This window comes from Xanthobacter sp. YC-JY1 (genome assembly GCF_021730305.1).
Taxonomy (GTDB): domain Bacteria; phylum Pseudomonadota; class Alphaproteobacteria; order Rhizobiales; family Xanthobacteraceae; genus Xanthobacter; species Xanthobacter flavus.
On the sequence record NZ_CP032674.1, the window covers coordinates 3,265,595 to 3,378,129 of the forward strand.

The 112,535-nt window shown below is 69.0% G+C and carries 105 protein-coding genes and 1 pseudogene (2 of these 106 running past the window's edge); 54 read left to right on the top strand and 52 right to left on the bottom strand.

The features are described from left to right. The 3 genes from D7006_RS15345 to fumC all read right to left on the bottom strand — a co-directional run. Positions 1-62, bottom strand: the beginning of a protein-coding gene (locus D7006_RS15345) for a LemA family protein (RefSeq protein WP_169122767.1). The gene continues 550 nt to the left of window position 1, outside the view; 62 of the gene's 612 nt are visible here — the first part of the coding sequence; the start codon lies at positions 60-62; its stop codon lies off the left edge, out of view. 95 nt (positions 63-157) lie between these two features. Then, on the bottom strand, positions 158-757 hold the full coding sequence (locus tag D7006_RS15350) for a ParB-like protein (protein ID WP_237353640.1): 600 nt from the start codon (positions 755-757) through the stop codon (positions 158-160). A 106-nt stretch (positions 758-863) separates the two neighbouring features. Then, positions 864-2,252 (bottom strand): class II fumarate hydratase, encoded by a 1,389-nt coding sequence (gene fumC / locus D7006_RS15355; RefSeq protein WP_237353641.1) that lies wholly within the window; start codon positions 2,250-2,252, stop codon positions 864-866. Between the two features lie 267 nt (positions 2,253-2,519). On the opposite strand from fumC, the gene D7006_RS15360 reads away from it, so the two are divergent. From D7006_RS15360 to D7006_RS15385, 6 genes are all read left to right on the top strand, one after another. Next, positions 2,520-2,714 (top strand): DUF4169 family protein, encoded by a 195-nt coding sequence (locus tag D7006_RS15360; RefSeq protein WP_229647000.1) that lies wholly within the window; start codon positions 2,520-2,522, stop codon positions 2,712-2,714. Next, positions 2,695-2,973: a ribbon-helix-helix domain-containing protein gene (locus D7006_RS15365; protein ID WP_169122770.1), complete on the top strand. Its 279-nt coding sequence runs from the start codon at positions 2,695-2,697 to the stop codon at positions 2,971-2,973. The genes D7006_RS15360 and D7006_RS15365 overlap by 20 nt, the downstream gene beginning before the upstream one ends. 290 nt (positions 2,974-3,263) lie before the next feature. Continuing rightward, on the top strand, positions 3,264-4,397 hold the full coding sequence (gene hflK, locus D7006_RS15370; RefSeq protein ID WP_169122771.1) for an FtsH protease activity modulator HflK: 1,134 nt from the start codon (positions 3,264-3,266) through the stop codon (positions 4,395-4,397). Next, positions 4,394-5,308, top strand: coding sequence for a protease modulator HflC (gene hflC, locus D7006_RS15375; protein WP_237353642.1), 915 nt, complete (start codon positions 4,394-4,396; stop codon positions 5,306-5,308). Before hflK ends, hflC begins: the two co-directional genes overlap by 4 nt. A gap of 17 nt (positions 5,309-5,325) precedes the next feature. Then, positions 5,326-5,514, top strand: coding sequence for a DUF2065 domain-containing protein (locus tag D7006_RS15380; RefSeq protein ID WP_169122773.1), 189 nt, complete (start codon positions 5,326-5,328; stop codon positions 5,512-5,514). A 362-nt stretch (positions 5,515-5,876) separates the two neighbouring features. Next, a complete protein-coding gene (locus D7006_RS15385; RefSeq protein ID WP_237353643.1) occupies positions 5,877-7,367 on the top strand; it encodes a DegQ family serine endoprotease in 1,491 nt (496 codons plus the stop codon). An 82-nt stretch (positions 7,368-7,449) separates the two neighbouring features. Here D7006_RS15385 and D7006_RS15390 read toward each other — a convergent pair whose 3' ends face one another. From D7006_RS15390 to D7006_RS15400, 3 genes are all read right to left on the bottom strand, one after another. Beyond that, positions 7,450-8,814 (bottom strand): glutamate--tRNA ligase, encoded by a 1,365-nt coding sequence (locus D7006_RS15390; RefSeq protein WP_237353644.1) that lies wholly within the window; start codon positions 8,812-8,814, stop codon positions 7,450-7,452. Between the two features lie 91 nt (positions 8,815-8,905). Further along, positions 8,906-10,672 carry an SH3 domain-containing protein gene (locus tag D7006_RS15395; RefSeq protein WP_237353645.1) on the bottom strand — a complete coding sequence of 589 codons (1,767 nt, stop codon included), beginning with the start codon at positions 10,670-10,672 and terminating at the stop codon, positions 8,906-8,908. A gap of 114 nt (positions 10,673-10,786) precedes the next feature. Further along, a complete protein-coding gene (locus D7006_RS15400) occupies positions 10,787-12,211 on the bottom strand; it encodes a short-chain fatty acyl-CoA regulator family protein (RefSeq protein ID WP_169122777.1) in 1,425 nt (474 codons plus the stop codon). Positions 12,212-12,472: 261 nt separating this feature from the next. Between D7006_RS15400 and D7006_RS15405 the strand changes: the two genes are divergently transcribed. The 8 genes from D7006_RS15405 (at position 12,473) to D7006_RS15440 (ending at position 23,698) form a co-directional block, all read left to right on the top strand. Beyond that, on the top strand, positions 12,473-14,005 hold the full coding sequence (locus D7006_RS15405) for an acyl-CoA carboxylase subunit beta (protein WP_237353646.1): 1,533 nt from the start codon (positions 12,473-12,475) through the stop codon (positions 14,003-14,005). A gap of 258 nt (positions 14,006-14,263) precedes the next feature. After that, positions 14,264-16,291 carry an acetyl/propionyl/methylcrotonyl-CoA carboxylase subunit alpha gene (locus tag D7006_RS15410; protein WP_169122779.1) on the top strand — a complete coding sequence of 676 codons (2,028 nt, stop codon included), beginning with the start codon at positions 14,264-14,266 and terminating at the stop codon, positions 16,289-16,291. Positions 16,292-16,575: 284 nt separating this feature from the next. Next, on the top strand, positions 16,576-17,805 hold the full coding sequence (locus D7006_RS15415) for a cyclopropane-fatty-acyl-phospholipid synthase family protein (protein WP_237353647.1): 1,230 nt from the start codon (positions 16,576-16,578) through the stop codon (positions 17,803-17,805). 240 nt (positions 17,806-18,045) lie between these two features. Then, on the top strand, positions 18,046-19,890 hold the full coding sequence (locus tag D7006_RS15420) for a methylmalonyl-CoA mutase subunit beta (RefSeq protein ID WP_237353648.1): 1,845 nt from the start codon (positions 18,046-18,048) through the stop codon (positions 19,888-19,890). 36 nt (positions 19,891-19,926) lie between these two features. Next, positions 19,927-20,310: a hypothetical protein gene (locus D7006_RS15425; RefSeq protein ID WP_237353649.1), complete on the top strand. Its 384-nt coding sequence runs from the start codon at positions 19,927-19,929 to the stop codon at positions 20,308-20,310. 15 nt (positions 20,311-20,325) lie between these two features. Further along, complete coding sequence (gene scpA / locus D7006_RS15430) at positions 20,326-22,482, top strand: methylmalonyl-CoA mutase (RefSeq protein WP_169122783.1); 2,157 nt, start codon at positions 20,326-20,328, stop codon at positions 22,480-22,482. Between the two features lie 54 nt (positions 22,483-22,536). After that, complete coding sequence (locus D7006_RS15435) at positions 22,537-22,794, top strand: hypothetical protein (protein ID WP_237353650.1); 258 nt, start codon at positions 22,537-22,539, stop codon at positions 22,792-22,794. 22 nt (positions 22,795-22,816) lie between these two features. Next, positions 22,817-23,698: an MBL fold metallo-hydrolase gene (locus D7006_RS15440; RefSeq protein ID WP_237353651.1), complete on the top strand. Its 882-nt coding sequence runs from the start codon at positions 22,817-22,819 to the stop codon at positions 23,696-23,698. Positions 23,699-23,723: 25 nt separating this feature from the next. On the opposite strand, the gene D7006_RS15445 is transcribed toward D7006_RS15440, so the two are convergent. From D7006_RS15445 to D7006_RS15470, 6 genes are all read right to left on the bottom strand, one after another. Continuing rightward, entirely contained in the window at positions 23,724-24,296 is a 573-nt protein-coding gene (locus D7006_RS15445) for a UbiX family flavin prenyltransferase (protein WP_237356923.1), read from the bottom strand. A gap of 19 nt (positions 24,297-24,315) precedes the next feature. Next, positions 24,316-25,134, bottom strand: coding sequence for an ABC transporter ATP-binding protein (locus tag D7006_RS15450; RefSeq protein WP_237353652.1), 819 nt, complete (start codon positions 25,132-25,134; stop codon positions 24,316-24,318). Continuing rightward, complete coding sequence (locus tag D7006_RS15455) at positions 25,125-25,934, bottom strand: ABC transporter permease (RefSeq protein WP_210257728.1); 810 nt, start codon at positions 25,932-25,934, stop codon at positions 25,125-25,127. Before D7006_RS15455 ends, D7006_RS15450 begins: the two co-directional genes overlap by 10 nt. 8 nt (positions 25,935-25,942) lie before the next feature. Further along, positions 25,943-26,914, bottom strand: a complete 972-nt coding sequence (locus D7006_RS15460) for an ABC transporter substrate-binding protein (RefSeq protein ID WP_237353653.1) — start codon at positions 26,912-26,914, stop codon at positions 25,943-25,945. A gap of 153 nt (positions 26,915-27,067) precedes the next feature. Further along, on the bottom strand, positions 27,068-28,672 hold the full coding sequence (locus D7006_RS15465; RefSeq protein WP_237353654.1) for a UbiD family decarboxylase: 1,605 nt from the start codon (positions 28,670-28,672) through the stop codon (positions 27,068-27,070). 519 nt (positions 28,673-29,191) lie between these two features. Continuing rightward, the gene (locus D7006_RS15470; RefSeq protein WP_237353655.1) at positions 29,192-29,698 is read right to left on the bottom strand and encodes a MarR family winged helix-turn-helix transcriptional regulator; all 507 of its coding nucleotides are present in this window, start codon (positions 29,696-29,698) and stop codon (positions 29,192-29,194) included. A gap of 343 nt (positions 29,699-30,041) precedes the next feature. Between D7006_RS15470 and D7006_RS15475 the strand changes: the two genes are divergently transcribed. The 10 genes from D7006_RS15475 (at position 30,042) to D7006_RS15520 (ending at position 40,004) form a co-directional block, all read left to right on the top strand. Next, positions 30,042-30,812 (top strand): GntR family transcriptional regulator, encoded by a 771-nt coding sequence (locus D7006_RS15475; protein ID WP_229644906.1) that lies wholly within the window; start codon positions 30,042-30,044, stop codon positions 30,810-30,812. Beyond that, positions 30,809-31,555: an ABC transporter ATP-binding protein gene (locus tag D7006_RS15480; RefSeq protein ID WP_237353656.1), complete on the top strand. Its 747-nt coding sequence runs from the start codon at positions 30,809-30,811 to the stop codon at positions 31,553-31,555. The genes D7006_RS15475 and D7006_RS15480 overlap by 4 nt, the downstream gene beginning before the upstream one ends. Before the next feature lie 74 nt (positions 31,556-31,629). Further along, complete coding sequence (locus D7006_RS15485; protein WP_229644907.1) at positions 31,630-32,421, top strand: ABC transporter permease; 792 nt, start codon at positions 31,630-31,632, stop codon at positions 32,419-32,421. A 121-nt stretch (positions 32,422-32,542) separates the two neighbouring features. After that, complete coding sequence (locus tag D7006_RS15490) at positions 32,543-33,448, top strand: ABC transporter substrate-binding protein (RefSeq protein WP_237353657.1); 906 nt, start codon at positions 32,543-32,545, stop codon at positions 33,446-33,448. A 63-nt stretch (positions 33,449-33,511) separates the two neighbouring features. Then, the gene (locus tag D7006_RS15495; RefSeq protein ID WP_237353658.1) at positions 33,512-34,528 is read left to right on the top strand and encodes a zinc-binding dehydrogenase; all 1,017 of its coding nucleotides are present in this window, start codon (positions 33,512-33,514) and stop codon (positions 34,526-34,528) included. A 9-nt stretch (positions 34,529-34,537) separates the two neighbouring features. Beyond that, positions 34,538-34,957: a PaaI family thioesterase gene (locus D7006_RS15500; RefSeq protein WP_169122793.1), complete on the top strand. Its 420-nt coding sequence runs from the start codon at positions 34,538-34,540 to the stop codon at positions 34,955-34,957. Positions 34,958-34,968: 11 nt separating this feature from the next. Then, entirely contained in the window at positions 34,969-35,751 is a 783-nt protein-coding gene (locus tag D7006_RS15505) for a VOC family protein (protein WP_237353659.1), read from the top strand. Further along, positions 35,748-37,274 (top strand): class I adenylate-forming enzyme family protein, encoded by a 1,527-nt coding sequence (locus D7006_RS15510; RefSeq protein ID WP_237353660.1) that lies wholly within the window; start codon positions 35,748-35,750, stop codon positions 37,272-37,274. Before D7006_RS15505 ends, D7006_RS15510 begins: the two co-directional genes overlap by 4 nt. Next, positions 37,271-38,353 carry a PLP-dependent cysteine synthase family protein gene (locus D7006_RS15515; RefSeq protein ID WP_237353661.1) on the top strand — a complete coding sequence of 361 codons (1,083 nt, stop codon included), beginning with the start codon at positions 37,271-37,273 and terminating at the stop codon, positions 38,351-38,353. The genes D7006_RS15510 and D7006_RS15515 overlap by 4 nt, the downstream gene beginning before the upstream one ends. 25 nt (positions 38,354-38,378) lie before the next feature. Further along, positions 38,379-40,004, top strand: coding sequence for a gamma-glutamyltransferase family protein (locus tag D7006_RS15520; protein ID WP_237353662.1), 1,626 nt, complete (start codon positions 38,379-38,381; stop codon positions 40,002-40,004). Positions 40,005-40,075: 71 nt separating this feature from the next. Here D7006_RS15520 and dxs read toward each other — a convergent pair whose 3' ends face one another. The 3 genes from dxs to D7006_RS15535 form a co-directional block, all read right to left on the bottom strand. Next, positions 40,076-42,007 (bottom strand): 1-deoxy-D-xylulose-5-phosphate synthase, encoded by a 1,932-nt coding sequence (dxs, locus tag D7006_RS15525; protein WP_237353663.1) that lies wholly within the window; start codon positions 42,005-42,007, stop codon positions 40,076-40,078. Between the two features lie 119 nt (positions 42,008-42,126). Beyond that, entirely contained in the window at positions 42,127-43,044 is a 918-nt protein-coding gene (locus D7006_RS15530; RefSeq protein WP_237353664.1) for a glycosyltransferase family 2 protein, read from the bottom strand. Positions 43,045-43,051: 7 nt separating this feature from the next. After that, the gene (locus D7006_RS15535; protein WP_237353665.1) at positions 43,052-44,326 is read right to left on the bottom strand and encodes a glycosyltransferase family 9 protein; all 1,275 of its coding nucleotides are present in this window, start codon (positions 44,324-44,326) and stop codon (positions 43,052-43,054) included. 134 nt (positions 44,327-44,460) lie between these two features. Between D7006_RS15535 and D7006_RS15540 the strand changes: the two genes are divergently transcribed. Then, positions 44,461-45,837, top strand: coding sequence for a hypothetical protein (locus D7006_RS15540; RefSeq protein WP_237353666.1), 1,377 nt, complete (start codon positions 44,461-44,463; stop codon positions 45,835-45,837). After that, positions 45,834-46,424 carry a protein-S-isoprenylcysteine O-methyltransferase gene (locus tag D7006_RS15545; RefSeq protein WP_169122801.1) on the top strand — a complete coding sequence of 197 codons (591 nt, stop codon included), beginning with the start codon at positions 45,834-45,836 and terminating at the stop codon, positions 46,422-46,424. The genes D7006_RS15540 and D7006_RS15545 overlap by 4 nt, the downstream gene beginning before the upstream one ends. A gap of 96 nt (positions 46,425-46,520) precedes the next feature. Here the strand turns inward: D7006_RS15545 and D7006_RS15550 are convergent, their stop codons facing one another. Continuing rightward, the gene (locus D7006_RS15550) at positions 46,521-46,796 is read right to left on the bottom strand and encodes an exodeoxyribonuclease VII small subunit (protein WP_029559001.1); all 276 of its coding nucleotides are present in this window, start codon (positions 46,794-46,796) and stop codon (positions 46,521-46,523) included. A 63-nt stretch (positions 46,797-46,859) separates the two neighbouring features. Further along, positions 46,860-47,249: a hypothetical protein gene (locus D7006_RS15555; RefSeq protein ID WP_237353667.1), complete on the bottom strand. Its 390-nt coding sequence runs from the start codon at positions 47,247-47,249 to the stop codon at positions 46,860-46,862. A 207-nt stretch (positions 47,250-47,456) separates the two neighbouring features. On the opposite strand from D7006_RS15555, the gene D7006_RS15560 reads away from it, so the two are divergent. Then, positions 47,457-48,620, top strand: coding sequence for an ATP phosphoribosyltransferase regulatory subunit (locus tag D7006_RS15560; protein ID WP_237353668.1), 1,164 nt, complete (start codon positions 47,457-47,459; stop codon positions 48,618-48,620). Then, the gene (gene hisG, locus D7006_RS15565) at positions 48,617-49,594 is read left to right on the top strand and encodes an ATP phosphoribosyltransferase (protein ID WP_169122803.1); all 978 of its coding nucleotides are present in this window, start codon (positions 48,617-48,619) and stop codon (positions 49,592-49,594) included. Before D7006_RS15560 ends, hisG begins: the two co-directional genes overlap by 4 nt. Before the next feature lie 49 nt (positions 49,595-49,643). Here the strand turns inward: hisG and D7006_RS15570 are convergent, their stop codons facing one another. Next, the gene (locus D7006_RS15570) at positions 49,644-49,916 is read right to left on the bottom strand and encodes a hypothetical protein (protein ID WP_237353669.1); all 273 of its coding nucleotides are present in this window, start codon (positions 49,914-49,916) and stop codon (positions 49,644-49,646) included. 250 nt (positions 49,917-50,166) lie between these two features. Here D7006_RS15570 and D7006_RS15575 point away from each other — a divergent pair, with 250 nt between their 5' ends. From D7006_RS15575 to pepN, 3 genes and pseudogenes are all read left to right on the top strand, one after another. After that, a complete protein-coding gene (locus D7006_RS15575; protein ID WP_237353670.1) occupies positions 50,167-50,946 on the top strand; it encodes a sulfite exporter TauE/SafE family protein in 780 nt (259 codons plus the stop codon). 180 nt (positions 50,947-51,126) lie between these two features. Then, positions 51,127-51,923 (top strand): annotated as a pseudogene (locus tag D7006_RS15580) (TSUP family transporter); the annotation flags it as partial. Positions 51,924-52,042: 119 nt separating this feature from the next. Next, positions 52,043-54,673 (top strand): aminopeptidase N, encoded by a 2,631-nt coding sequence (pepN, locus tag D7006_RS15585; RefSeq protein WP_237353671.1) that lies wholly within the window; start codon positions 52,043-52,045, stop codon positions 54,671-54,673. Positions 54,674-54,823: 150 nt separating this feature from the next. On the opposite strand, the gene D7006_RS15590 is transcribed toward pepN, so the two are convergent. The 8 genes from D7006_RS15590 to D7006_RS15625 all read right to left on the bottom strand — a co-directional run bounded on the left by D7006_RS15590 (position 54,824) and on the right by D7006_RS15625 (position 65,218). Then, positions 54,824-57,787 (bottom strand): bifunctional [glutamine synthetase] adenylyltransferase/[glutamine synthetase]-adenylyl-L-tyrosine phosphorylase, encoded by a 2,964-nt coding sequence (locus D7006_RS15590; RefSeq protein ID WP_237353672.1) that lies wholly within the window; start codon positions 57,785-57,787, stop codon positions 54,824-54,826. 156 nt (positions 57,788-57,943) lie between these two features. Next, entirely contained in the window at positions 57,944-59,323 is a 1,380-nt protein-coding gene (locus D7006_RS15595) for an ATP-binding protein (protein WP_237356924.1), read from the bottom strand. A 74-nt stretch (positions 59,324-59,397) separates the two neighbouring features. After that, positions 59,398-60,114, bottom strand: a complete 717-nt coding sequence (locus tag D7006_RS15600) for a response regulator transcription factor (protein ID WP_281408781.1) — start codon at positions 60,112-60,114, stop codon at positions 59,398-59,400. A 237-nt stretch (positions 60,115-60,351) separates the two neighbouring features. Further along, positions 60,352-61,935 (bottom strand): Do family serine endopeptidase, encoded by a 1,584-nt coding sequence (locus D7006_RS15605; protein WP_237353673.1) that lies wholly within the window; start codon positions 61,933-61,935, stop codon positions 60,352-60,354. A 140-nt stretch (positions 61,936-62,075) separates the two neighbouring features. Then, positions 62,076-62,705, bottom strand: a complete 630-nt coding sequence (locus D7006_RS15610) for a HupE/UreJ family protein (protein WP_237353674.1) — start codon at positions 62,703-62,705, stop codon at positions 62,076-62,078. Next, positions 62,702-63,313 carry a HupE/UreJ family protein gene (locus D7006_RS15615; protein WP_237353675.1) on the bottom strand — a complete coding sequence of 204 codons (612 nt, stop codon included), beginning with the start codon at positions 63,311-63,313 and terminating at the stop codon, positions 62,702-62,704. Before D7006_RS15615 ends, D7006_RS15610 begins: the two co-directional genes overlap by 4 nt. A 37-nt stretch (positions 63,314-63,350) precedes the next feature. Next, the gene (locus tag D7006_RS15620) at positions 63,351-64,280 is read right to left on the bottom strand and encodes a HupE/UreJ family protein (protein WP_237356925.1); all 930 of its coding nucleotides are present in this window, start codon (positions 64,278-64,280) and stop codon (positions 63,351-63,353) included. Between the two features lie 74 nt (positions 64,281-64,354). Continuing rightward, positions 64,355-65,218 carry a peptidyl-prolyl cis-trans isomerase gene (locus D7006_RS15625; RefSeq protein WP_237353676.1) on the bottom strand — a complete coding sequence of 288 codons (864 nt, stop codon included), beginning with the start codon at positions 65,216-65,218 and terminating at the stop codon, positions 64,355-64,357. A gap of 262 nt (positions 65,219-65,480) precedes the next feature. Between D7006_RS15625 and D7006_RS15630 the strand changes: the two genes are divergently transcribed. Further along, on the top strand, positions 65,481-67,415 hold the full coding sequence (locus tag D7006_RS15630) for a hypothetical protein (RefSeq protein WP_237353677.1): 1,935 nt from the start codon (positions 65,481-65,483) through the stop codon (positions 67,413-67,415). A gap of 108 nt (positions 67,416-67,523) precedes the next feature. Beyond that, complete coding sequence (locus D7006_RS15635) at positions 67,524-70,169, top strand: fused MFS/spermidine synthase (RefSeq protein WP_237353678.1); 2,646 nt, start codon at positions 67,524-67,526, stop codon at positions 70,167-70,169. Here D7006_RS15635 and D7006_RS15640 read toward each other — a convergent pair. The 12 genes from D7006_RS15640 to D7006_RS15695 form a co-directional block, all read right to left on the bottom strand. Beyond that, a complete protein-coding gene (locus tag D7006_RS15640; protein ID WP_237353679.1) occupies positions 70,066-70,548 on the bottom strand; it encodes a copper resistance protein CopC in 483 nt (160 codons plus the stop codon). The genes D7006_RS15635 and D7006_RS15640 overlap by 104 nt on opposite strands. Before the next feature lie 140 nt (positions 70,549-70,688). Beyond that, complete coding sequence (locus tag D7006_RS15645; RefSeq protein WP_237353680.1) at positions 70,689-71,309, bottom strand: TIGR02466 family protein; 621 nt, start codon at positions 71,307-71,309, stop codon at positions 70,689-70,691. 144 nt (positions 71,310-71,453) lie between these two features. Next, positions 71,454-72,143: a general secretion pathway protein GspN gene (locus tag D7006_RS15650; RefSeq protein WP_237353681.1), complete on the bottom strand. Its 690-nt coding sequence runs from the start codon at positions 72,141-72,143 to the stop codon at positions 71,454-71,456. Beyond that, complete coding sequence (gene gspM / locus D7006_RS15655) at positions 72,140-72,751, bottom strand: type II secretion system protein GspM (protein WP_237353682.1); 612 nt, start codon at positions 72,749-72,751, stop codon at positions 72,140-72,142. Before gspM ends, D7006_RS15650 begins: the two co-directional genes overlap by 4 nt. Beyond that, positions 72,748-73,830 (bottom strand): PilN domain-containing protein, encoded by a 1,083-nt coding sequence (locus tag D7006_RS15660; RefSeq protein ID WP_237353683.1) that lies wholly within the window; start codon positions 73,828-73,830, stop codon positions 72,748-72,750. The genes gspM and D7006_RS15660 overlap by 4 nt, the downstream gene beginning before the upstream one ends. Beyond that, entirely contained in the window at positions 73,827-74,819 is a 993-nt protein-coding gene (locus D7006_RS15665; protein WP_237353684.1) for a general secretion pathway protein GspK, read from the bottom strand. Before D7006_RS15665 ends, D7006_RS15660 begins: the two co-directional genes overlap by 4 nt. Further along, positions 74,816-75,541, bottom strand: coding sequence for a type II secretion system protein J (locus D7006_RS15670; RefSeq protein WP_237353685.1), 726 nt, complete (start codon positions 75,539-75,541; stop codon positions 74,816-74,818). The genes D7006_RS15665 and D7006_RS15670 overlap by 4 nt, the downstream gene beginning before the upstream one ends. Continuing rightward, positions 75,538-75,939: a prepilin-type N-terminal cleavage/methylation domain-containing protein gene (locus tag D7006_RS15675; protein ID WP_237353686.1), complete on the bottom strand. Its 402-nt coding sequence runs from the start codon at positions 75,937-75,939 to the stop codon at positions 75,538-75,540. Before D7006_RS15675 ends, D7006_RS15670 begins: the two co-directional genes overlap by 4 nt. After that, a complete protein-coding gene (locus D7006_RS15680) occupies positions 75,926-76,399 on the bottom strand; it encodes a prepilin-type N-terminal cleavage/methylation domain-containing protein (protein ID WP_237353687.1) in 474 nt (157 codons plus the stop codon). Before D7006_RS15680 ends, D7006_RS15675 begins: the two co-directional genes overlap by 14 nt. An 18-nt stretch (positions 76,400-76,417) precedes the next feature. Beyond that, positions 76,418-76,870, bottom strand: a complete 453-nt coding sequence (gspG, locus tag D7006_RS15685; RefSeq protein ID WP_237356926.1) for a type II secretion system major pseudopilin GspG — start codon at positions 76,868-76,870, stop codon at positions 76,418-76,420. Between the two features lie 27 nt (positions 76,871-76,897). Continuing rightward, positions 76,898-78,106 (bottom strand): type II secretion system F family protein, encoded by a 1,209-nt coding sequence (locus tag D7006_RS15690; RefSeq protein ID WP_237353688.1) that lies wholly within the window; start codon positions 78,104-78,106, stop codon positions 76,898-76,900. Positions 78,107-78,110: 4 nt separating this feature from the next. Continuing rightward, positions 78,111-79,784 carry a GspE/PulE family protein gene (locus tag D7006_RS15695; protein ID WP_237353689.1) on the bottom strand — a complete coding sequence of 558 codons (1,674 nt, stop codon included), beginning with the start codon at positions 79,782-79,784 and terminating at the stop codon, positions 78,111-78,113. 528 nt (positions 79,785-80,312) lie between these two features. On the opposite strand from D7006_RS15695, the gene gspD reads away from it, so the two are divergent. The 5 genes from gspD to D7006_RS15720 all read left to right on the top strand — a co-directional run bounded on the left by gspD (position 80,313) and on the right by D7006_RS15720 (position 86,621). Then, positions 80,313-82,541, top strand: coding sequence for a type II secretion system secretin GspD (gspD, locus tag D7006_RS15700; protein WP_371744950.1), 2,229 nt, complete (start codon positions 80,313-80,315; stop codon positions 82,539-82,541). A gap of 8 nt (positions 82,542-82,549) precedes the next feature. Next, positions 82,550-83,194 carry an A24 family peptidase gene (locus D7006_RS15705; RefSeq protein WP_237353690.1) on the top strand — a complete coding sequence of 215 codons (645 nt, stop codon included), beginning with the start codon at positions 82,550-82,552 and terminating at the stop codon, positions 83,192-83,194. Positions 83,195-83,197: 3 nt separating this feature from the next. Continuing rightward, positions 83,198-83,794 carry a tetratricopeptide repeat protein gene (locus tag D7006_RS15710; RefSeq protein ID WP_237353691.1) on the top strand — a complete coding sequence of 199 codons (597 nt, stop codon included), beginning with the start codon at positions 83,198-83,200 and terminating at the stop codon, positions 83,792-83,794. 49 nt (positions 83,795-83,843) lie between these two features. Next, entirely contained in the window at positions 83,844-84,272 is a 429-nt protein-coding gene (locus D7006_RS15715) for a YidB family protein (RefSeq protein WP_237353692.1), read from the top strand. Between the two features lie 168 nt (positions 84,273-84,440). After that, the gene (locus tag D7006_RS15720; protein WP_237356928.1) at positions 84,441-86,621 is read left to right on the top strand and encodes a transglycosylase domain-containing protein; all 2,181 of its coding nucleotides are present in this window, start codon (positions 84,441-84,443) and stop codon (positions 86,619-86,621) included. Positions 86,622-86,641: 20 nt separating this feature from the next. On the opposite strand, the gene yidD is transcribed toward D7006_RS15720, so the two are convergent. Next, positions 86,642-87,058, bottom strand: a complete 417-nt coding sequence (gene yidD / locus D7006_RS25415) for a membrane protein insertion efficiency factor YidD (protein ID WP_324255569.1) — start codon at positions 87,056-87,058, stop codon at positions 86,642-86,644. Between the two features lie 117 nt (positions 87,059-87,175). Here yidD and D7006_RS15730 point away from each other — a divergent pair, with 117 nt between their 5' ends. Continuing rightward, entirely contained in the window at positions 87,176-87,775 is a 600-nt protein-coding gene (locus tag D7006_RS15730; RefSeq protein WP_237353693.1) for an HD domain-containing protein, read from the top strand. A gap of 10 nt (positions 87,776-87,785) precedes the next feature. Here the strand turns inward: D7006_RS15730 and D7006_RS15735 are convergent, their stop codons facing one another. After that, positions 87,786-88,229, bottom strand: a complete 444-nt coding sequence (locus D7006_RS15735; protein WP_237353694.1) for an iron-sulfur cluster assembly scaffold protein — start codon at positions 88,227-88,229, stop codon at positions 87,786-87,788. A 365-nt stretch (positions 88,230-88,594) separates the two neighbouring features. On the opposite strand from D7006_RS15735, the gene folE reads away from it, so the two are divergent. The 6 genes from folE (at position 88,595) to D7006_RS15765 (ending at position 93,870) form a co-directional block, all read left to right on the top strand. Then, the gene (folE, locus tag D7006_RS15740) at positions 88,595-89,320 is read left to right on the top strand and encodes a GTP cyclohydrolase I FolE (protein ID WP_169122828.1); all 726 of its coding nucleotides are present in this window, start codon (positions 88,595-88,597) and stop codon (positions 89,318-89,320) included. 72 nt (positions 89,321-89,392) lie between these two features. After that, on the top strand, positions 89,393-89,890 hold the full coding sequence (hisI, locus tag D7006_RS15745) for a phosphoribosyl-AMP cyclohydrolase (protein ID WP_237353695.1): 498 nt from the start codon (positions 89,393-89,395) through the stop codon (positions 89,888-89,890). Positions 89,891-90,344: 454 nt separating this feature from the next. Beyond that, positions 90,345-91,340 carry a helix-turn-helix transcriptional regulator gene (locus D7006_RS15750; RefSeq protein WP_237353696.1) on the top strand — a complete coding sequence of 332 codons (996 nt, stop codon included), beginning with the start codon at positions 90,345-90,347 and terminating at the stop codon, positions 91,338-91,340. Positions 91,341-91,467: 127 nt separating this feature from the next. Beyond that, positions 91,468-92,547 carry a patatin-like phospholipase family protein gene (locus D7006_RS15755; protein ID WP_237353697.1) on the top strand — a complete coding sequence of 360 codons (1,080 nt, stop codon included), beginning with the start codon at positions 91,468-91,470 and terminating at the stop codon, positions 92,545-92,547. 87 nt (positions 92,548-92,634) lie between these two features. Beyond that, positions 92,635-93,273, top strand: coding sequence for a flavin reductase family protein (locus D7006_RS15760; RefSeq protein ID WP_229645835.1), 639 nt, complete (start codon positions 92,635-92,637; stop codon positions 93,271-93,273). A 57-nt stretch (positions 93,274-93,330) separates the two neighbouring features. Continuing rightward, entirely contained in the window at positions 93,331-93,870 is a 540-nt protein-coding gene (locus tag D7006_RS15765) for a cupin domain-containing protein (protein WP_237353698.1), read from the top strand. Between the two features lie 22 nt (positions 93,871-93,892). On the opposite strand, the gene D7006_RS15770 is transcribed toward D7006_RS15765, so the two are convergent. The 3 genes from D7006_RS15770 to D7006_RS15780 form a co-directional block, all read right to left on the bottom strand. Then, positions 93,893-94,990, bottom strand: coding sequence for a hypothetical protein (locus D7006_RS15770; protein WP_169122834.1), 1,098 nt, complete (start codon positions 94,988-94,990; stop codon positions 93,893-93,895). 104 nt (positions 94,991-95,094) lie between these two features. Continuing rightward, a complete protein-coding gene (locus D7006_RS15775; RefSeq protein ID WP_237353699.1) occupies positions 95,095-96,513 on the bottom strand; it encodes an MBOAT family protein in 1,419 nt (472 codons plus the stop codon). A gap of 21 nt (positions 96,514-96,534) precedes the next feature. Further along, on the bottom strand, positions 96,535-97,311 hold the full coding sequence (locus D7006_RS15780; protein ID WP_169122836.1) for an NAD kinase: 777 nt from the start codon (positions 97,309-97,311) through the stop codon (positions 96,535-96,537). Positions 97,312-97,476: 165 nt separating this feature from the next. Here D7006_RS15780 and cutA point away from each other — a divergent pair, with 165 nt between their 5' ends. Next, a complete protein-coding gene (cutA, locus tag D7006_RS15785) occupies positions 97,477-97,797 on the top strand; it encodes a divalent-cation tolerance protein CutA (protein ID WP_237353700.1) in 321 nt (106 codons plus the stop codon). 34 nt (positions 97,798-97,831) lie between these two features. Here cutA and D7006_RS15790 read toward each other — a convergent pair whose 3' ends face one another. The 3 genes from D7006_RS15790 to D7006_RS15800 form a co-directional block, all read right to left on the bottom strand. After that, positions 97,832-98,863 carry an MBL fold metallo-hydrolase gene (locus D7006_RS15790; RefSeq protein ID WP_237353701.1) on the bottom strand — a complete coding sequence of 344 codons (1,032 nt, stop codon included), beginning with the start codon at positions 98,861-98,863 and terminating at the stop codon, positions 97,832-97,834. Positions 98,864-99,036: 173 nt separating this feature from the next. Beyond that, positions 99,037-100,050 (bottom strand): amino acid ABC transporter substrate-binding protein, encoded by a 1,014-nt coding sequence (locus D7006_RS15795; protein ID WP_169122839.1) that lies wholly within the window; start codon positions 100,048-100,050, stop codon positions 99,037-99,039. Between the two features lie 38 nt (positions 100,051-100,088). Beyond that, positions 100,089-100,721, bottom strand: coding sequence for a L,D-transpeptidase (locus D7006_RS15800; RefSeq protein ID WP_169122840.1), 633 nt, complete (start codon positions 100,719-100,721; stop codon positions 100,089-100,091). Between the two features lie 458 nt (positions 100,722-101,179). Between D7006_RS15800 and thrS the strand changes: the two genes are divergently transcribed. The 3 genes from thrS (at position 101,180) to D7006_RS15815 (ending at position 104,147) form a co-directional block, all read left to right on the top strand. Then, complete coding sequence (gene thrS / locus D7006_RS15805) at positions 101,180-103,156, top strand: threonine--tRNA ligase (protein WP_169122841.1); 1,977 nt, start codon at positions 101,180-101,182, stop codon at positions 103,154-103,156. A 132-nt stretch (positions 103,157-103,288) separates the two neighbouring features. Next, a complete protein-coding gene (locus tag D7006_RS15810; protein ID WP_237353702.1) occupies positions 103,289-103,729 on the top strand; it encodes a hypothetical protein in 441 nt (146 codons plus the stop codon). Between the two features lies 1 nt (position 103,730). Then, positions 103,731-104,147 (top strand): type II toxin-antitoxin system VapC family toxin, encoded by a 417-nt coding sequence (locus tag D7006_RS15815; RefSeq protein WP_237353703.1) that lies wholly within the window; start codon positions 103,731-103,733, stop codon positions 104,145-104,147. 1 nt (position 104,148) lies between these two features. Here D7006_RS15815 and D7006_RS15820 read toward each other — a convergent pair whose 3' ends face one another. After that, positions 104,149-104,484: a cytochrome c gene (locus D7006_RS15820; protein WP_237353704.1), complete on the bottom strand. Its 336-nt coding sequence runs from the start codon at positions 104,482-104,484 to the stop codon at positions 104,149-104,151. A gap of 32 nt (positions 104,485-104,516) precedes the next feature. Continuing rightward, a complete protein-coding gene (locus D7006_RS15825; RefSeq protein WP_237353705.1) occupies positions 104,517-105,545 on the bottom strand; it encodes a hypothetical protein in 1,029 nt (342 codons plus the stop codon). A gap of 233 nt (positions 105,546-105,778) precedes the next feature. Between D7006_RS15825 and D7006_RS15830 the strand changes: the two genes are divergently transcribed. Then, positions 105,779-106,354: a nitroreductase gene (locus tag D7006_RS15830; RefSeq protein ID WP_169122844.1), complete on the top strand. Its 576-nt coding sequence runs from the start codon at positions 105,779-105,781 to the stop codon at positions 106,352-106,354. 208 nt (positions 106,355-106,562) lie between these two features. Here the strand turns inward: D7006_RS15830 and D7006_RS15835 are convergent, their stop codons facing one another. Continuing rightward, positions 106,563-107,522: a site-specific tyrosine recombinase XerD gene (locus D7006_RS15835; protein WP_237353706.1), complete on the bottom strand. Its 960-nt coding sequence runs from the start codon at positions 107,520-107,522 to the stop codon at positions 106,563-106,565. Continuing rightward, positions 107,519-107,662, bottom strand: a complete 144-nt coding sequence (locus D7006_RS15840; RefSeq protein WP_024278335.1) for a hypothetical protein — start codon at positions 107,660-107,662, stop codon at positions 107,519-107,521. The genes D7006_RS15835 and D7006_RS15840 overlap by 4 nt, the downstream gene beginning before the upstream one ends. Before the next feature lie 188 nt (positions 107,663-107,850). Between D7006_RS15840 and fae the strand changes: the two genes are divergently transcribed. The 3 genes from fae (at position 107,851) to D7006_RS15855 (ending at position 109,906) form a co-directional block, all read left to right on the top strand. After that, on the top strand, positions 107,851-108,390 hold the full coding sequence (fae, locus tag D7006_RS15845) for a formaldehyde-activating enzyme (RefSeq protein WP_237353707.1): 540 nt from the start codon (positions 107,851-107,853) through the stop codon (positions 108,388-108,390). Between the two features lie 242 nt (positions 108,391-108,632). Next, positions 108,633-109,214: a sigma-70 family RNA polymerase sigma factor gene (locus D7006_RS15850; protein WP_237353708.1), complete on the top strand. Its 582-nt coding sequence runs from the start codon at positions 108,633-108,635 to the stop codon at positions 109,212-109,214. Then, the gene (locus tag D7006_RS15855) at positions 109,211-109,906 is read left to right on the top strand and encodes a ChrR family anti-sigma-E factor (RefSeq protein WP_237353709.1); all 696 of its coding nucleotides are present in this window, start codon (positions 109,211-109,213) and stop codon (positions 109,904-109,906) included. Before D7006_RS15850 ends, D7006_RS15855 begins: the two co-directional genes overlap by 4 nt. 99 nt (positions 109,907-110,005) lie before the next feature. Here D7006_RS15855 and D7006_RS15860 read toward each other — a convergent pair whose 3' ends face one another. After that, positions 110,006-110,482, bottom strand: coding sequence for a DUF2244 domain-containing protein (locus D7006_RS15860; RefSeq protein ID WP_237353710.1), 477 nt, complete (start codon positions 110,480-110,482; stop codon positions 110,006-110,008). Between the two features lie 406 nt (positions 110,483-110,888). Here D7006_RS15860 and nth point away from each other — a divergent pair, with 406 nt between their 5' ends. Then, the gene (nth, locus tag D7006_RS15865) at positions 110,889-111,566 is read left to right on the top strand and encodes an endonuclease III (RefSeq protein WP_237353711.1); all 678 of its coding nucleotides are present in this window, start codon (positions 110,889-110,891) and stop codon (positions 111,564-111,566) included. Between the two features lie 413 nt (positions 111,567-111,979). On the opposite strand, the gene D7006_RS15870 is transcribed toward nth, so the two are convergent. Then, positions 111,980-112,535: the end of an ABC transporter ATP-binding protein gene (locus tag D7006_RS15870; protein ID WP_237353712.1), read on the bottom strand. 1,244 nt of this gene lie beyond the right edge of the window; 556 of the gene's 1,800 nt are visible here — the last part of the coding sequence; the start codon falls outside the window, past its right edge; its stop codon occupies positions 111,980-111,982.

The following is a 112,535-nucleotide window of genomic DNA, read 5'->3' on the forward strand; positions in this document are numbered from 1 at the left end:
GCGGCAAGCATGGCGAAAAGCGGCGCCCGCAGGCGGGCAAATTCACGAAGCACGATGGACATGGTGGCCCCTCCCCTGTCGCCGCATCCCGGCTGCGGCGTGCTTATAACACGGCAAAGGTCGAGAAAGGTTCCGGTACAATCCGGAGCCCCCATCCTCACGCCTTGCCCAGATAGCCCGGCAGATCCTGCGCCTCGTCGAGCAGCGAGACCTTGATGGCAAGCTTTTCGGCCAGCGCGATGTCAGTTTCCAGCAGGCGCGTGGTCATGAAGGAGCGGTAGTAATTGCCCCACATGAATTCCTGGAACGGCGTGTCCTCATTGGCATAGGCCTTCCCGCGCACGCCGCGGGCGAGCGTGCGCCACGGGTTGTCGGTGAGCTCGCTGACGTGGCGGGGGATCTTCAGGCAGGGGCGGCGGTTGCCGTCCACGTCGATGGGCCAGCACAGGCCCTCGGCTTCCATGCGGTGCCAGAAGGCCTTCAGGTCGAGGTCCGACCAGTCGGCTCGCGCCTCGCCGAGGAGCACGGTCTCGTCGCCGATGTCGATGAGCGCCCGGCACAGATGGTGGTGGTCGATCATGTAGAATCGCCGCTTCGGCCCGACGACGTAGGGCACGGGCCGGTTCTCCTTCAGCGCCCTCAGCTCGCGGCGGGAGAACTTGCGCATCTGCGTGGCGCGCCGCTCCACCTCCTGCAAGCCGAGCGTGAGCTGGGTGGGGTTGAGCGCCGCGATGTCGATCTCGGTGAGGTCCGCCATTCGCTCTCCCCTGCCCGCTTCCGCCATGGCGGGAGCAGGCCCGAAAACGAAGGCGGCGGCAACCCGTGCCGGGTGCCGCCGCCAAGCTTCCATGATCGGGGATCGATCAGCCGGGAGAGATCATCTTCTCCGGCCGCACCACCTCGTCGAACTCTTCATTGGTCACGTAGCCGCCGCCCACGGCCTCCTCGCGCAGGGTCGTGCCCTTCTTGTGCGCGGTCTTGGCGATCTTGGCGGCGTTGTCGTAGCCGATCTTCGGGGCGAGCGCGGTGACCAGCATCAGCGAGCGCTCCAGCGCCGCCTTGATGTTGTCCTCGCGGGCCTCGATGCCGACCACGCAATTGTCGGTGAAGCTGATGGCCGCGTCGGACATCAGGCGCACAGACTGGAGGAAGTTGTAGGCCATCACCGGATTGTAGACGTTGAGCTCGAAATGGCCCTGGCTGCCGGCGAAGGTGAGCGCGGCGTTGTTGCCGAAGATCTGCACGCAGACCTGGGTCAGCGCCTCGCACTGGGTGGGGTTCACCTTGCCCGGCATGATGGAGGAGCCGGGCTCGTTCTCGGGCAGCGACAGCTCGCCGAGGCCGGAGCGCGGGCCGGAGCCGAGCAGGCGGATATCGTTGGCGATCTTGAACAGTGAGGCCGCCACCGTGTTGATGGCGCTGTGCGAGAACACCATGGCGTCATGGGCGGCGAGCGCCTCGAACTTGTTCGGCGCCGAGGTGAAGGGCAGGCCGGTGATGCCGGCGATCTTCTCCGCCACCTTCTCGGCGAAGCCGACCGGGGCGTTGAGGCCGGTGCCCACGGCGGTGCCGCCCTGCGCCAGCTCCATGAGCGCCGGCAGCGTCATCTCGATGCGCTTGATGCCATTCTCGACCTGCTGGGTGTAGCCGGAGAACTCCTGACCCAGCGTGAGGGGCGTCGCATCCTGGGTGTGGGTGCGGCCGATCTTGATGATGCCCTTCCACTCGGCCGACTTGGCGGCGAGCGCCCCGTGCAGGTGCTTCAGCGCCGGCAGCAGGCGGTGGACGATCTCCTCCGCGCAGGCGATGTGCATGGCGGTGGGGTAGGTGTCGTTGGACGACTGGCTCATATTGACGTGATCGTTGGGATGCACGGGCTTCTTGGAGCCCATCTCCCCGCCGAGCATTTCGATGGCCCGGTTCGAGATCACCTCATTGGCGTTCATGTTGGACTGGGTGCCGGAGCCGGTCTGCCAGACGGCCAGCGGAAAGTGGGCGTCGAGCTTGCCCTCGATCACTTCCTGGGCGGCGGCGACGATGGTCTCGGCGAGCTTGGGATCGAGGCGGCCGAGATCGCGGTTCACTTCCGCGGCGGCACGCTTGACGATGCCGAGGGCGCGCACCACCGGCAGCGGCTGCTTCTCCCAGCCGATCTTGAAGTTGCCGAGCGAGCGCTGCGCCTGTGCGCCCCAGTAGCGATCGGATTCAACCTCGATGGGACCGAATGTGTCGGTCTCTGTGCGGGTGGTCATGGCGGGCCTTTCCTTAAGACGCGGGCGGGCGGGTCCTTAGCACAGCTCACGCCCGCTGGGGGAGGCGCAGGGCTACCCTAAAATAGTTCCAGAGAGGTATCGGAGGGATGTTACCTCCTTGGAATTTAGCCATATCTTGACTGTGCTCAATGAGGTAAAATTCCTCGGCGGGCTAAGTGGCCTGACGCGTGACGCCGGCCGTACAGAAGATCATCTGCCGTCGGCGCGGAGGAATCCGACGGCAAGGTGAGGCAAGCGTTGGGCGACGTGGTCAATCTTCACCGGGCGCGCAAGGCGAGGGCCCGTCAGGCGGCTGATGCGGCAGCCAGCCAAAATCGGATCCGATTCGGTCGGACCAAGGCTGAGCGTCAGCAACAAGCGGACGAGCACGCGCGACAAGAGCGCCACCTTGAGGGCCACGCCCTGACCGAGAGGGATGAACATGAAAAGCCCCGTGGTTAAAAGATCCATCGTCATCGCCGGGCACAAGACCAGCGTCAGTCTCGAGGATGCCTTCTGGGAGGCTCTGAAGGAGATTGCGAGCGGCCGCCGGCTTACCCTGTCCGATCTCGTGGCGACCATCGATTCCGGCCGGTCGCAGGGGAATCTCTCCTCCGCCATCCGCCTGTTCGTGCTCGACCATTATCGCGGCGCGGCCACGCAGGCGCGCGCCCAGGCCGCAGGAGAACGTCTCCAGGTCGCCAGCCCTCCCGTTGCGTAAGCGCGAGGTCAACCTTATCTGCGCACTGAGCTGACCGCGCACCGCGTTGAAAGGCGGTGCGCGGTTTCCTATAACCACCTGGCCCGGCGGGGCAGGCCTGACGCGGCGTGCCACGTCCCGGTCCTTCCCGCCGAACGGGTTTGCCCGGCAGATGCGCTCCCCAGCGGAGTCGTCTGCCCCGGGCGACCCGCTGCGGGCGGCGTGCTAGCGTGCGGCCAGTCCGCATCCGCGCCGGTGGCAGGATCAGCGACGCGGGTGCCGGTGGCGGCACCGCCCACGGGAGACGACGGATGTCGTGGAAGAATCAGAGTGGCGGCCCATGGGGTAATGGGCCGCGGGGTCCCTGGGGTTCGGGACCCTCTTCATCGGGACCGACGCCGCCAGACCTTGAAGACCTGATCCGCCGCAGCCAGGACCGCCTGCGCTCCATCATGCCCGGATCTTTCGGGATCAATGGCATCATCCTCGTCATCGCGCTCGTGGTGGCCGGCTGGTTCCTCTCCGGCTTCTATCGCGTGCTCCCCGACGAGCAGGGCGTGGTGCTGCGGTTCGGCAAGTTCGTCGGCATCACCCAGCCGGGCCTGAACTATCACTGGCCCTATCCCATCGAGACCGTGCTCACGCCCAAGGTGACGTTCGTCAACCGCATCGATATCGGCATGCGGGTGAGCGAGGACACGCGCCGCAACGGCACCCGGACCACCGACGTGGCCGAGGAGAGCCTGATGCTCACCGGCGACGAGAACATCGTCGACGTGGACTTCTCGGTGTTCTGGGTCATCAACAACGCCGAGGAATACCTCTTCAACGTGCAGAATCCCGAGGGCACCATCAAGGCCGTGGCCGAAAGCGCCATGCGCGAGGTCATCGGCCGCACCAACATCCAGCCCATCCTCACCGGCGCCCGGCAGAACATCGAGACCGGCGTGCAGGAGCTGATGCAGCAGGTGCTCAACGGCTACAAGGCCGGCGTGCAGGTCACCCAGGTGCAGATGCAGAAGGTCGATCCGCCCAGCCTCGTCATCGACGCCTTCCGCGACGTGCAGGCCGCCCGCGCCGACGCCGAGCGTGCCCAGAACGAAGCGCAGACCTACGCCAACCGCGTGCTGCCGGAAGCCCGAGGCGAAGCCTCCCGCATCGAGAATGCGGCCCAGGCCTATCGCGAGCGGACCGTGGTGGAGGCCCGCGGCCAGGCGGCCCGCTTCCTCAAGGTGTTCGACGAGTACAAGAAGGCGAAGGAGGTCACGCGCCAGCGCATGTACCTCGAAACCATGGAGCGCGTGCTCGGCAGCGTGGACAAGGTGCTGGTCGATCCCTCCGCTGCCCGCCAGGGCGGTGGCGGCGTCGTGCCCGTCCTGCCTCTGACCGATACGTCCCGCCGCGCCCCGGCGCCGGCCACGCAGCCCCAGGGAGCCGCCCGATGAGAAATCCGGTCCTCGGCGGCGTCATCGCCGTCCTCGGCGTCATCGCCCTCGTCCTCGTCTACTCGTCGGCCTACATCGTCAGCCAGACCCAGCAGGCGCTGGTGCTGCGCCTGGGCGATCCGCTGGCGCCCGTGACCACGCCCGGACTGCACTGGAAGGTGCCGTTCATCGACAGCGTGGTCTATATCGACAACCGCATCCTCGACCTGGAAAACCCCCAGCAGGAAGTGATCGCGGCGGACCAGAAGCGCCTCGTGGTGGACGCCTTCGCGCGCTACCGCATCACCAACCCGCTGCGCTTCTACCAGTCGGTGGGCACGGTGCAGGGCGCCAATTCCCGCCTCTCCACGGTGCTCAACTCGGCCCTGCGCCGGGTGCTCGGCGAGAACACCTTCACCAGCGTGCTGCGTGACCAGCGCGAAGCGCTGATGCGGCAGATCGGCGAGCAGGTGAACCGCGAGGCGGCGAACTTCGGCATCACCGTGGTGGATGTCCGCATCCGCCGCGCCGACCTGCCGGAGGCCAACAGCCAGGCCGTGTTCCAGCGCATGCAGACCGAGCGCCAGCGGGAAGCCGCCGAAATCCGCGCCCAGGGCAACGAAGCGGCCCAGCGCCTGCGCGCCCGCGCCGACCGCGAGGTCACCATCGTGGTGGCGGAGGCGAACTCCAAGGGCGAGCAACTGCGCGGCGAGGGCGATGCGGAGCGAAACCGCATCTTCGCCGACGCCTACCAGCGCGACCCGGACTTCTTCGCCTTCTACCGCTCCATGCAGGCCTATGAGGCGAGCATGAAGTCGTCCGACACCCGCATGGTGCTGGCGCCGGATTCGAACTTCTTCCGCTTCTTCCAGAACCCGACGGGAGTGCCCGCGGCAGGCGCCCCCGTCGCCGTGCCCGCGGCCGGCAACTGACCGGCCCGGCAGGCGGCATGAAGGACCTCCTGGCCGCCCTCGGCCTCATGCTGGCCATCGAGGGCCTGTGCCTCGCCGCCTTCCCGGCGGCGTGGCGCAAGGCCATGCGGGCGGTCCTCCACGCCCCGGAAACCCCCATGCGCCTCGCCGGCCTTGGCGTCGGCGCCCTGGGGGTGCTGGTGGTGTTCCTGGTGCGGAGCTTCTGACGACGGGGCCTTCCGGCCCCGTTTTCTCATCGATCCATCCGAGTCATCGCCCGGCTTGTCCGGGCGATCCACTTTCGGGCCGCAGGTGCGGATGTGTCCGCTTGCCGGGAGCCCTCACTCGGCGCGGTGGATCCCCCGCACAAGCCGGGGGATGACAAAAGGTAAGGAACGCGGACGCGCGGCAACTGAGCGGGAAACGACCAGGGGCGGCATGGCGGTCCCTGTCGCTTGCGGGCGGTGATGAGATTGCCGCAATCGTCCCCGAGGGTGCCCCCTCCCCTGCCCGCCGGATCGTGAGCATCGCGGGGCTTGCGCCCGGCGCGCTGGCGTCGCAGCCTCAGGGGATGATCTCGAGGACAGCCATGCCTGCACCGTTCGTGCCTTCCCGTCTCCCCTCCGGCCGCTCCCGGCTGCCCGCGCTGCTCCTGGCGGCAGTGGTCGCCTTCGGCGGCATCGGCAGCGCGCCGCTTCATGCCGCGCCCGGCAAGGGGCCGGACACGGTGGCGGACGTGGCCGAGAAGGTGATGGACGCGGTGGTGAATATCTCCACCTCGCAGAACGTCGCCCCCTCCCGCTCGGTGCCCGCGCCGCAACTGCCGCCCGGCTCGCCCTACGAGGACTTCTTCGACGAATTCTTCAAGCGCCGCCCGGAGGATGGCAGTGAACAGCGCTCGCGTCGCGTCTCCTCGCTGGGCTCCGGCTTCGTCATCGACCCCACGGGCTTCATCGTCACCAACAACCACGTCATCTCGGACGCCGACGAGATCTTCGCCAATTTCAACGACGGCTCGAAGCTGAAGGCCGAGGTGATCGGCCGCGATACCAAGACCGACCTTGCCCTGCTGAAGGTCAACCCGGCTAAGCCCCTCGTGGCGGTGAAATTCGGTGACAGCGAGAAGCTGCGCGTGGGCGACTGGGTGATGGCCATCGGCAACCCGTTCGGCCTCGGCGGCACGCTCACGGTGGGCGTCGTCTCTGCCCGCAACCGCGACATCAATTCCGGCCCCTACGACAACTTCATCCAGACCGACGCGGCCATCAACCGGGGCAATTCCGGCGGCCCGCTGTTCAACATGGAAGGCGAGGTGATCGGCATCAACACCGCCATCATCTCTCCCTCGGGCGGCTCCATCGGCATCGGCTTCGCCGTGCCCTCGGCCACCGCCCAGCCGGTGATCGCCCAGATCGAGCAGTTCAAGGAGGTGCGTCGCGGCTGGATCGGCGTGCGCATCCAGCCCGTCACTGAGGACATCGCCGAGAGCCTCGGCCTCGGCAAGCCCCGCGGCGCGCTCATCGGCGTGGTCACGGAGAACAGCCCGGCCGCCCAGGGCGGCATCAAGGCCGGCGACGTAATCGTCAAGTTCAACGGCCGCGACATCAAGGAAGTGCGCGACCTCACCCGCACGGTGGCCGACACCATGGCCGACAGCGAAGTGGAGGTGGTGGTCATCCGCAAGGGCAAGGAAGAGACCCTGCGCGTCAAGGTCGCCCGCATGCCCGAGGACGACAAGCCGGAGGGCTCCAAGCCCGCCCCCGAGGCGCAGAAGGTGCCGCCCCGGAAGGCGCTCGGCATCGAGCTGTCCGCCATGAGCGACGATCTGCGCAAGCGCTACAAGATCAAGAGCGAGATTTCCGGCGTCGTCATCACCGACGTGGACCGCTCCTCGCCCGCCTCCGACAAGGGGCTGAAGGCGGGGCAGGTGATCGTGCAGGTGGGCCAGGAGGCGGTGGCGAGCCCCGCCGACGTGGAGAAGCAGATCGATGCCCTGCGCAAGGCCGGCAAGCGCTCCGCTCTGTTCCTCGTCTCCGATGGCGAGGGCAAGCAGGAGTTCGTGACGGTGCCGCTGAACTAAAGGCTGCCCTCTTTATCCCGACCAATGGTCATGCCCGGGACATGCCCGGGCATCAGAACGTGTCCCTAGTCCCTGCGTCCCCTCACGCCACCGCCCCCTTGAGCCGCCCCTCGGCCCGCGCCCGGCCCATGAGCGGCAGCAGAGCGGCGAGTTCCGGCCCGGTCTCGCGGCCGGTCAGCGCCAGGCGCAGGGGGTGGAACAGGCCACGGCCGGAGCGCCCCGTCGCGGCCTTCACCGCGCCCGTCCACGCCTTCCAGGTGCCCCCATCCCATGGCTCGGCCGGCAACAGGCCGGCGGCCTCGGAGAGGAAGGCGCGGTCGGCGTCCGCGATGACGCCCGCCTGCGGCGTGGCGACGATCTCCCACCAGCCACTCGCATCCTCGAACCGGGCGAGGTTCGCCCGCACCGCCAGCCAGAACGCCTCTCCGCCCTCGATGCCCGCCGCCTGAAGCCGCGCCGCGGCGGCGGAGAAGGGCATGATGTGCAGGGTGCGGGCGGTGAGCGCGTCGAGGTCCGCCGGATCGAAGCGGGCCGGCGCGCGGGAGATGGCGGAGAGGTCCACCATCGCCGCCAACGCATCGAGGCTGTCCACCGGCTCCACCGCATGGGAGGTGCCCACCAGCACCGAGAGCGCGGCCACCGCCAGCGCCTCCTGTCCCGCCTCGCGCAGCGCCGAAAGGGAGAGATGGCCGAGCCGCTTGGAGAGGCCCTCACCGGAGGGAAGGGTGAGCAGATTGTGGTGGGCGAAGCCGGGCACCGGACCGCCCAGCGCCTCGAAGATCTCGATCTGCACCGCCGTGTTGGTCACGTGGTCCTCGCCACGGATGACCTGCGTCACCCCCAGCGCCAGATCGTCCACCACCGAGGGCAAGGTGTAGAGGAAGCTGCCGTCGGCACGCACCAGCACCGGGTCCGAGAGGGTGGCCGTATCCACCTGCTGCGGCCCGCGCACGCCGTCGTCCCACGCCACCACGCGATGGTCCAGCCGGAACCGCCAGTGCGGACGGCGGCCCTCGGCCTCGAGCCGGGCACGGTCCTGCGGAGTGAGCGCGAGGGCGGCACGGTCATAGACTGGCGGCAGGCCGCGGGCGCGCTGGAGGCCGCGCTTGAGGTCCAGCTCCTCCTCGGTCTCGTAGGCGGGATAGAGCCGGCCCATGGCCTTCAGGCGCTCCGCCGCCGCCTCATAGTCCGCGATCCGGTCCGACTGGCGCACGGTGACATCCGGCGCGATGCCGAGCCATGCGAGGTCGGCGGCGGTGGCATCGGCATATTCGACGCGGGAGCGGGCGGCGTCCGTGTCGTCAAAGCGCAGGATGAAGGTGCCGCCGGCGCGGCGGGCGATCAGCGCATTGAGGAGCGCGGTGCGGGCGTTGCCCACATGGATCAGGCCGGTGGGCGACGGGGCGAAGCGCAGCACGGGCGCGGGATTTCGCAGGGGAGCGGACATGGTGTGCCCATAACCCGCCTCGGGCCGCGCGTCGATGGGCGGGGCCCTGAAAGCAGAGAGCCCGGCGTTGCGGCCGGGCTCTCCTTTTCGTTCAGCGCGGTTGCGGGCAGTCCGGGCCCTGGCACCGGTTGCCGCCGCCACCACCCTGCGGCTGCTGCCGCTGCTGGGGTTGCTGCTGTTGTTGCTGCGGCTGGCGCTGCTGTTGCTGCTGGATCAGCTGCTGGCGCTGCTGCTGGTACTGCTGACGCTGCTGCTGCATCTCCTGCTGGCGCTGCTGGTTCATCTGGTGGATCTGCTGCTGTTGCTGCTGACGCTGCTGCTGCATCTCCTGCTGGCGCTGCTGGATTTGTTGCTGCTGTTGCTGCTTCATCTGCTGTTGCTGCTGCTGACGCTGCTGGATCTGCTCCTGCTGGCGCTGCTGCATCTGCTGTTGCTGCTGCTGACGCTGCTGGATCTGCTCCTGCTGTTGCTGGCGCAGCTGCTGTTGCTGCTGCTGGCGCTGCTGGTTCAGCTCCTGCTGCTGCTGGCGCAACTGCTGCTGGCGCTCGGCCGGCGACGGCTGCCCCGGACGCGCGCCCGGCTGGCCGGGCTGACCGGGTTGCCCCGGCTGGCCCTGACCCGGAGGCATGCCGGGCTGGCCCGGACGAACGCCGGGTTGACCAGGCTGGCCCTGACCGGGAGGCACGCCGGGCTGGCCCGGACGAACGCCGGGCTGACCAGGCTGGCCCTGACCGGGAGGCACGCCGGGCTGACCCGGACGAACGCCGGGCTGACCGGGCTGGCCCTGTCCCGGAGGCACGCCGGGCTGGCCCGGACGAACGCCGGGCTGACCAGGCTGCACCTGACCCGGACCACCGGGCTGGCCGGGAGCTCCCGGATTGCCAGGACCACCGGGACCACCGGGCTGGCCGGGACCACCCGGACCACCAGGGCCGCCCGGATGACCGGGACCGCCAGGACCACCGGGCTGGCCGGGGCCACCCGGATAGCCGGGACCACCCGGACCACCGGGGCCGCCCGGATGACCGGGGCCGCCAGGACCGCCAGGCTGGCCGGGGCCACCCGGATAGCCGGGACCACCTGGACCACCGGGACCGCCCGGATGACCGGGACCGCCAGGACCACCGGGCTGGCCGGGGCCACCCGGATAGCCGGGACCACCAGGGCCGCCCGGATAACCGGGACCACCGGGCTGGCCGGGACCACCCGGATAACCGGGACCACCGGGGCCACCCGGTCCACCGGGATAGCCGGGATAGCCGGGACGGCCGGGCGGATAGCCGGGGCTGCCGGGATAGCCGGGCTGGCCCCAGTTGGGCGGCGGACGCGGGGCATCCGGCGGGGGCCTCATGCCGGGAGGCGGCACATAACCGGTGCGCCACCAGCCGGGCGGACGCGGGCCGGGAGGGGGCGGGCCCCAGCCGGGACGCGGCCGCGGGTTATAGCCCTCCCAGCGGTAGCGATCCGCGTACCAGGGCTGGTTCACATAGATCGGCCGGTTGACGTAATAGGTGTTCCAATACTGCGAGGCCGCGAAGGCCACCACCGGCACGCCGACAGCCGCGAGGCCCCAGTCCGGCAGCACCGCGGTGCGGCCCTGCTGCTCGTAGCCGATGTATTCGCTGTACACCCAGCCGCGGAAATCCTGCCAGATGACGTCGCACCACGACTCATCCTGGAGGCAGCCTTCCACCTCGATGGGCGAGCCGTCGGGAATGACGCCGAGGCTGGGGAATTCCGTATCCGGCCCCGTCCGGATGTTGACGTTTGCCGTGGAGAAGGCCGGCGCGGCCTGCGCCGATACGATCCCCGCCATGGCCAACCCGGCTACCCAGCCGGTCAGCTTCAGCACCCTCATGGACCACTCCCATGCGACTCGCATTGAGCCGATGAGGATACTTTAAACCCGCCCTCATGGCGTTTCGTGTGCGCAGGCGCGGCGTTTCATGAGCGCCGCCGCGGCCGAATTGCGTCAGGAGATGGTGAACGGGACGATATCGCGCACGTTCTCGTCGATGCGGATGTCGCGGTCGAGAGGCGGAAAGGCCCGCAGATCGCAGTCGCGGCGCGGGCAGATGCGGCAGGAGACGCCGAGCTTCGCCACCGGCGCCGCCTTCAGGTCCAGCCCGTCCGCATAGACGATGTCATGGGCGAAGGAGACCTCGCAGCCGAGCCCGAAGGCAAAGGCCCGCGCCGGCTGGCCGTGGCGCAGCGCCGGGCTCGACACCGCGCGGGCCAGGCAGATGTAGCGGGCGCCATCCGGCATCTCGCCCACCTGCACCAGAGTGCGCCCGGCCACCTCGAACGCCTCATGCACGTTCCACGCCGCGCAGGCGCCGCCATGGCGGGCGAACTGGAAGCGCGTCGCCGAGTGGCGCTTGGTGATGTTGCCGGCCCGGTCCACCTTGGCGAAATAGAAGGGCACGCCCTTCGCCCCCGGCCGCTGGAGCGTGGAGAGGCGGTGGCAGACCTGCTCCAGGCTCGCCCCGGTCTCCAGCGCCATGCGGTCGAGATCGTGTCGCAGGCGGCGGGCGAGTTCGAGGAAGCGGCGGTAAGGAAGTATCAACGCACCTGCGAAATAGTTCTGCAGCGCGAGCCGGCAGATCTCCGCCGCCGTCTGGCTGCGGAACGCGCCGGAGGCGACCGTGTGCTCCACCAGCGCCCCATGCTCCAGCTGGGCCATGGTGACGGCCATGCGGAAGGCGCGGGTCGCCGCCGGCAGCACGCCGGAGAGCACGAGCCGCCGGGCCCGCGGGTCGTAGCGGGAGAGGGGGGCATCCGGGTCCGCCGGACCGATCTCCACCTGCACCTGATGGCGCCGGGCGAGATGGGCGGCAATGGCCGCGCCGGGCTCCGCCCCCTCCATGATGGAAAGTGACGCTGCGGCATTTTCCGCTGCGCGATCAAGTCCATCCACGTAATTGTCAATGTAATGGAAGAAGTCGCGGACCTCTTCGTAGGGGATCAGCTTCGCCTCGTCCGCGCCCGGCGTGACGCCGGCCGTGATCATGTCGTCGAGGGAGGCGCGCCACTCCGCCGTGCGCCGCAGCGCGACATGCATCCGCAGGAAGGCGTGGGCGAAGGCGGGCGAGAGGTTCGCCACCGCCTTCATGTCCTGCAGGCCGAGGTCGAGATCCTTGAACAGCGGGTCCGCCGCCGTCTCCCGCAGGTCGGCGACCAGACGGTCGAGGTCTTCGGCGCCGAAGGAGGTGATGTCCACCGCGAAGGTGCGCGAGATGGCGATGAGCACGGAGGCCGTGAGCGGGCGCTGGTTGCTCTCGATCTGGTTGATGTAGGAGGGCGAGACAGCGAGGCGCTGGGCGAGTTCGCCCTGCTTGAGGCCCAGCTTCTCGCGCAGCCGGCGCACCGCATGGCCGGCGAACACCTTCTGGCGCATCACGCCTCCCAACGCTCGGAATGGTATTTAGACGCACCCAACCTAACGTCCTGTACCGCCAGAGCTTCGAGTTCCGGATTGTGAATGATTTACAATTCGCATTGTCAATTTTTCACATATTCCACTGCGCCGCAACTCCTGTTAGCCGAACTGCGACACACTTGCGGGGGCCAGATGCGCCACGTGCCGGAAAGCTCTGGCTCGGCCGCTGGAACCCGCTAGTCTCAACTCTACCTCTGGCCCCACTGAAAGGCGCCCGGCATGAAGGACATCCTTGAGGAGCTCGAGAGCCGGCGGGGTGTCGCCCGCCTTGGCGGTGGCATCAAGCGCATCGAGGCGCAGCATGCGCGCGGCAAGCTCACTGCCCGCGAGCGCATCAGCCTGCTGCTCGATCGCGGCACGTTCGAGGAATACGACACCTTCGTGCAGCATCGCTGTGTCGATTTCGGCATGGAAGACCAGAAGATCCCCGGCGACGGCGTCGTCACCGGCTGGGGCACCGTCAACGGCCGCAAGGTCTTCATCTTCGCCAAGGACTTCACGGTGTTCGGCGGCTCCCTCTCCGAGGAGCATGCGCGCAAGATCACCAAGATCCAGGACATGGCGCTGAAGACCCGCGCCCCAATCATCGGCCTGTTCGACGCCGGCGGCGCGCGCATCCAGGAAGGCGTCGCGGCGCTCGGGGGTTACGGCGAAGTCTTCAAGCGGAATGTCCTGTCTTCGGGCGTCATTCCGCAGATCTCGCTCATCATGGGGCCGTGCGCGGGCGGCGATGTCTACTCCCCCGCCATGACTGATTTCATCTTCATGGTGCGCGACACCTCCTACATGTTCGTCACCGGTCCGGACGTGGTGAAGACGGTGACCAACGAGACCGTCACCGCCGAGGAGCTGGGCGGCGCCAAGGTGCACACCTCCAAGTCCTCGGTGGCCGACGGCTCGTTCGAGAACGACGTTGAGATGCTGCTGGAGACCCGGCGCCTCATCGACTTCCTGCCCGCCAACAACATCGAGGGCGTGCCCGAGTGGCCCTCCTTCGACGATCCGGGCCGCATCGACGCCAGCCTCGACACCCTGGTGCCGGACAATCCGAACAAGCCCTACGACATGAAGGAGCTGATCCTGAAGGTCGTGGACGAGGGCGACTTCTTCGAGATCCAGGCGGCCTACGCCAAGAACATCCTCACCGGCTTCGGCCGCATCGAGGGGCGCACGGTGGGCTTCGTTGCCAACCAGCCCATGGTGCTCGCCGGCGTGCTCGACTCGGACGCCTCCCGCAAGGCGGCCCGCTTCGTGCGCTTCTGCGACGCCTTCGAGATCCCGATCGTCACCTTCGTGGACGTGCCCGGCTTCCTGCCCGGCACCGCGCAGGAGTACGGCGGCCTCATCAAGCACGGCGCCAAGCTGCTGTTCGCCTATTCCCAGGCGACCGTGCCGCTCGTCACCGTCATCACCCGCAAGGCCTTCGGCGGCGCCTATGACGTGATGGCCTCCAAGCATGTGGGCGCGGACGTGAACTATGCCTGGCCTACCGCCCAGATCGCGGTGATGGGCGCCAAGGGCGCGGTGGAGATCATCTTCCGCCAGGACATGGGCGACCCGGACAAGATCGCCGCCCAGACCAAGAATTACGAAGAGCGCTTCCTCTCGCCCTTCGTCGCCGCCGAGCGGGGCTTCATCGACGAGGTCATCACGCCGCGCTCCACCCGCCGCCGCCTTGCCCGGGCGCTCGCCATGCTCCGCACCAAGAAGCTGGAGCAGCCCCCGCGCAAGCACGACAACATGCCGGTGTGAGCGGGCGGCGAGAAGGCCGCCTGCGAGTTGAAACTGGGAACCTGAAGCTGGGCGTCTGAAGCCGCCGACCGTTCTTGAACCGCCGTCATGCCCCGGCTCGTCCGGGGCATCCACCCATCCGCCGGATCGGGTGTTGGGGTGGATCCCCCGGACAAGCCGGGGGATGACGGCAAGGGAACACGGGTGTCGCGCGCAGGCACTGGAACAGGGAACCCGACCCGAGCTTATTCGCGCCGCTGGCGCAAAGGAACGAACGCCATGTTCTCGAAGATCCTGATCGCGAACCGGGGTGAGATCGCCTGCCGCGTCATCAAGACGGCGCGCAAGATGGGCATCAAGACGGTTGCCGTCTATTCGGATGCCGACAAAGACGCCCTCCATGTGGAGATGGCGGACGAGGCGGTGCATATCGGCCCGCCGCAGGCCGCCCAGTCCTACCTCATCGCCGAGAAGATCGTGGAGGCCTGCAAGAAGACCGGGGCCGAGGCGGTGCATCCCGGCTACGGCTTCCTCTCCGAGCGCGCCTCCTTCCCCAAGCTCCTCGCCGAGCACGGCATCGTCTTCATCGGCCCGAATCCCCATGCCATCGAGGCCATGGGCGACAAGATCGAGTCCAAGAAGGCGGCCGCCGCGGCCAACGTCTCCACCGTGCCCGGCTATCTCGGTGAGATCGCCTCCGGCGCAGAGGCGGCGAAGATCGCCGACGAGATCGGCTATCCGGTGATGATCAAGGCCTCCGCCGGCGGCGGCGGCAAGGGCATGCGCATCGCCTATTCCCGTGACGAGGTGCAGGACGGCTTCGACCGCGCCCGCTCGGAGGCCAAGTCCTCCTTCGGCGACGACCGCGTGTTCGTGGAGAAGTTCATCGTCGATCCGCGCCACATCGAGATCCAGGTGCTGGGCGACAAGCACGGCAACGTCATCTATCTCGGCGAGCGCGAGTGCTCCATCCAGCGCCGCAACCAGAAGGTCGTCGAGGAAGCCCCCTCCCCGCTGCTCGATGAAGCCACCCGCAAGAAGATGGGCGAGCAGGCCGTCGCCCTCGCCAAGGCGGTGGGCTACGACAGCGCCGGCACGGTGGAGTTCGTCGCCGGGCAGGACAAGAGCTTCTTCTTCCTGGAGATGAACACCCGCCTGCAGGTGGAGCATCCCGTCACCGAGCTGATCACCGGCATCGACCTCGTGGAGCAGATGATCCGCGTCGCCGCCGGCGAGCCGCTCTCCATCACCCAGGACGACGTGAAGCTCACCGGCTGGGCGGTGGAAAGCCGCATCTATGCGGAAGACCCCTACCGCAACTTCCTGCCCTCCACCGGCCGCCTCGTGCGCTACCGGCCCCCGGCGGAAGGCAAGGACGGCCCGATCACCGTGCGCAACGACACGGGCGTCTATGAGGGCGGCGAGATCTCCATCTTCTACGATCCGATGATCGCGAAGCTCGTCACCCACGCCCCCACCCGCGCCATCGCCATCGAGGCGCAGGCGGATGCGCTGGACGCCTTCGCCATCGACGGCATCGGCCACAACATCCCCTTCCTCTCGGCGCTGATGTCCCATCCGCGCTGGCAGTCGGGCAACCTCTCCACCGGCTTCATCGCCGAGGAGTATCCCGAAGGCTTCGTTGCCCGCGCCCCCGAGGGCGAGCTGACGCACACGCTCTCCGCCGTGGCGGCGGTGATCGACCACATCCAGAACACCCGCAAGCGCCAGATCTCCGGCCAGACCTCCGGCGTGACGTGGCGCTTCGCCAAGCGCCGCATCGTCAACCTCTCGGCCGGCGAGGCGACCATCTCCACCCCGTGCGAGGTCGAGGCCGTGGACGGCGGCTTCAAGGTGCAGATCTTCGAGGCGGACGGCACGCCCGGCCACATCCACCTGCTGCGCTCCACCTGGAAGCCCGGCGACGTGGTGTGGACCGGCACCATCGATGCCGACCAGGTGGCGGTGCAGGTGCGCCCCATCCCGAACGGCTACGTGCTCGCCCATCGCGGCATCTCCACCAAGGCGCAGGTCTATACCGAGCTGTCCGCCTCGCTGGCGGCGCTGATGCCGAAGAAGGAGAATGCGGGCGGCGGCAAGGAGCTGCTCTGCCCCATGCCCGGCCTCGTGGTCTCCATCGCCGTGGTGCCCGGCCAGGAGGTGAAGAACGGCGAGATCCTCGCCATCGTCGAAGCCATGAAGATGGAGAACGTGCTGCGCGCCGAGCGCGACGGCATGGTCAAGGCCGTCCACGCCAAGGCGGGCGACAGCCTCGCGGTGGATGCGGTGATCCTGGAATTCGCGTGATGCTTGCGGCGCGACATCTCTTCACCACGCTCCTCCCCTCTCCCCTTGCGGGAGAGGGGCCGGGGGTGAGGGGGGTGCCTTGCCGCATTCCGGATGCAGGGACGAACGGCGCCACACCCCTCACCCCAACCCTCTCCCGCAAGGGGAGAGGGAGTCCGTTCGGTTTGGTTTGGCCGGAGCGCGAGGGTGGCCTCGCGCCCCGTCATGTGAAAATGTCCGGCACACCCGCCCCCTCCCCGTCCCTCCCGCTCAAGCGGGAACGGGCGCCTGCCGGAGCCTATTGAATGCGCCTCCTCTCCCACCTCCTCAGCCGCTTCGTGGAAAAGGGCCAGCTCACGGTCATCACGGCCGATGGCCAGCGCTACGTGTTCGGCTCGGGCAAGGACGGCCCGTCCGTCACGGTGCGGATGCACGACAAGAAGCTGGAGCGCGACCTGTTCTTCAATCCGGAGCTGGTGGCGGCGGAGGCCTATATGGACGGCCGCCTCTCCTTCGAGGACGGGGCCGGCGCGTTCGAGCTGCTCAATCTCTTCTCGGTGAACCGCAAGGGCCTCGGCTCCCATCCGGTGCAGCAGGCGCTGCGCAAGGCGTGGCGCTCGGTGCGGCGGTTCCAGCAGGCGAACCCCGTCGGCAAGGCGAAGGAGAACGTCTCCTCCCACTACGACCACCCGGCGGATTTCTACCGGCTGTGGCTGGACGAGACGATGGCGTATTCCTGCGCCTACTTCACCCATCCCGACGAGCCGCTGGCTGATGCCCAGCGCAACAAGTTCCGCCACATCGCGGCGAAGCTGAACATCTCCCCCGGCATGCGGGTGGCGGAGATCGGTTCCGGCTGGGGCGGGCTCGCCATCTACATGGCGAAGGAATGCGGCGCGCAGGTCACCGCCATCAACGTCTCGCCCGAGCAGCTGGCCGAGAGCCGGCGCCTCGCCGAGGCCGCGGGGGTGGCAGGCTCCATCGACTTCCGCGAGGTGGACTACCGCAACCTCACCGGCAAGTATGACCGCGTGGTCTCCATCGGCATGATGGAGCATGTGGGCGTCGCCCATTTCGACGAATATTTCACCACCATCCGCAACCTGCTGGACACGGGCGGCTTCGCGCTGATCCACGCCATCGGCCGCATGTCGCCCCCCGGCACCACGGCGCCCTTCATCCGCAAGTACATCTTCCCCGGCGGCTATGTGCCGGCGCTCTCCGAGGTGTTCGCCTCCACCGAGCGCACCCACCTTTGGGTGGACGACTGCGAGGTGCTGCGGCTGCATTACTACTGGACCATCCGCGCCTGGCGGCGGAACTTCATGGCCCGCCGCGCGGAAGCCGACGCCATGATGGGCGAGCGCTTCGGCCGCATGTGGGAATTCTACCTCGCCGCCGTGGAGCTGGGCTTCCTGCACGGCTCCAACATGGTGTTCCAGCTCCTCCTCTCCGAGAAGCGCGACGACGTGCCGGTGATCCGCGACTACATCGTGGATGCCGAGCGCGCGCTGGCGGCACGGGAGGGGCGGTGATGGGCAAGGCGGGAGCAAGCGCCGCCCTTTGCCTCCCCTCGCCCCTCGCGGGAGAGGGGCTGGGGGTGAGCGGGCCTAGGCGTCTCCGCCCCGCATTTCCGTCCAACGTCGAACACCCCCTCACCCCAGCCCTCTCCCGCGAGGGGAGAGGGGGCGCAAACGATGATGACTGCGCTCTCCGAATTGTTTGTCCGGCGACACGCCCCACTGGCGCCTCCCCTTCCCTCCCGAGGTCCTGACATGACCGACGCCACCGCCCTCCCCTTCGCAACCGACATCGCTCCCGTCACCCGCGCGGACTGGCTGAAGCTGGTGGAAGGCGTGCTGAAGGGCGCGCCCTATGACAAGCGGCTGGTGACGCGCACCTATGAGGGTCTGGCGCTCGATGCCCTGCCGGAGCGCAAGGCGGATGCGCCCATCGTGGCCGGCCGGCCGGCTGGCGCGCCCTGGGTCATCTCCATGCGGGTGGACCAGCCGGATGCGGCCGAAGCCAATGCGCAGGCGCTGGAAGACCTAGACGGCGGCGCCTCGGGCCTCGCCCTCGTCTTCGCTGCCTCCCCCTCGGCCCACGGCTTCGGACTGCCGGAGGGCACGGACCTCGCCGTCGTGCTGAAGGACGTGCTGCTCGACCTCATCGACGTGCGCATCGAGAGCGGCGCCTTCCAGGGCCGCGAGGACGCCCTCGCCTTCGCCGATCTCGTGGAGGCGCGCGGCTTCAAGCCGGAGGGTCTCTCCGTCTCCTTCGGCCTCGATCCCCTGAGCGATTTCGCCGCCCACGGCACCCTGCCCATGGCGTGGCCGCTGCTGGCCAAGCGCTTCGCCGAGACCTCGGCCATCCTCGCCGCCCGCGGCTTTGCCGGCCCCTTCGCCCGCGCCGATGGCGGCATCTATCACGCGGCCGGCGCCTCGGATGCGCAGGAGCTGGCGGCCGTGCTCGCCACCATGGTCGCGTACCTCAAGGCCTATGCCGAAGCCGGCATACCGTTGGAGGAGGCCGCCGGCCGCATCGAGGCCGCCCTCGTCGCGGACGTGAACCAGACCGCCACCATCGCCAAGTTCCGCGCCATCCGCCTGCTCTGGGCCGCCGTGCTGCGCGAGTGCGGCCTGCCGGAAAAGCCGCTGAAGCTGCACGGCACCACCGCGTGGCGTTCCCTCACCCGCCGCGATCCTTACGTGAACCTGCTGCGCAACACGGTCGCTGCCTTCGCCGCCGGCGTCGGCGGGGCGGACAGCGTCACGGTGCTGCCCTTCACCCAGGCGCTGGGCCTGCCGGATGCCTTCGCCCGTCGCCTCTCCCGCAACACCCAGGTGATGCTGCTGGAGGAGAGCAACGTCCACCGCGTGGCCGACCCCGCCGCCGGCGCCGGCGCCATGGAGGCGCATACGGACGGCCTCGCGGCCAAGGCGTGGGATCTCTTCCGCACCATCGAGAAGCGCGGCGGCATGGCCGACGTGCTGGAAGATCGCTGGTTCAAGGCCGAGATCGCCGAGGTGAAGGCCAAGCGCGACGCAGACGTCGCCACCCGCAAGGCCCCCATCACCGGCACGTCCGAATTCCCCATCCTGGTGCAGGAGGTGCCGGAGGTTCTGGCGCCCCTCTCGCCCACCCCCGCCCCGGTGGCGGACGGGGCGCTCGCCCCCTACCGCATCGCCGAGGCCTTCGAGGCCCTGCGCGATGCCGCCGAGGCCGCGCCCAAGGCGCCGGTGGCCTTCCTCGCGACCCTCGGCCCGGTGGCCGCCTTCACCGCCCGCGCCACCTTCGCCAAGAACTTCTTCGAGGCCGGCGGCATTGCCGCGCCGGTGCCGGACGGCTTCGCCGACCTCGATGCGCTCGTCGCCGCCTTCAAGGCGTCCGGCACGCCCTTCGCCTGCCTCGTCTCCTCCGATGAGGTGTACGGCGCCGAGGGCGCGGCGGCGGCCGAGGCGCTGAAGACCGCCGGCGCCACCGCCGTCTGGCTTGCCGGCAAGCCCGCCGCCGAGCTTCAGGCGACGCTCGCGGGCGTCGGCGTCACCGACTTCATCTTCGCCGGCTGCGATGCGCTGGAGACTTTCGCTCGCGCTCAGGTTGCGGCGGGCATACAATGAGGCCATTGGCATTCATCCCCTTAGGGCAGGGACGCAATGACACTAGCCTTGAACCTCAGATTCGATCTGGCTCGGCTCAGCGACGCCGAGCTGGCGGCGCGATGCGACGCCATCTGGGCCGACATGGAAGAGCTGGAGCGCGATGGGGGGCCTATCCGCACCTCGCCACGCTGGCGCGGCCCGGTGCGGCACCCGCGCGCCTATCTGTTCTGGGCCATGGTGCGGCAGAGCAGTGCGTCCGAACTCGAAATCCTGCTCTCCGCCTTTGCCGCCAACGCCTCGCTGGCGGACGTGGTGTCCCGCATGCCGCGCATCCGGCTGCATCTGGCGCTGTGCGAAATGCAGGACATTCTGGACGAAATGAAATCCCGGACCCCGTCGCCGCTCCGGCCCGCGCCGTCGCGACCCGAGTCCATTTGAGCTAGGATGGATGCCATGAGCCGGATCCCCAATTTCGCCGAGATCGACTGGCGCGCCGCCGCCCCCGCCGTCCCCTCCGCCGCGGCGGAGGCCTGGACGACGCCCGAGGGCATTCCGGTGAAGCCGCTCTACGGCCCGGCGGACATCGAGGGCCTCGGCTACATCGATACCTATCCCGGCATCGCGCCCTTCCTGCGCGGGCCCTATGCGCCCATGTATGCCACCCAGCCCTGGACGATCCGCCAATATGCGGGCTTCTCCACGGCGGAGGATTCCAACGCCTTCTACCGGCGCAACCTCGCCGCCGGCCAGAAGGGCCTGTCGGTGGCCTTCGACCTCGCCACCCATCGCGGCTATGACTCGGATCACCCCCGCGTCGCCGGCGACGTGGGCATGGCGGGCGTCGCCATCGACAGCATCTACGACATGCGCACCCTGTTCTCCGGCATCCCGCTGGACCAGATGAGCGTGTCCATGACCATGAACGGCGCGGTGCTGCCGATCCTGGCGCTCTATGTGGTGGCGGCGGAAGAACAGGGGGTGGCGGCCTCCAAGCTTTCGGGCACCATCCAGAACGACATCCTCAAAGAATTCATGGTGCGGAACACCTATATCTATCCGCCCGCACCCTCCATGCGCATCATCTCGGACATCTTCGCCTTCACCTCGAAGGAGATGCCGCGCTTCAACTCCATCTCCATTTCCGGCTACCACATGCAGGAAGCCGGAGCGACGCAGGACCTGGAGCTGGCTTACACGCTGGCGGACGGCGTGGAATATGGCCGCGCCGGTGCCGCCGCGGGCCTGCCCATCGATGTGTTCGCGCCGCGCCTGTCCTTCTTCTGGGCCATCGGCATGAACTTCTACATGGAGGTGGCCAAGCTGCGTGCCGCCCGCCTCCTGTGGACGCGCCTGATGACCGACCTCGGGGCCAAGAACCCCAAGTCCCTGCCCCTGCGCACCCATTCCCAGACCTCCGGCTGGTCGCTCACCGCGCAGGACGTGTTCAACAACGTGATGCGCACGGCCATCGAGGCCATGGCGGCCACCCAGGGTCAGACCCAGTCGCTGCACACCAACGCGCTCGACGAGGCGCTGGCGCTGCCCACGGACTTCAGCGCCCGCATCGCCCGCAACACCCAGATCCTGCTCCAGCAGGAGAGCGGCACCACCCGGCAGATCGATTTGTGGGGCGGCTCCTATTTCGTGGAGAAGCTCACCGCCGATCTCGCCGCCAAGGCGTGGGCGCACATCCAGGAAGTTGAGGCGCTGGGCGGCATGGCCAAGGCCATCGAGGCCGGCATTCCGAAGCTGCGCATCGAGGAGGCCGCCGCCACCACCCAGGCCCGCATCGACGGCGGCGCCCAGACCGTGGTGGGCGTCAACAAGTTCAAGCCGCAGAAAGACCGCCTGATCGACGTGCTCAAGGTGGAGAACGCCACGGTCCGCGCCGCGCAGATCGAGAAGCTGAACCGCCTCAAGGCCGAGCGGAACCCCGCCGAAGTGGCCGCGAAGCTGGAAGCCCTCACCAACGGCGCCGCCGGCAACGGCAACCTCTTGGCGCTGGCCATCGAGGCGGCGCGCGCCAAGGCCACCGTGGGCGAGATTTCCGACGCGCTGGAGAAGGTGTTCGGCCGCCACCGCGCCGAAATCCGCGCCATCTCCGGCGTCTACAAGCGCGAGGCTTCCGCCATGACGGACAAGGTGGGCAAGGTGCAGAAGCTGGTGGAAGCCTTCGAGCACGCCGAAGGCCGCCGCCCGCGCATCCTCGTCGCCAAGGTGGGCCAGGACGGCCACGACCGCGGCCAGAAGGTCATCGCCTCCGCCTTCGCCGACCTCGGCTTCGACGTGGATATCGGCCCCCTCTTCGCCACCCCCGAGGAAGCCGCACGGCAGGCGGTGGAGAACGACGTGCACGTCGTCGGCATCTCCTCGCTGGCCGCCGGCCACCTCACCCTCGTGCCGGCGCTGAAGGCCGCGCTGGAGGCGGAAGGGCGCGGCGACATCATGGTGGTGGTGGGCGGCGTCGTGCCCCCGCAGGACTATGAGGCGCTGAAGGCCTTCGGCGCCGAAGCCATATTCCCGCCCGGCACCGTCATCGCCGACGCTGCCAAGGAACTGCTCGGCACCCTCTCCCACCGGCTGGGGCATAACCTCGAAGCGGCCGAGTGAACGGAGACGCGAGCGGGGCTGAGCCCAGTAGATTGCCTGTCGAGGGGAGAGGTCGTGAGCACCGACGACGAGCTTTGCGAGATTGAGAGCAAGGGCGCGTGGGTTCTCATCCCTATCGATGACGCCCTCAAGCTCGGCCCGAGCGTCATCAAACGCTGCCCGCTATGTAACGGCAGGGTGCGAGCGCACAAGGAAAGCAACAACGGCATGCGCGCGCACTTCGAGCATTTTGAAGCTCACGCGGGGTGCCCGCGCTCAAGAGGGGCGCGGTTCTCCGGCAGAGTGACACGTCATCCGAGCGCGGTGGCATAGGACGAGAGGGACCCAATCCGTCATGAACGGACCTCTCACTGCCACCCTGCGCGTGCTGGAGCCGGCGCCGGGCGTGCTCGCCTTCTATGACGGGCGCATCCCCGGCGTGCGGCTGCACGGGCCGCAGGAGAACTGGCTGGACGATGGCGCCTTCGCCCTCGGCATCGCCTCCTATGCGGTGATCGATGGCGACGACGCCCTCGTCTACGACACCCACATCACCCTCGCCCACGCCCGCTTCATCCGCCGCACGCTGGAGGAGAAGGGCGCCCGGCGCATCCGCGTGGTGCTGAGCCACTGGCACGACGACCATGTGGCGGGCAACGCAGCCTTCGCCGATTGCGAGATCATCGCCAATCGCGAGACCGACGCCTTGCTCCGCGCCAACCGCGCCCGGCTGGAGGCGGCCGACCCGCCCATCAATCCTCTCGTCCTGCCCAACATTCTGTTCGAGGACCGCCTGTCGCTGATGATCGGCACCTTGCCCGTCGAGCTGGTCCATGTGGACATCCACAGCCGCGACGGCACCGTCGCGCTGCTGCCCGGCGGCATCCTTCTGGCCGGCGACACGCTGGAAGACCCCATCACCTATGTGGACGAGCCCGACCGCCTTGCCGCCCACCTAATTGGTCTGGAGCGTCTGGCGGCGCTGGGCGCGACGCGCATCCTGCCCTGCCACGGCGACCCGGACGTGATCGCCGCCGGCGGCTACGGGCCGGCGCTCATCGACGCGACGCGGCTCTATGTGGAGAAGCTGCTGCGGGTGAAGGACGAGCCGGCGCTAGCGGGGCTCGACCTGCGCACTTTTGCGGCGGAGGCCTTCGCGACGGGCGCGATCGCGTATTTCGAGCCCTATGAGGCGGTGCACCGGCGGAATGTGGAGGCGGTGGCGGCGCTGGGGTGAGCCATCGGCAGGCTCTCCCCTCCCCTTAATCCACGCCCTTCCCATTCCACCGCTTGGTCGTCGGCAGATCGAGGCCGAACAGATCGAGGGCGCGGGCGACGGTCTGGTCCACGATATCGAGGATGGACGTGGGCCGGTGGTAGAAGGCCGGCACTGGCGGCATGAGGATGGCGCCGTTGCGGGTGGCCTGCGCCATCAGCTCCACATGGCCGGCATGGAGCGGGGTTTCCCGCAGCAGCAGCACCACGCGGCGCCGCTCCTTCAGGCACACGTCGGCGGCCCGCACCACCAGCTCGTCATTGTAGCAATGGGCGATGCCGCTCAGCGTCTTGATGGAGCAGGGCGCGACCAGCATGCCCTCCGTCACGAACGATCCCGACGACACGGACGCCCCGATATCCTTCGGATTGTGGACGTGGTGGGCGAGCGCGCGCACCGCGTCCGGGGTGAAGTCGGTCTCGGCGATGACGGTGCGCGCCCCGGAGGCGGAGAGGACGAGATGGGTCTCGACCCCGCCCCGCTCCCGCAGAAGCTGGAGCGCGCGGATGCCGTAGATGGCGCCGGACGCGCCGGTGATGGCGACCACGAGACGTTTCATGGCTTCCTGTTTCATGGCCTCAATCCGGCAGCGCCAGATCCGACCAGATCGCCTCGGTCAGTTCCGTGAAGGCCGGGTCGCTGCGCATGGCGCGCATGTGCCGTGGCCGCGGCAGGTGGACCTTGTATTCGGCGAGGATGCGGGCCGGGCGGGCGCTGAACACCACCACGCGATCGGCCAGCGCCACCGCCTCCTCGATATCGTGGGTGACGAAGATGATGGAGCGGCGCTCCGCCTCCCACACCCTCAGCAGTTCGAGGCCCATGGCGATCTTGGTCTGGTAGTCGAGCGCGCCGAAGGGCTCGTCCATCAGCATCAAAGAGGGGCGATAGGCGAGCAGGCGCCCCAGCGACACGCGCTGGCGCATGCCGCCCGAAAGCTGCTTCGGCCACGCATTCTCGAAGCCTTCGAGCCGCAGCAGCTTGATGAGCCGCGCCACCTGCGCCGCCTGTTCGCCGGTGGGCGTGCCACCCAGCTCGGCGCCGACGCGGATGTTCTGCGCCACCGTCCGCCAGGGCAGCAGCGCGTCCTTCTGGAACATGAAGCCGACCTTGGGCGGCGGCCCGGTGACGGCCTTGCCGTCCACCTCCACCTGCCCGCCGGAGGGCGTCAGCAGCCCGCTTATGGCGCGCAGGATGGTGGATTTGCCCGAGCCCGACGGCCCCACCACGGCGACGAATTCACCCTCCGCCACATCGAGCGAGATGCCCGAGACCACCTCCAGCGGCGGCATGTCCGGCCGGGGGAAGGAGATGGAGAGATCTTTCAGCGCGGCACGGGGCCTCGGCGTTTCGGCGGTCAGCGCCAAATTGGTCAGCGCCAGGTCGGTCAGCGCCATGTGATCATCCTCCGCTCGACGAAGCCGACAAGCTGATTGGCCAGCATGGCCAGCACCATCAGCACGATGAGGCCGGTGAACACGCCGGTGGTGTCGAGCTGGCCGCCGCGGCTTTCCACGTACCAGCCGAGACCGCGATTGGCGCCGATCAGCTCGCCCACCACCGCGCCGATGAGGGCGAGGCCGATGCCGATGCGGAACGAGGCGAGGATCCACGGCGTCACCGCCGGCAGCAGCACCCGGCGCACCAGATAGAGGCGCCCGGCGCGCATGGACCGCATGAGGTCCAGATGGTCGGGATCGATGGTGCGGATGCCCTCCATGACGTTCATCAGGAAGATGAACACCACCATGGTGAAGGCCATCATGATCTTCGAGAACAGGCCGATGCCGAACCACAGGATGAACAACGGCGCCAGCGCCACGCGCGGCAGGCCGTAGAGCCCCATGATGACGGGATCGAGGGTGCGGGCGACCTCCGGCGCGCGGGCCAGCACGATGCCGAGCGGAATGCCGACCAGCGCCGCGAGGACGAGCCCGGCCCCCGCCTCCTGCAGCGTGGTGCTGGTGTGCAGCCACAATTCGCCGCTGAGGGCGAGCTCCCACAGCCGCGCCGCGATCAGGCTCGGCCGGCTGCTCCAGAACGGGTTGAACAGGGTGTGGGAGGCAAGCTCCCACAGGCCGAGCAGGACGGCGATGAGGCCGATCTGCCGCAGCCCCGTCGTGCCGATCCCGAAGGAGAAGCTCCGCCGTCCCGGCCGGGCGAAGGCCGGCCCGCGCGTGGTGATGCTGTCGCTCATGCGGCGCCTCATTTGGGCAGGTAGGAGAGGGCCACGATGTCGGCGTAGGGCACCGGCTTCAGCTTCGGCTCGGCGATCGTCATCATGGACATGAGGAAGTTGAAGCTCTCGGGCGACATGACGCCGTCCTTGGAGAGATAGCCGGAGGCCAGGTCATCGGCGAGCTGGGCGACCATGGCGTCGTCCTTCATCTCGGGAAACAGGGCCTTGATGGCCGGGTAGAGCACCGTCTTGTCCTGCTGGATCAGGCGCAGCGCCTTCACCACGGCCCGCGCCACCTTGCGCGCCTCTTCCGGGTGCGCCTTCAGCCACGTATCGGTGGCGATGAGGTCCTGCGCCGGATAAGGCAGCTTGCGGAAATCCTCGATGATCCGGTAGCCGCCCTTCTCGGCCATGACGATCTGGATATCGGGCGTCGAGAACATGCCGCCGGCGATGGCGCCGGCCTGGAGGGCAGCCTTCTGCGCGCCCGCGCGGCCCACCGAGAGCAGGACGAAGTCCTTGTCCGGGTCGAACCCCGCCTTGCGGATGGCATAGCGCACGGTGGTGTCTGTGAGGCTGCCGGCCGTGGTGATGCCGATCTTCTCGCCCTTGAGGTCGGCGATGCTCCTGGCGGTGGAATCCGCCTTGCCGATCAGCGCGTAGCTGTGCTGCTCGGCCAGCGCCACCAGCACCTTTCCGCCGAGGCCGCGATCCTGCAGATGGACCGCATGGTCGGCGGCGCAGATGCACAGATCGATGCTGCCCGAGGCGAGCGCCTGCGCCACCGGCCCGCCGCCCTTGAAGTCCAACCGCTCGTATTTGAGGCCCTCGGCGGCGAAGAAGCCCTTCTGATCGGCGACGAGGATGGGCAGGCCGCCGGCCGAGAGCTGGGCGACGCCGATCTTGAGCAGGTCCTCGGCCTTGGCGGCCACGGACGACAGGCCGGCCAGCGGCAGAAGCGCCGCGGCGAAAAGAAGAGACTGGAACCTGCGATGCATGTGTTCACCCTCTTGAAGAGTGGAAGAATGCTTCACCAACCTCAGGCGCTCTCGCCGATTCTGTTTTCCGGGCGATGTGTTCTTCTTTGTTACGTCTTCAGGACTGGCCGACTTGAATTGCCTATGGATTGGCCATGGCGGTCCGCGGGCGCCTCAGGCACCCGGCGGCTTGGCGGCGAACGGCGAGCCGCGCAGGCACATGGCGCCCTTCGGGTCCTGCCACAGGCGTTCGGTGGCGTGCAGATGGCCGAGCGCGCGGGCGATCACGGCGAAGTTGTAGTCGCTGAACGCTTCCGCGATATCCGTGTAATAGCGCGGCGCCTCGCCGATCATCTGCGCGATCTTCTCGGCCAGCGCCGCGACATCTTCCTCGCTCGCCGGGGCGCCGGGCTGGTCGGCCTTGCCGGACACGTAGTCTCCGATCTTCGCCGTGTCGGCATAGGCATAGGCGATGCGCTCGTAGCGCTCCTTCGGGATGCCCTCGGAGATGGTGGCATCGATGCCCACCTTCGCGGTGGTGGGCACCACGCCGGGCGGCGTCGGCGGCAGGCTCGGGTCGAGCGGTTTCCCGCGCGCGCCGGTGACGATCATGATGTCCTTGTCACCCTGCACGCGCGTGGCGATGGCCCATTCCACGTCCATGGGATTGAAGACGTCGATGTCGTCGTCCACCACCACCACATGCTTCAGGTCCATCACCGAAAGGGCGGCGAGCAGGGCGTTCTTGCCCTCCCCCGGCTGCTTCTTGATGGAGATGACGGCGTGCCAGAAGGCGCAGCCGCCGAGGGTGACGTTGATGTCCTTCACCTGCACGCCGGCGGTCTTCAGCGCCTGCCGGATGGCCGCATAGCGGGTGGGGGCGGCGAGCCAGGTGTTCTCCCACGGCATGTGGAGCGCGTAATAGACGGCATCCTTGCGCATGGAGACGGACTTGATGCGCACGATGGGGTTCCAGTGCAGCCCGCCCATGAGGCGGGTGAACTCGCCGAAGCGGCCTTCCGGATAGATCCAGCCATGGGGCAGGATCTCCGCCTCCAGGACGATCTCGGCGTCGGCGATGTAGGGCACGTCGATGGTGCGGCAGGGCGCAAGGTCCACCGGACCGCCGCGCAGGCCGCCAGAGATGGCCATCTCATCCACGCCGAGGGGCGCGCGGAAGCCCGAGCCCATGATCTCGTAGGGGTGGGTGCCGATGGAGATGGAGATGGGACACGGCCGGCCCGCCTCGTACGCCCGCTGCGCGAACAGGCGCATGTTGTTGGGCGTGACGATATCGATGCCGGTGAGGTTCTTTTCCTTGACGATGAAGCGGTAGATGCCCGCGTTGAGCCCGAACTCCGGATCGCGCGCGATCACCACGCCGGCGGTGATCATCGGGCCGCCGTCATAGATGGAGCTCATGGGGATGGGCAGCTTGTAGAGGTCGACCGCGTCGCCCTCCATCACCACTTCCTGCGTGGGAGAGGTGTTGACGATGTTGGGGTTGACCGGCCGGTCGATGGCCGCCCTCAGCTTCATCTCGATTTCGGGATAGGCGGTGCAGCCGAGCGACATGATGGCCCGCTTCTGCGAGCGGATGATGCCGGAGACGACGGGCACGTCGTAGCCGATGACGTTGTGGAAGAACAAAGCCTTGTCGGACTGGTCCACGAGCGTCGCGATGTGGCGGATGTCGATCGGCTGATGGAGGTCGATCAACTCGCCCTGATCGCGAAGCCGGCCCAGAAACTCGCGAAACGTCTCGGTATCGTGCCGCATCTGTCACGCTCCACACGCGCCACGTGCCGTGGACGCGCCATAAGAAAGGCCCGGCCTGCCGCCGAACCCCCGATCACTTCGACGGCGCCGCGCAGGCTCCAAGCCCGCAGCGAAACGACCCGCGCGTGATGGTCAGGTTTTGACTAGGGAAATCGGGACGCTTTGCAGTTGTCGCATCGGTCATGAGACGGAAACCCTTGCAAACGCGCACCAATGGAGGGCACGCATCTTGACCGATGCTTTGGGGACCGGTCAGGCGCTGCGGGATCAACACTCAATAGGCTGCCGTGGCACGGATGACCGCGCCGCGAGGCTCAGGCACCAAAGGATGCCCCGTCGTGCCGAAGGCACCCGCTTTGGAGTACCCGTCGACCCGAGCGATGTCAGTTTTTACGTTGGTGAAACGCGGTCTCCGCCCGCCATGCGGGGTCGGCCGGAGACCAGCGACCACGGAAGACATAATACATAGCTTGATATGTAAGTCTATATAATCGTCATGCCTGAATATTGGGCAGACAATCACCCGCGCCGCTTGATATCCGCCTCAAGCCGCTCCGTGAGATCGATCAGCATGTCCCGCAGGGCCATCTGGGCGGCCAGATCGAGCCCCTCTAGGGCGACGCTGTTCACCTCGGCGGCGTTGCGGACGGCATCGCGGGCGAGGCGGACGCCTTCCTCGGTAAGATGGATGGTGGCGAGCCGCCCGTCTTCCGCGCTCTGGCGGCGGGTGATGAGGCCGTCGCGCTCCATGCGCTTCAGGGTATTGGCCATGGTGGCCTGCTCGATGCGCACCACCTCGCACAGATCGCGCTGGCTCATGCCGTCCTGGGCGAGCAGTTCCACGGCGATGGGATATTGGCCGGGGAGGATTCCATCCGGCCCGTTGCGCACCTTCAGGGACTGGGCGAGCAGCCGCGCCAGCAGGCTGATGAGATAGCCGAGCGTCATCCGGTGCTGCGGGGCGACCTCGAAGCCCTCCGGCGCCTGCGTCTCCTGCGCCTGATGCTTGCCTTTGGCCGCCATCATCACCCCTCCGCTCGATTGCAGACCCGTCCGGGCGGGCGTCGAGCACCGCGCACCATCTTCCGCAGCCCTGCGGGCCGCGTCCCCCCTTTCGGTTTTAGAGGGAGAGGCGCCGGATTTCCAAGGCCCCGCTCGCCGGCCCCCTCCGGAGCCGCAAGCCGGCACCGCGACTGGACCATTCTTGGGCAGCGCCTTGTGAGCCTCCCACCAAAACCGCCCGCTTTTGCGACAGCCATGCATTACACAATTGATTTACATCGATAAATTTTTTCATAGCGTGCTATCTATTTAGCCTTCTCCCTACCGGTTACCTTCTGTAGGCTTCTCACCAGTCAGCCGAGAGGTGATGAGCGTGACCGAGGAGCGCGACAGCGACCGGGGGTCGGAAGCGGGGCATGTCCTCGAAATTCCGAGCGCGACCCTGAAGGGCCGGCAGGCCTACGACCTGCTCCGGCGCGAGATCGTCTCCTGCCGCATTCTGCCGGGCACGCGCTTCACCGAGGCGGAGCTGATGGAGCGGCTGGAGATCGGCAAGGCCAGCTGCCGCATCGCCCTCCAGCGGCTCATTCAGGATGGCTTCGTCGCCTCCATGCCGCGCCACGGCTACCGGGTCACACCCATCACCGTGAAGGATGTGGAAGAGGTCTTCGCGCTCCGCCTCGTGCTGGAGCCGCTGGCCGCGCGCGGCGCCGCCGGACGGGTCAACCGCGCCCATCTGGAGCGCCTCGAACAGGCCTGCCGGGTGAAGCTGCCCACCGACGTGGGCAACCAGATCGACTTCTTCCTCGAAGCCAACCGCAGCTTCCACATGGCCATCGCGGAGGCCGCCGGAAACCAGCGCCTGTGCCGCACGCTTTCCGGTCTCCTCGACGAGATGACGCGCCTCGTGGCGCTCGGCTTCGGCGTGCAGGGCGTGCGCCCCAACATCGCCAACGATCACGTGCTGCTCATCGAATATCTGTCGGCCGGCGATGCGGCGGCCGCCGCCGAGGTGGCACGGCGGCATGTGGAGACGTTCCGCGAGATGACCATGGAAAAGGTCATCGCCTCGCTCCGGGATTCCGCCGCGGTGGTGCCGGTTTCCCCGCTCTCCAGCCTGAGCGGGAGGGAGCGGTGAGCGTCGTTCAGTTGGAAAGCGTCGGCAAGAGCTTCATGCGCCGCGACGGCGAGCAGCTCGAAGTGCTGCGCAACATCGATCTCGACGTGCCGGAGCGCTCCATCGTCGCCCTCGTCGGCGCCTCGGGCTGCGGCAAGAGCACTTTGCTCAACATCGTCGCCGGCCTCATCCCGCCGGATCAGGGCACGGTCTATCTCAACGGCCAGAAATCCAGCGCCTTCAGGGACTGGCGCAGCATGACCTACATGTTCCAGGAGGACCGGCTGTTCCCCTGGCGGACAACCGCGCAGAACATCGCCCTCGGCCTCGAGGCCGCCGGCATGCCGCGCGCGGAACGGCGCGATCGGGTGATGCAGGTGCTGGAGCTGGTGGGGCTCGAAAAGTTCGCCGACTCCTTCCCCCACGAACTCTCCGGCGGCATGCGCTCGCGCGCCGCGCTGGGGCGCAGCCTCGTAACCGAGCCCTCGATCCTGCTCATGGACGAGCCCTTCTCCAAGCTCGATCCCTCGATCCGCACGCAGATGCACGACGAGGTGCTGCGCATCGCCGCCCTCCGGCAGATGTCGGTGCTGTTCGTCACCCACGACGTGGAGGAGGCGGTGGTCCTCGCCAACAAGATCGTGGTGCTGATGCCGCGGCCCGGACGGGTGAAGGAAACCCGCGAGATCGACCTGCCCTACCCCCGCAATCCGCTCTCTCCTGAGGTCGCCGAGGAGGTGCGCCTGCTGCGCCTCAGCCTGTGAGCTTAAAGCCCGCAGCCCAAAGCCCCCTTGCCCCATTCCGCCGCGTCCGTCCTCCTTCTCAGAAGCCGAGCCAGATGAAGCGCTCTCCCCTCCAGATGACCCAGGACCGCCGGCTGCGCCTCATCGGCCTCAGGCTGCTGCTCCTCATCGTCGTGATCGGCATCTGGGGGATCGGCTCTCTCGGGGCGCCGGCCTTCATCCTGCCGAGCCCGCGCCGGGTGTTCGGGGTGTGGACGCAGCTCGTCATCACGCCTGGCTTCTGGGCGGATTTCGGCATCACCTTCTACCGCATCGCCATGGGGTTCATCTTCGCCACCGTGGTGGGCGTGGTGCTGGGCCTCCTGCTCGGGGCGAGCCGCACGCTCGGCGACTTCTTCCAGCCCTTGCTGGTGGTCATCAACACGGTGTCCTCGTCCATCTGGGCGATCTTCGCGCTCATCTGGTTCGGCCTGTCCAACTGGTCGACCATCTTCGTGGTGTTCATGACCGCGATGCCGCTCATCCTCACCAATGTCTGGCAGGGCACGAGCACGGTGAACCGCGATTTCATCGAGCTGGCGCAGACGTTCCGCATGTCGCGGCTTCAGGTTCTTCTGAAGATCTACCTGCCCACCATCCTGCCCCAGTTCTTCGCCGGCGCGCGCCTCGCCTTCGGCTTCGGAGCCCGCGTCTCCATCGTGGCGGAAGCGCTCGGCGCGTCGAGCGGCATCGGCTATCGGCTGCGGCAGGCGGCAGACCTCGTGCAGACGGACCAGGTGTTCGCCTGGACCCTCACCCTCGTCATCCTGATGATCTTCATCGAGGCGGTGCTGCTGAAGCCCCTCGAAACCCGTCTCTTCGCCTGGCGCAAGCCGCGCCCGGCCTGACATCCATAAAGACAAGAAACATTACAACCTTCCATTACGGGGATTCGATATGAAGCGTCTTGCTCTACTGGCCGCGGCAGTCGCAATCGGCCTCTCATCTCTTCCCGCTGAGGCCGCGAAAGTGCGGATCGGATACTGGAGCTCCGGCGTCAGCCTCGGCTTCGGCTCCTTTCTGGAAGCCGGCAAGTTCATGGAAAAGCAGGGGCTCGAAGCCGAGTTCGTGAAGTTTCCGGATGTGAACGCGCCCACGAAGGCCATGGCGGCCAGCGCCATCGACTTCGCCATCGGCGCGAGCGCCGGCAGCGCCTTCTCGGTGGCCGCCGACGGCCTGCCCATGAGCATCGTGCTCGCCACCCAGGTGGCCGACCTCGACTTCGTGGTGATGGCGGATTCCCCCATCACCAAGATGGAGGAGCTGAAGGGCAAGAAGATCGGCATGTCCCCGTCCGGCAGCGCCACCGCGGCCATCAGCTCGGCCATCCTCATCAAGAATTACGGCATGACTGCCGGAGATTTCGAGGCGGTGCCCGGCGCTGATCCGCGCCTCGCGCAGTTCCTGGTGCAGAAGAACATCGACGCCGCCGCCTTGCGCACCGTCACCATCGCCCTTCTGCCGGACGTGAAGCTGCGCAAACTGTCCACCTTCCGCGCCGAGTGGGCGAAGATCACCGGCAAGCCGGCCGCGCCCGTGCTCGGCGTCGGCCTCATGCGCAACGAGTGGATGAAGGCGAACCCCGAGGCCGCCGCCAAGGTAATCGCCGGCATGCGCAACGCCTTCGAGGCCGGCAAAGCGGACAAGGCCGCCGTCGCCAAGGCCCTCATGGCCGCCGGCAACATCCCCGAGGATGACGCCAAGGCCTACGCCGCCCTGTGGGACGGCATCTACACCGTCTCCATGGAGCCCGCCGACATCGCGTCGATGAAGGCCGAGTTCGAAGTCTTCAAGAGCGTCGGCGCAGTAAAGGGCGACCTGCCCGACGCGGCCCTGAATCCTTCTCCCTATGAAGCATCCAAGGCCATCAAGTAGTCGCCCTGGCGCAAAAGCCGCCACGACGTCCCCAAGAAACGTTCCAAGCAGAGAGAAAGAGAAATGACAAAAACGATGAAGGCCCTGCTGCTGAAGCAACATGGCGACGTGAGCGATCTCGTGGTCGTCAACGACTATCCCGTCCCCAGCCCCAAGCCGGGCGAGGTGGTGATCCGCGTCGGCGCGTCGTCCTTCAACTATCACGACGTGTTCACGGTGAAGGGCATGCCCGGCATCAAGGTGCCGCTGCCCGTCATCATCGGCCTCGACATGGCCGGCGAGATCGTGGAGCTGGGCGAGGGCGTCACCGGCTGGTCGGTGGGCGACCGGGTGCTGGTGAACCCGCTCAACCCCAAGGTGGGGCTGATGGGCGAGATGATGGACGGCGGCATGGCGGAATACTGCGCCGTCACCGCCGGCCAGCTCATCAAGATGCCCGACGGCGTGAGCTTCACCGACGCCGCCTCGCTGCCGGTGGCCTACGGCACCGCGCACCGCATGCTCGTCACCCACAACACGGTGAAGGCGGGCGACAAGGTGCTCATCCTCGGCGCCTCCGGCGGCGTCGGCACGGGCTGCGTCATGCTCGCCAAGCAGATGGGCTGCGAGGTGATCGCCTGCGCCGGCTCCGACGACAAGATGGCCCGCCTGAAGGAGCTGGGCGCCGACCACGTCGTCAACTACCGCACCACGGACTTCTCCAAGTGGGCGGTCGAGAAGTACGGCAAGCCCCAGCGCCGCACCTATGAGGGCGGCGTGGACGTGGTGGTGAACTTCACCGGCGGCGACACCTGGGTGCCCTCGCTGCGCTGCGTGAAGCGCGGCGGCACCATCCTGGTCTGCGGCGCCACGGCCGGCCACGATCCCAAGGAAGATCTGCGCTACATCTGGAGCTTCGAGCTGAAGGTCATCGGCTCCAACAGCTTCTACCACGAGAACCTCTCCGCCCTCATGGACATGATCCAGAAGGGCGAGCTGAAGCCGGTGGTGGACAAGGTCCTGCCGCTTGAAGAGGCCGCCGAGGGCCTGCGCATGATCCGCGACCGCGAGGTCATGGGCAAGATCGTCGTCACCCCCTGAGAGGCTGCCATGTCTGACGCTCCCCTGACCAAGGAACAGGTCGAAGCCCTCCTGCTGAAGGGCCCCTTCCACCAGTGGCTCGGCCTCACCGTCGAGGACGTGGGCGAGGGCACCATCCGCCTGCGCGCCAAGTGGCGCCCGGAATGGGTGGTGAATGCCGACCGGGGCTACGCCCATGGCGGCATCCTCGCCACTTTGGTGGACCTCACCGCCGACTGGGCGCTGGTGTCCAAGACCGGCCGCGGCGTGCCCACCGTGGACCTGCGGGTGGACTACCACCGCGCGGCCATGCAGCACGACCTCATCTGCGTGGGCAAGGTCATCAAGTTCGGCGGCCAGCTCTGCGTCTCCGAGGCGCAGATCCTGGACGAGGACGGCAAGCTGCTCGCCTCCGGGCGCGGGGTCTACATGATCCCGCCCAAGGCCTGAGGAGGAAACCCGTGGCCGCGCTCGACCATGTGGTGATCAACACCCTCAAGTCCATGGACGCGGCCGCGGACCTCTTTGCGGCGCTGGGCTTCACGCTCACGCCGCGGGGGCACCATTCGCTCGGGTCCATCAACCACCTGATGATGACGCCCGGCGCCTATCTGGAGCTGGTGGGGGTGCCGGACACCGGCCGCCAGCGCCAGGAGGTGCTGGACAGCCCGTTCGGCCTCAACGGCCTGGTGCTGCGCACCTTCGACGCCGACGCCACCCGCGACCGCCTCGCGGCCTCGGGCTTCGCCCCGGCGGGGCCGGTGGCCTTCTCGCGGCCGGTGGAGGTGGACGGCGTGGAGCACGACGCCCGCTTCCGCACCGTGCGCTTCCCGCCGGAGACCTTCCCCGCCGGCCGCGTCTATTTCTGCGAGCACCTGACGCCGGAACTGGTCTGGCGGCCGGAATGGATGGCCCATCCCAACGGCTTCCTTGCCATCGACAGCGTCACCGTCTCCTCCGCCGAGCCGGAAGAAGAGGCGCGCCGCCTCGCCACCGCGTTCGAGAGCACGGCGACGCCCGCGGAAAGCGGCTGGCGCATGCCGCTGGACGATGCCGACGTGCTGGTGGTGCCGGGCGAGACCGCCGGCTTTCGCACCGCCACGCTCCGCTTCTCCAGCCTCGATGACATCGCCGCGCGTGCCCAGAGGCGGAGCGATGCCGGATGGCAGGCGCTCGGCACTGACGCGGGCGTGCTCAGCCTGCCCGCCTTTGATTTGAACCTGACCTGCAGGAGCAGCCGATGAGCTTGCCCGCGAACCTCGGGGATTTCGTCTGCCGCACCAATGCGCCGGACCACCCGCTGCTCATCGGCCTTGATTTCGACGGCGGCACCACCGTGCTCACCCGCGCCGCCTTCGACGCCCTCGCCGATGCCGTGGCCCGCGGCCTCCTCCGCCAGGGGCTCGTGCGCGGCGACCGCATCGCCATCCTCGCGGCCAACCGCCCGGACTATGTGGCGGTGGTGATGGGCGCCATGCGCGCCGGCATCGTGCCGGTGCCGGTGAACTTCAAGTTCCCCGCCGCCACCATCGCCGACGTGATCGCCGATTGCGGCGCCCGCCTCGTGATCCATGACGGAGAGCGCCGCGCGCTCCTGCCCGCCACGCCGCCCGAGGGCATCACCTTCGTGGACTTCGACGGCACCGGGCCGGGCACGCTCGCCGGCCTCCTCGATCCCGGCCCGTTCGAGCCGGTGGTTCCGGCGCCCGACGAGCCGGCGCTCAGCCTCTACACCTCCGGCTCCACCGGGCGGCCGAAGGGCGTGCTGCTCTCCCACGCCGCCCACCGGTGGGTGGCGGACACCCGCCGCACCGAGACCGACCTCTCCCGCGAGCGCATGCTGATTGCCGCGCCGCTCTATCACATGAACGCGCTGGCGCTGGCGCTGCTCGCCTGCGCCTCCGGCAGCACGGCGGTGATCCTGCCCCAGTTCCGCGCCGTGCCCTATATCGAGGCCATCGCCAGCCACGGCTGCACCTTCCTCACCGCCGTGCCGCCCATGATCGCCATGATGCTCCGGGAGAAGGCGGCGCTGGCGCAGGCCGACCTCTCCGGCGTGCGCATGCTGCGCATGGGCTCGGCGCCGGTGACGGATTCGCTGGCCCAGCAGATCCGCCAGCTACTGCCCAACGCCGCCATCATCAATGCCTATGGCACGACGGAAGGCGGGCCCATCGTGTTCTCCGGACATCCGGACGGGCGGCCCGTGCCCATGGGCTCGGTGGGCTATCCCCATCCGCAAGTCGCCGTGCGCCTCGTGGGGCCGGAGGCGCCGGAGACCGGCGAGCTGGAGATGAAGAGCCCGGCGGTGATGCTCGGCTATCACAACCGCCCCGACGTGCGCTCGCCCCTCACGGCGGACGGCTTCTACCGCACCGGCGACGTGTTCCGCCGCGACGCGGATGGCTTCTATTATTTCCTCGGCCGCACCGACGACATGTTCGTCTGCGGCGGCGAGAACATCTTCCCCGGCGAGGTGGAGGCGGTGCTGGACCGCCATCCGCAGGTGCTGCAATCCTGCGTCGTGCCGGTGCCGGATGATATCAAGGGCGAGAAGCCCGTGGCCTTCGTGGTGCGCCGCGCCGGCGCCGACATCAGCGAGGAGGCCCTGAAGCAGTACATGCTATCCAACGCCCCCGCCTATCAGCATCCGCGCCGGGTCTGGTTCCTCGACCAGATGCCGCTCGCCTCCACCAACAAGATCGACCGCAGCGCGCTGAAGCGGCGCGCGGTGGCCGAACTGAGCGCCGTGGGGAGCCCGGCATGAACGTCATCTCCCCGCCCCGCGCCGTCCCGGACCAGGCGTGGGTGGCCGAGGCCATCGCGCGCATCGAGGCGGACATCAACCGCTCGGCGGACACCCACCTCATCCGCATCCCGCTGCCGCGCGTGCCGGGCATCACGCTCTATCTGAAGGACGAATCGAGCCACCCCACCGGCAGCCTCAAGCATCGGTTGGCGCGTTCGCTCTTCCTCTATGCGCTGTGCAACGGCTGGATCGGGCCGGACACGACGATCATTGAATCCTCGTCCGGCTCCACCGCCATTTCGGAAGCCTATTTCGCCCGGCTGCTGGGCCTGCGTTTCATCGCGGTGATGCCCCGGCGGACCTCGGCGGAGAAGGTGGCGGCCATCGCCTTCGAGGGCGGCGAGCCGCACCTCATCGACGGCTGGAACACCTCGCAGGAGGCGCGCCGGCTCGCCGAGGAGCTGGACGGCCATTACATGGACCAGTTCACGTTCGCCGAGCGCGCCACCGACTGGCGCGGCAACAACAACATCGCCGAGAGCATCTTCTCGCAGATGGCGTTCGAGCCGTACCCGATCCCCGACTGGGTGGTGTGCAGCGCCGGCACCGGCGGCACGGCGGCGACCATCGGGCGCTTCATCCGCTATCGCAAGTTCCCCACGCGGCTGTGCGTGGCCGACCCGGAAGCCTCCGTCTTCCACCGCCACTATGCCGACCGCTCGGTGATGCAGGTGGATGCCTGCAAGAGCGTCATCGAGGGCATCGGCCGCACGGTGGTGGAGCCCTCCTTCATCCCCTCGGTGGTGGACCGCATGGCGGTGATCTCCGATGCGGCGAGCATCGCCGCCGCCCGGCGGATCAGCGCCGTGATCGGCCGCGCCTGCGGCGGCTCCACCGGCACCAACATCTCCGCCTGCGTGGACCTCATCGAGGCGATGGCGGCGCAGGGGAAAGGCGGGTCCATCGTGACCCTCTTGTGCGATTCCGGCGTGCGCTACCGCTCCACCCTGTATGACGATGCCTGGCTCGCCGAGCACGGCATCGATTTGTCGCCCCACATCGCGCGGCTCGATGCCGTATTCGGCCCTCAGCCGTGAGTTCCTCCTTCTTCGGGACCGCACCATGACTGCGTCGTTCGATTGGTCCGCCGGCTATCCCTCGCGGCGCCTGCCCGTGTTCGGCAACAATGTGGTCTCCACCTCCCATCCCCGGGCGGCGCAGGCGGGGCTGTCCATGATCGCGCGCGGGGGCAATGCGGTGGACGCCGCCATCGCCGCCGCTGCCGTGATGGCCATCGTGGAGCCGTGCAGCAACGGCCTCGGCTCGGACGCCTTCTGCATCCTGTGGGACGGCAAGGGCCTGCACGGCCTCAACGCCTCCGGCTTCGCCCCCGCCGCCTGGACGCCCGACTACTTCCGCGCCAGGTACGGCGCCGACGCCAAGACCCTGCCCCAGCGCGGCTGGGATGCGGTGACGGTGCCGGGCGCGGTGGCGAGCTGGGTCGCCCTCTCCGAGCGTTTCGGCAAGCTGCCCTTCGCGGACCTCATGGAGCCGGCCATCGCCATCGCCGAGCGCGGCTTCCTCGTCTCCACCAACGTGCAGCACAAATGGGCGGCGGCCGCGACCCTGCCCCAGCTCACCGGCCAGCCAGGCTTCAAGGAGGTGTTCCTGCCCAAGGGCCGGGCGCCCTTCGTGGGCGAGCATGTGCGCATGCCGGGCGCGGCCCGCGCGCTGCGGCTGATCGGCGAGACGAAGGGCGAGGCCTTCTATCGCGGCGAGATCGCCGACGCGCTGGAGGCCAACGCCAAGGCCAATGGCGGCGCCCTCACCGCCGCCGACATGGCCGCCTATGCCCCGGAATGGGTGACGCCCGTCGCGCAGGACTATCGCGGCTACACGGTGCACGAGATTCCGCCCAACGGGCAGGGCATCACCGCGCTGATGGCGCTGGGCATCCTCTCCCATTTCGACCTTCAGGGCCTTACAGCCGATAGCGTGGAGGCGCAGCACCTCCAGATCGAGGCCATCAAGCTCGCCTTCGCCGATGTCTATCGCTACGTGGCCGATCCCAGGGCCATGGAGATCAGCCCGGCGGACATGCTGGACAAAGACTATCTCGCCGGCCGCGCCCGCCTCATCGACCCGCGCCGCGCGCAGCGCTTCGCGCCGGGCAATCCGGTGCGCGGGGGCACCATCTATCTCACGGCGGCGGACGCCTCGGGCATGATGGTGAGCTTCATCCAGAGCAACTATCAGGGCTTCGGCTCCGGCGTCGTGCTGCCGGAATGGGGCGTCTCGCTGCAGAACCGCGGCTTCGGCTTCAGCCTGAACCCGGAGCGCGCCAACGTGGTGGCGCCGCGCAAGCGGCCCTTCCACACCATCATTCCCGGCTTCCTCACCAAGGACGGCCAGCCGGTGATGAGCTTCGGCGTCATGGGCGGCAACATGCAGCCGCAGGGCCATGTGCAGACGCTGGTGCGCATGCTCGATTTCGCCCAGAACCCGCAGGCCGCCTGCGACGCGCCGCGCTGGCGCTTCGACGAGGGGCTGTCCATCAACCTCGAACCGGGCAACACGCCGGAGCTGCTGGACGGCCTCGCGGCTTTGGGCCACGAGGTGGCCGTGCTCAACGACACCTATCAGGATTTCGGCGCCGGCCAGTTCATCTGGCGCATGGGCGATCCGGCCGTCGAGGGCTACGCCGCCGCGAGCGATCCGCGCCGCGACGGGCAGGCGGCGGTGAGCTGAGGGGCCGACTGTCGGTTGAACGGAGCGGGCGCTTCAGGCGCCCGCATACCACGAAGCCACGGGCTTGAGCCTCACCCCGCCCGCGACAGCTCGCGCCCGGCCTTGGCCTTGCCCAGCAGGCCTTCCACCTTCGCCACGATGGCGTTGGCGTCGAGGCCGGCTTCGGCGATCTGGCGGGCCTGGGTGTCGTGGTCGATATAGACGTCGGGCAGCACCATGGAGCGCACCTTGACGGTGCCGCGATCCAGGACGCCCTCGTCGGTGAGGAATTGCAGCACCTGGCTGCCGAAGCCGCCGATGGAGCCCTCTTCCACCGTCACCAGCGCGGAATGGCCGGACGCCAGCTTCAGTGCGAGATCGCGGTCGATGGGCTTGGCGAAGCGGGCATCGGCCACCGTCACGGCAAAGCCCGCCGCCTCCAGCCGCTCCGCGGCCTCCAGCGCGGCGGCAAGGCGGGTGCCCAGCGAGAGGATGGCCACATCGCCTTCGCCGGTGCCGCGCACCATGCGGCCCTTGCCGATGGGCAGCGCCTCGGCCCGGTCGGGCCGCTCCACGCCCACGCCCTCGCCGCGCGGGAAGCGCACGGCGGACGGGCCGTCGTCATAGGCGACGGCGGTGGCGATCATGTGCATCAGCTCCGCCTCATCGGCGGGCGACATCAGCACCATGCCGGGCAGGCAGCCGAGATAGGCAAGATCATAGGCGCCCGCATGGGTCGCCCCGTCCGCCCCCACGAGGCCGGCACGGTCCACGATGAAGCGCACGGGCAGGCCCTGCAGCGCCACGTCGTGGATCACCTGGTCATAGGCCCGCTGAAGGAAGGTGGAATAGAGCGCGCAGAAAGGCTTGAAGCCTTCCGCCGCGAGGCCGCCCGCGAACGTCACCGCATGCTGCTCGGCGATGCCCACGTCGAAGGTGCGGTCGGGATAGGCCTGCCCGAACAGGTCGATCCCGGTGCCCGAGGGCATGGCGGCGGTGATGGCCACGATCTTGGGATCGCGCCGCGCCTCGGAGATCAGGCTCTCGGCGAACACGCGGGTGTAGGACGGGGCGTTGGACTTGGCCTTCACCTGCGCGCCCGTCACCACGTCGAACTTCACGACGCCGTGGTACTTGTCCGCGCTCTGCTCGGCCGGGCCGTAGCCCTTGCCCTTCTGGGTGACCACATGGACGAGGATCGGCCCCGTCTTGGCGTCCCGCACGTTCTTCAGAACGGGCAGCAGGTGGTCCAGATTGTGCCCGTCGATGGGGCCGACATAATAGAAGCCCAGCTCCTCGAACAGCGTGCCGCCGGTCCAGAAGCCGCGGGCGAACTCCTCGGCCCGCTGGGCGCCGCGCTCCACGAACTTGGGCAGGTGGCCGGCGATCTGCTTGCCGATCTCGCGCAGCGAACGATAGGTCTGGCCGGAGATGAGCCGCGCCAGATAGGCCGACATGGCGCCCGTGGGCGGGGCGATGGACATGTCGTTGTCGTTGAGGATGACGATGAGGCGCGAATCCATGGCGCCGGCATTGTTCATGGCCTCATAGGCCATGCCCGCCGACATGGCGCCGTCGCCGATCACCGCCACCACGTTCCGCTCGCCGCCGCCAAGGTCGCGCGCCACGGCCATGCCGAGGCCGGCCGAGATGGAGGTGGAGGAATGGCCGGCGCCGAAGGGGTCGTATTCGCTCTCGGCCCGGTTAGTGAAGCCGGAGAGGCCGCCGCCGGTGCGCAGCGTGCGGATGCGCTCGCGACGCCCGGTGAGAATCTTGTGGGGATAGCACTGGTGGCCCACGTCCCAGATCAGCCGGTCGTGGGGGGTGTTGAACACGTGGTGCAATGCCACCGTCAGCTCGACCACGCCGAGGCCCGCGCCCAGATGCCCGCCGGTGACGGAAACCGCATCGATGGTCTCGGCGCGCAGCTCGGCCGCAAGCTGGGCCAGCTTCTCTTGGGGCAGCCGCCGCACATCTGCGGGTTCGCGGATGGTATCGAGCAACGGGGTCTTCAGCAAAGTCACGGACCACTCCGACCGGAACGAACCGGGAAACCGAGCCTTACACAGGGGCTCGCTGGTATGCAACGTACAAAGGAAGGCGCTACGGCGGCTTTCCGGTGACCTTCGTCTAGGTCAGAAATCTATACGTGCGGCGGGGCATTCCGGCGCACTCCATCGAGGCAGCCGGCGAATTTTCCGGCCCGGATGGCGACGCGGTGGAGGTCGAACAGCGCCAGCGCCAGCGCGCAGCCGGCCCCCAGCCAGAGGAGCCGAGAGGCCCGCCCGCCGGCGGCGCCGTATTTCTCGCGCACATAGAGTTCCGAGTGCATCTTGGCGCGGTTGATGCGGAAGGTCTGGCCGAAGGAGGGCGTGCTGGAGCGCCCGCCCGCATGGGTCACCCGTGCCTCCGTCACCACCACGATGGGGATGCGGCGGGCCAGCGCGCGGAGCGAGAGGTCGTCATCTTCATGGTAGAGGAATATGGCCTCGTCGAAGCCGCCAAGCTCGAGGAAGGCGGCGCGGGACACCATGAAAGCGGCGCCGTGGACGAAGCGGGTGCAATAATCCCCCGCAATCTCCTCCGGCGCGAGGCGCGCGCTGCGCGGTACCTTCTCCAGGATGGAGCCTTCCTTGCGCATGAGGCGGCCGTTCTCGCCCACGATGGCCGGCATGAGAATGGACGGCGCGCCATAGAGCCGTGCCGCCGCCAGCAGGCGGGGGATGGTATCCGGCCCCAGCACCGCATCGGGATTGAGGAACAGCACATAGGGTGTCGCCGCCCGCCGGGCGCCCGCATTGCAGGCCGTGCCGAAGCCGGCATTCACCGGCATGGCGAGAATGTCGGCGGGGCGGGCGAGCGTCGCGGTCCAGGCGGTCCCCTGGGGGCTCGCATTGTCCACCACCACCACCGGGCATTCGGCCGGAACGCTCGCCACCGCCCGGCCGATGACGGCCGAGCTGTTGTAGGTGACGAACACGACCGTCACGTCGGCGGGACCGGGCCTTGGGCCGTCCTCATCGGATTGGGCCTCCGCCACGGTCGAAAAGGGGCGCGTCATGCGCGCTCTAGTGCAGCGGAACGCCGGCAAACTCAAGGCCGAGGGTGGCGAGCCCCTCCAGCGCGTGGTCCGGCGTCAGCCGCGTCATGCAGCCATGGCCGTGGGCGCATTGGGCGATATCGCTCAGCAGGCACGGCGCGCAGCTGGCATGGGCGCTCAGAACCGCCACGCGCGGGCCGGCCGGTGCCCAGCTCTCGATATCGGCAAGGCCGGAGAAGAGGCAAAGGGTCGGACGGCCGAGCGCGGCGGCCATGTGGGCCGGCGCGGAATCCAGCGCCACCACGGCCCGCGCCCCGTCGATGACAGCGGCGAGCCCGGCCAGATCCTGCCGGCCGGCCAGGTTGACCACGCGATCCGCCGGCAGGCCGGCAGCGATGGCGGCGCACAGCGGCTCTTCTTCCGCCGTGCCGGTGAGCACAAGGCCGAGGGCGCCAACGCCCAGCAGCCGCTCCGCCAGCGCCCGCCAATTCTCCATGGGCCAGAGCTTGATGGCGAGGCGGGCGCCGGGGGCGAGCACCACATAGCCTTCGGGAAAATCCGGCAGAACCGGCAGCGCACCGAGGGGGATGGGCGCCGCGGGATCGGCCTGAACCGCCCGAAAGGCGCTGGCCAGCACCTCGGCGAGGGCGGAGAGGCGCACCCCCGCCGGCAGCGGCGCCAGCAGGCCGCTTGCGCGAGCCGAGGCCTCCATCTCCGGCAGAGCGAGGTCGAGATCATGGCGGGTGCCGAGCCCGGCGAAGCCGACGCGAAACCCCACAGGCAGCGCGGCGAGCAGCGCGCGGGCATCGTCGGCGTGGCGCAGGTCGATGGCGATGTCGGCGGCCGGCAGATCAAGCGCCGCAACCGCCGCCAGCGCCGCGTCCGGGACGGAAGCGGGCGGATGCCCCCGCGCCGGATAATAATCGAAGCCGTGCACCGCATCGAAGAGGCCGGTCGCGGCGGCGAAGTCGCGCATGAAAGGAGCGCACAGAAGCGTCAGGCGGGAGGCGGGGAAGGCCTCACGAAGCCGCCGGATCGCCGGCAGCGCGGTGACGAAATCCCCGGCGTGATCGAGCTTCACCACCAGGAGCGACGGCGCCGGACCAAGCGCGGCGAGGCGAGCCAGTGGGCTGTCCCAAAGGCCGGGCGCGAAGCTGGGCAAAAGCTCCGGGACGGGCTGCGCCGGCTCCGCCTCGGCCGGGGGCAGCACCGGACGTTCGGGCACCGAGGGGGACGCCGCATCGCCGCCCGTCGGCGCCGATGGCCTCCACATGGCGGTCAGCAGATCCCGCAGCCTCGCCATGCCCTCTCCATGCCCGCCGCGTTGAGGGGCCTGCCCGCCGCCCCTGCCCTGCCGAGGTGCGACGGCTCCATTATCCCGGCGCCTGCCGTTGCCGCAACTAGCCACGCCCGGCCATCTTCGCTAGAAGGCGCCCCATGCACGACGCCGAGGGAACGCTCGCAGGCCCCACCGCCGGGACCGACGCCGAAGCGCGCGGTATCCCGCCCCAGGACGCGGACGCGCGCGCCCGGGTTCGCCGCCGCCACGTCTTCTTCATCGCCGGCTTCGACCCCATGGCGGTGGAGGGACACCACCGCATTTTCGTCCGCGAGCTAAAACGCTTCGGCGACGTGTGGAATGTGCGAACCCACTGCCGCGACTCGGCCCCCATTCCGACCCCCACGGGCGGTTTCTGGCGAACCGAAGCTGACGGCCCCAACTGGCACACCGATACTACGTTCGAAAACCTCGGGTGGCATGACCTGACTCGGGCTGACATGGGCCGTTCCGTCTGGAGTCACATGAAGGGCTCGGTGCGGGCCATGGCGGACATGGTGTCGAGCGGCACCATCGCCAATTACTTCCGCTCCAGCCGGCGCTACGGCCTGTTCTTTCTCTTCACCTACATGCTGCTCGCCGTGTTCTGGGGGCTGGCCGCGACGGCCGGATTCATTGTATATCAATGGCTTGTGGCGTTCGGCACCATGGTCGCAACGGTCGCCGGCCTTGCCGTGACCCTCGCCGGCGGGCTCCTTTTGATGCGCTGGCCGGGGCGCCGCTTTCGGCTGAAGCAGTCGCTGGATCTCGCTGAATTCTCGGTGGATTTCGTCCGCGGCCGGCATCCCCAAGTGGAAGCCCGCATCCGCGCCTTCGCCGACCGTCTGCGGGCGGTGGAAGCGAAGGCGGCGGCGCAGGGCGTGGACGAGATTATCGTTTCAGGCCATAGCCTTGGCGCCATGCTCGCGGTCAGCGCGGTTGCTGCCGCGCTCGCTGCCGACCCCGCCTTCGGCACCCGCGCGCGGGTGCGCATCCTCACCCTCGGCTCAACCACCGCCAAGTTCGCCCTGCACCCCGCCGGCGGACGTTTTCGCGAGGCGGCAGAACGGGTTGCGGCGGCGGAGCAGATCGGCTGGGTGGAGGTGCAGTCGCGCGACGACATCGTCTCCTTCTACAAGGTGAACCCCGTCACCCTGGGTCCTGTCAGCTTCGCCCCGGTGCTGCTGCCGCCGGGGGACTATTCGCTCAAGCCATTGATCCGGCATGTGGAAATCCGCCAGATGATCTCGCCAGCCATCTACCGCCGCCACTGGTTCGACGTGATGCGCCTGCATTGCCAGTGCTTCCTCGCCGGCGACATCCGCTCCACCCACGATTTCTACGCCTATGTGTGCGGGCCCCTCTCATTCGACGTTTTGGCCTCGCATACCAATAGCTTACGGGCCTATCTGCTGCCCGACGGAACCCTGCGCCCCCTCGTCGTCGACGCGGCCGGCTGCATCCTCCCTCTCCCGGAATCCGAGACCGCCGCATGAGCCTCCTGACCTTCGCCAAGATCGCCTGGGCCGTGGGCGTCGTATCCTGGTACGTCCTGCGTATCCCCTTCGAACGAAAGGCGAAACGCCAGCGCGTGGCGGATGCGCGGCACCGCAATCTGCGCGAGATGATCCTTCTGTCCATCTCCACGCTGGGGCTCGGAATCATCCCCGCGATCTATGCGGCGACGGGCTTCCCCGGGTTCGCCGCCTACCCGCCGACTGGGCTTCAGGTGGTGGCGGGCGTGGTGGTGTTCGCGGGCTCGCTCCTGCTGTTCTGGCGCACCCACCGTCAGCTTGGGAAGTATTGGTCGGTGACGCTGGAGATCAAGGACAAGCACGAGCTCATCACGTCGGGGGTGTATGAGAAGGTGCGCCACCCCATGTATTCAGCCTTCTTCCTGTGGGCTCTGGCGCAGGTGCTGCTTCTGCCGAATTTCATCGCCGGACCGGCTGGCCTGATCGGCTTCGGCATCCTCTTCTTCTTCCGCGTCGGGCGCGAAGAGCAGATGATGCGGGAAGCCTTCGGCGCCGAGTATGACGCCTACGCCCGGCGCACCAAGCGCGTCATTCCCGGCATCTACTGAACAGACCGGGAAAACGGGCGCCGAAGCGATTCGGTCCCGCTGCGTTCCCCTGCTGTCCCGGACAAATCCTGCAACCGTCCCGTTTCGGGACGCTTTTCAGGCGTCCGGATCGAGGGGCTGGGTGCCCGCCGGGCGCCCGGCGGCGTCGCGGGTGATGGTCTCCACCCGCGCCTCGGCGGCCTTCAGCAAGGCCTCGCACCTCTGCTTCAAGGCTTCGCCGCGCTCATAGATGGCGATGGATTCCTCCAGCGGCACGTTGCCCCGCTCGAGATTGGCGACAATGGCTTCCAGCTCGGCAAGCGCCTGCTCGAACGAGAGATTTTCGACGCCGGCAACCGCCGTGCCGCCCTTTGCTCCGCTCGCGCCTGCCATGGCCGCCTCCTGATTCGACAGGCGCCCACCATAGACGACAGCCGCCGCCACCCGAAGCGCGGCTCAAAAATGCAGATAGCGCGAGACCACCGGCAGTTCGGCGACCAGCGCCAACAGAACCCCGGCGGCGGTGAGGTAGATGCCGATGGCGAAGACCTTCACCAGCCGGTTGTAGCACACCCGGCGGAGCGATTGCGTCTCTAGCATTCCCACGAGGGCACGGAGCTGGAAGGCGATGCCCAGCGCCAGCAGGATGAAGGCGACGAGGGCCGAGCCGCCCCAGCGGCCGGGCATGAACGTCCAGTTGGAAAGAAAGGCGAGGGAGAAGCCGCCGACAACGCCGATGGCGGTGACGGAGCCGTTGCGGAAGGTGGGATCGAGAAGGTGGCCCGGCGCGCCCGGAAGACTTCCCTCGCGCCCCGCATCCTCGTCTCCTGCCGGCCCTTCCGCCATGCGATCCCGATCCTATGCTGCGCCGCCGCGTCGCCGGCGGCCGCAGCTTAGCGGGAAAGCCGCGCCAAATGCCACGCCGCCTTGCCATGCTGACTTGCCATGCTGACTTGCCATGCTGACTTGCCCCCCCCGCATGGCCGCGCCGGGGTGGTCGCGGGGCGCCGGCTTTGCTAGAAGCCCGCAAGACCTCACGGAAACCTTGCACCCATGTCGCCCGCGGCGCCTGCGCCCCTCACCTCCCGCACGTCCCCGAGCCTCGAGGAGGCGCTGGTCGCCACCTTCGCGGCCGCCGGCTTCGCGCGCCTCGATCCGCCCATCCTCCAGCCGGCCGACGTATTCCTCGATCTTTCGGGCGAATCCATCCGCCGCCGCATGTATCTGACGGCCGACGCCGAAGGCCACGAGTTGTGCCTGCGGCCGGACCTGACCATCCCGGTCGCCCGCGCGGTGCTGGCCGAGGGCATGGCGATGCCGGCGCGGGTGAGCTATCTCGGCCCCGTCTTCCGCTTCCGCGGCGAAGGCCCCGGCGAGTTCCGGCAGGCCGGCGTCGAATCCTTCGGCCGCACCGACATCGAGGCGGCGGACGCGGAAATCCTGTCCCTCGGCCTCAACGCCTGCGCGCTTTACGGCCTGCCGCAGCCGGACATCCGGCTCGGCGATGTCGGCCTGTTCACGGCGCTGCTCGACGCCCTGCCGCTGGCGCCTGCCATGCGCCGCCGGCTGCTGAAGGATTTCGGCCAGGGACGGGTGAACCTCGATCTTGCCCAGCTCAGCGACAAGAGCCGCGAGGGCGCCCCCGCCCATGCCGGCGTGCTGGCGGCGCTCGATGGCGCGGACCCGGCTGCGGCGCGCGCGCTCATCACCGATCTTCTCTCCATCGCCGGCATTTCGACGGTGGGCGGGCGCAGCGTGTCCGAGATCGCCGAACGGTTCCTGGAGCAGTCCTCCCTCGATGCAGGTGGCGGGCTTTCCAAGGAAACCTCGGACATCCTCTCGCGCTACCTCGCCATCTCCGGCACGCCGGACGACGCCTCAGCCCGGATGCGGGCGCTGGCGGCGGATGCGGGCATCGACCTCAACGCGGCCCTCGATTTGTTCGACCGGCGCACCGGCTTCTTCACCGCCTATGCGGTGAACCTGTCGTCCGTGCGCTTCTCGACCGCCTTCGGGCGCCCGCTCGATTATTACAGCGGCATGGTGTTCGAGCTGCACGACCCGGCCCGTCCCGGCGCCGGCCCGCTGGTGGCCGGCGGCCGCTATGACCGGCTGCTGTCGCGGCTCGGCGCGGAGGGGGCCATCCCCGGCGTCGGGCTTGCCGCCTGGGTGGAGCGCCTCGCCGGCCTCTCAGGTGCCGCGGAGGACGCCCGATGACCACGCCGCTCATCCTCGCCGTGCCGTCCAAGGGGCGGCTTCAGGAAAATGTCCACGCCTTCTTCTCCCGCGCCGGCATGCCGCTGACGCAGGCCCGCGGTGCCCGCGACTATCGCGGCGCGCTCGGTGGGGTGGAGGGGGTGGAGGTCGCCTATCTCTCCGCCTCGGAAATCGCCGCGGCGCTGGCCTCCGGCACGGCCCATTTGGGCGTGACCGGCGAGGATCTGGTGCGCGAGAACATCCATGAGGCGGACAGCCGCGTGGCGCTGCTGGAGAAGCTCGGCTTCGGCCATGCCAACGTGGTGGTTGCGGTGCCGCAGGCCTGGATCGACGTGCGCACCATGGACGATCTCGACGACGTGGCCAGCCACTTCCACGGCCGCACCGGCCGGCGCATCCGCGTCGCCACCAAATATGTGAACCTGACGCGCGGCTATTTCGCCCGCCACGGCATCATCGACTATCGCATCGTCGAGAGCGCGGGAGCCACCGAGGGCACGCCCGCCGCCGGCACGGCGGAGCTGATCGTCGACATCACCACCACGGGGGCGACGCTCGCGGCCAATGCGCTGAAGGTGGTGGACGACGGCATCATCCTGAAGTCCGAGGCGAACCTCGTCGCCTCGCTCACCGCCAACTGGAGCGGCGGCGCCCTGGCGGCGGCTCGGGCCATGTTCGACCGGCTGGGGGCTGAAAAGCGGGCGCGGACCATGCGCGAGGTGCGCACGCGCTTCGCCGATTGCGATGCCTCGCTGGTGGATGAGGCGGTGGCGGCCTATCGCTGCGTCGCGCCCTTCGGCGGCCCGACGTCTTCCGGCATGCTGACCCTGCACTGCCCGCCGGACACGCTGCACGCCCTCGCCACCTTCCTGCGCCAGCGCGGCGCCAGCATGGTGACGGTCGGCCCCATCGAATACGTCTTCGCCGCCGACAATCCGCTCTACGAAGCGCTGGAAGCGCGCCTCGACGGCTGAACCTCTGCAATGCCCCCGGCCGGCGCAGGACGCCGGCCGGGGATTTTCGTCAGTTGGTGCCGAGGCCGCGGTCGCCCTGCGCCAGGAAGAGGCGGTCGGCTTCCGAGAGCGGGCTCCGCTCCTGACCGGCGGAAAGGGCCACGAAGGCCGGAGGAACGGCGCGCTGCGTGGCATAGCCGAGCGGCTGGGCCTGCGAGTGGGCGGCCGCAGCCGCCTGCGCCTCGGCATCCGCAGCAGCGAGGGACGCCTCGTCGCCCGCGAAGGCGGCGCCGGAAGCAAGCAGGGCAGCGAGCGCGACAGCGCTAAAAGTCAGATTACGCATGTTAATCTCCTTAAATACCAACCCCACCACGCCCTTTGGATGGCTAGGAGCTAGGGTGCGTCGCAAAATTCGATAAGGAGGCCTTACAGAAACAATCGTTGGAGATTTCTGGACAATCGGTGAGACTCCTTTTCCGTCAACGGCTCGCGCCCTTTTCCAAGGCCGGGGTGACGGTACGTAGCGGTCTGTTCAAGGGGGCGTGATCGGCATGTCTTTCGAGCCTTCCGCAGCGTCCATGCGGCGTCGTTTGTTGCACGGATCCCTGGCCGGGCTGGCCATCGGGACCGTTGGCGGCCTAATCGGCCTCGGTGGCGCGGAGATTCGACTGCCGGTGCTGATCGCGCTCGGATTCGAGGCGCTGCCGGCCATCATTATCAACCGAGTGCTTAGCCTCGTGGTGGTGGCCTTCGCCCTGCCGTCGCGCGCGGCGACCATCCCCTTTGCCGAGGTCGCCGAGCACTGGCGGGTGATCGCGACCCTGCTGACCGGAAGTCTCGCCGGCGCCTGGACAGGGGCGACCTACGCCACGCGGTTCGCCTCGCGCACCCTGTTCCGCACCATCGCGGCCATGCTCGTCTTCACCGCCATCATGCTGGTGCTGGGTGACGATCCCGATCTCAAGCACATGGCCATCGACGGCACCGTGCGGCTGGTGGTCGGGGTGCTGGCCGGCTTCATCATCGGCCTTGCGGTGGCGCTCATGGGGGTTTCCGGCGGGGAATTGCTGGTGCCGACGCTGGTTCTGCTCTTCGCCCTGCCGGTGAAGCTCGCGGGCAGCGTCGCGCTCGCCGTGAGTCTGCCCACCCTCATCGTCGGATTCGCCCGCTGCGGCCGCGACAACACGGTTGCCGTCGTGCGGGAGAACCTGACGTTCCTCGGGGTGATGACCGCCGCCTCCATGCTGGGTGCCTTCCTAGGCGGCCAGTTGCTCGGCATCGTGCCGGCCTCCATGCTGCTGCCGCTGCTCGGCGCCATCCTTGTGATGTCGGCCTGGAAGATCTGGCGGCACGGCTCGGCGTCAGGCCAATAGCTCAGCACCGGACAATGCAAGTTATATCTATTTATACACATCAACCGCACTAAAACTATATTCAGTCAGATATAATAAATATCCCGGACTAAATATGTAATATCGAACGACAAGATCATATTCTGCAATATTCGTGGACGGCGCAGCCATTCCGTGCGCACCGTGGCGCTCCATTCCGCAATGGTCGCCCGTTCCATGAAGGCTGCATCGCTCAATTCCTTTGCCTTTTCCACCGGCGGCATCATCGGCACGCTGGGTGGTTTGATCGGTCTGGGAGGCGCGGAATTCCGGTTGCCGGTGCTCATCGGCCTGTTCCACTTCCGGGCCCTGGACGCGATCATCGTCAACAAGGCGGTCAGCCTCATCGTGGTGGCCGTCGCCCTGCCCTTCCGCGCCAGCGTCGTTCCGTTCGCACAGATTTCGGACCATTGGGGCGTGATCGCCAATCTGCTGGCCGGAAGCCTCCTCGGGGCGTGGTTCGGGGCAGGCGTGGCGCTGCGGCTCGCATCGCCCGCGCTCTATCGGGTCATCGCGCTGCTCTTGGCGCTGATCGCGGTCGTGCTGCTGTTCGGCCACGGCGGCGGCACGGGCCAGCCTTTGTTCGAGGGTGTCCTGCAGAGATGGCGGGCGTGGCGGCCGGCTTCGCCATCGGCATCTTCGCCTCGGTGCTGGGTGTGGCCGGCGGCGAATTGCTCATCCCGACCCTGATCCTGCTCTTCGGCTGCGACGTGAAGCTCGCCGGCAGCCTCTCCCTCGCCGTGAGCCTGCCCACCATGCTCGTGGGCTTTGCGCGCTACAGCCAGGACAAGAGCTTCGCCGTACTGGCGCGCAATCGCGGCTTCCTGATCGCCATGGGCCTCGGCTCGGTGGCCGGCGCCTTTGCCGGCAGCCTGCTCCTCGGCATCGTGCGGGCGGAGGTGCTGCTACCGCTCCTCGCTTTGCTGCTCGCCGGCTCGGCGGTGAAGATTTGGCTCCACGCCCGGCGCGCCGCGCCGGGCCCGCGCTTTCCTCCGCAGCAATCGCGCTCTACTCTCCCCACCGACCCGACAGGATAGCGAGACGCCGGCCCCTCCATGCCGGCGCCAGGAGCGTTGACATGCGTGATGCAGAACCCAAGGCCATCCACCTTTCCGACTACCGTCCCCCGGCCTGGCTGGTGGACAAGGTGGACCTTGATTTCTCCCTGCACCCCTCGCAGACCCGCGTCACCTCGAAGCTCTCCCTGCGCCGCAACCCGGCCGGTGCCCTCGGCGCGCCCGTGGTGCTCGACGGTGACGGACTGACGCTGGTGCGCCTCGCCATCGACGGCAAGCCGCTGGCCGGCCCGAGCTTCGAGGCGACGCCCGACCGCCTGACCCTCGCCCATCCCCCGGCCGACGCCTTCGTGCTGGAGATCGAGACGCTGGTGGACCCCACCGCCAACACCCAGCTGATGGGGCTCTACCGCACCTCCAGCAACTACTGCACCCAGTGCGAGCCCGAGGGCTTCCGCCGCATCACCTATTATCCCGACCGGCCGGACGTGCTCTCCGTCTTCACCACCCGCGTCGAGGCGGATGAGGCTGAGGCCCCTGTGCTGCTCGGCAACGGCAATCTGGTGGAGAGCGGGAAGGTGGACGGCACCAGCCGCCATTATGCCGTGTGGCACGATCCCTGGCCAAAGCCCTCCTACCTGTTCGCCCTCGTGGGCGGGCGCCTCGCCAAGATTGCGGACAGCTTCCTCACCCGCTCCGGGCGTGAGGTGGAGCTGGGCATCTATGTGGAGCACGGCAAGGAGGCCCGCGCCGGCTATGCCATGGACGCGCTGAAGCGTTCCATGCGCTGGGACGAGGAGGCATTCGGCCGCGAGTACGACCTCGACGTGTTCAACATCGTCGCCGTGTCGGACTTCAACATGGGCGCCATGGAGAACAAGGGCCTCAACGTCTTCAACGACAAGTATGTCCTCGCCACCCCCGAGACCGCGACGGACGCGGACTATTCCGGCATCGAGGGCGTCATCGCCCACGAATACTTCCACAACTGGACCGGCAACCGCATCACCTGCCGCGACTGGTTCCAGCTGTGCCTGAAGGAGGGCCTCACCGTCTTCCGCGACCAGGAATTCTCCTCCGACGAGCGCTCCCGCCCGGTGAAGCGCATCGCCGACGTGCGGGCGCTGAAGGCCGCGCAGTTCACCGAGGACCAGGGTCCGCTCGCGCATCCCGTGCGGCCGGAAACCTATCGCGAGATCAACAACTTCTACACGGCGACCGTCTACGAGAAGGGCGCCGAAGTGGTCCGCATGCTCAAGACCCTGCTGGGCGAGGCCGGGTTCCGGGCGGGCATGGACCTCTATTTCGAGCGCCATGACGGCGAAGCCGCGACCATCGAGGATTTCGTCGCCTCGTTCGCCGATGCCACCGGCCGCGACCTTTCGCAGTTCGCGCTGTGGTATGCGCAGTCGGGCACGCCCGTGCTCACCGTGAGCGGCGCATGGGATGCCGAGGCGGGCACCTATCGCCTCGACGTGGCGCAGGAGGTGCCGCCCACCCCGGGCCAGCCCACCAAGAAGCCCATGCTCATCCCCCTCGCCCTCGGTCTCGTCGGGCCGGACGGCCGCGACCAGCCGCTGGCGCTCGGCAATGTGCCGGTTGAGAACGGCGTGGTGGAGGTGAGCGAGGCGCGCCAGAGCTTCCTCTTCACCGGCCTCGATGCGCGACCCGTGCCCTCGCTCAACCGCGGCTTCTCGGCCCCGGTGAACCTCGTGAGCGACCTCACCGAGGCCGACCGCGTCTTCCTCGCCGCCCATGACGCGGACCCGTTCAACCGCTTCGACGCCATCCAGCGCATCGCGCTGGAAATGCTGAAGACCGGCGCGCGCACCGGCAGCCTGCCGGCGATGGAGGCCCTCGTCACCGCCGCCCGCGCCATCCTCGCAGACACCACGCTCGATGCCGCCTTCAAGGCGCAGGCACTGGCCCTGCCCGGCGAGGGCGAGGTGGCCCGCGAGCTCGCGAAGGACGTGGACCCGGACGCGGTGTTCGCCGCCCGCAAGGCGCTGCGCCTCGCGGTGGGCACGGCGCTGGAAGGCGCATTCGCCACCACCTATTCGGCCATGGCCGCGACCGGCCCCTTCTCGCCGGACGCCTCCTCCGCCGGGCGGCGCGCGCTGCGCAACCTCTCGCTGGATTTCCTCGCAGTCACCGGCTCGGCGGAGGGCATCGCCCGCGCCAAGGCGCAGTTCGAGGCGGCGGACAACATGACCGACCGCATCACCGCCCTCGCCGTCCTGACCCAGCATGAGGTGCCGGAGCGCGAGGCCGCGCTTCAGGCCTTCTACGACCGCTTCGAGCGGGACGCGCTGGTCATCGACAAGTGGTTCACCCTGCAGGCGCAAATCGCGGCTCCAGGCACCCTCGACCGCATCAAGGATCTGATGCTGCATCCCGCCTTCTCGCTGGGCAATCCCAACCGGGTGCGCTCGTTGGTGGGCGCCTTCGCCGCCACCAACCCCACCCAGTTCAACCGCGCGGATGGCGCCGGGCACGAGTTCGTCACCGACGTGGTGCTGACGCTGGACGGCAAGAACCCCCAGGTAGCAGCCCGCCTCCTCGCCTCGTTCAAGACCTTCCGCCAGCTGGAGCCGGTGCGCCGCGCCAGCGCGGAGCGGGCCCTGCGCAAGGTGGCGGAGACGCCCGGCCTGTCGCCGGACGTGGCGGATATCGCCACCCGCGCGCTGGGGTGAGCATTCTCCGGCGCCCTCCGGCTCGAGCAGAGGGCGCATCGTTCCGGTCGCACGAGCCTTCACGCGCAAGACAAGCCTCGTCGTGATCCGGTCACCCCGGACCACGACGACGTCCTGGACATGCAGAGCCTCTTGTAGACGCGGCTCTTCCTACTCTGCCGCCGTCTCGAGCACGCGCTCGAAGATGGCGCGGACTTTCTGTTCGGTCTCGAAGAGATCAGCCTCCAGCGTGGCGAAGTCCGGCATCTCGCCGGCACGGGCGAGGAGCGCGCGCAGCGCCGGGCTCGCGTCCTGCGGCACCACGTGGGCGTCCACCGACAGGCGCAGCACCTGCGTCAGGTTCTGGTAGAGCCGGCAGGCGCGCAGCAGCACGTGCGCATCTTCCGGCCCAAGCAAGGCCAGCCGCTCTGCCGTGGCGAGCACGCGGGCGGTGGCCGTGTCCACGATCTCGGGATGATCGTGGGCATGGGCCAGCACGAGGTATTGGGCGAGGAACTCCACATCCACCTGCCCGCCAGCCGCGTGCTTCAGGTTCCAGCGGTCGTCCTCGCCCTTCTCGGCGGCGATGGCCTGGCGCATGTCGAGGATGTCGCCCGCCAGCCGGCGCCGGTCGCGTGCCTGGCCCATGATGCGGCCGATGACATCGCGCACGATGCCGCCGAATTCCGGCGTAGCGGCGATCACCCGGGCGCGGGTGAGCGCCATGTGCTCCCACGTCCAGGCCTCCGCCTGCTGATAGGTGGCAAAGGAGGAGAGCCGCGTCGCCAGCGGACCCGAGCGGCCGGAGGGGCGCAGCCGCAGGTCCACGTCATAGAGCTTGCCGGCATTGGTCAGCGAGGTCAGCGCGGTGACGAGGCGCTGGGTGAAGCGGGCGAAATATTGCGCGCCGGTCAGCGGGCGCGGGCCGTCCGAGGTGCCATCTGCCTCGGGATCGAAATCATAGAGCACGATGAGGTCGAGGTCGGACCCCGCCGTCATCTCGCGGCCGCCGAGCTTGCCCATGGCGAGCACCGCGGTCTCGGCACCCGGAATGCGGCCATGGGTTTCGCAGAAGCGCACCCAGACGCGCCGGTGCAGGGCGCGGATGATGACCTCGGCGAGCTTCGCATAGGCCTCGCCCGCCCGCGCCGCCGGCAGCGTGCCGGAGGCGATGCGCACGCCGATGAGCACATGCTGCTCCTGGCGGAAGCGGCGGGCGCGGTCGAACTGCTCCTCGTCGGTCTCGGCCGTGTCGAGCAGCAGTTCGAGATGCTCGGAGAGGCTTGCCTCGTCGGGCAGCACGTCGAAGAAGGCGGGATCGAGCAGCGCGTCCGTGAGAGAAGGCCGGCGTGCCAAAGTTTCGCTCAGGCGCGGGGCGGCGGTGAGGATAGTGGCAAGCAGCCGCACGAGGTCCGGATGCCGGTCCAGCGCGGTGAGCAGATGCGGCCCCGGAAGCTCGGTGAAGAAGCGGTCCGCGGCGATGAGCGCGCCATCGGGATCGCCGCCACGGGACAGGGCCTCCAGCATCAGCGGCACGATGCGGGCGAGATGGGCGCGGGCCGCCTCGGTCTTTAGCGCCCGCGGCCCGCCCACGAGCCAGCGCCGCACGATGCCGCTCGCCGCCGCCGGATCCTTGAAGCCGAGGCGCGAAAGGGCGGCGAGGGTCGGCCGGTCGTTCTCGTCCGGCGGGAAGAGCAGATCGGCGTCGAGTACGGCCGGCGGCGGCGCATCCTCGAACAGGTGGGCATAGTGGCTCTGAACCGTCGTCAGCCGCGCCACCAATGCGGCGGCGAAGGCGTCGCGATCCGGATAGCCCATGAAGCGGGCAAAGCCCTCCATGGCCTCGCGGCTCTCGGGCAGCGAATGGGTCTGCGCATCCGCCACCATCTGGATGCGGTGCTCGACCCGGCGCAGGAAGAGATAGGCCTCGGCGAGGTCGTCGCGGACCTTGGGCTCGATCCAGCGATGGGCGGTGAGCGCATCGAGCGCGTCGAGGGTGCGGCTGGTGCGCAGCAGCGGGTCGCGCCCGCCGGCGATGAGTTGCTGGGTCTGGACGAAGAACTCGATCTCGCGGATGCCGCCGCGGCCGAGCTTCACATTGTGTCCCTCCACCGCCACCACGTCGTGGCCACGGAAGGCGTGGATCTCGCGCTTCATGGCATGGACGTCGGCGATGGCCTGGAAGTCCAGCACGCGGCGCCAGACGAAGGGCGAGAGATCGGCGAGGAACTGCCGTCCCACCTCCGCATCGCCCGCCACGGGGCGCGCCTTGATGTAGGCCGCGCGCTCCCAGGTGGCGCCCTCGCGCTCGTAATAGTCGAGGGCGGAGACGGTGGAGAGGGCGACCTGGGTCGAGCCGGGATCGGGGCGCAGGCGCAGGTCCACGCGCAGCACGTAGCCGTCGGCGGAGCGCTCCTGCAGCAGGCGCACCAGCCCCTGCGTGATCTTCACGAAGAAGGGCGAGGCGGAGACGCTGTCGGAGAGTTGCGCCTTCTCGCGGTCGTAGACCACCACGAGGTCGATATCGCTGGAATAGTTGAGCTCCCGCGCGCCGTGCTTGCCCATGGCGATAGCCGCGAGGCCCGAGCCGGCCTGAGGATCGGCGGGATCGGGCACGGTGAGCCGCCCGGCCTTCACCGCCTCGCCGAGGAGGAAGGACAGCGCCTTGCGCACCGCCGCGTCGGCCACATCCGTCAGCGCGGCGGTGACCTCCACGAGGCCGAACACCCCGCCCATGTCGGCGACGGCAATGAGCAAGGCGGCCTCGCTGCGCATCCGCCGCAGCGCGCGCATTACGTCGGCTTCGGAGCCGTCCACGGCCGCGCATTCGGCGATGAGCGCATCGAGATGGGCGTGCGGCGGGCGGGCGAGCACGCGCAGAAGCCGCTCCGGCTCGGAACGGATCACCTCGATGAGGAAGGGAGAGCTTTCGGCGATCCCGAGGCAGACCTGCTCGGCACAGGGCGCAGCCGTGAACAGCGCATCAAGGGCGGCGCACGCCTCCGGCGCCAGCCGTTCAATGGCGTGGGAAAGCTTAATCTTTGCCGCCTTCGGATCCGCCACGACGGGCGCTTCCCGCATCAGCAGGGCGAGGGGCGGCCGGTCCGCCGAATCCGGTTCCGTGGGCCAACGCATGGTCAGGTCTAAAGGCACCAGCGACTTGCCGCGCGCAAGCCTTCTTTGATGCGATTGACGCAACCGGAGGCGCGGCGCGCATCATGGTTAAGGGAGAACAGGCGGGTCATTGGAGACGTTAACGCCGGTGCCGACCGCTTGGTTCACGCTTGTCGATCATTTCGTCGGCAAACGGAACGTCGCGACCAGACCCGGGCCGTTGTCGGAAAAGCCGAGGGTGCCGCCGTGCAGCCGCGCAATGGCGCCGACCAGCGAAAGACCGAGCCCGGAGCCGGGCCGGGTGCGGCTCGCCTCCAGCCGCACGAATCGCTCCACCACCCGCTCGCGGTCGGCGGGCGGAATACCCGGGCCGGTGTCGGCCACCGTCAGCACCGCGTCCGTGCCCTCGCGCTTCAGGGTCACGGTGATGCGCCCCCTGCCCCCATCGGCCGGTCGGCCATACTTGATGGCATTGTCGATGAGGTTGGAGAGGGCCTGGGCCAGAAGCTCCTTCACCCCATGCACAGTCGTCGGCGTGGCGCTGACGGTGAGGTCGAGCCCCTGCTCGTCCGCCAGCGGTTCGTAGAGCTCGGACACCGCCTCGGCGATCTCGGCGAGGTCCACGTCGCCCATGGTCGCCCGCCCCTGCCCCGCCTCGGCGCGGGCGATCATCAGGAGCGCGTCGAAGGTGCGGATGAGACCGGCGCTCTCCTCGATGGTGGTCTCCAGCGCGGCGCGCCAGTCGTCCTCTGTGCGGCCGGTGCGCAGCGCCTCCTCGGCGCGGTTGCGCAGGCGGGTGAGCGGGGTCTTCAGATCGTGGGCAATGTTGTCGGAGACTTCCTTCAGCCCCACCATCAGCCCCTCGATGCGGTCGAGCATGGCGTTGAGGGAGTGGGCGAGGCGATCGAACTCGTCCTCCGTGCCGGCCAGCGCCAGCCGGCCGGAGAGATTGCCGGCCATGATGGTTTCGGCCGTGGCCGTCATGGAATCGATGCGCTTCAGCACCCGTCGCGTCACGAACACGCCGCCGGCAAGGCCCAGCACCACGATGAGCACCACCGCCCATTGGGCGGGCCGCGCCACGAGATCGCGCAGGGTGTCGCGCTCCTCGATGTCGCGGCCGACGAGCAATCTGTAGCCGCCGGGCAGGAACATGGTCTGCACGAAGGCCACATGGCTCTTGGCCACGGGATCGTCCGGCCGGTTGTAGGTGGTGAAGCGGGTGCCCTCCTTGTCGAGCAGGCCGATGGGCAGGTCCGTCACGTTGGCGGCCAGCACCTCGCCCTGGAAATTGGAGAGCACATAGATGGACGAGCCCGGCCGCCGCGTGCGCCGGTCGATGACATAGACCAGCCGCTGGATGCCGCCGATGCGATACTGGTCAGAGAGCCCGACGACCTCGCGATCGAGGTCGTCCGCAACCTGCCCCTGGATCAGGGCGCGGGTATGCCACGCGGTGTAGACGATGACCGACACCGCAAACAGCGCGAAGACCACGAGATAGGCGGCGAGCAGCTTGAACGCCGTGGTGCGCACGAGGCGCGCCGCATGGGCGATGGGGCTGGCGATCGCGCCGTGCGCCCTCCCCCCGTTGCCGAGCGGACCCGCACCCGCCGGGGCGCCCTCCCCCTTCACGCCAGCCCCGCCCGCACCATGTAGCCGGCGCCGCGGACGGTGTGGATGAGCGGCACGTCGAAGCCCTTGTCGATCTTCGAGCGCAGGCGCGAAACGTGGACGTCGATGACATTGGTCTGGGGGTCGAAATGATAGTCCCAGACGTTTTCGAGCAGCATGGTGCGCGTCACCACCTGGCCGGCGTGGCGCATGAGATATTCCAGCAGCCGGAACTCGCGCGGCTGGAGCTGGATCTCCTTGCCGGAGCGGGTGACGCGGTGGGCGAGGCGGTCGAGTTCGAGGTCGGCCACCTTGTACACCGTCTCGGCGCCCTGGCTGACGCCGCGCCGCGACAGGGCCTCGACCCGCGCCAGAAGCTCGGTGAAGGCGTAGGGCTTCGGCAGATAGTCATCGCCGCCGGCGCGCAGGCCCTGCACCCGGTCGTCCACCTGCCCGAGCGCGGAGAGGATGAGCACGGGCGTCGTGTGCCCGCGCCCGCGCAATTCGGTGACGAGGGAGAGGCCGTCGCGGGCGGGGAGCATGCGGTCCACCACCATCACGTCGTACTTGCCGTCGAGCGCGAGGGCGAGCCCCTCCTCGCCGTCTGCGGCATGGTCCACCACGTGACCGGCCTCGCGAAAGGCCTTGCGCAGATATTCGGCGGCGTCGCGGTCGTCCTCGACCAGGAGAAGGCGCATGGCGGAGAGAGGACCCGGATCGAGATTCGTTGTCATCACTCTAGCTCACCTTTCAGGCAGGTCCATGCGAGGGGTCCATGCGAGGGGCACGCACCAAAAAAGTGGCGCGGGAAGCCCTCTGGAGCTTCCCGCGCCTGCGGAGCCGAAGCGGCATCAGGGGCGATGGCGATATCCACCTCGGTCCGGAGGCCCGTCGCCGGGGGATGAGCCCCGGCGTGTCATGCGGGTCGGGCCTTGTCTCAGGCCGGCTGAGCGGGCTCAGCCGATCTTGGCTCAGCCTTTGGCCTTGCCTTCCAGCGAGATGGCGACGAAGCGCACGCCCTCGCCGCTCTTCACCTGGATGAGCACCGCCTTGCGGTTCTCGGCCTTGGCGGCGGCGAGGCCGTCGCGCACATCCTTGGGGGTGGCGACGGTCTTGTCGCCGACCTTCAGGATCACGTCGCCGGTCTTCAGGCCGCGCTGGGCTGCCGGGCCGTTGGGCTCGACGCCGGTGACCACCACGCCTTCGCCGCCGGCACCCTGCACGCTCTTGGAGGGAGCGAGCTGCAGGCCGAGGCGCGGCATGTCCTTGTTGCCGGCGCTGTCGTCCTCACCCTGCGGGGTGTTGGTGCGCGAGGCCACCTGCTCGTTGGGCAGCTGGTCGAGCACGACCTTGATGTCCATCGGCTTGGTGTCGCGGATCACCGAGAGCTGGACCTCGGCACCCGGCTTCATCATGCCCACCTTGCGGGACAGCTCGCGGGCCTCCTTGATCGGCTCACCGTTCACCTTGACCACCACGTCACCGGCCTTGAGGCCGGCCTTGGCGCCAGCGGTGTTGGGCTGCACCTGGGCGACCAGGGCACCTTCTGCGCTCTTGATGCCGAGGCCGGAGGCGAGGTCCTCGGTCACCGGCTGGATCTGCACGCCGATATAGCCGCGGGCCACCGAGCCCTTGTCACGCAGCTGGGTCACCACGGTCTTCACCGTCTCGGAGGGGATGGCGAAGGCGATGCCCACGTTGCCGCCCGAGGGGGAGACGATGGCGGTGTTCATACCGATCACCTCGCCGTTCAGCGAGAAGGTCGGGCCACCGGAATTGCCCCGGTTGATGGGGGCGTCGATCTGGATGAAGTCGTCATAGGGGCCGGAGCCGATGTCGCGGCCGCGGGCCGAGACGATGCCGGCGGTCACGGTGCCGCCGAGGCCGAACGGGTTGCCGACCGCGATCACCCAGTCGCCGACGCGCGGCGCACCATCGGCGAGCTTCACCCACGGCATGTTGGTGACGTTGTCGATCTTGAGCAGGGCGACGTCGGTGCGCGGATCGGTGCCGATCACCTTGGCGACGTATTCCTTGCCGTCGGTGGTGGTCACGTCCACCTCGTCGGCGCCGTCCACCACGTGGTTGTTGGTCACCACATAGCCGTCAGCCGAGATGATGAAGCCGGAGCCCTGGCCCACCACCGGGCGCTCGCCCTTGGGGCCCATGCCGCCGCGCGGGCCCATGCCGGGACCACCCGGGCCGCCGGGACCCATGCCGGGGCCGCCCTGGCCGAAGCCGAAGCGCTTCAGGAATTCCTCGATCTGGGGCGGCACATTGCCGCCGAGGCCCTCGCCGCCCATGGCCATCTGCTGGTCGCCGATGTCCTTCTTCACCTTCACCGAGACGACGGCGGGCGAGACCTTCTCGACGATGTCGGCGAAGGAGAAGGTATTGGCCGGCTGGCTGGTGGTGATCTGCGCGAGAGCGGGGGTATTGGCAGGCGGGATGAACTGACCGGCCACGACGCCGGCGAGGGCCAGACCGAAAACGCTCGCGAGCATGGCACGGCGGTTGCGCTTCGTCAAAGAAGGGGTGGAGGGGGAGCGGGTCATGCGTCGCGTCTCTCTGTTGCCTGCCATGCCGGGCAGGTTCGAGACGCAACCTAAGGGTTGGATCGTTACGGCAATCTGGCGGCCGGATTAAGCTTCCGTAATGTCGCTCGCGATGCCGTGACCTCCGCTCCGGCGCGCGATCAGCCGACCCCGCGCGACATCAGATGGAGGCCGAGCACCATGATTCCCACCGCCGCGACCCAGCTTCCCGCCGCCCGAAGCGCGATGGGCCGCCATCCGCCGACACCGGCGAGGAAGGCGACGGCGCAGCCGAGCGCGAGGGTGACGAAGGCATAGCCAATCACCGTCACGCCGGACAGGAACAGGAAGCGGTCCGTGGTGGCCACCATGGCGGCGCCGTTCTGGTATCCGTCCAGCAGACCGAGGCCCACCGCCAACACCAGCAGGGCGGCGAGCGGCAGCCTCAGCTGCGCCGCGACGGCAAGACCCGTGAGCGCCACCAGCGCGACGCCCGCGACCGGGGCGAACGGCGGCGGCGGCAGCACCAGCGACAGCGCACCGCCTGCGGCCAACGCCAGCGGGAAGGCCAGCACCACCCAGCGCGCCACGCGCGGCCCCTGGAAGGCGGCAAGCACCGCCAGCGCGAGCCAGGGCAGCACCTGCTCGAAATCCGTCAGCGGATGCAGCGCGCCGGCATAGAAATCACCGAGCCGCGTATCCACGAGGTGGGCGTGGGCGAGGCCGGGCGTGAGCGCGAAGAAAAGAGCAAGCGCACCGGCCTTACCGGCGCGCCGGACAAGGCGTGTCATTCGATGATTCCGATGGCACCGAGCAGGAAGTAGACACCGAGGCAGCCGATGGCGGCGCCACAGGCGCGCACCGCCTTGGCCCCCGCCTCCCAGCGCACCGCGACGCCGATGAGGATGCCGAGCAAATGGAGCATGCCGGTGGCCACCACGAAGCCCACCGCGAATGCCACGGCATCGGCCGCATCCGGCAGTTCCTTGCCGTGGGCATAGCCGTGGAAGATGGCGAAGACGCCGACGATGGTCGCCGCCACCCACAAAGGCGGGCGCACGTTGAAGGCGACCATGGCGCCGAGCGCGATGCCGGACAAAGCGATGAACAGCTCGACGAAGGGCAGGTCGATGCCCATGACGCCAATGAGGCCGCCCACTGCCATCACCAGCGGGAAGGTGATGGGCAGCACCCAGATGGCCGGATTGCCGAGCTGGGCGCCCCACAGGCCCACCGCGACCATGGCGATGACGTGGTCCGCGCCGGTCAGCGGATGGAGAAAGCCGCTCTGAAGGCCGATCTGCACGCCCGTGCCGGTATGGGCGAGGGCCGGGGATAGGGGAATCATCGCGAGAAGGCCGGCGAGGACGAGCGCCGGGTTCGGGCTTTGGGACTTCATGACGAATGTCCTTCCAAGGTATGCGCCCCAGGCAGGGTCAGATGCGGGTGAGGAACCAGAACGACGCGACGGAGCCGATGACATAGGCCGGGATGGCCGCGCCCCAGCGGGGCAGCAGCGCCTGCGCCTGCCGGTGCGCCCACATGAGGGCGAGCACCGCCATGACGAACATCAGCTGGCCGATCTCGACGCCCACGTTGAAGAACAGGAGCGCGATGGGCAGCGTCGCCTGCGGGATGCCGAGCGCCGTCAGCGCCGTGGCGAAGCCGAGGCCGTGCAGGAGGCCGAAGGCGAAGGCGACGATCCACGGATAGCGCGCGGTGAGCCCCGGCTCGCCCCGCTGCAGCTTCACGATCTCCACGCCCACGAAGACGATGGAGAGGGCGATGGCAGCATTGAGCGGCCGCTCGGGCACGCCGACCCAGCCGAAGGTGGCGGCGGCGAGCGAGATGGAATGGCCCACGGTGAAGGCGGTGATGGTCTTCACCAGCCGCCAGCCCCCCTTCACGATCCAGATCAGGCCCAGCACGAACAGCAGGTGGTCGATGCCGCGCAGGATGTGGTCGATGCCGAGGTTGACATAGGTGTCCGCGAGATCGGCCCAAATCGCGAGATTGGTGCCCGGCTCGCTGGCCACCATCATGGAGGGCTTGGCGGCGCTCACCGTGTAGGCGACGGGCGACCCGTCGCGCGGGACCACGCGGATGGTCGCCACCGACTGCTTGCTGCCTAGGCCCATGAAGCTTAGGCGGCCGGTCAGGCCCCGCTCGCCGCAGACCAGCTCGGGCGGGTTCCACTGGCAGTGGGCGGGGAAGATGGGCTGGAGCGTCACGTCCACCGGCGGCATGGTCCACTGGCCGATGAAGCGGCCCGGCGCGATCTCGCGCAAGGTGATGACCGCCATGGTCGCCTCATGCGCCCGCGCCACCGCCGAGGGCAGCAGCACGGCGGACGCCACGGCGAGCATCGCCAGAAGCCCGGCCAGCGGACGGCGCAGCGCCGCTGCGCAGTGGTGCAGGAGGACTGTCGCGCAGCGGGCGATCATGGCTCACCGCGCCGGATGACGTAGGCATTGCCGAGATCCCTGGTCGCGGCGATGCCGAGGATGCGCCGGCGCTCGTCCTTCCAGGCGAGGGCCACCTGGGCGGACACGTCGTCGAGGTCGGTCGGATGGCCGGGCGCATAAGCATCGAGCCGCACCACGTTCCAGCCGTCCCTGGAGGGCAGCACGCGCCACTCGCCCTGCGGCAGCGCCACCAGCGCCTCCACGAACGGCGCGCCGAACGACGGTTCCAGCGACTTGCGGGGCCGCTCGCCGAAGATCAGCGCGCGGTTCTGGGTCTCCTCGGATTCCTCGCCGGCGAGAATCTGCTCCAGCGTCTCGTGCGCGTCCGCCTCGGCGTTCGGGCCGGTGAAGGGCACGGAGATGAAGCTGATGGTCTCGGGCACGTCATACTGCGCCCGGCGCTTCTCGTACCAGGCTTCAAGCTCGGTGCGAGTCGGCTCCTTGACCTCGACGCCGTTGAAGATGAGCAGGCGCATCTTGTGGACGATGCGGTCGCGGATCATCTCGTCGCCCTTGTCGAGGCCCTGCGCCAGCGCCTCGCGGAAGGTGATCTCGTTCAGGATCCAGACGTCGACCAGCTTGCGGTATTCGTCCGCCCCCGGCTCGCGGCCCTCGTGGGTGGACTTGAAGGCATCGACGATGCTCTGGCGCACCTCGGGGGTGACCTCGATGAGCTTTTCCTTCGGGACCGACGGCGTCACCGCCGCATGGGCCGCGAAAATCATGGCGCCGAGCACCATGAACTGAAGCAGCGGCTCGCCGACCAGCCGCCTGATGAGGCTCTTTTTGCCGGTGCCGGCCGGCGCATCCGCGCTCGTATTCAAACCCGATGACGTCAAGACTCGTCCCCCACCCACAGGGCTGCGGAAATGCGCATCCCTGCCACGTCGTGCGTCCACTACTGCTGGCGGCGCATCCCCTAGCGGCCGACCGGTGTCGGCTTGATGACAGCGCTGCGGCAGACGCAGGGTCCCAGAGGTCTCGCAAGGTTTCCCGGCTCACTTTCCGCGGCGTCACAGAACCTTCAGCACGCGGTCACAGAACGCCGCTAGGAGGCCCTTACGGGCGGACTGGCGTCCGTGGGAAATTAGGGGTTGGAGCATGAAGGGCGGGGTGCTGACACAGCAGCTCATCGCGGGGGCGTCGGTCCTCGCTGTTGCCGGCGGAGCGGCTTTTGCGCCGACGCAGGCGTTCGCCGACAGCTACATGGCCGGCGACTTCCACAATCACACGCCGTGCTCGGACGGCCGCTCGTCGGTCGAGACCATGGTGAAGAAGGCGGTCCAGAGTTACGGCCTGGAATGGCTGGGCGCGGCCGACCACGGCGGCTCCAGCCCGCGCGACTGCCGCGTGGACGATCCGGAAGGTGACGGCTCCACCACCGGCAAGGGTCGCTTCTTCGATCAGGTCGATGGCCTGGTCATCAAGGGCAACACCGCCACGTCGCAGGGCCACCGTTCCATGTGGCGCTGGCAGAGCGCGGAAGAGATCATCTTCCCCGAGCTCGTGCGCCTCGCCAAGGAGACCGGCGTGCCGATGCTGTATGCCGGCATCGAGACCAACGTGCCCGGCCACGAGCACACCTCCATGACGGTCATCGGCAATCAGAAGCCGCAGAACGCCATCGAGAAGAAGGGCCTGTTCGGCAACAAGAACAAGGACAAGGACACCGGCAACGCGAGCGCCGTGGCCGAGTTCGAGTACCGCTTCGACCGCTCCGACACCGACACCGGCCTCGGCGCGCCCAACCACAACTGGACCGGCAAAGTGGCGAACGCCTCCGGTACCGGCTCGGGCACGGCGAACCACCAGAACAAGGCGGTGCCGTCCGTCCAGTGGCTGCAGAAGTATTATCCGCTCGACAGCTACTACGTCCCCGCGCATCTCGAGCGCGCCGGCGTGTTCAACCCGAACGGCAATAACGGCTTCAACATCGAGCACCTGCGCGACTTCAACAACGCGGGTCCGACCGTCGCCGTGGGCTTTGAGAGCCAGCCGGGCCATCAGGCCTCCAACAACCGCGGCGAATACCGCGCCGGCTTCTGCGGCACGGGCTGCGATTCCGTAGGCGTGACCACCTTCGGCGGCACGGGCATCTATGCCGCCAAGATCGGCGGCGTGTGGGACGCACTCCTGGGCGAAGGCCGCAACTGGTTCTTCTTCGCCAGCTCCGACTGGCACAACCGCGGCGCCTTCTCGATCTACGAGCAGGGCACCACCAACGACTTCTACCCGGGTGAGTTCCAGAAGCTCTACATCCCCCGCCCGAAGAAGTCCGTCACCCTGCGCCCGCAGGTGGTGGTGGACGGCGTGCGCTCCGGCAATTCCTACTCGGTCCAGGGCGATCTCATCTCCGGTGAACTCACCTACACTGCCAAGGCCGGCCTCGGCGCCAAGGCGGGCATGGGTGATACCCTGGTGGTGAAGCGCGGCAAGTCGGTGACGCTGACCCTCGAGGTTAACGTGACGGGCGGCCCGAACTACTCGCCCTACAGCTTCAACAACCCGTCGCTGGCGCAGATCGGCATCCAGGAGCCGCTCAACAAGCCGACGCTCCGCCAGGTGCAGTTCATCAAGGGTGACGTGACCGGCGTCGTGGCGCCCGGCAGCGCCAACTACACCGCCGGCACCAATGCCTCGGCGGCGATCATCGCCACCTTCGGCCCGACCACCTGGAAGGCGCGCGGCACCAAGCGCACCATGACCGTCACCATCCCGAACGTGCAGAACAACATGTACGTCCGCGTGCGTGGCTCCAACTTGCCGGCCTCCGTGCCGGCCGAGACGGACGCCCAGGGCAACCCGCTCAACGACTGGGATCCGGAAAACGCCGCGCAGGGCCCGTTCGTGCCCTGTAACGACGCCGCCTGCCCGTCCCACCTCGTGGTGCGCGACGGCCAGAAGATCTCCAGCTACGACGTGGCCGCGTGGTCGGACCTGTGGTTCTACACGAACCCCATCTTCATCCGCGTCTCCGACCAGCCGGAACTCCTCGTCGAGACCAACGAGAAGCTCGCGGTCTCCCTCGCCAAGTGATTGGGAACTGACGAAAGACAAGCGCCGGCCACGGCCGGCGCGAGACCTTCGGATGCCGGGGGCCTTCGGGTCTCCGGCTTCTTTCGCTTTCAGGGAACGGTTTCTGTCATGTCCCAGGTTCAGGCTTCGGAACCCGAATCCGCCGCGCCGCAACGCCTGACGCTCGGCCAAAACGCCCGCACGGGCATCGCCATCGCGCTGGTCGCGACCCTCTCAGGCTTTGCCGGCCTCGGTTATGAGATCGTCTGGACCCGGATGCTGGCGGTCAGCCTCGGCCACGAACTGGTGGCGGTGCTGGGGGTCATCTCGGCTTTGTTCGGCGGCCTCGCGCTGGGCAGCCTGCTGCTCGGCCGCGCCATCGCCGGGAGCGGCCGGCCGGCCGTCTGGTATGCGGGGTTGGAGCTGATGATCGGCGCGTGGGCGCTGGTTCTCATCGGCGCAACGCCGCTCTTCGGCGACTTTGTGCCCGCGCTGGTGCCGGTGGATGCCTCGGCGCTGCGGCAATGGTCCGTTGCCTTCGCTCTGCCCTTCGTGCTGCTGCTGCCGGCGACCCTCGCCATGGGCGCCACCCTGCCGGCGCTGGAGGCCGTGCTGGCGCCGCGTCTCGCCTCAGGCGCGGCGGTGGGGCACGTCTATGCGGCCAACACGTTCGGCGCGGTGGCGGGAACGCTGGCCACCGCCTTCCTCATCATTCCCGCGCTCGGCCTCTCCGCCACGCTGGTGCTGTGCGCCGTGCTGAATGCGGTGTGCGCCGCGGCCATGCTGGCCGTGGCCCGCGAGTCGGCCTCAGCGCCAGCGGCACGCCCGATTCGCGCGCCCGAGACCGGCTCCGCCTCGCTCCCGGTGCTGGCACCCCTGTTCCTCACCGGCCTCCTCGGCATCGGCTACGAGGTGCTGACGGTGCGGGTGCTGAGCCAGATTTTGGAAAACACCATCTACACCTTCGCCGTGCTCCTGGCCTGCTACCTCGCGGGCACCGCGCTGGGCGCCGCCCTCTATGCCCGGTGGCGATCCATTCGCGGGCCGGGCGCGGACGGCACAGTAGTCTTCCTCGTCACCCTCACCGCCCTTGCCTGCCTCGGCGGCGCGGCGCTGCTCGGGGCCTCGGGGCAGATTCTCTCGGCCCTCAAGGCTGCGCTGCCGGTGACGGTGGCCGGACGTCTTTCCGCCGAGCTTGCCATGGCCGCCGTGGCCTTCCTGCCGCCGACGATCGCCATGGGCGCCCTGTTCACGGCGCTTGCCCAGCGCGCATCCGACCGGCTCGGCGGCGTCGGGCCGGGGCTGGCGGCCAATACGCTGGGGGCGGCGCTCGCGCCCATGCTGTTCGGACCGGTGTTGCTGCCGCTGATGGGCGCGAAATATGCCTTCGCGCTCCTCGCCGCCGCCTATGTGCTGGCGCTGCCGCTCCGGAACCGCGCCGCGCTGGCCGGTGGCGGACTGACGCTGGCGGCGACGCTGGCGCTGGTGCTCGCGCCCGTTTCCCTGCGATTCGTGCAGGTGCCGGAAGGCGGCGCGCTGGAATGGCACCGCGACGGCGTGATGGCGGCGGTGAGCGTGGTGCGCAATGCCGCCGGAGACCGTCATCTTCAGGTGAACAACCATTTCCGCATGGGCGGCAGCGCCTCCATGCGCTCGGACCACCGGCAGGCGCACATCCCCCTGCTGCTGCATCCCAACCCGCGCAGCGCGCTGTTCCTCGGCCTCGGCACCGGCGCCACCCTCTCCGCCGCCGGCGACCATCCCGGCCTCAGGATAGAGGGCGTGGAGCTGGTGCCCGAGGTGGTGGAGAGCTTCCCCTATTTCGAGCGCACGCCGCCGCGCCTCGCCGGCAACCCGGACATCCGCATCCATGTGGCCGACGCCCGCCGCTTCGTGCGCGCCGGCACCGCGCCCTATGACGTGATCGTCGCCGACCTCTACCACCCCTCCGTGGATGGCTCCGGCGCCCTCTATGCCCGCGAGCATTTCGCCGCCATCCGCGACCGCCTCGCGCCGGACGGGCTGTTCTGCCAATGGCTGCCGCTGCACCAGCTGGACATGGAGACGCTGAAGGTGATCGTGCGCACCTTCCTCGACGTGTTCCCGGACACGACGGCGTGGCTCGCGCAGTTCAGCGTGGAGACGCCCCTCGTCGCCCTGATCGGCCGCCGCGCGCCCGCGACCTACCCGTCCGACTGGGTGGAGCGCCGGGTGCGCGACCGCGCGCTGGCGACGGGGCTGAAGGCCGTCGATCTCGACGGCAGCTTCGCCCTGTTCGGCCTCCACCTCGCCGGCCCGGCGGACCTCGCCCGCTTCGCCGGCAATGCCCCCCTGAACACCGATGACCGGCCGGTGGTGACAGCTTCCGCGCCGGGCACCGCCTATGCCGCAAGCGAGCGGCCCGCCGACCGTCTGGTGGCGCTCCTCGCGGCGCTTCATCCGGCGCCACAGACGCTGCTGGCAGGGGCCGATCCCGCCACGCAGGCGCGCCTTGCCGCCTACTGGAAAGCGCGCGACGGCTACATCGGCATTGGCACCCGGGCGCTGGCGGCGAAGGGCCCGCGCGACGTGATCGGCACGCTGGCGCCGCAACTCATCGAGCTGGTGCGTATCAGCCCGGATTTCGATGCCGCCTACGCCCCCGTGCTGGCCATGGCGCGCCAGCTCGCCGTCACTGATCCTTCGGGCGCCCGGCGGCTCCTAGAAGCATTGGATAGGGCGAACCCGAGCCGCCCCGACGCGCGGCGGCTCTTGGCTCAGCTACCGCCGGCTTAGCGGGCGGGATCTCGCCGGGTTTCGCCACGGTAAAGGCGATGGAGCCGCCATCCGCATGGTGATGGCGGCGCAGATAGCCGTTCCATTCCACCAGATACTTGCCGGGCGGCAACGGCTTGGAAATGCGGAACGCCGTCTGGCGCACTTCCTCAGCGGGGCGGGCCCAGTTGGTGGGCCATTCGGCCTTGTCGTCCAGGCTCACCACGCGCACGTCGTCGAGCCGGAACTCGTCGGTGAAGTCGATGGTGACTTCCGGCTGGGTCTCGGTGAGCACCTCGTTGGCGTTGGGCACCGACTGGTCGAAGGCGCACTGTGCCCGTGCGCCCGTCGCCGCAAGGCACGTGAGGACCAGCACCGCGATTGCTGCATGAAGGCGCATCGGCCTCTCCCTGAAAAGGCTTGAGCGCGATCCGATCGAGTTGAAACAACTTGATCGGTGAATCGCCCTCTGGTTCCAAGAATGAGAACGCGTTGTCCGATCTGATTGCGATGCAATCAGATCGGCGCGTGCTCTTGCGTTCACGAGAAGTGGATGGCGTAGCCGAAATTATCGAGCCGGTCGGGGATGGCGTTGAAAGCCACAGAAATGCGCCGCCCGCCCTTGTTCACCGGCACCTCGTGCAGCAGATAGCTCGGGAACATCACGAGGTCGCCCGCGCCCGTCTGAGGCATCGCGAACTTGCCGCCGTTGAAGGCGTTGATGCGCGCGCCCGGATTGGTATTGCCGAAGATGAAGCCGCTGCCGCCGATGGCCTTGTGGAAGACGATGTTGGCGGAGGGGTGCGCCGGGGTCAGGTAGACCACGCCGGAGATGAAGCTGTTGGCGTGGGTGTGGATGGCCTGGTGCCCGCCCGGCTCCAGCACGTTCACCCAGATTTCCTTGATCTGCCAGCTCAGCGCCTCGCCGAACAGCACCTCGCCGAACTCCGCCACCTTGGGCAGCACCAAAGCGCCCAGCCGCGACAGCAGCGTATCGGACTGGTCCCCCGCCACCGGGGTGTGGGAGAGGAGGTCCGAATAGGCGTTGGTGAGGGAGGTGCGGTCCGCCACCTCAGACGCGAGCGCATCCACGTCGGCGGGGCCGATGAGGCCCTCGACGCGCATCACGGGGGTGGGGAAAAGTCCGATGAGCTGGGTCACGACAGGCCGGCCGATATGCGCGAGACGGGAAGACGGCGCACTTTCCCCATGGGCCATGACTTCACGATGACGCCCAGACGAGGACGTCCCGACGAGGACGCCCCCACGTACGACGCTTCGGCCGGCAAGGCGCCGGCTGCACGCTCAGTGGCTGGAATCGAGATCGGCCGGCGAGGGCTTGGTGCGGCGCGGCACCACCACCTGCCCGGCGACGGGCTTCGCCCCGCCCACCTGTGCGGCAGCGAACGGGCCTTCAGACCCGCGCGGCGGCTGGGGCCCGCCCTTGCCGGGCGCCGGGAGGGCAAGAGTCACGGTGTCGGCGCCGCCGTGCAGCACCGCGTCACGCGGGCCGACACTGCGCAGCGTCCAGCCGCCATGGGTATCGCCCACCTTGAGGCGCACGATCTGGCCGCTCGCCTGATCGGTGAAGATGCCGATGCTGCCCGCCGTACTCACCACCGTGCCCATCAGCGCCAGTTGCGGCCGCACGGGCGCGGCGGCGGGGGGCGCAGAGGGCGGCGGGGGCGGGGGCGCGAGGGCGACCGGCTGCTCGGGCGGCCGGCGGGATGGCGTGAACAGGGGGCGATCCCGCGTCGCCGAAAGGCTTTCGATGGGGATGGCCCACAGGGGATTTCCCCGCTCGCGGTCGGCCGGAGCCGTCGCCGCGCGGGCGGAGGGCTGGCCGGGGACAAGGAAGTCCACCTGCGGCGCGGGGGCCTCCACCTCGGCCGAGGCCGATGAAACAGCGGCGATCAGGCCCGCCACGACGAGGGGGAGACGGCAGAAACGGCGCGCGGGCAAAGGGCGCGCGGAAATCTGAGCGCGGGCGATCATCGCGCCCCCCGCCAGCGGCCATGGACGGTCAGCGTCACCTGGATGCGCCCGTCCTGCCCGCGTCCCTCGGAGCCTTCCCCCTGCATCCGTCCCTCGGTCCCTTCGGTGTCCATCTGCCCCAATGCGGCGCCCTGCCCCTGTGCCTGGACCACCAGAGGGTCCACGAAGAGGAAGGGTTGTCCAGCTTCGATATCATATAGCAGGTTCTGCAGATCCTCCTGCCCGATATCGATGGTGGCGGACACCGCCACGAAGCCCGGGCCGAGCGGCGAGGCGCCCAGCTCCACGCTGGAGGAAACGAGATGCCCGCCCGCCGCATCCGCCGCGGCAGCGACGCGCTCGGCTAGTGCGGCGCCGGCCACCGTCACCGTCGCGCCTTCAAGGAAGGGCGAGCCGCGCTCCTCCGCTCCGGCGGCGCCGGGCCGAGGGGGCCTGCGCCCCTCCAGCCGGTCGAGCAGGTCCTGCGCCTCTGCCACCGCCGCGCGCTTGGCGAGCATGTCCGCGACCTCGCCGAACGCGACGGCCAACAGCACCGCGACCAGCGCGCCATAGCCGAGCGCGGCGAGCGTCAGCGTGCGCCGGGAACGGGCGGGGGCGGCGGCGGTCACTGGGTCACCTCGAAGGGCAGGGTGATGTTGGCCTGGATCTGGAAGCGCTCGCCCGCATCCCCCGGCTGGCGGGTGGTGGGCGCGACGAAGGTGGCGGCGGAGAAGTGCTTCGATTCCTCCAGCAGCCGCACGAGGGAGGGCGCCTCCCGCGAGACGCCGGTCAGCTCCACCTTGCCGTTCTGGATGGTGAGGGCCGTCAGATAGGTGTGATCGGGCAGCACCTGCGACAGCGCCTCCAGCACGAGCACGGTGGGCGCCCGCTCCCGCTTCGCCTGCTCCAGACCGCGCAAGGCGGCGCCCTCCGCGCCCAGCCCGTCGCGGGCGGCGGCGATGACGCGGCGGCGAGTCGCGATGGCCTGATCCAGCGTCTGCTGCTCCTCGTCGAGGCTGGCGCCGAGGAAGCCGGACACGCCGGAGGCCAGCGTAGCCGCAAGGGCGGAGGCGGCGAGAACGCCAAGCAGCACCTGCCGGAGGCGCACCATGCCCGCGCCTTCGCCGGAGGCGCCGGCATGGACGGTGATCAGCTCTTCCGAGCCCTGGCGCGTGGTGAGCAGCAGATGGCCCACGCCAAGCGCCTTGAGCGCATCGAGGGCGGGGGCGAGACGGGCGCGCGGGGTGGCGGCCACCATCACGCGGATGCGCCCGTCGCAGAGGGGCTCCGGCGCGGTCCAGCCGAAGGCGGCCTCGGCGGCGCTCCAGGGCGTGAGCCGGTCGATCTGCGCCCGCACGATGCCGTCGAGATAGGGCCTCGCCCCCTCCGGCAGATCGAGCGGACGGAACAGGAAGCGGGCGGGATCGAGCGCCAGTTCCACCTCCCGGCCCTTCAGCGCGGCCGTCACCTCCGGCGGAACGGCGGGGGCCATGTCGCCGGGATCGGGATGGAACGGGGCGGCGCCGGGCAGGTGGAAGGCGCCATCCTCCCCCTCCTCGATGCGCACCGCGCGCAGCCGGCCAAGATGCGCCCGGCCGCTGGCGATGGCGGTGTCCACGGCCGTCGCCGTCAGGTCGATGAAGGCCGAGAAGGCGTCGATGAAGCGCGTCAGCAGCGATGCGTCGGGCGCGCCGGGCACCATGCTCATGGCCGTCCTCCGGTCGTCTTGCGCCGCGCGGCGGGCGCCGCATCGAGGTCGGCCAGCTCGCGCCAGGACAGGTCGCGCCAGAGGAGCACGCGGTAGGGATCGATCCCGAAATCCCGCAGCAGGATCACGGCTTCGGCGCCCTGTTTGCGGCCATTGTCGAAGGCGACGCGCACCGTCACGCGCGCCGTGTCGCCGGCCACCGTGGTGAGGCCGGAGGCGCCGGCGATGGCGGTTCCGTCGCCGCCGGCCTTGGCGTCGCCGGAGGACCCGCCGGTATTCGCGAACGTGGCGTTGTCGATATCGTCCATCCCCTGCCCCGCCTTCGCCAGCGCCGCCCGCACCACCGGCCCCGCCAGCTCGGGATTCACCTCCCGCCGCCCCGCATAGACCGTGAGATAGGGCAGCGCCGCGGCGACCACATTGGCCGGCAGGCCGGGCACGCGGGCCAGCTCCGCCGCATGGGCGAAGGCGCCCTGCCCTTTCGCGGCCTCGTCATCGCCCAGAACGGACGTCTTGCCGGCTGAAGCCGCGCTCCCAGTGCCGACGCTGTTGCTGCCCCGGGCTGGAGTCCGCCAGGCGACGATGCTGGCGGCGTAGGTCTTCGCCGCCTGCTCGGGCACGCCGAGCACCTGGAACAGGCCGGCCAGCACGGGGAGCGCGGCCGAATTGAGATCGATGCGGGCGGCCTCGTCGGCGAAGCGGGCGGAGACGTTGGCCTCGCCCATGCGGAACCGCACTTCGCCGCTGATGGGCCGGTCCTGCGCCGGCACGGAAAGCAGGCGCAGCGCCGCCAGCTCCACCGCCGCCACCACCAGCCCGTCGGCGCGCAGCGTTTGCGCCCGCACGGCGGAGGCGGATGCCGTGTCGGACACATAGACCGCATAGACCGCGGTGAAGGCGGCGAGCGCCGCCAGAATCCACAGCACCGTCACCAAGATGAAGCCGCGCTCCGTCCCGCGCGGGGCACGCATGAGAGAGGCACCCGTCATTGCACGGCCCCCCCATTATTTGCCCCGGCGCCCGAGACGGCTTGCGCGCGCGAACCGCTGAAGCCGACGGATGATCCGCAGACCGGCTTGGTGACATCGGCGGCGCAGAAGGCCGGCACATCGGAGCGGATGGAAACGGCGGTGGACGCGGCGGTGGGCCGCCCGCTTTCGTGCACCACCATGCGCACGGCACGCGGCAGTTCCTCCTCGCCGCGCCACGCCTCGTGCCACGTGCCGTCGCGTCCGGCATAGGAGAAGGTGACACGGGTCGGCGGACGCAGCAGGCGCACCGGGGCACCGAAGGGCGGCAGGCTCCCTTCCGCCTGCGGCGCATAAGGCGCGGTGCGGCGGACCATGGCGACGCCGCGCCCGTCCGGCACCGGGGCCAGTTCGACGATCTCCAGCCCGCGCGCCGCGCCGGGGGCCAGCACCTCGCGCACGAAGACGACGCGCTCCGCCGATCCGTCGAACAGGGGCTTGGCCCCGCCACGAACGACGGGCAGGAAGGCCGCGGCGGCGAGGTCCGCCGCCATGCGGTCGAGGGCGAGGGCGACGAGTTCGCTCTGCTGCACCCGCCCGAGCCCGCGCTGCCAGGCCGGCAGCCATTTCGCCGTCACCATGGCGATGGCGGCGAGCACGAGGCCGGTGAGCGTCATCGCCACCAGGATCTCGATGAGGCTGAAGCCGGCGCGGCGGCGGCGCGACGACGCGATGGCGCTCATTGCGGCTGGCTCCGCACGATGCGCACGGTTTCCAGCGCCACCATCTCGCCGCCGGGACCGCGCACGCGGATGCGCACATCGAGCGGCGTCCAGGGGCCGGTTTCCGGCAGGCCGGCGATCTTCAGCGGCTGCACGTCCATCTGCCAGCGGTGCCCGGCAATCTCGCCCTCGGTGCGGCCGGGCTGGAGGAGATCGCGGCCGGGAATGCCCGTCTCCACCGCGCGGGCGGTCTGAAGCAGCGCCACCCGCCGCTCCAGCGCCCGCGTACCGCGAATACTGGAGCCCGCCACCGTGGCGATGGCGCCGAGGGAGGCGGCGACCACCGCCAGCGCCACCAGCACCTCGATGAGGGTGAAGCCGGCGGTGCGCCGCCGCCCGCGCGGATCAGGAGCGGCCACGGGGGACAATCTCGACGCCTCCGGTGAGCCAGTTCACCCGCACCTCATAGCCCGCCCCGCCCTTGAGCATGGCCACCACGCCGCCGCAGGACAGGCCGGAGGGAAAGAACTCCACCGAGGCGCGCGCCGGCCTTCCGTCGCAGGTCGTGGGCAGCACCGTGTCCATCTGCACGTCGCCGGGCACGCGCACCACCCGCCCGGCCGAGCCGGAGGTGATGCGCCGGCCGGCCGTATCCACCGCCGTCGCCACCGGCACACCCCGGCGGATGGCGGCGGCGCGGTCGGCCTTCAGCAGCGCGGCCGCCTCCACGGCGAGGGATTCAAGCTTTGCCCGCGAGGTGCCGGGCGCGAGGCGCGGGAGAGCGAGGGTGGCGAGCGCGGCGACGATGGCGAGGGCGCAGACGATCTCCAGCAGGGTAAACCCCGCCTCCTGATCGCGCATGTACGCCCGCTGTGCCATCGCCCCGGCCCCGCCGCCTCAGCGCGCCCAGCTCGTGACGTCGGCGGCGGTTCCGGTGCCGCCCTCCTGCCCGTCGGAGCCGAGGGAGACGATGTCGAACGGCCCGTGCTGGCCGGGGGAGCGATAGGCATAGGCCTTGCCCCACGGATCGAGCGGCACCGTGCCACCCTTCAGGTACGGCCCGTTCCAGGTGGTGACGTTGCCCGGCCGCTGCACCAGCGCGTTCAAACCCTCCGAGGAGGAGGGATAGCGGCCGGCATCCAGATAGAAGAGGTCGAGGGCGCTGGAGAAGCCCTGTATCTGGATCTTCGCCGTCTTCACCTTGCTGTCGCCGAGATAGCCCAGCACCCGGGGCCCCACGAGGGCGACGATGAGGCCGATGATGGTGATGACCACCAGCAGCTCCACCAGCGTGTAGCCGCCTTCAGTCCGGCGGCGGCGGGAGCGGGAGAGGACGGGGCTGGCCATCATGGGGGCGGGACTTTCAATCACGTTTCGTCACCCGATGCTTTGGCTGACCGACAGCAACGCGGTCATGACCGAGACGATGAGCCCGCCCACCACCACCGAAATGGTGACGATGGCGGCCGGGCCGATGACCGCGACCACCCTGGCGAGGGCGCGCTGGAGCTTTTCCTCATAGAAATCGGCGATGCGACCGGAGAGCAGGGCCAACTGGCCGGTCTCCTCGCCGAGGCGCAGCATGCGGATGGCCATGGGCGGCAGCACGTCGCCCTCGGCGAAGGCATCCGACAGCCGCCCGCCATGGCGCACCCGGTCCGCCGCCTTGGCCCAGACGGAGGCTTCCTCCCCCGCCGCCATCACGTCCACGATGATGCGCAGCGCGGCGGTGAGCGTCACGCCGTTGCCGAGCAGGATGGAGAGGTTGCGGCAGAATACGGCCGAGCGGCGGAACAAGAGCACCGTGCGCACCAGCGGCAGCTTGGAGAGCGCGCCCGTCACCGCCCCGCGCACCTCTTTGCGTCGCAAAGCGAGGAAAGCGAGGGCCGGGATAACCACCGCTGCAATGCCCACCTCGGCGGCATGGGCCTGCAATCCGTCCGACAGGTCCAGCAGCACCTGTACCATGGGGTCCAGCTTGGCCCCCATGTCGCGCAGCACGGAGGAGAATTGCGGCATTACGAACATGAGGAAGAAGACGAGCACGCCGCCGGCCGCCACCAGCACGAAGGCGGGATATTGCAGCGCCGACACCACCTTGCGGCGCAGCTCCTCGGCCCGCTGCCGCTCGGCGGCGACCAGTTCCAGCATCCGGTCCACGGTGCCGGAGGCTTCGCCCACCCGCACCAGCGCCACATAGACCGGCGGGAACAGCGTGGGATGGGAGGCCAGGGCCTCCGCGAGGCTTTCGCCGGCCAACACATCCGCGCGGATCTTGCGGGCGACGGTGCGCATGCGGCCGAGATCGGTGTCGCCGGTGAGTAATTCCAGCGCCTCGTCCAGCCGCGCGCCCGCGCGCAGCAGCAGAGCGAGGTCGCGGGTGAAGAGGGTGACGTCCTCCGCCTTGGGCGCGCCGAAGGTGAAGCCGAAGGCGTTGTCCTTCTTCTCCTTCAGCGGCGTCGTCTCCACCGGCACGAGGCCGAGAAACTCGATGCGGCGGCGCACCTCCGCCTCAGTGGGGGCGGCGATCTCGCCGCTCACGATCTGGCCGGCCTGGGTCAGCGCCCGGTAGGAAAAGGTGGCCATGGGCTCAGCGCACCGTGGTCACGCGCAGCACCTCGGCGGCCGAGGTGAGGCCGGCGCGGCACTTGGCGACGCCGTCGTCCAGCATGGTGGTCATGCCGCCGGCGATGGCGGCGCGGTCGAGGGCGGCGGCGCCGGCATGGCGGTCGATCATCTCGCGGATGTCGTCCGAGAGGGTCAGCACCTCGAACACGCCGATACGCCCGCGATAGCCCGCCCCGCCGCAGCGCTCGCAGCCGACCGGCTCGTACACCGTCTCCCCCGCCTTGAGACCGAGGGCGGCATAGCGCGGATCATCCCGCACATCGCTGGCCGAAAGGGTATGGGGCCGCTTGCAGCGCTCGCAGAGCTGGCGGACGAGGCGCTGGGCGATGACCGCGCGCAAAGTGGACTTCAGGAGGAAGCCCTCAACCCCGAGGTCCAGCATACGCGGCACGGAGGCGGCGGCGGTGTCCGTGTGAAGGGTGGTGAGCACCAGATGGCCGGTGAGCGCGGCATGGACGGCGATATGCGCCGTCTCCGGGTCGCGCACCTCGCCCACCATGATCACGTCCGGGTCCTGGCGCAGGAAGGAGCGCAGCGCCGCCGCGAAGGTGAGCCCGATCTGCGGGCGCACCTGCGACTGGAACACGCCGCGGATCTCGTACTCCACCGGGTCCTCGATGGTGAGGATCTTGCGGGTCGGCTCGTTGAGTACCGACAGGATAGTGGCGAGCGTCGTCGTCTTGCCCGAGCCGGTGGGGCCGGTGACGACCACCATGCCGTGGGGCAGCGCGAGCAGCTTCATGAGCGTCTCGCGGTCGTGCGGGGCGAGGCCCAGCTTGTCCACCGTCAGCACGCCGCGGTCCCGCGCCAGAAGGCGGATGACCGCACTTTCCCCGTGCTGGGTGGGCATGATGGCGACGCGCACGTCGATCTCATCCCGCCCGAGCTTCAGGCGCGCGGCGCCGTCCTGCGGCAGTCGGCGCTCGGCGATGTCGAGGCCGGCGAGGATCTTGATGCGCGAGATGACCGCCTGCGGCAGCACGTCGGCCAGCGCATGGATGGGGCGCAGCATGCCGTCGATGCGCAGGCGCACCTCAAGGCCGGTGCGGAAGGGGCCGATATGGATGTCGCTGGCGCGCAGCTCCATGGCCTTGTCGAACAGGTCGTTCACCGCCCGCACCACCGGCGCGCCGGAGGCAAGGTCGCGCAGGCTGTCGATGTCGTCCTCGGCCCGCGCCGTGGCGGGACCGGCGGCCTCGCGGGCGGCTGCCTCGTCGGCGCCGAGCCGTTCGGCGAGGGCCGTGGCGATGTCCTCGAAGGAGGCGACGGCCAGCGTCACCTTGCCGCCCAGCACGATCTCCGCCGCGCGCACCACCGTCTCGTCGGTGGGATCGCCCACGGCGAGGCAAGACGTGCCATCGGCGGCGCGGAATGGCAGCACCGTCATCTCGCGCAGGAAGCGCGGCGTGAAGTGCGAAACGAGGGAGGGCGCTGCCATCAGCTCCGGCAAGGCGATGCGCGGCAGACGGTAGAAGCGGGCCACCTCATCGGCGAAATCGCCGGCGGTGAGTTCGCTCGCCTCCCACACCTGACGCAGCGGACGGGCGAGCGTGCCCGCCGTTCCGGCCCCCGCCGGATGCGTCAGCCCGCTCGCGGCGAGGAAGCTCAGGAAATCGCCGCCCCCCTCCCCGCTCATGCCCGCGCCCCCGAAAGCCAGCGTCCAAATCCAGCAGCGCAATCCAGCGGCAACATTCTACAGCTGGAGCGTGACCGTCCTAGCATGGATCAAGTCACCGGCGAAGGTTGCCCGTGGAAAGCATCCTGCTGCAACGGGCCGGCCCACCGCCGGCAGCCCGCAGGGCGCGCACCTTGCCGGCGCGCATCGAAACAGGCCACCGGCCGGGGCCCCGCAGCGGCCGGCTTGGTATTCCCGCCTCCCATGACGTTCGCGCGTCACCTTCATGACGTTGCGACGACATTCGGATACCGCACCGAATCAACCAGAGCCGGCCAGCGGCAGCTTGGCAGGAGCGGCAGTCAACCCTTATACATCCGTCACACGCCGTCGCTAAGAGAGGCGCGCCACAGGTCGGCGGGAGTCCCCGCCCAGGGCGGCTCATGCGTGCGGTTTCAAGGTCGTGCGGCTCTTGCGTTCGGAAGTAGCGGGTGATGTGTGATTGAGGATTGGCGCGGCCGGTCGAGCCCACGACCGGGCACTCTCGCATTGACGTGCGCGATCCTCTTCGCCGCGATCCTGTCCGGCTGCTCGGGCATCATGGACGACACCAAGCCCCAGAGCACATTCGACCAGGTCCGCAACATCGATCTGTCGCCAAAGCCCATGCAGCCTGTGGCGCAGCCGCAACAGCCGACCGACAATCGTCAGCCGATCGAATATTTTGCGACCCCCGGCGCGCAGCCGGTGACCGACCCCGCGGCGGTCGGCGCGGCGGGCACAGCGCAGCGTGGCGCCGACGGCGGATACGACCTCAATTTCGAGAACACGCCGGTCACCACCGTCGCCAAGGTGGTGCTGACCGACATCCTTGGCGCCAACGTCATCATCGATCCGCGGGTCCAGGGCACCATCAGCCTGTCCTCGGCCCGCCCGGTCGCCCGCACCGACCTCGCTTATGTGCTGGAGAGCGCGCTGCGCTCCAACGGCATCGCCCTCGTGAAGGACGCCTCAGGCTACCAGCTGATGCCGCTGACCGAGGCCGCCGGCTCCGGCGCCACCGATGTCGGCACCTCCCGGCCGGAACCGGGCTACGGCGTCTCCGTGGTGCCGCTGCGTTACGTCTCGGCCGAGACGCTGATGCCGGTCATCGACAGCTTCGCCACCCGGGCCGGCATGGTGCGGGTGGATCCGGGCCGCAACGTCCTGCTCATCCAGGGCACGGCGCAGGAGCGGCAGGCGGCCATCAACACGGCCCTCTCCTTCGATGCCGACTGGATGCGCGGCCAGTCGGTCGGCATCTACCCGCTCCGCAACAGCGCACCGGAACCGCTCATCGCCGAGCTGGAGACGCTGCTCGATGCCGGCGAGGGCGGGCTCAGCCACAAGATGGTGAAGTTCCAGGCCATCAACCGGATGAATTCGGTGATGGTGGTGGCCAAGAAGCCGGACCTGCTGCGCACCGCCGCCACCTGGATCGAGCGCCTCGACCGCTCCGACAGCTCGGTGGGCGTGCGCGTCTATCGCCTGCGCTACGGCGAGGCCCGGCAGACGGCGCGGGTGCTGAACGAGCTGTTCAACGGCACGTCCTCGCAGGGGCTGGACCAGGCCTCCAACCAGATCGCGCCGGGCTCCGGCTCATCAGCGTCGTCCAATGGCGGCGGCTCGAACGGCCCCATGTCCGTGCAGCAGCGCCTGGGCCAGACGCCGACGCAGAACCAGGGCCAGAACGGCCAGAACGCCCAGCCCGTCAATCGGGGCGAGACTGACAACGAGCTGCAGGGCGGCTCCGGCCCCTCGGGCGGTGGCGGGGCCATCCTTTCCGGCATCCGGATCACCGCCGATCAGGTGAACAACTCCCTGCTCATCTATGCGAGCCAGGAGAACTACCGGATCATCGAGCGCACCCTGCTCCAGCTCGACCAGCCGCAATTGCAGGTGGCCATCGAGGCCACGGTGGCCGAGGTGACGCTGAACGACCAGCTCGCCTATGGCGTGCAGTTCTTCCTCACCAGCAAGGATCTGGGCCTCGGCAAGAACAACGGCTCGGCGGTGAACACGCTGTCCAGCGAGATCACCAACCAGGCCATCAACCGCGTCCTGCCCGGCTTCAACCTGCTGATCGGCCGCGAGAACCAGCCGAAGATGATCCTTGACGCCCTGCACACCGTCACCGACGTGAAGGTGCTGTCCAACCCCTCCGTCGTGGTGGTGGACAACCAGAAGGCGACCCTTCAGGTGGGCGACGAGGTGCCGGTCTCCACCGGCAGCGCCACCGTGCTCACCTCGTCCAACACGGTGGTGAACACCATCGAATACAAGAATACCGGCATCATCCTCCACGTGACACCGCGGGTGAATGTGAACGGGCAGGTCCGGCTCGATATCGAGCAGGAGATCAGCAACGTCACCAAGCAGCCGACCGCCAACGGCAGCTCCTCCGACGGCTCGACTTTGACCCCCACCGTCTCCCAGCGCCGGGTGAAGAGCACCATCGCGGTGACCAGCGGGCAGACCGTGCTGCTCGCCGGCCTCATCAGCGAACGCAGCGACGGCGTGCGCCAGGGCGTGCCGGTGCTGGATCAGATCCCGGGCGTGGGCGATGCCTTCGCCCACAAGGACACCACGGTGAAGCGCACCGAGCTGATCATCTTCATCCGCCCCCAGATCATCCGCGACAACATGGATGCCCACACGGTGGCGGAGGAATTGCGCGCCAAGCTGAAGGGCTCGGTGGGCGTGCTGCCGGGCGGCCCCCAGCCGCTCATCAACCGGTGAGGCCCGCCATGGCCGACGCCGCAGCGAGCGAACCGATGGTCGAGCCCGCCCAGCGCGACCCCGTCGCCCGAGGCCTCGGCGCCCATCCGCGCGTCGGCAGCCGGGCAGAGGCCGCCGCCCACGCCGCCCTCTGCCTCGCCGCCATGGGTGCGAGCCTCGCAGTGGCCGGGCTTCCCGCCGGCCTGCCCCTCGCCGCTCTGGTGCCGGTGCTGGCGGCCATCGCCGTCATCGACGCGCGGCACTTCCTCATTCCCGATGCCCTGAACGCCGCCGGCATCGCCCTCGGCCTCGCTTATGTCGCCCTCGCCGCCGACGACGTTGCGGAAGGGCTGGCGGCCGCCGGCATTCGCGGCCTCCTCCTCGGCCTGCTCTTCCTCGGCCTGCGCACGGGATACCGGGCGCTGCGCGGGCGCGACGGCCTCGGCCTCGGCGATGTGAAGCTCGCCGTGCTGGCGGGCGTCTGGCTGGAGATGACGGCCATCCCCGTTGCCATCGAGATCGCCGCCTTGTCCGCGCTCCTCGCTTATGCCCTGCGCCGCCGCGCGACGGGCCGGGCGCTGCGCTTCGACGGACGCCTGCCGTTCGGCCTGTTCCTCGCGCCGGCGGTGTGGATCGCCTTCATGATCGACGCCCTCCTCCTGAAGGCGAGCTGACCCATGCGCCCGGAAGAGACCCCGCCTTCATTCCTCAGCATCACCCGCCGCGCGGCCGGCGCGCTCGCGCTGATGCTGGCCCTGGTGTTCGCCCTCACCGGCCAGGCCCTCGCGGGCGGCAAGGACGGCACCCAGTCCCGCGCCTATGCGGCCTATGCCAAGGGCGACTATGTGGCCGCCGCCGCTTTGCTCATCCCCCTCGCATGGCAGGGGGATGCCAAGGCGCAGGGAATGGTCGGCTATCTCTATGAGAACGGGAAAGGCGTGCCGCAGGATTTCGTGGTCGCCGCCCAATGGTATGGCTGCGCCGCCGAGCAGGGCGACCCCACCGCACAATACCTCCTCGGCCTCGCCTACGACAAAGGGCGCGGCGTGCCCATCGACGTGGTGCTCTCGCAGAAATGGCTGATCCTCGCCGCCGCCCGGGCCGGCAAGCAGGAGCGCGACACCTTCACCCGCATCCGCGATGCGGTCCGCACCAAGATGAGCCGGGCACAGATCGCCGCCGCGCAGGAGCAGGCCATCCTGTGGATGCCGGCCCCGCCCTACGTGCCCGAGCCCCTGTGGCTGAACCGGCCGCGCTCGTTCACGCCCTTCTAACCTGAGCGGGTGTTCAATCCGGGCCGTGATCCTAGATTGCGGAGGCGGCATGGCCCTGTTCGACCAGATGATCGGTGCCCTCGTTTCGAGCGTCACCAGCCAGATCCGGAAAACTGGCGCGGTGGGCGGGCTGCTCGACGGCCTCTTGAACAGCCCGGCGGTCGCTGCCCTGCCCGGCTGGATCGACCGGACAATGGCCGGCACCAGCTTCGGCGGCCTCGCGGGATTCGCGGACGCCCTGCGCGCCGGTGGCCTCTCCGACGCGCTGGACAGCTGGATCGCCGAGGGGCCGAACACCCCGGTGGAGGCCGAGGCCATTGTCGCGGCGCTGGGCGAAGAGCGCATCGCTGAGCTCGCCGCCGCCTTCAGCCTGCCCGCCGGGCCGTTGCCCGGCCTGATGGCGCGCTTCCTGCCGATGATCGTCGATCGCCTCAGCCCGGACGGCACGTTCGAGCTGCCGGAGCGCTCCGCGGCCTGACGCAGGGGTGTGCGGCGGGAGGCTCGCGCCCGTCGCCGGGGGACGCTATATAGGGCTGAGGTCCGGTCGCGGCGCGGGGGCGCCATCGGGCCATCGTTGAGAAAGACCAGAGCCCGCACCGTGACCGAGCGCAAGCGTCCTTCCCTTCTTGAGCGCCTGCGCGGGCTGATGCTCGATTTCGACGCGCTGCTGGACAGCTCGCTGTTCAGCCTCGGCGCCCGCACGCGCAATATCCTCTCCGCCTATGCCGCCTTCACCGAGCGGTTCAACGTCACGGGCGTGGGGCGCTGGGCGGTGGGCGCGGCCTCGGAAGGCTTCACGCTGGGCGTCGCCGGCGCCATGGTCATGCTGGCGCTCGCCATGCCGGCCTTCCGCGAGACCTCCGACGACTGGCTGAAGCGCACCGAGCTCGCCGTCACCTTCCTCGACCGCTACGGCAATTCCATCGGCGAGCGCGGCGTCAAGCAGAACGACACCATCCCGCTGGAAGACATTCCGGACAACCTCATAAAGGCGACGCTGGCCACCGAGGACCGGCGCTTCTACGAGCATTGGGGCATCGACGTCGCCGGCACCGCCCGCGCCCTCGTCACCAATGCGCGGGCCGGCGGCGTGCGGCAGGGCGGCTCCTCGCTCTCCCAGCAGCTCGCCAAGAACCTGTTTTTGTCGAACGAGCGCACCATCGAGCGCAAGATCAAGGAAGCCTTCCTCGCCATCTGGCTGGAGGCGCGCCTCACCAAGAGCCAGATCCTGAAGCTCTATCTCGACCGCGCCTATCTCGGCGGCGGCGCCTACGGAGTGGATGCGGCCGCGCGCTATTATTTCGGTAAGTCGGTGAAGGAAGTGAACCTCGCCGAGGCCGCCATGCTCGCCGGCCTGTTCAAGGCGCCGTCCAAATACGCCCCGCACATCAACCTGCCGGCCGCCCGCGCCCGTGCCTCCACCGTGCTCGACAACCTCGTCGAGGCCGGCTTCATGACGGAAGGTCAGGTGTTCGGCGCGCGGCGCAACCCGGCGACGCCGGTGGACCGCCGCGACGACGAGGTGCCGGACTTCTATCTCGACTACGCCTTCGGCGAGGTGAAGAAGCTGGTGGAGCAGCTGCCGCCCTCCGTCATCGAGCGCAACTTCATCGTCCGCACCGGGCTCGACCCGAACATCCAGAAGGTGGCGGACGCGGCGCTGGAGTCCTCGCTCAACGAGTTCGGCCGCGACTACAAGGTCAAGCAGGGTTCCATCGTGGTGATGGAGCCCAACGGCACGCTGCGCGCGCTCGTGGGCGGCCGGGACTATGGCGAGAGCCAGTTCAACCGCGCCACCGACGCCCTGCGCCAGCCCGGCTCTTCCTTCAAGCCCTACGTCTACACGGTGGCGCTGATGAACGGCTACCGTCCGTCCACCATCGTGCAGGATGCCCCCATCTGCCTCGGCAACTGGTGCCCGCAGAATTACGGGCGCTCCTACATGGGCTCCATCACGCTCAAGACCGCGCTCCAGCACTCGCTGAACACGGTGGCGGTGCGCCTCGCCGAGCGCTTCGGCCGCAAGAAGATCGTGGATCTCGCCCACCAGATGGGCATCCGCACGCCGCTGCCCATCTCCGCGCCGCTGCCGCTGGGCGCCGCCGAGGTGACGCTGTTTGACGCGACCACCGCCTATTCGGTGTTCGCGAACGGCGGCAAGAGCGTCTACCCCCACGCGGTGGTGGAGATGCGCATCGGCAATGGCGATGTGATCTGGCGGTTCGACCGCGACGCGCCCAAGCCCGTCCAGATCATCCCGCAGCAGGCGCTCTACGACATCAACGACATGCTGAACAACGTGGTGGAGAACGGCACAGGCCGACGCGCCCGCCTGCCCAACGCCAAGGTGGCAGGCAAGACCGGCACCACCAATGCCTATCGCGACGCCTGGTTCATGGGCTTCACCGGCAATTATGTCTGCGGCGTGTGGTTCGGCAATGACGACTATGCGGTGATGAACAAGATGACCGGCGGCACCCTGCCCGCCATGACGTGGCAGAAGGTGATGGCCTATGCCCACCAGGGCATCGAGATCAAACCGATCCCCGGCGTCACCACACCCATCCCGAAGCTCGACGAGCCGCCCGCCACCATGAACGTGCCCGGCCTCGCCGACAGCGAGCGGCCGGTGACCCTTTCGCCCCGTTCGGCCGAGCGACTGGCGGCGCTGGAGCGCATGTTCAAGGAAGCCGAAGTGAAGCTCACCGACGCCGGCCCCGCCGCAGCGCCAGCTCCGGCCGCGGCGCAGACCGCGCCTGCCCCGGCCGCCGCGCCCGCACCGGCCGCGCCCGCGACGCCCATGCCCACGGCGGTGCGCCGGAACTGACGAAGCCGCGCGCGGATGCCTCAGCCCTCCGCGTCCGGTTCCTTCGGCGTGCGCCAGATGCCGTAGCCCCACGGCTTGTACCAGCGCCCGCCCGTGGGCAGGCACTTCGGCACCGGGTCATAGCCATGCCCGCCCCAGGGATTGCAGCGGCAGATGCGGGCGGTCGCCATCACCGCACCGGGCAGCGCGCCGTGCCGCATCACCGCCTCCTCCGCATATTCCGAGCAGGTGGGCAGATAGCGGCACTGCCGGCCCATGAAGGCGGAGAAGGTGTAGCGGTAGACGAGGATGAGCCCGCGCAAGGCGAGGCGCGGCGCGCGGGCCAGCTGCGCGCCGATCCGGCGCACCGGCCCTGCCGTCTCGTTCAGCCCGCCTTGATCCGCCGCCATATCCGCCTCGGTCCCTGCCTCGATGGCCTGCCGCCCCACATTCGCCATGCTCAAGGGGCGGAATGCGCCTATCCAGCCTTCATGTCGAAGTCGGGGCCGAGCTGGTCCCGGCGACCTGCGCGGCTCCTGCTTCCGGGGCTCTGCTGACGCGCGAGGTGATCGACGATGCCTGGTGTTTTCCCGCTTGGTTCTTCCGTCCCGCCCTTGTCCGTGGTGATGCGCGCGCTCGCCTTCGCGACGCTGCGCCACACGGACCAGCGGCGGAAGGGCCGGCGGGCGCAGCCTTATGTGAACCACCTCGTGGAAGTCGCCCTGCTGGTGAGCGAGACGACCGCCGGCGCCGATCCTAACCTCGTCGCCGCCGCGCTGCTGCACGACGTGGTGGAGGACCAGGGCGTCACGCCGGAGGAGATCGCCACCACCTTCGTGCCGGACATCGCCGGCCTCGTCATGGAGGTGACGGACGACAAGGCGCTGACCTCGGTCGAGCGCAAGCGGCTCCAGGTGGAGCACGCGCCCCACCTCACCCCCCGTGGCAAGCTGCTGAAGCTGGCCGACAAGACCTGCAACCTGCGCTCCCTCGCCGACGATCCGCCCGAGGACTGGCCGCAATCGCGGGCCCGCGCCTATGTGGAATGGTCGCGGGCGGTGGCGGCGGGCCTGCGCGGCATCAATCCGGCGCTGGAAGCGGCGTTCGATCAGGCGGCGGACGAGGCCATCGCCGCCATCGAGACGCGGCGGGCGGAGGAATGGGCGGCGGGCTGAGGCCGCAGGGCTATTCCGCCGCGGCCCGGGCCGCCTCGATCTGGCCGATGGCGTCTACCACCGCGTCGAAGGTGAGCATGGTGGACGCATGGCGCGCCTTGTAGTCGCGCACCGGCTCCAGCACCTTGAAATCCTCCCAGCGGCCGGCGGGCGGCGGTCCGTTCTCCCGCAGCATCTTCCACATGGTGTCGCGCACCTCGCGCAGCTCCTGCGCGCTGGCGCCGACGATGTGGCTGGCCATGAGCGAGGAAGAGGCCTGGCCGAGGGCGCAGGCGCGCACCTCATGGGCGAAGTCGGCGACCTTGTCGCCGTCCATCACGAGATCGATGGTGACAGTGGAGCCGCACAGCCGGGAATGCGCCCGCGCGCTCGCCTGCGGCGCGGGGAGCCGGCCCAAGCGCGGGATATCGGCGGCGAGGGCGAGGATGCGGGCGTTGTAGACGTCATTGATCATGGGCGAACCAATCCGGCGGCGCGGACGGGACCCACAGGCCTGCCGCGCGAGCATTCCGATCTTATATAGAGACGGGACGAACGGACGCAAAGGCGGCGCGCGCCGTCGGTTCGTGTGGTGTCATTGAACCGCTTTACGGGACATTCGGGCGCCCCCACCCTTGCGAAAACGGCCCTTCGGCCCCATCATGGAACTTGGGCCCGACTTTGGGCCTTCATTTTTGAAACGGACGGCAAAGCCGCCGCCGGCAAGTCCGGCGGGGCGCGGTTTGAGCGACACCGCGCAAGCGAGCCGACAACCGGTGACACTCCCGCCTTTCCCGGCAGCTTCGCGGCTCCGGGGCGGCGGGTCGAACGGAGTTGGTCATGGACGCGGTTGTAAAGTTGTTCAAGGCGCAGGCCGAGAACGAGGAGCGTGAGCGTCAGCTGAAGGCCAAGGCCGCGGCGGCGTTGCGTGCGCCTGCGCCGGACGGCGCCCCTGCGGCCCCCAAGGTCCACCCTCCCCTCGCCGATGGCAGCCCCCGCCCCACACGGGCCCAGGCGGAAGCCGCGGTGAAGACGCTGCTCGCTTATATCGGCGAAGATCCGGCGCGCGAGGGCCTGCTCGACACGCCGAAGCGCGTGGTGAAGGCCTATGACGAGCTGTTCTCCGGCTACGGCGAGGACGCCGACGCGCTGCTGGACCGCACCTTCGGCGAGATCGGCACCTTCGACGACTTCGTGCTGGTGCGCGACATCCCGTTCCATTCCCATTGCGAGCACCACATGGTGCCGTTCGTGGGCAAGGCGCACATCGCCTATTTCCCGGTGGAGCGTGTGGTTGGCCTCTCCAAGATCGCGCGGGTGGTGGACATCTTCGCCCGCCGCTTGCAGACGCAGGAGCATCTGACCTCGCAGATCACCAATGCCCTCGACGAGGGGCTGCGCCCGCGGGGCGTGGCGGTGATGATCGAGGCCGAGCACATGTGCATGTCCATGCGCGGCATCACCAAGCAGGGCGTTTCCACCCTCACCACCCAGTTCACCGGCGTCTTCCGGGATGATCCGGCCGAGCAGGTGCGCTTCATCACTTTGGTGCGCTCCAAAGGCTGACGCAGGACCGCCGCCGAAGGGCGTTCCTGCGGAGGCGGGAGCGCCCGACCCGCGAGCGAAAGAGTCCAGCGAATGAGCGCCGAAACCACCGCCTTCACCTTCCCCGCCGCCGGCAAGGGCACGGCGCTGGAGGAGGACACCATCCTCTCCCCGCGCTTCGACGCCAACGGCCTCGTCACCTGCGTCGCCGTGGATGCCGGGACGGGCGAGGTGCTGATGCTCGCCCACATGAATGCGGAAGCCCTCGCCCTCACCATGGCGACCGGCGAGGCGCATTATTTCTCCCGCTCCCGCGGCAAGCTCTGGAAGAAGGGCGAGACCTCCGGCCACACCCAGAAGGTGCGGGAGATGCTGATCGACTGCGATCAGGATGCCTTGGTCATCAAGGTGGAGATGGGCGGCACGGGCGCCGCCTGCCACACCGGCCGCCGCTCCTGCTTCTACCGCTCGGTCCCCATCGGCGCGGCGCCCTCGGCCGAGACCCGCCTCGCCTTCACCGGCGACACCCCGCGCTTCGATCCCGCCGCCGTCTACGGCAAGGGCCACGACGGCCACGGGCACGATCACTGACGCCGAACGCGCGCGCCGGATCGTTGTCCGGCGCCGTGGCCACATTCTCAATCGCGTCGGAAACGCCGGCGCAGTGCCGCCCGCCGCCTGCGGGGGCTGGGCAGACGGGAGCACTGCACCGGCAGCGGAGGATTTCAGGCGGTCGCCCTGACGGATGCGCCTGAAAGTGTGGCCCGCACGTTCTTATCCGCCATTCCCCGGCCTGTTTCTCGGCATTGCGCGCACCCGGCCCTGTGCATGGCGCGAATCGCCCTCGCCCCCTTCTGAAAAAAGCGCGCCGCCGACGCCTTCCGGGCAGTTAGTGACATTGACGCGGCAAAGCTTCCCCTGCGATCTTCGCCCCGCGACATCTCCTTCCCCTTCAGGAGGCGATCGCCGCGACCTCCTCGACGACAGACAGGTGGCCCCTAAGGGCCGCTGACGCCGTCCGGACCAGAAGCCAAGCCCCGATCCGATGCCCCAAGCCACTGCCCCGGCTGCCGCCCAAGCCAACGTCCTTGCCCCGGTGCGGTTCAACACCGCCGACGTGCCGGAGGCCGAGCGCATGGCCTTTGTGCGCGAATTCTACGGCCCCGTGCTGACCGGCCTCGACCTCGCACCGGCCCCCGACGACCCCTTCCGCATCGCGGTGAGTTTCCTCCAGCTTCCCGGCGCCTGGGTGGCGCACGGAGCCGGCAGCGCGATGGTCTCGACGCGAACGACCGCGTTGATCTCAGACGGCGTCGATGACCTCACCATCTGCCGTAGCGAGCGCGCCTATCGCGTCACCACGCCCGATGGTCGCGGGATGGACGTGGGCGCAGGTGAAACCGGTGTGTGGAATCTGGGCCAGCGCTCGTCCGCCTTCATCCAGTCCGATACGAGGTTCCGCAGCGTGCAGGTCTCGCGGCCCCTGCTGCGCGCTCTGGTGCCGAATCTCGACGACCTCGACATGATCCGGTTCGCGCCGGGCGATCCGATGCTCGACCTGATGTTCGGCTATGCGGAGCTGGTCGAACGCCAGCACATCGGCTCGGAGGAAGCCGGCCGGCTGGTGGCCGGGCAGCTCGCGGAACTCGCCGCGCTGGCGCTGAAGCGCGAGGCGCCCCGGCGCGAAACGTCCGGGCGCAACAGCGTCAGGGCCGCACGCCTCGCCGCCGCCAAGGCTGCGACCCACGCGGCGCTGCACCGTCCGGATCTCTCCGCGGCCACCATCGGCGCCCAGCTCGGCATCAGCGCCCGCTACGTGCAGGTCCTGTTCGAGGAGGATGGCGAGACCTTTTCCTCCCATGTCGCGCGCCTGCGCATGGAGTGGCTGCGCCGGATGCTCGACGATTCGCGCCACGCTCACCGGCGCATCTCCGACCTCGCCTTCGAGGCCGGCTTCCGTGACCTCTCCACCTTCAACCGCCAGTTCCGCCGCCATTTCGGCGAGGCGCCCTCGGCCGCACGTCGCCGAGAGGTGCCATAGGGTGCCACGCTTCGGACACCAGACCTTAGTAAACATGACGCCATTGTAGCGGTGCGCCGAAACGCTTCGGTGCCGGCGGAGGTTATGCTTCCACGGCGCCGGGCAGGCGGCGCGACGGGAGGCGTCGATGTTTCAGTCCCTCCACTGGCGATCCGGCCCCACCGCAGCGGCCGCCCCCAAAACTGCGGCCTCGCAGACACCGGAATCCGCGCCCCAGTCGGGCGAGGCGGGCCCGCCCGATCTCGGCACGCCGGCGCATGCGGCGCCACGCACGTCCGTTCCCAATCGCCCGGCCATCGGCCTTGCGCTCGGCGGCGGCGCGGCGCGCGGCTTTGCCCATATCGGCGTGCTGAAGGCGCTGGACCGCGCCGGCATCCGCCCCACGGTGGTGGCGGGCACGTCCATCGGCGCGGTGGTGGGCGGCATCTGGGCCGCCGGCAAGCTCGACACGCTGGAAGAGTGGGCGCTCAGCCTCACCAAGCGCAACGTGCTGGGCCTGCTCGATTTCAACCTCGGCGCCGCCGGCCTCATCGGCGGCCGCCGGCTGGTGGAGCTGATGCGCCGGAACGTGGGCGGCCTCAGCATCGAGGACCTGCCCATCGTCTTCGCCGCCATCGCCACGGAGCTGGGCACGGGCCACGAGATTTGGCTCACCCGCGGCGACTTCGTGGACGCGATCCGCGCCTCCTATGCCCTGCCCGGCATCTTCACCCCCGTGAAGATCGGCGGCCGCTGGCTGATGGATGGCGCGCTGGTGAACCCGGTGCCGGTGTCCGCCGCCCGCGCCATGGGCGCGCGGATGGTGATCGCGGTGAACCTCAATGCCGACGTGTTCGGCCGCGGCACGGTCATTCAGGACCATGGCGGCGTGGTGGAGCGCGTCGCCGAGATGGCGGTGGCGGAGAAGAAGGACGGCCTCGCCGGCATCCTCAGCCCCGACCGGCTGCGGCGGCAATTCTTCGCCGGTCCTTCCGGCGACGGCCCGCGCGGGCTGACCACGGTGATGATCGACGCCTTCAACATCACCCAGGACCGCATCGCCCGCTCGCGCCTCGCCGGCGATCCGCCCGACGTGATGCTCTCGCCCAAGCTCGGCCGCATCGGCCTGTTCGAGTTCCAGCGGGCGAAGGAGGCCATCGCCGCCGGCATGGAAACGACGGAGCGGGCGCTGGAGGACATCACTTCGACCATGGTGGCGCTGGGCTGAGGCCCCGCGCCATGCATCAGTATAGCTGCCGTCCGGCGGGCGGAGCGGCTATGGTCCGCCATCGTCCGGATCAGGATCTGCCCCGCAATGTTCTACGAGCCGTCCAAGCGCAATCATGGCCTGCCCTTCTCGCCGCTGAAGGCCATCGTCGCCCCCCGCCCCATCGGCTGGATTTCCTCGCTGACGCCGGAAGGCGTGGCGAACCTTGCGCCCTATTCCTTCTTCAACCTGATCTGCGAGGCGCCACCGCTGGTGATGTTCTCGTCCGCCGGCCACAAGGACAGCGCCGCCAACATCGAGGCCACCGGCGAGTTCGTCTGCAACCTCGCCACCCTCGATCTGATCGATGCGGTGAACCTCACCTCCGCCCCCGCCCCGCGCGACGTGAGCGAGTTCGACCTGGTGGGCCTCGAGCGCGCGCCCTCGCGCCTGGTGAAGCCGCCCCGCGTCGCCGCCAGCCCCTGCGCCCTCGAATGCGTCTATGTGGAGACCTTCCGGCCCAAGGGGAAGGACGGCACGCTGCCCGACCAGCACATGATCATCGGCGAGATCGTCGGGGTCCATGTGGACGACGCCGCCATCGTGGACGGGCGGGTGGACATGCGGGTCATGAAGTCCCTCGCCCGCTGCGGCTATCTCGATTACTCCTTTGTCGATGAACTGACCGAGCGCGAGCGCCCGCCGGGCGGTGGCATGGACCTGAAGGCGCGGACGCCGAAGGCCTGAGTGTCGGCACCGCCGTTTGTCCGCCTCCCCTGCGCTCCCTCATCCGGGACGATCGACATGCAGCGCCAGTCGCGAGACGCAAGTCACTGGAATGCAAAGGCAAAGGCATGGTGCGCGGGCCTGTGCCTGTGCGCCATCGCCCTCCTTGCCAAGGATGGCTTTGCGGAAGATGCGGCCGCCGTCCATCAGGGGCATGGCGGCATCACCGCGGCCGAACTGCCGGGGACACCGACCCGCGCGCTGGATTCGAGGGAGATCTTCCACCAGCCCGACAGCCAGGGACGCGAAACCATCGTCTATCGCACGGTGCGGGCGCCCGGCACGCGGGCACCCATCCATTTTCACGATGACGGCGGGCTGACCTGCGTCATCGAAGGGGAAATGACACTGTACCTCGAAGGCGCCGCGCCCGCGAAGGCGGCAGCGGGACAGTGCTATTCCATGCCCTCGGGCAAGCCCATGTCGGGGGTGAACAGCGGGTCGGCCAACGCCGTGCTGCTCGACATCTTCACCGTCAAGGCCGGCGCACCGGCCTGGCGTGTGACGGAGGACGGGGTGGAGGGTATCCAGCAGCAGTTCGCTACGCCCGCACGGTGAGCGTCGCCTGCTTGCGTCGGGATCACTCCGCCGGCGTGCCCTTGCAGGGCATGGCGCGTTCGGTGGGCGCGTAGATGAGGATGTCGGGCTTGAACCGCTCGACGGCGCCCATCTCGAAGCGGCAATAGCGGTGGTGCATCCAGGCATAGGCTGAGGCCTGCGACACACCGAGGCCGCGCCAGGAGCCCTGCGAGAAGCTGTCGCCGATGACCATGATGCGCGGGCCGGCATGGCCCGTGTCGATGGCATAAGGCTGGAACGGATCGTTGTCCGGCACCGGCTTGAAGATGCCGGGGATGAGCTTCGGATCCTTCGGCGCCACCATGGGCCCCTTGGGCGGGAACATCACGTCCGGCGGGTTCGGCACGGGCGCGCCCGTCGCCCTGAGCAGGTCGCCGGTGAGGCGCGGCTCGGGCGGGCCGAGGGCGTCCTCGGGCTTCACTTCCAGATCGGGGCGGCCGGCGGCGGCCATGGCGGCGTTGAAGCCGAGGAGCTGGCCGCGCTGGTTCCAGTGGGTGTCGTAGCGCCAGTGCACCGGCCCGGTCTTCTTCGCCTCGGCGAGGATGGGGCGCATGTCCACGAAGGTGATGCCGGCCGCCTTCATCTTCTCCGCAACGAGATCGTACTCGGTGGGCGAGACCTTCAGGCGCCGCGCATAGGCGGGCAGGTTCTCGAAATTGGTGGTGTGGCCGTTGGGCGGAATGAGCACGACGAAGCGCCCACCATGGGCCTTCATGTAGGCGTTCATGCGCTCGGCGAGCGCAACGATGCCGCTCACCGCCTCCGGCCGCACCAATTGGCCGAGCGACTGCTCCAGCGCGTGCTCGTCCTTCAGAAAGAGCGAGCCGTTCTCGCCCTTCAGCGCGAGGTCGCCCTGGGTGTCGCCGATGAAGCGCACATAGGAGCGGTGGGCGGTGAGCACCGCGCCGCGGAAGCCGAAGACATTGTTGATGTAGGGATCGAGCCGGCGCGCCGCGTCCTCCCACCAGCGCGCCTCGGGGGCGGCAACGGTGCGCAGCGGCGCCGGCAGGTCCGGGGCGATGAGGCCGATGGTGGGCAAGGTGAGGATGGCGAAGAAGATCACCGCCCACCAGCGGCGGAAGGACATCAGAAGCGGCATCGCGTCCCTCCCTTTTCCATAGCGTTTTCGAGCGAAGTGGCGCCCGGTTCGCGTGAAGAAAACGCGTCAAAGCAAAAATCTAGGCCGTTTCCCACGGACACGGCCTAGAACCGGAAGTACAGGAAGGGCGAGTAGGTCGCCGCTCCCACCGAGAGCACGCAGAGCACGAACAGGCCCCACACCACCACACTGTCCACCGCGCCGAATACGGCGAGCCGGACCTTTGGCGCTAGGCTCCGCCCGCCCGGACGCGGCAGGCCGAACATGGCGAGCGGCCACGCCAGCACGAGGATGGCGAGCGTCACCGGCTTCAGCTCCACCTCCAGCTGGGCGGAAAGATAGCCGGCGCCGTTCATCCCCACGAGGCCCTGGAACAGCTCCATGGCCTGGGGCAGGCTGTCGGCGCGGAACCAGACCCAGCCAGTGAGCACCACCAAGAGCACGTAGAGGTGGGAGAGAACGCGCGGCGCCGCCTTCATCCACGCGCCGAAGCGGATGCGCTCCAGCACCAGGAAGGTACCGTGGTGGGCGCCCCAGATCACGAAGGTCCAGCTCGCCCCGTGCCACAGGCCGCACAAGAGGAAGACGGTCCAAAGGTTCGCCGCCGTGTGCCAGTGGCCATGCCGGTTGCCGCCGAGGGGGATGTAGAGATAGTCGCGGAACCAGCTCGACAGGCTCATGTGCCAGCGGCGCCAGAAATCCGAGATGGAGCGCGCGCCATAGGGCAGGTTGAAGTTGCGCGGGAACTTCAGCCCCATGGCGATGGCGAGGCCGATGGCCATGTTGGAATAGCCGCCGAAGTCGAAATAGATCTGCAGCGCATAGGCGGTGACGCCGAGCCACGCCTCGCCGAGATTGGGCGTGGCGGTGTGGTCGAACACCGCGCTGACCACGGGGGCCACCTCGTCGGCGATCAGCACCTTCCAGGAGAGGCCGATGACGAAGATGCGCAGGCCCGCCGAGACGCGGCCGAGCGTGGTGCGCCGCTGCCGGATGCGCCGGTGGATGGTGGAGTAGCGGACGATGGGGCCCGCCACCAGCTGCGGGAACATGGTGATGTAGACCGCGATCTCCTCGAACCGCCCGTTGGCCGAGGCTTTCCGGCGGTACACGTCCACGAGGTAGGAAATGGCGTGGAAGGTGAAGAAGGAGATGCCGAGCGGCAGCGCCGGATGCACCACCGGCAGCGCGAGGCCCGCCGGCCCCAGCAGCACGTTGAGGTTCTGCGCCAGGAAGCCGGAATATTTGAAGGCGATGAGCCCGGCGAGGTTCGCCGCCACCGCGAGACCCAGCACGCGGAGCCGCCAGCGCTCGCTGCGGCCGTCAATCGCGAGGGCGAAGAAATAGTTGCCGACGATGGACACCGCCAGCACCGCCACGTTGGCGATCCCGCCCCAGGCGTAGAACACCAGCGAGAAGGCGAGCAGCACCATGTTCTTCGCGCGCACGCCGGGCGTCGCGAAGTAGCACAGCAGGAATGCCGGCAGGAAATAGAACAGGAAGGTGACGGAGGAGAAGACCATGGCTCGCCGGCGCCCGGGGCGTCAGTAGACGAACTGCTCGCGCAGGATGCGTTCGTCGAGACCATGGTCGGGGTCGAACAGCATGTCCACGGAGGAGGTGGTATCGAGCCGGGCCGAGACGGCGATGATGTCGCGCACCTCGAAATGGTCGGCCGCCGCGCTCACCGGGCGCTTGTCGGCCTCCATCACGGCGATGTCGATGCGCGCGCGGTCCGGCACCAGCGCGCCGCGCCAGCGGCGGGGGCGGAAGGGCGAGATGGGGGTGAGCGCCAGAAGCGCCGTGCCCAGCGGCAGGATCGGCCCGTGGGCGGAGAGGTTGTAGGCGGTGGAGCCGGCCGGCGTCGCGACGATGATGCCGTCGCAGATCAGCTCCTCCAGCCGCATCTTGCCGTCGATGGAGATGCGCAGCTTCGCCGCCTGGTAGGACTGGCGCAGCAGGGACACCTCGTTGAAGGCCGGGGCGCGGTGGCGCATGCCGGTGGAGGTGACGGCCTCCATCATCAGGGGATGGATGGTCACCTGCTGGGCGGCGGTGAGGCGCTCCACCAGCCCTTCCTCGCGGAAGGTGTTCATCAGGAAACCCACCGAGCCGCGGTGCATGCCGTAGATGGGCAGGGTGCGCTCGCGGAAGCGATGCAGGGTCTGCAGCATCAGGCCGTCGCCGCCGAGGGCGACCACCACGTCGGCGTCTTCCTCCGCCACTTCGCCATAGCGCGCGATGAGGCGCTCGCGCGCGGTCTCGGCCTCGGGCGTCTGGCTGGAAACGAAGGCGATGCGCTGGAAACGGGGTTCGCTCATCGGTGCGTCGGTCAGGAGGATCGTCCGGTCGGCGGGCCGGGAGCGGAAGGGGCCGGGAACGGTCTAGCCGTCCCGCCGCCGTCTGTCGAGGCGCCGGGAGGGATGGTAGGGTCGCGTTTGAGGCGCATCGGCCCGTTTGCCCCGCCTCGCGCCCCGGAGGAACCCATGCCCGCGCGCATCGTCTATGCCACCTTCCCCAGCGTCGCGGAGGCCGAGGAGATGGCCCGCACCCTGGTGGAGGCGCGCCTTGTCGCCTGCGCCAACATCCTGCCGGAGATGGTCTCCATCTACCGCTGGGAGGGACAGATCGAGCGCGGCACCGAGGCGGTGATGATGCTGAAGACCACCGCGGAGCGCGCCGCCGAGGTGGTGGAGGCGGTGCGCGCCGCCCACCCCTACGACGTGCCCGCCATCGTCGTGCTGCCGCTCGAAGGCGGGCTACCGGCCTATCTCGCCTGGATCGCCGGCGAGGTGGCGGCGGGCTGAGGCGCCCGCCGTCTAGCCCTCCGCCGCTCGCCCCTCAGAGCACCGGGCGCCAGTAGACCGGCTGATAGCGGTAGCCGTCGCCCTGCTTTTCCAGGTAGGCCGCGCCGGGGAACGGGAAGTGATAGCCCGCCACCAGGATGCGGTCCGCCGCGAGGCGGTCGTAGGTCTTGCGCCGCACCGCCTCGGCCGCTGCGGCGTCCATGTCGAACATGGCATGCCAGCCGGGATTGGCCACGAACAGGGCCGGCAGATTGGTGATGTCGGACTGGATGAAGAGGGTGTCGAAGCCCGAATCCAGCTCGAAGGAGGTATGTCCCGGCGTATGGCCGGGCGTGCCGACCGCCTTGAGGCCCGGCGCCACCTCCTTGTCCCAGGCGTAGCGCTCCACCTTGCCCTCGAACGGCTTGAACACGCGGCGCACATTCTGGAAGCCGGCCTTGAGGCCATCCGGCGCGCGGCTCATCTGGCCGTCGTCCATCCAGAACGCCCATTCGCGCTCCGGCACCATGAGCTGCGCCTTGGGGAAGGCGGGCGTGCCATCGGCGGCAAGCAGGCCGTTGATATGGTCCTGATGGAAGTGGGAGATGACCACCTGATCGATGGAGGCGGGATCGATCTCAAGATCCTGAAGGGTGCCGCGCACAAGGCCCACGGGGCCGGCCTGCCCACCATTGCCGGTATCGATCAGCACCTTCTTGCCGCCGATATCGAGCAGCAGGACGGTGAAGGAGATCGGCACCTGATTTTCAGGCAGATAGGCCTTCTTCAGGGCCGCATTCACCGCGTCCTTCGGCTGGTTGCGCACGAAGGTGTCGGACAGCGGGATCGTGCGCATGCCGTCGGAGATGGCCGTCACCACCACGTCGCCGACCTTGTAGCGATAGGCGCTCGGTACCTGCACCGGGCCGGATGCCTTGGCAGCATCGGGATTGGGGGCGGGGGTGGATTGGGTGCCGGCGACGGGCTGGGCGGGCGTCTGGGCGGCAGCGCCACCCAGTCCACCGACAATGGCACCGGCGATGCCGGCCGTGCCGGCCAGAAGGGTCCGGCGGGAAACCTCGGTCATCCAATTCTCCTCGGGGCATCAAGCGCCGGGGAGATTAGGACACGGCTTCAAGGCAGGTCGATGCCGGAACGGAAACGCCGCGCTCACATCCCTGCGAGCGCGGCGTTTCGAATCATAAACCAAACCAGCAGCTTAGCCATAAGGATCAGCGCACCGCCGATCCCGGCACCCTATCAACGCACCGGCGGCGCGTACTGGATGCCACCCATGCTCCACAGCTGGTTGATGCCGCGCGGGATGCCGAGCTTGGAAGCGGCGCCCACGTTGCGCTCGAAGCTCTCGCCGTAATTGCCCACCGCCTTGACGATACGCACGACGAAGTCCTTGGTCACGCCCAGCTCTTCGCCGTAATTGCCCTCATTGCCCACGAGGCGCTTCACCTCGGGCTTCTGGGACTTGATCGCGGCGTCCAGGGTGTTGGTGGCGACGCCGAGTTCCTCGGCGTTGATCATCGCGTACACCGTCCACTTCACCAGATTGAACCACTGGTCGTCGCCCTGGCGGACGACGGGGCCGAGGGGCTCTTTGGAGATGACGTCGGGCAGCACGATGTGGTCACCGGGCTTGGCCATGGTGAGGCGCAGCGCATAGAGCTGCGACACGTCGGTGGTGAGCGTGTCGCACTTGCCCTCGTCATACGCCTTCACCAGCTCGCCGGAGGTGGGCAGGGTGACCAGCTCAAGCGTCATGCCGTTGGCGGCGAAATAGTCCTTGGTGTTGCTCTCGGCGGTGGTGCCCGCCTGGACGCAGACCTTGGACTTGTCGAGCTCGAGGGCGGACGTGACCTTGCGGGCGTCGCGCACCAGGAAGCCCTGGCCGTCATAATAATTGATGGCGGTGAAGAGCAGGCCGAGCTTGGCCTCGCGCTCCAGCGTCCAGGTGGAGTTGCGCGAGAGCACGTCGATATCGCCCTTGGTGAGGGCGGGGAAGCGCTCGTCCGCGGTCAGCGGCACGTACTTCACCTTGTTCGCGTCGTCGAAGATGGCCGCCGCCAGCGCCTTGCAGACGTCGACGTCGAAGCCCGACCACTTGCCGGAGGCGTCCTGCGCGGAGAATCCGGGGAGCCCCTTGGAGACGCCGCAGACCAGTTCGCCGCGGTCCTTCACGGTCTTGAGGGTCTGCGCAGTTGCCGCCGTCGCGCCGAGCGCAAGGGCCGCGCCGGCCATTAGGGCCAGGATCGTCTTCATGAAGTCCCCCAGTGAATATGTGTCGGAAAGGGCCGCTCTCAGAGAGCGGCCTGCTGGCGAACCACGACCTTCGTGCCCACCGGGACACGGCTGTAGAGGTCGATGATCTCGCTGTTCACGAGGCGGAAGCAGCCCGACGACACGGCGTAGCCGATGGTCTGCGGCTGGTTGGTGCCGTGGATGCGGTAGACGGTGCCGCCGATATAGAGCGCGCGGGCGCCCATGGGATTACCGGGGCCGCCGGCCATGAAGCGCGGCAGATAGGGCTGGCGCTGGATCATTTCGGACGGCGGGGTCCAGTCCGGCCACTCGGCCTTGCGCTCGATGGTCTTGAGACCCGACCACTGGAAGCCGTCGCGGCCTACGCCGATGCCGTAGCGCATGGCGCGGTTGTCGCCCTGCACGAGGTACAGGAAGCGCTCGTTGGTGTGGATCACGATGGTGCCGGGCTTTTCCGTGGTGCGGAAATACACCGGCTGGTGGCGGAACTGCGGATCGAGCTGGGCGATGTCATCGTCCGGCGCGGTGAGGCCCGGCTGTTCATCAATGTCCATCACGGCGCCCGGGCCACCGCGCGGGCCCACCTGGGCGCTGGCGCCGGTGGCGAAGGCAAACACGCCCACCTGAAGCAGGGCGGCGAAGGTCAAGGTCTTGATCGTCACAGGCATCATGCCGGCCTCTTCTAGACGCATCCCGGGCTATGAACCCGGTCGAGCGGTGTCCTCGCCGATCGTGCGGCCACCAAAGGCGCCCGACCGGTTTCCCACCCCGCGTGACCCGCCCTGCCTTCCAAAAAAGGCCCTCCCTGGACCTTTCCGGAACGACGCCGGCATGGCGAACACTCACGACCCCGCTTTCCGATTAGCCGAGGCCGCGCGCGAGGGAAAGGGGGGACGCGGCCGAAGCACTGAAGCATTTTGGTCCTGAAGGATTGCTGAACGGTATCCGGAGCGTGGATCGAGCGTTTTTCCCGCCCCGGGGCTGTCGCCGGCCTTGCCTGTGTGCCCCGTTCGCCCCCGGCGTCGGGCGGGCGCGCTTTACGCGGCGCCACGGCCTCGCCTAAAAGGGCGCGCTTAACGAAAAGGCCTACCTGCGAGGTGCGCAGGAGTGGGCCGCAAGGAGCCAAGACATGATTTCCCTGACCTTCCCCGACGGCGCCAAGCGCGATTATGCCGAGGGGACGTCCGGCGCGGACATCGCCGCCGCCATCTCCAAATCCCTCGCCAAGAAGGCCGTGGCCGTCACCCTCGACGGGGAGCTGGCCGACCTGTCCCAGCCCATCACCCGCGACGCGAAGCTGGAGATCGTCACCCGCGACGATCCCCGCGCGCTGGAGCTGATCCGGCACGACTGCTCGCATGTGATGGCGGAAGCGGTGCAGGAGCTGTGGCCGGGCACCCAGGTCACCATCGGCCCGGTGATCGAGAACGGCTTCTATTACGACTTCGCCCGCAACGCCCCCTTCACCTCGGAAGACCTGCCGGTCATCGAGGCGAAGATGCGCGAGATCATCGCCCGCGACCGCCCCTTCACCAGGGAAGTGTGGACGCGCGAGGAGGCCAAGCGCGTGTTCGCCGCCAAGGGCGAGAACTACAAGGTCGAGCTGGTCGACGCGATCCCGGAAGACCAGGACGTGAAGATCTACAAGCAGGGCGAGTGGTTCGACCTCTGCCGCGGCCCGCACATGCCCTCCACAGGCAAGATCGGCAACGCCTTCAAGCTGATGAAGGTGGCGGGCGCCTACTGGCGCGGTGATTCGAACAACCCGATGCTCACCCGCATCTACGGCACCGCCTGGCAGGACGAGAAGGAGCTCGGCGCCTATCTCCATCGCCTGGAGGAGGCCGAGAAGCGCGACCACCGCCGCCTCGGCCGGGAGATGGACCTGTTCCACTTCCAGGAGGAAGGCCCCGGCACCGTCTTCTGGCATCCCAAGGGCTGGACCCTGTTCCAGGAACTGGTCGCCTACATGCGCCGGCGGCTGAAGGCCGACTACAGCGAGGTCAACGCCCCGCAGGTGCTCGACCACTCCCTGTGGGAGACCTCCGGCCACTGGGGCTGGTACAAGGAGAACATGTTCAAGGTCCAGTCGGCCGGCGACGAGACCAAGGACGAGCGCGTCTTCGCGCTGAAGCCCATGAACTGCCCCGGCCATGTGCAGATCTTCAAGCACGGCCTGAAAAGCTATCGCGACCTGCCCATGCGCCTCGCCGAGTTCGGCGCGGTGCACCGCTACGAGCCCTCCGGCGCGCTGCATGGTCTGATGCGCGTGCGCGGCTTCACCCAGGACGACGCCCACATCTTCTGCACCGAGGAGCAGATGGCGGCGGAGTGCCTGAAGATCAACGATCTCATCCTCTCCACCTACGCCGATTTCGGCTTCGAGGAGATCGTGGTGAAGCTCTCCACCCGGCCGGAGAAGCGCGTCGGCTCGGATGCCGTGTGGGATCACGCCGAGGAGGTGATGACCCGCGTGCTGGCCGAAATCGAGGCCCAGTCGGGCGGGCGCATCAAGACCGGCATCCTGCCGGGCGAAGGCGCCTTCTACGGCCCCAAGTTCGAATACACGCTGAAGGATGCCATCGGCCGCGAATGGCAGTGCGGCACCACGCAGGTGGACTTCAACCTGCCGGAGCGGTTCGGCGCCTTCTATGTGGATGCGGACGGCCAGAAGAAGACGCCGGTGATGATCCATCGCGCCATCTGCGGCTCCATGGAGCGGTTCACCGGCATCCTCATCGAGCACTTCGCCGGGCACTTCCCCCTGTGGCTCGCTCCCACGCAGGTGGTGGTCGCCACCATCACCTCGGATGCGGACGATTACGCCGCCGAAGTGGTGCGCGAGCTGAAGGCGGCGGGCCTTCGGGCGGAACTCGACCTGCGCAACGAGAAGATCAACCTCAAGGTGCGCGAGCACTCGCTGGCCAAGGTGCCGGTGCTGCTGGTGGCGGGCAAGAAGGAGGCGGCCGAACGCACCCTCTCCATCCGCCGCCTCGGCTCCAACGCCCAGACCTCCGGGTCTCTGGACGAGGTGGTGGCAGCGCTGGTGGACGAGGCCGTGCCGCCGGACCTCAAGCGCAAGGTGCTGGCCGCCAAGGCGGCGTGAGATCCGCCGACAGGACGGAAGAAATGAAGGCGGGGCTTCGGCTCCGCCTTTCTTTTTGGGATACACAACTAACACTGGTTACAAACACTGTTTCTTGATCTAGCCTCCGGACAGTGGAATAAGGAGGCTCCAATGGCATCGTCCAACGCGCTCAAGGCCCCGACCGACTCCCGCTACGCACCTTTGACCGCCTATCTTCGTCGGGTTGGCCAGCCTCATGTGGCCATGACGTTCGAAGAGATCGAGGCCCTGGTCGGCCATCCCCTCCCCGCCAGCGCACGCCGTCACCGTGCCTGGTGGAGCAACAACCCCACAAACAGTGTTATTACCTGGGCATGGCTGGCCGCGGGCTATAAGTCCGAGCAGGTGGACATGGAGGCGGGGCGCCTCGTGTTCCGCCGTGACGCGGGCGACGGGGGCAAGGAGACCGCCACGGAAGCGGCTCCTCCGCCGTTCACGGACCGCGCGACCCTGCTGAAGGCGCTCTATGGGGCGCTCAAGGGCACCGTCACGGTTCCGGATGGAACCGACCTCACCGCGCCCACCGCCACCGACTGGCGGGCGGACCGCTGAGATGGCCCTTCCCATCCTGCTCGACACCTGCGCCGCCATCTGGATCGCCAACGGCGACAGGATCGCACCCGAAGCGCTGGAACGGCTGGCCGATGCCCGCGAGGCCGGGCAATCGATCTACGTCTGCCCCATGACGGCGTGGGAGATCGGCCAGTTGGTGGCGTCCCGGAAGATCGCGCTGGCGCAGTCGCCCGCCGCCTGGTTCCGTGCGCTCGTCGCCCTGCCCGGCGTGGCGCTTGCGGCCATGCCGCCCGAGGCCCTGGTTGAATCGTCCTTCCTGCCGGACGAGCCCCCCCGCGATCCCGTCGATCGCATCATGATCGCCATGGCGCGCCATCACGGCTACCAGCTGATGACGCGCGACCGGCTCATCCTCGGCTTTGCCGCCCGTGGGCACCTTCAGGCCATCGCGTGCTGACCTACTTCTTCAGCGTCGCGAAATAGGCGGCGAGGTCCGCCGCCTCGGCGCGGGTGAGGGAGACCTGGGGCATCTGGGGGTGCGGCTTCAGCAGGCGGAAGGCCAGCCACGGGCCGGAAAGGTCGCCGTCGCGCGCGGCGATGCTGGCGAAGGTGGGGGCGTCGCTGGCGGCGCTCTGGGGCGCGGTCCCGACCACATGGCAGCTGGCGCACCAGCGCTGGGCGATCGCCTGCCCGGCCGCAGCGTCGGCGGCGCGGGCGGGTGCGGCGGCAAGAAACGGCGTGGCGAGGGCGAGGAGCGCGACGACGCCGGTCGCACGCAGGAAAAGACGCACCATGGGGACCCTCCGGACGAGGCGGCGGACGGGCGTCACTTCGCCAGAACCTCCACCTCCTGGTTCTTGCCGGCCTCGACCTTGATGTCGCGGCTGAAATTCTTGCCATCCTTGCGGGCGATGACGGAATAGTCGCCTTCCGAGAGCACGAGGGTCGGGAAGGCGCCGATGGATTCCTTGATGGTGTCGCCGCCGGGGGTGATGACCGTCCACTGGGTGTCGGCCTGCGCCTCGCCGTGGGCCACCTTCACCAGCTTCAGGCTGATCTGCGCCGCCCGGTGATGGACCGTCGCATCGGTGAGCTTGCCGGGCTGGACGATCACGTCCGCGCGCACCACGGCGTTGGCGTCGCCATAGGTGGACACCACGTGATAGGTGCCCTCCGGCAGCAGCACCACGTCGCCCGCAGCGGCGCCGCGATAATAAGGCTGGCTGGAGGTGCGGCCCTGCAGGAAGGAGCCCTCGAAGATGTCGAAGGTGAGCTTCTGGGCGGGGATCGGCTTGTCGTCCACGTCGGCGGCGAGGCGCAGGGCGCCGGCCGGCACCTCGAACGCCTGCCGGCGCGAGACCGGCCCCATCTGCACCCGCTGCGCCGCGGTGGCGAAGCCGTAGGTGACGTGGACGATGTAGCCGCCCGGATTGAGGAAGAAGACGGGCGCCGGCTCCGAACTCTCCGCCACCAGCGGGAAGGCACCGGTGGAGGCTTCCGGCTGGTCGGCGAAGACGCGCCAGACGAGGCCGCGCGGGATGGAGCCGCCTTCCGCGCCGAAGCGCGCATAGACGCCGAGCGCCGCCTTGCCGGGAGGCGCCGGCGGCAGCACGGAATGCGGCTCGCGGCCGGGCTGGCCGGCCTGGCCCGAGGGGCCGGGCTGTCCGGGCGGCGGAGGCAGGCCCGGCGGCAGCCCGGTGGGCCGCGCCGCAGGCGGGGTGCCGAACGGGCCGGGCGGTGGGGGCGCGGTGGGCGGGCCGAGAAACTGCATGGACTGCGCGGCGGCCGGCCCTGCTCCCGCAACGAGACCCAAGGGCGCCAGCGCGGCCCAGATTCCCAATGCAGCCACCCGCATCGCGCGCCCGACCGCCCACATCCGCGACGCCGGGGCGGACGGCCGGGGGTCGCGGAACCGGGGGAAAGCACGAGCGAAGCGGATCATGCCCCTGACGTGCACAAAATTCGGGGCGGATTCAAGTCACCCGCCGCGTCAGCCTGCGGCCGGTTGCCGCCGCGCCCGCGCTGTTCCTTACTCGGCGGCCGCTCTGTAGATTGCCCCGGACCCTTTCATCGGATGCCATTGCCCCCATGACCGATACAAGCCCCGAGACCATCGCCCTGCTCGCCACCCGCCGCTCGTCGCGCGTGCTCGATCTCACCGCCCCCGGCCCGTCGCCGGAGGAGCTGGACACCATCCTCACCATCGCCGCCCGCGTGCCGGACCATGGCAAGCTCGCCCCCTGGCGCTTCATCGTGCTGGAGGGGGACGGCCGCGACCGGGCCGGCGCGCTGCTGGCGGAGGCGCTGGCGCAGTCCGATCCGGGCGTCGGGGAGAAGCGGCTGGAGGATGAGCGCGCGCGTTTCCTGCGCGCCCCCCTCGTGGTGGCGGTGGTCTCCCGGGCGGCGCCGCACGTGAAGATCCCGGAATACGAGCAGTTGCTGTCGGCCGCCGCCGCCTGCCAGAACATCCTCGTCGCCTGCGCGGCGCTGGGCTACGGCGCCACCTGGCTCACCGAATGGACGACCTACGACGCCAATGCCCGCGCGGCGCTGGGCCTCGACGAGTTCGAGCGCTTCGTCGGCTTCATCTATATCGGCACCGCCACCCAGAAGCTGGAAGACCGCCCCCGCCCGCCCCTCGCGGCTGTGGTCACGCGGTTCTGAGCACACGCGATCGATTGAACCGCTCTCGCACCCCGGACGCATGAAGCGCCATGCGAGCCGGGGTCCAGCGCAAGGCGACGCCGCAGTCGCTTCCTGATCCCCGCTCATGGCCATTGCCCGCTGCGCGGGAGTTTCGCGCTGGGCCGCGGATCAGCGCTCCGGCTGCGTCGTCGCTTGTCCGGGGAACCGGGGCTCAGCCCCTGCCCCATCACTCATCCGAAAGCGGGTGAAGGTCGCGCACCATGCTCTTGAGGCGTTCGTCCAGAACATGGGTATAGATCTGGGTGGTGGAGACATCGGCATGGCCGAGCAGGGTCTGCACCACCCGAAGGTCCGCGCCATGGGCCAGAAGATGGCTGGCGAAGGCGTGGCGCAGGACGTGGGGGGAGAGCTTGGCGGGGTCCAGCCCTGCGGCCAGCGCCAGCTCCTTCAAATCCCGCGCCGCCTGCTGGCGGGTCACGTAGCCGCTCTCGCCCGAGGACGGGAACAGCCAGCGCGACGCCTCCAGCCCCGCCGCCTTGCGGGCATCGAGATAGGCCGCCATGGCCGCCCGCGCGGGATCGGACAGCGGCACGAGCCGTTCCTTGCGGCCCTTGCCGGTGACGAGAATGGCATCGCCCCGCGCTCGCGCGGCGGCGGCCGGCAGCGACACCAGCTCGGAAATGCGCAGGCCGCTGGCATAGAGCAGCTCGATCACGGCGGCGGTGCGACGGCGCTTCAGCATTTCCGCGCGCGCCTTGCCGGCGGCCTCGCCCTCCCCCGCCGGCACCTCGGCCGCGCGGGCGTGGGCGGTCTCGATCAGGGTGGAGACCTCCTCCACCGTCAGCACCTTGGGCAAAGGCCGCCCGCGCCTCGGGCCTTCCAGCACGGCGGCGGGATCATCCCCCCGGTGCCCCTCGGCATAGAGAAAGCGGAAGAACTGGCGCACGGCGGAGAGGCGACGCGCCACGGTGGTCGCCTTGAAGCCCCGGGCGGAGAGATCGGCGAGCCAGTCGCGGATGGCCTGCGTATCGGCCGCGGCGATGGCGCGGGGGGAGAGGAAGTCCGCGAGGTCGGTCAGGTCGCGCCGGTAGGCGTCCAGCGTGTTGGCGCCCGCGCCGCGCTCCACCGCCTGCATGTCAAGGAACAGCGCGACCGGACCCTGGGCCGTCGCGCCGGGGGCCGTCATTTGCCGATCTTTTCGGGGGCGACGGTGAAGGAGAGTTCCCGCTCCTGCGGCTCGACCCGCGTGGCGAGCGCCCACAAGGCGGCATAGCCGAGGCCGCCGAGCACGGCCAGCACCACCAGAATGCGGAAGAGCGTGGGCATCGCCGGCTCCTTCAGGTGCGGGCGCGAATCGCCCACGGGCACCCCTCTCGCGCCAGAGGTGCCACGGCCCGCGCCGCCATTCAACCCGAGGCACCGCCCCAGTGCCCTTTGGCACCAGCGACGCAGGGTCGCCTTGGACGGGCGGGGCGGCGGGTGCTTTGCTGCCGGCTCCCAACGAGGAGGAAATGATGAGCGACATCTGGTTCAAGGCGGGCGAGGCGACGGTGCTGGCAGCGGACGGGCAGGTGACGGACGCCATGCCGGAAGTGCTGATCGGCTCGGTGCGCGGCCCGGTGGGTCAGGCCTTCGCCTCCATGATGGGGCAGGTGCAGGGCCACACCCGCATGTTCGTGGTGCGCGACCTCAACCAGATGGTGCGCCCGGCGACGATGATGACCACCAAGGCCACCATCCACACCGCCGAATATGTGGAGCTGCTCGGCGGCGTCGTGCAGGCGGCCATGGGCGACGCCATCGTCGATTGCGTCAGCGAGGGCATCATCCCTAAGGATCAGGTGGACGAGCTGGCCATGATCATCATGGTGTGGCTGGACCCGCGCTGCCCCGAGGACCCCAACCTCGACAAGGCCGACCTCTACCGCACCAATTACGAGGCGACCAAGCTCGCCATCGCCCGCGCGCTGAAGAGCGAGCCGTCCATCGACGAGCTGATCGCCAACCGCAAGAGCGTGAAGCACTACGCGCTCGAGGGCGTCATCGAGTACTGAGCCCGGTCACGGTGACGTTGGTGGAGCCGGACCCGCCGCTCGGCTAGGGTCCGGCTTGCGCCGGTGGTCACGGGGCGGGTCCGGACGATTTTTTTCCGGGCCGGCCCCATCATCCGCCAGGCCGCGTTCCGCGTATCGAGAGCATGAATGTCGCCGAGCCCAGTCTCATCGTCGAACTGCCGAAGCCGCGTCGCACCCGAACGCTGCCGAACGGCGGCGTTCGTCCGGGCGGAGCCTCGGCCATGAGCGTCCAGCCCGCCGAGCCACGGGTCGCCGCCTCCGGTGCCGAGCTGAGCGCGCTCATCGTCGCCATCGCCACTCGCGCCGATCGCGAGGCGTTCGGCCGGCTGTTCCGCCATTTCGCGCCGCGGGTGAAATCCTATCTCGTGCGCAACGGCCTTTCCGCCAACGCCGCCGAGGAGCTGGCGCAGGAAACCCTGCTGACGGTGTGGCGCAAGGCGGCCTATTTCGACCCCACCCGCGCCGCCGCCTCCACCTGGATCTTCACCATCGCCCGCAACCTCTCCATCGACCTCAAGCGCCGCGAGCGCTATGGTGATACCTATCAGGCCGAGGCCCACGAGGACGAGGTTGACGAGACCTCGGGCGAGACCATGCTCATGACCGCCGAGCGGGAAGCGCGCGTGCGCGCCGCCCTCGCCAAGCTGTCGGAGGAACAGGCCACCATCGTCCGCCTCTCCTTCTTTCAGGAGAAGCCCCATTCGCAGATCGCGCAGGAGCTGGGCATTCCGCTGGGCACCGCCAAGTCGCGCGTGCGCCTCGCGCTCAACCGTCTGCGCGCTTTGCTGGAAGACCTGAAATGAGTGCTTCGACCCATCCCGGCACCGAGACCCTGCTGCGCTACGCGGCGGGCACGCTGCCGGCCGGTCCCCGCCTGCTGGTGGATGTGCATCTCGAAGGATGCCCCGAATGCCGGGCGACGGTGGCCCGTCTGATGTCCGTCGGCGGCGCTCTGCTCGAGGCCTGCGAGCCCCTCGCCCTCGCCCCCGACGCCCTCGACCGCGCGCTGGCGCGGCTTGATCGCCCGTCCACACGTCGCAATCCCGCCGTGCTCCATCATGCGGAAGCCGCCGGTGCTACGCCGCCGAAGCGCTGGCCGCTGCCTGAGGGGCTGAAGCTGCCGCCCGGCGTGGTGCTGCCGCCGGCCATCGCCTCCCGCCGCATCGGCCGTCTGGTGCCGGTGGCACCGGGCGTGCGCCTCGGCCTCGTGCATCTGGAGGAAGACCCGGACGCGCAGGTGCTGCTGTTCCGCATCGCGCCGGGCCGGGCCATTCCTCAGCACACCCATGCGGGGCTGGAATTCACCCATGTGATCTGCGGAGGCTTCAGCGACCCGGACGGCCACTACGGCCCCGGCGATCTCGTGGAGTGCGACGCCGAGGTGGACCACTCCCCCCGCGTGGATGATGACGGCGAATGCATCTGCCTCGCCGCCTTCGACGGCCGCATCCGCTTCCGCGGCCTGCTCGGCATGGTGACGCGGCCGTTTCTCTGAGGGCTTGGCCGCAGAGCTTCAGCGTTTTTTCGCTCAGGCGCCGCGCGGGCTTTGACGTTGCCTACGCTCAAACGCCGCGCGGGCTTGGGCGCGGGGACATCAGAACTGCGTCCGCGTCACGCCCCTCTTCACCACCACCAGCGCCTCGGTGAGATCGCTCGCCAGCTCCGCCTTCTGGACGGGGCCGAGGAAGCGGCCCACCGGAACGGTGCGCTTGCCGCTGATGAGGGCGACGTCCAACGTCCCCAGTTCCTCGTCGTCCTTGCGCCACAGGCGGGTCCAGAACGGATTGAGCCGAGTGGTGGAAGGCCGCCCCGCCGCCGGCTCGCGGCGGATTTCCACGAGGCTCGGCGTGACCAAGATGTGCTCGCGCGCCCGCGCCGAGCGGAAGCTGGCGCGGAAGGCGATGTAGATCAGCAGCACGTCGAGGCCGAAGAAACCGAAGATCGGCCACGCGCCCATGGCGAGGAAGGCCGCGCCGGACAGGAAGCTCACCGCGCCGATGCCCGCCATCACCCAGAAGAAGCCGCGCTTGGAGAGGGAGCGGTGCGGCGCGAGCGTGACCGCATAGACCACGGGCTCGTCTTGAGCCTGCGCGTGCGTCTCGGGTGCGCTGTCTCGGTCGCTGGTCTGGGGCATTGCTGGGCAGTATACCCGAAAAATGCCGCGCAGGATCACCCCGCCTAAACCCGCTGACACCACGCCCGCCGCCGGGCCTGAGGCTGACGCCCCTGCGCCCCCGCGCGCGGCGAAGAGGGCAGGGAAATCCACGAAAGCCTTACCCGTCACCCCGGCCGGTGGTGTCAAACGCCCCCCGCCGCGATCCGCCCGCCCGCAGGCCCAGAACCGCTCCGGCGGAAGCGTGGATGGCCCGGACAAGCCGGGCCATGACGGCACAGGGGGTGGTGCCCCGACGAAGCGTAGCCGTGCAGCGCCCGCTCCGGCCCCAGCCCCGCCTCCCATCCCCCGCCGCAACAAGGCGGTGGCCAATGCGGCGGCGGCGGTGCATGGCCGTACCGTCTCGCCCTGGTCCGATGCCGAGATCACCGAAGCCTTCACCCGCTTCGAGGCCCAGGACCCCGAGCCCAATGGCGAGCTAGACCACACCGACGCCTTCACTTTGCTCGTCGCCGTGGTGCTCTCCGCCCAGGCCACCGACACCGGCGTGAACAAGGCGACGAAAGGCCTGTTCGCCGCCGCCTCAACCCCCGCCGCCATGGTGGCGCTGGGGGAGGACGAGGTGGCGCACCACATCCGCACCCTCGGCCTGTTCCGGGGCAAGGCGAAGAACGTGGTGGAACTCTCCCGTCTGCTGCTGGAACGCCATGCCGGCGTGGTGCCGCAGGATCGGGAGGCGCTGGAGGCGCTGCCCGGCGTCGGGCGCAAGACGGCCAATGTGGTTCTGAACATCGCCTTCGGCGTGCCCACCATCGCGGTGGACACCCACCTCTTCCGCGTCGCCAACCGCACCGGCCTTGCCCCCGGCGCGACGCCGCTGGCGGTGGAGCTGGGGCTTGAGGCGCGCATCCCCGACCGCTTCAAGCTGCACGCCCACCACTGGCTCATCCTGCACGGCCGCTACATCTGCAAGGCCGCGAAGCCCGCATGCAGCCGCTGCCTCATCACCGATTTGTGCCGCTGGCCGGACAAGAATTTCTGAGGCGCGCCGCCTCTGGTGCATGTCCGGGGACTTCCATCCCTGCGTCATCCCCCGGCTCGTCCGGGGGATCCACGCCTCCGCCGGGGTGATGTTTCCTGCACCCCACATGTGGCCCGGTGGATGCCCCGGACAAGCCGGGGCATGACGGTGCGAAATAGGCCTCCCCCGCCCGAAGGCGCCCTCGGCCTTTGTCGTCACATCGCGCCCCGGACCAGCGACGGCGCAGCCGGAGCGCCAAGCCGGGACCCAGGGGACAGTCCGGCGCAGCCGGCAATGCCCGGCATCCTTTCCGCTTGAGCCGCCTTCGGCGAACTCCTGCGCTGGGCCCCGGCTCGCATTCCGCTATCGCTGCCTGCGTCCGGGGCGCCCGCCTTTCGCGGCCTCCCCGCCCGAAGGCGGGAAGGCCTTTCGCATCACGCCGCCAATCCCTTGGCCAGCTCCATCGCCTGCCGCTCGAACAGGCGGCGGTAGAGGCCGCCCTCGCGGCGGACCAGCGTGTCGTGGTCGCCCTCCTCGACGATGCGCCCCTTGTCGAACACCATCAGGCGGTCGAGCGAGCGCACCGTGGACAGGCGGTGGGCGATGACGAGGGTGGTGCGCCCCACCATCAGCCGCTCCATCGCATCCTGGATCGCCGCTTCCGATTCCGAATCGAGGCTGGAGGTCGCCTCGTCCAGGATCAGGATGGGCGCGTCCGCGAGGAAGGCCCGGGCGATGGCGATGCGCTGGCGCTCGCCGCCGGAGAGCTTCACGCCCCGCTCGCCCACCAGCGTGCCGTAGCCGCGCGGCAGGCGGGCGATGAAGTCGGCCGCATTGGCCAGCTCCGCGGCCCGCCGGATCTCCTCGAAGGAGGCGTCCGGCCGGCCATAGGCGATGTTCTCCATCAGCGAACGGTGGAACAGCACCGGCTCCTGCTGCACCACGGCGATGGCGCGGCGCAGGGAGCCCTGCGTCACGTCCCGCACGTCC

Excerpts from the sequence above, each read along its gene's own strand:
- D7006_RS15515 (WP_237353661.1), top strand. The coding sequence starts at position 37,271 with ATGAACGTCATCTCCCCGCCCCGCGCCGTCCCGGACCAGGCGTGGGTG.
- D7006_RS15350 (WP_237353640.1), bottom strand. The coding sequence starts at position 757 with ATGGCGGACCTCACCGAGATCGACATCGCGGCGCTCAACCCCACCCAG.
- D7006_RS15755 (WP_237353697.1), top strand. The coding sequence starts at position 91,468 with ATGTTTCAGTCCCTCCACTGGCGATCCGGCCCCACCGCAGCGGCCGCC.
- D7006_RS15380 (WP_169122773.1), top strand. The coding sequence starts at position 5,326 with ATGAAGGACCTCCTGGCCGCCCTCGGCCTCATGCTGGCCATCGAGGGC.
- fae (WP_237353707.1), top strand. The coding sequence starts at position 107,851 with ATGAGCGACATCTGGTTCAAGGCGGGCGAGGCGACGGTGCTGGCAGCG.
- D7006_RS15835 (WP_237353706.1), bottom strand. The coding sequence starts at position 107,522 with ATGACGGCCCCCGGCGCGACGGCCCAGGGTCCGGTCGCGCTGTTCCTT.
- D7006_RS15710 (WP_237353691.1), top strand. The coding sequence starts at position 83,198 with ATGCGCCCGGAAGAGACCCCGCCTTCATTCCTCAGCATCACCCGCCGC.
- yidD (WP_324255569.1), bottom strand. The coding sequence starts at position 87,058 with ATGGCGAATGTGGGGCGGCAGGCCATCGAGGCAGGGACCGAGGCGGAT.
- D7006_RS15855 (WP_237353709.1), top strand. The coding sequence starts at position 109,211 with ATGAGTGCTTCGACCCATCCCGGCACCGAGACCCTGCTGCGCTACGCG.
- D7006_RS15800 (WP_169122840.1), bottom strand. The coding sequence starts at position 100,721 with ATGATGCCTGTGACGATCAAGACCTTGACCTTCGCCGCCCTGCTTCAG.
- D7006_RS15810 (WP_237353702.1), top strand. The coding sequence starts at position 103,289 with ATGGCATCGTCCAACGCGCTCAAGGCCCCGACCGACTCCCGCTACGCA.
- thrS (WP_169122841.1), top strand. The coding sequence starts at position 101,180 with ATGATTTCCCTGACCTTCCCCGACGGCGCCAAGCGCGATTATGCCGAG.
- D7006_RS15420 (WP_237353648.1), top strand. The coding sequence starts at position 18,046 with ATGACCGACGCCACCGCCCTCCCCTTCGCAACCGACATCGCTCCCGTC.
- D7006_RS15815 (WP_237353703.1), top strand. The coding sequence starts at position 103,731 with ATGGCCCTTCCCATCCTGCTCGACACCTGCGCCGCCATCTGGATCGCC.
- D7006_RS15760 (WP_229645835.1), top strand. The coding sequence starts at position 92,635 with ATGTTCTACGAGCCGTCCAAGCGCAATCATGGCCTGCCCTTCTCGCCG.
- D7006_RS15410 (WP_169122779.1), top strand. The coding sequence starts at position 14,264 with ATGTTCTCGAAGATCCTGATCGCGAACCGGGGTGAGATCGCCTGCCGC.
- D7006_RS15445 (WP_237356923.1), bottom strand. The coding sequence starts at position 24,296 with ATGAAACGTCTCGTGGTCGCCATCACCGGCGCGTCCGGCGCCATCTAC.
- D7006_RS15665 (WP_237353684.1), bottom strand. The coding sequence starts at position 74,819 with ATGACGGGTGCCTCTCTCATGCGTGCCCCGCGCGGGACGGAGCGCGGC.
- D7006_RS15615 (WP_237353675.1), bottom strand. The coding sequence starts at position 63,313 with ATGAAGTCCCAAAGCCCGAACCCGGCGCTCGTCCTCGCCGGCCTTCTC.
- D7006_RS15395 (WP_237353645.1), bottom strand. The coding sequence starts at position 10,672 with ATGAGGGTGCTGAAGCTGACCGGCTGGGTAGCCGGGTTGGCCATGGCG.
- D7006_RS15730 (WP_237353693.1), top strand. The coding sequence starts at position 87,176 with ATGCCTGGTGTTTTCCCGCTTGGTTCTTCCGTCCCGCCCTTGTCCGTG.
- D7006_RS15530 (WP_237353664.1), bottom strand. The coding sequence starts at position 43,044 with ATGACGCGCCCCTTTTCGACCGTGGCGGAGGCCCAATCCGATGAGGAC.
- D7006_RS15365 (WP_169122770.1), top strand. The coding sequence starts at position 2,695 with ATGAAAAGCCCCGTGGTTAAAAGATCCATCGTCATCGCCGGGCACAAG.
- D7006_RS15680 (WP_237353687.1), bottom strand. The coding sequence starts at position 76,399 with ATGGCACAGCGGGCGTACATGCGCGATCAGGAGGCGGGGTTTACCCTG.
- D7006_RS15540 (WP_237353666.1), top strand. The coding sequence starts at position 44,461 with ATGCACGACGCCGAGGGAACGCTCGCAGGCCCCACCGCCGGGACCGAC.
- D7006_RS15390 (WP_237353644.1), bottom strand. The coding sequence starts at position 8,814 with ATGTCCGCTCCCCTGCGAAATCCCGCGCCCGTGCTGCGCTTCGCCCCG.
- D7006_RS15640 (WP_237353679.1), bottom strand. The coding sequence starts at position 70,548 with ATGCGCCTTCATGCAGCAATCGCGGTGCTGGTCCTCACGTGCCTTGCG.
- D7006_RS15820 (WP_237353704.1), bottom strand. The coding sequence starts at position 104,484 with ATGGTGCGTCTTTTCCTGCGTGCGACCGGCGTCGTCGCGCTCCTCGCC.
- D7006_RS15475 (WP_229644906.1), top strand. The coding sequence starts at position 30,042 with ATGAGCGTGACCGAGGAGCGCGACAGCGACCGGGGGTCGGAAGCGGGG.
- folE (WP_169122828.1), top strand. The coding sequence starts at position 88,595 with ATGGACGCGGTTGTAAAGTTGTTCAAGGCGCAGGCCGAGAACGAGGAG.
- D7006_RS15750 (WP_237353696.1), top strand. The coding sequence starts at position 90,345 with ATGCCCCAAGCCACTGCCCCGGCTGCCGCCCAAGCCAACGTCCTTGCC.
- D7006_RS15560 (WP_237353668.1), top strand. The coding sequence starts at position 47,457 with ATGTCGCCCGCGGCGCCTGCGCCCCTCACCTCCCGCACGTCCCCGAGC.
- D7006_RS15850 (WP_237353708.1), top strand. The coding sequence starts at position 108,633 with ATGAGCGTCCAGCCCGCCGAGCCACGGGTCGCCGCCTCCGGTGCCGAG.
- D7006_RS15670 (WP_237353685.1), bottom strand. The coding sequence starts at position 75,541 with ATGAGCGCCATCGCGTCGTCGCGCCGCCGCCGCGCCGGCTTCAGCCTC.
- D7006_RS15535 (WP_237353665.1), bottom strand. The coding sequence starts at position 44,326 with ATGGCGAGGCTGCGGGATCTGCTGACCGCCATGTGGAGGCCATCGGCG.
- D7006_RS15470 (WP_237353655.1), bottom strand. The coding sequence starts at position 29,698 with ATGATGGCGGCCAAAGGCAAGCATCAGGCGCAGGAGACGCAGGCGCCG.
- D7006_RS15830 (WP_169122844.1), top strand. The coding sequence starts at position 105,779 with ATGACCGATACAAGCCCCGAGACCATCGCCCTGCTCGCCACCCGCCGC.
- hflC (WP_237353642.1), top strand. The coding sequence starts at position 4,394 with ATGAGAAATCCGGTCCTCGGCGGCGTCATCGCCGTCCTCGGCGTCATC.
- D7006_RS15495 (WP_237353658.1), top strand. The coding sequence starts at position 33,512 with ATGACAAAAACGATGAAGGCCCTGCTGCTGAAGCAACATGGCGACGTG.
- D7006_RS15735 (WP_237353694.1), bottom strand. The coding sequence starts at position 88,229 with ATGATCAATGACGTCTACAACGCCCGCATCCTCGCCCTCGCCGCCGAT.
- D7006_RS15770 (WP_169122834.1), bottom strand. The coding sequence starts at position 94,990 with ATGCCGCTTCTGATGTCCTTCCGCCGCTGGTGGGCGGTGATCTTCTTC.
- hisG (WP_169122803.1), top strand. The coding sequence starts at position 48,617 with ATGACCACGCCGCTCATCCTCGCCGTGCCGTCCAAGGGGCGGCTTCAG.
- D7006_RS15465 (WP_237353654.1), bottom strand. The coding sequence starts at position 28,672 with ATGCGGCACGATACCGAGACGTTTCGCGAGTTTCTGGGCCGGCTTCGC.
- D7006_RS15520 (WP_237353662.1), top strand. The coding sequence starts at position 38,379 with ATGACTGCGTCGTTCGATTGGTCCGCCGGCTATCCCTCGCGGCGCCTG.
- D7006_RS15660 (WP_237353683.1), bottom strand. The coding sequence starts at position 73,830 with ATGAGCATGGTGCCCGGCGCGCCCGACGCATCGCTGCTGACGCGCTTC.
- D7006_RS15825 (WP_237353705.1), bottom strand. The coding sequence starts at position 105,545 with ATGCGGGTGGCTGCATTGGGAATCTGGGCCGCGCTGGCGCCCTTGGGT.
- scpA (WP_169122783.1), top strand. The coding sequence starts at position 20,326 with ATGAGCCGGATCCCCAATTTCGCCGAGATCGACTGGCGCGCCGCCGCC.
- D7006_RS15545 (WP_169122801.1), top strand. The coding sequence starts at position 45,834 with ATGAGCCTCCTGACCTTCGCCAAGATCGCCTGGGCCGTGGGCGTCGTA.
- D7006_RS15630 (WP_237353677.1), top strand. The coding sequence starts at position 65,481 with ATGAAGGGCGGGGTGCTGACACAGCAGCTCATCGCGGGGGCGTCGGTC.
- pepN (WP_237353671.1), top strand. The coding sequence starts at position 52,043 with ATGCGTGATGCAGAACCCAAGGCCATCCACCTTTCCGACTACCGTCCC.
- fumC (WP_237353641.1), bottom strand. The coding sequence starts at position 2,252 with ATGACCACCCGCACAGAGACCGACACATTCGGTCCCATCGAGGTTGAA.
- D7006_RS15620 (WP_237356925.1), bottom strand. The coding sequence starts at position 64,280 with ATGCTCGCCGTGGCGTCCGCCGTGCTGCTGCCCTCGGCGGTGGCGCGG.
- D7006_RS15450 (WP_237353652.1), bottom strand. The coding sequence starts at position 25,134 with ATGGCGCTGACCGACCTGGCGCTGACCAATTTGGCGCTGACCGCCGAA.
- D7006_RS15635 (WP_237353678.1), top strand. The coding sequence starts at position 67,524 with ATGTCCCAGGTTCAGGCTTCGGAACCCGAATCCGCCGCGCCGCAACGC.
- D7006_RS15550 (WP_029559001.1), bottom strand. The coding sequence starts at position 46,796 with ATGGCAGGCGCGAGCGGAGCAAAGGGCGGCACGGCGGTTGCCGGCGTC.
- D7006_RS15510 (WP_237353660.1), top strand. The coding sequence starts at position 35,748 with ATGAGCTTGCCCGCGAACCTCGGGGATTTCGTCTGCCGCACCAATGCG.
- D7006_RS15720 (WP_237356928.1), top strand. The coding sequence starts at position 84,441 with ATGCTCGATTTCGACGCGCTGCTGGACAGCTCGCTGTTCAGCCTCGGC.
- D7006_RS15605 (WP_237353673.1), bottom strand. The coding sequence starts at position 61,935 with ATGACCCGCTCCCCCTCCACCCCTTCTTTGACGAAGCGCAACCGCCGT.
- D7006_RS15650 (WP_237353681.1), bottom strand. The coding sequence starts at position 72,143 with ATGATCGCCCGCGCTCAGATTTCCGCGCGCCCTTTGCCCGCGCGCCGT.
- D7006_RS15780 (WP_169122836.1), bottom strand. The coding sequence starts at position 97,311 with ATGAGCGAACCCCGTTTCCAGCGCATCGCCTTCGTTTCCAGCCAGACG.
- hisI (WP_237353695.1), top strand. The coding sequence starts at position 89,393 with ATGAGCGCCGAAACCACCGCCTTCACCTTCCCCGCCGCCGGCAAGGGC.
- hflK (WP_169122771.1), top strand. The coding sequence starts at position 3,264 with ATGTCGTGGAAGAATCAGAGTGGCGGCCCATGGGGTAATGGGCCGCGG.
- D7006_RS15405 (WP_237353646.1), top strand. The coding sequence starts at position 12,473 with ATGAAGGACATCCTTGAGGAGCTCGAGAGCCGGCGGGGTGTCGCCCGC.
- D7006_RS15765 (WP_237353698.1), top strand. The coding sequence starts at position 93,331 with ATGCAGCGCCAGTCGCGAGACGCAAGTCACTGGAATGCAAAGGCAAAG.
- D7006_RS15555 (WP_237353667.1), bottom strand. The coding sequence starts at position 47,249 with ATGGCGGAAGGGCCGGCAGGAGACGAGGATGCGGGGCGCGAGGGAAGT.
- D7006_RS15705 (WP_237353690.1), top strand. The coding sequence starts at position 82,550 with ATGGCCGACGCCGCAGCGAGCGAACCGATGGTCGAGCCCGCCCAGCGC.
- D7006_RS15425 (WP_237353649.1), top strand. The coding sequence starts at position 19,927 with ATGACACTAGCCTTGAACCTCAGATTCGATCTGGCTCGGCTCAGCGAC.
- D7006_RS15500 (WP_169122793.1), top strand. The coding sequence starts at position 34,538 with ATGTCTGACGCTCCCCTGACCAAGGAACAGGTCGAAGCCCTCCTGCTG.
- D7006_RS15485 (WP_229644907.1), top strand. The coding sequence starts at position 31,630 with ATGAAGCGCTCTCCCCTCCAGATGACCCAGGACCGCCGGCTGCGCCTC.
- D7006_RS15715 (WP_237353692.1), top strand. The coding sequence starts at position 83,844 with ATGGCCCTGTTCGACCAGATGATCGGTGCCCTCGTTTCGAGCGTCACC.
- D7006_RS15600 (WP_281408781.1), bottom strand. The coding sequence starts at position 60,114 with ATGACAACGAATCTCGATCCGGGTCCTCTCTCCGCCATGCGCCTTCTC.
- D7006_RS15385 (WP_237353643.1), top strand. The coding sequence starts at position 5,877 with ATGCCTGCACCGTTCGTGCCTTCCCGTCTCCCCTCCGGCCGCTCCCGG.
- D7006_RS15695 (WP_237353689.1), bottom strand. The coding sequence starts at position 79,784 with ATGAGCGGGGAGGGGGGCGGCGATTTCCTGAGCTTCCTCGCCGCGAGC.
- D7006_RS15415 (WP_237353647.1), top strand. The coding sequence starts at position 16,576 with ATGCGCCTCCTCTCCCACCTCCTCAGCCGCTTCGTGGAAAAGGGCCAG.
- D7006_RS15570 (WP_237353669.1), bottom strand. The coding sequence starts at position 49,916 with ATGCGTAATCTGACTTTTAGCGCTGTCGCGCTCGCTGCCCTGCTTGCT.
- D7006_RS15455 (WP_210257728.1), bottom strand. The coding sequence starts at position 25,934 with ATGAGCGACAGCATCACCACGCGCGGGCCGGCCTTCGCCCGGCCGGGA.
- gspG (WP_237356926.1), bottom strand. The coding sequence starts at position 76,870 with ATGATGGCCAGCCCCGTCCTCTCCCGCTCCCGCCGCCGCCGGACTGAA.
- D7006_RS15590 (WP_237353672.1), bottom strand. The coding sequence starts at position 57,787 with ATGCGTTGGCCCACGGAACCGGATTCGGCGGACCGGCCGCCCCTCGCC.
- cutA (WP_237353700.1), top strand. The coding sequence starts at position 97,477 with ATGCCCGCGCGCATCGTCTATGCCACCTTCCCCAGCGTCGCGGAGGCC.
- D7006_RS15795 (WP_169122839.1), bottom strand. The coding sequence starts at position 100,050 with ATGAAGACGATCCTGGCCCTAATGGCCGGCGCGGCCCTTGCGCTCGGC.
- D7006_RS15775 (WP_237353699.1), bottom strand. The coding sequence starts at position 96,513 with ATGGTCTTCTCCTCCGTCACCTTCCTGTTCTATTTCCTGCCGGCATTC.
- D7006_RS15610 (WP_237353674.1), bottom strand. The coding sequence starts at position 62,705 with ATGACACGCCTTGTCCGGCGCGCCGGTAAGGCCGGTGCGCTTGCTCTT.
- D7006_RS15440 (WP_237353651.1), top strand. The coding sequence starts at position 22,817 with ATGAACGGACCTCTCACTGCCACCCTGCGCGTGCTGGAGCCGGCGCCG.
- D7006_RS15790 (WP_237353701.1), bottom strand. The coding sequence starts at position 98,863 with ATGACCGAGGTTTCCCGCCGGACCCTTCTGGCCGGCACGGCCGGCATC.
- D7006_RS15460 (WP_237353653.1), bottom strand. The coding sequence starts at position 26,914 with ATGCATCGCAGGTTCCAGTCTCTTCTTTTCGCCGCGGCGCTTCTGCCG.
- D7006_RS15840 (WP_024278335.1), bottom strand. The coding sequence starts at position 107,662 with ATGCCCACGCTCTTCCGCATTCTGGTGGTGCTGGCCGTGCTCGGCGGC.
- D7006_RS15690 (WP_237353688.1), bottom strand. The coding sequence starts at position 78,106 with ATGGCCACCTTTTCCTACCGGGCGCTGACCCAGGCCGGCCAGATCGTG.
- D7006_RS15400 (WP_169122777.1), bottom strand. The coding sequence starts at position 12,211 with ATGCGCCAGAAGGTGTTCGCCGGCCATGCGGTGCGCCGGCTGCGCGAG.